113 protein-coding genes, 2 tRNA genes, 1 other RNA gene, 2 pseudogenes and 1 riboswitch (2 of these 119 only partly in view) are annotated in these 115343 nt (G+C 45.7%); of the genes and pseudogenes, 71 read left to right on the top strand and 47 right to left on the bottom strand.

Going from position 1 to position 115343, the window contains the following annotated elements; all coding sequences use genetic code 11:
* Together ICW03_RS07045 and ICW03_RS07040 are read left to right on the top strand one after the other, a co-directional pair.
* On the top strand, positions 1-736 hold the 3' portion of the coding sequence (locus tag ICW03_RS07045; RefSeq protein ID WP_215346831.1) for a tripartite tricarboxylate transporter substrate binding protein. Its footprint begins 248 nt before the window's first position; only the last 736 of its 984 coding nucleotides appear in the window; its start codon lies beyond the left edge, outside the window; its stop codon occupies positions 734-736.
* A gap of 40 nt (positions 737-776) precedes the next feature.
* Positions 777-2300: a malonyl-CoA synthase gene (locus ICW03_RS07040; RefSeq protein WP_215346829.1), complete on the top strand. Its 1524-nt coding sequence runs from the start codon at positions 777-779 to the stop codon at positions 2298-2300.
* On the opposite strand, the gene ICW03_RS07035 is transcribed toward ICW03_RS07040, so the two are convergent.
* From ICW03_RS07035 to ICW03_RS07015, 5 genes and pseudogenes are all read right to left on the bottom strand, one after another.
* A complete protein-coding gene (locus ICW03_RS07035) occupies positions 2301-3119 on the bottom strand; it encodes a sulfite exporter TauE/SafE family protein (RefSeq protein ID WP_215346827.1) in 819 nt (272 codons plus the stop codon). It abuts the gene before it with no gap.
* A non-coding RNA gene (gene ssrS / locus ICW03_RS07030) (6S RNA) lies at positions 3120-3338 on the bottom strand.
* A gap of 99 nt (positions 3339-3437) precedes the next feature.
* Positions 3438-3653, bottom strand: a pseudogene (locus ICW03_RS11680) (cell division protein ZapA); the annotation flags it as partial.
* The gene (locus ICW03_RS07020) at positions 3634-3921 is read right to left on the bottom strand and encodes a hypothetical protein (RefSeq protein WP_215346825.1); all 288 of its coding nucleotides are present in this window, start codon (positions 3919-3921) and stop codon (positions 3634-3636) included. The pseudogene ICW03_RS11680 and the gene ICW03_RS07020, both read right to left, overlap by 20 nt.
* 42 nt (positions 3922-3963) lie before the next feature.
* On the bottom strand, positions 3964-4653 hold the full coding sequence (locus ICW03_RS07015; protein ID WP_215346823.1) for a diphthine--ammonia ligase: 690 nt from the start codon (positions 4651-4653) through the stop codon (positions 3964-3966).
* Between the two features lie 85 nt (positions 4654-4738).
* Here ICW03_RS07015 and ICW03_RS07010 point away from each other — a divergent pair, with 85 nt between their 5' ends.
* From ICW03_RS07010 to ICW03_RS06970, 9 genes are all read left to right on the top strand, one after another.
* Positions 4739-5317, top strand: a complete 579-nt coding sequence (locus ICW03_RS07010; protein ID WP_215346821.1) for a hypothetical protein — start codon at positions 4739-4741, stop codon at positions 5315-5317.
* A 64-nt stretch (positions 5318-5381) separates the two neighbouring features.
* A riboswitch (cobalamin riboswitch) is annotated at positions 5382-5590 on the top strand.
* Between the two features lie 132 nt (positions 5591-5722).
* Positions 5723-7669 carry a TonB-dependent receptor domain-containing protein gene (locus ICW03_RS07005; protein WP_215346819.1) on the top strand — a complete coding sequence of 649 codons (1947 nt, stop codon included), beginning with the start codon at positions 5723-5725 and terminating at the stop codon, positions 7667-7669.
* 55 nt (positions 7670-7724) lie between these two features.
* A complete protein-coding gene (locus ICW03_RS07000; protein ID WP_215346817.1) occupies positions 7725-8552 on the top strand; it encodes a DUF5522 domain-containing protein in 828 nt (275 codons plus the stop codon).
* 157 nt (positions 8553-8709) lie between these two features.
* The gene (locus ICW03_RS06995) at positions 8710-9327 is read left to right on the top strand and encodes a Crp/Fnr family transcriptional regulator (protein WP_215346815.1); all 618 of its coding nucleotides are present in this window, start codon (positions 8710-8712) and stop codon (positions 9325-9327) included.
* 200 nt (positions 9328-9527) lie between these two features.
* The gene (gene oxc, locus ICW03_RS06990; protein ID WP_215346813.1) at positions 9528-11237 is read left to right on the top strand and encodes an oxalyl-CoA decarboxylase; all 1710 of its coding nucleotides are present in this window, start codon (positions 9528-9530) and stop codon (positions 11235-11237) included.
* A 49-nt stretch (positions 11238-11286) separates the two neighbouring features.
* Positions 11287-12537: a formyl-CoA transferase gene (gene frc, locus ICW03_RS06985; protein ID WP_215346811.1), complete on the top strand. Its 1251-nt coding sequence runs from the start codon at positions 11287-11289 to the stop codon at positions 12535-12537.
* Positions 12538-12628: 91 nt separating this feature from the next.
* Positions 12629-13051, top strand: coding sequence for a PAS domain S-box protein (locus tag ICW03_RS06980; protein WP_215346809.1), 423 nt, complete (start codon positions 12629-12631; stop codon positions 13049-13051).
* 146 nt (positions 13052-13197) lie between these two features.
* Positions 13198-14445 (top strand): formyl-CoA transferase, encoded by a 1248-nt coding sequence (frc, locus tag ICW03_RS06975; RefSeq protein WP_215346807.1) that lies wholly within the window; start codon positions 13198-13200, stop codon positions 14443-14445.
* 1 nt (position 14446) lies between these two features.
* Positions 14447-15379 carry a methionyl-tRNA formyltransferase gene (locus ICW03_RS06970; RefSeq protein WP_215346805.1) on the top strand — a complete coding sequence of 311 codons (933 nt, stop codon included), beginning with the start codon at positions 14447-14449 and terminating at the stop codon, positions 15377-15379.
* Between the two features lie 16 nt (positions 15380-15395).
* Here ICW03_RS06970 and panC read toward each other — a convergent pair whose 3' ends face one another.
* The 4 genes from panC to metG all read right to left on the bottom strand — a co-directional run bounded on the left by panC (position 15396) and on the right by metG (position 19061).
* Complete coding sequence (panC, locus tag ICW03_RS06965; protein WP_215346803.1) at positions 15396-16247, bottom strand: pantoate--beta-alanine ligase; 852 nt, start codon at positions 16245-16247, stop codon at positions 15396-15398.
* Positions 16244-17107: a ScpA family protein gene (locus tag ICW03_RS06960; protein ID WP_215346801.1), complete on the bottom strand. Its 864-nt coding sequence runs from the start codon at positions 17105-17107 to the stop codon at positions 16244-16246. The genes panC and ICW03_RS06960 overlap by 4 nt, the downstream gene beginning before the upstream one ends.
* Entirely contained in the window at positions 17100-17288 is a 189-nt protein-coding gene (locus ICW03_RS06955) for a DUF3460 family protein (protein WP_215346799.1), read from the bottom strand. The genes ICW03_RS06960 and ICW03_RS06955 overlap by 8 nt, the downstream gene beginning before the upstream one ends.
* Positions 17289-17390: 102 nt before the next feature.
* On the bottom strand, positions 17391-19061 hold the full coding sequence (metG, locus tag ICW03_RS06950) for a methionine--tRNA ligase (protein ID WP_215346797.1): 1671 nt from the start codon (positions 19059-19061) through the stop codon (positions 17391-17393).
* A gap of 160 nt (positions 19062-19221) precedes the next feature.
* Between metG and ICW03_RS06945 the strand changes: the two genes are divergently transcribed.
* Genes ICW03_RS06945 through ICW03_RS06930 form a run of 4 tightly spaced genes read left to right on the top strand, consistent with a single transcriptional unit; the run spans position 19222 to position 23865 of the window.
* Positions 19222-20064 carry a formate dehydrogenase accessory sulfurtransferase FdhD gene (locus ICW03_RS06945; protein ID WP_215346796.1) on the top strand — a complete coding sequence of 281 codons (843 nt, stop codon included), beginning with the start codon at positions 19222-19224 and terminating at the stop codon, positions 20062-20064.
* A 40-nt stretch (positions 20065-20104) separates the two neighbouring features.
* Entirely contained in the window at positions 20105-20671 is a 567-nt protein-coding gene (gene dcd / locus ICW03_RS06940; RefSeq protein ID WP_071464932.1) for a dCTP deaminase, read from the top strand.
* 12 nt (positions 20672-20683) lie between these two features.
* A complete protein-coding gene (locus ICW03_RS06935) occupies positions 20684-21601 on the top strand; it encodes an ion channel (RefSeq protein WP_215346794.1) in 918 nt (305 codons plus the stop codon).
* On the top strand, positions 21598-23865 hold the full coding sequence (locus ICW03_RS06930) for an arginine/lysine/ornithine decarboxylase (RefSeq protein WP_215346792.1): 2268 nt from the start codon (positions 21598-21600) through the stop codon (positions 23863-23865). Before ICW03_RS06935 ends, ICW03_RS06930 begins: the two co-directional genes overlap by 4 nt.
* 47 nt (positions 23866-23912) lie before the next feature.
* Here ICW03_RS06930 and ICW03_RS06925 read toward each other — a convergent pair whose 3' ends face one another.
* From ICW03_RS06925 to argH, 3 genes are read right to left on the bottom strand one after another with little or no spacing between them, the layout of a single operon-like run.
* On the bottom strand, positions 23913-25442 hold the full coding sequence (locus ICW03_RS06925; protein ID WP_215346790.1) for a TRAP transporter large permease subunit: 1530 nt from the start codon (positions 25440-25442) through the stop codon (positions 23913-23915).
* Complete coding sequence (locus ICW03_RS06920) at positions 25439-25990, bottom strand: TRAP transporter small permease subunit (RefSeq protein ID WP_215346788.1); 552 nt, start codon at positions 25988-25990, stop codon at positions 25439-25441. The genes ICW03_RS06925 and ICW03_RS06920 overlap by 4 nt, the downstream gene beginning before the upstream one ends.
* Before the next feature lie 5 nt (positions 25991-25995).
* Positions 25996-27414 carry an argininosuccinate lyase gene (gene argH, locus ICW03_RS06915; RefSeq protein WP_215346786.1) on the bottom strand — a complete coding sequence of 473 codons (1419 nt, stop codon included), beginning with the start codon at positions 27412-27414 and terminating at the stop codon, positions 25996-25998.
* A gap of 43 nt (positions 27415-27457) precedes the next feature.
* Between argH and hemC the strand changes: the two genes are divergently transcribed.
* Positions 27458-28423: a hydroxymethylbilane synthase gene (gene hemC, locus ICW03_RS06910; protein WP_215346784.1), complete on the top strand. Its 966-nt coding sequence runs from the start codon at positions 27458-27460 to the stop codon at positions 28421-28423.
* A gap of 14 nt (positions 28424-28437) precedes the next feature.
* Positions 28438-29262 (top strand): uroporphyrinogen-III synthase, encoded by an 825-nt coding sequence (locus ICW03_RS06905; RefSeq protein ID WP_215346782.1) that lies wholly within the window; start codon positions 28438-28440, stop codon positions 29260-29262.
* A 16-nt stretch (positions 29263-29278) separates the two neighbouring features.
* Here the strand turns inward: ICW03_RS06905 and ICW03_RS06900 are convergent, their stop codons facing one another.
* Positions 29279-29851: a chorismate lyase gene (locus ICW03_RS06900; RefSeq protein WP_215346780.1), complete on the bottom strand. Its 573-nt coding sequence runs from the start codon at positions 29849-29851 to the stop codon at positions 29279-29281.
* 2 nt (positions 29852-29853) lie between these two features.
* Positions 29854-31368 (bottom strand): DEAD/DEAH box helicase, encoded by a 1515-nt coding sequence (locus tag ICW03_RS06895; RefSeq protein WP_215346778.1) that lies wholly within the window; start codon positions 31366-31368, stop codon positions 29854-29856.
* A gap of 252 nt (positions 31369-31620) precedes the next feature.
* On the opposite strand from ICW03_RS06895, the gene leuE reads away from it, so the two are divergent.
* A complete protein-coding gene (gene leuE, locus ICW03_RS06890; protein WP_215346776.1) occupies positions 31621-32298 on the top strand; it encodes a leucine efflux protein LeuE in 678 nt (225 codons plus the stop codon).
* Positions 32299-32302: 4 nt separating this feature from the next.
* On the opposite strand, the gene ICW03_RS06885 is transcribed toward leuE, so the two are convergent.
* The gene (locus ICW03_RS06885; protein ID WP_215346774.1) at positions 32303-33700 is read right to left on the bottom strand and encodes a coniferyl aldehyde dehydrogenase; all 1398 of its coding nucleotides are present in this window, start codon (positions 33698-33700) and stop codon (positions 32303-32305) included.
* 49 nt (positions 33701-33749) lie between these two features.
* On the opposite strand from ICW03_RS06885, the gene msrA reads away from it, so the two are divergent.
* Complete coding sequence (gene msrA, locus ICW03_RS06880; protein ID WP_215346772.1) at positions 33750-34322, top strand: peptide-methionine (S)-S-oxide reductase MsrA; 573 nt, start codon at positions 33750-33752, stop codon at positions 34320-34322.
* A gap of 12 nt (positions 34323-34334) precedes the next feature.
* On the opposite strand, the gene pdxH is transcribed toward msrA, so the two are convergent.
* A complete protein-coding gene (gene pdxH, locus ICW03_RS06875; RefSeq protein WP_215346770.1) occupies positions 34335-34970 on the bottom strand; it encodes a pyridoxamine 5'-phosphate oxidase in 636 nt (211 codons plus the stop codon).
* Positions 34971-34992: 22 nt separating this feature from the next.
* Between pdxH and ICW03_RS06870 the strand changes: the two genes are divergently transcribed.
* The 6 genes from ICW03_RS06870 (at position 34993) to ICW03_RS06845 (ending at position 42887) form a co-directional block, all read left to right on the top strand.
* On the top strand, positions 34993-35742 hold the full coding sequence (locus ICW03_RS06870) for a ThiF family adenylyltransferase (RefSeq protein WP_215346768.1): 750 nt from the start codon (positions 34993-34995) through the stop codon (positions 35740-35742).
* Between the two features lie 244 nt (positions 35743-35986).
* On the top strand, positions 35987-37369 hold the full coding sequence (locus tag ICW03_RS06865; RefSeq protein ID WP_215346766.1) for an amino acid permease: 1383 nt from the start codon (positions 35987-35989) through the stop codon (positions 37367-37369).
* 12 nt (positions 37370-37381) lie between these two features.
* The gene (gene ald / locus ICW03_RS06860) at positions 37382-38500 is read left to right on the top strand and encodes an alanine dehydrogenase (protein ID WP_215346764.1); all 1119 of its coding nucleotides are present in this window, start codon (positions 37382-37384) and stop codon (positions 38498-38500) included.
* Between the two features lie 91 nt (positions 38501-38591).
* On the top strand, positions 38592-39167 hold the full coding sequence (locus ICW03_RS06855; RefSeq protein WP_215346762.1) for a TMEM165/GDT1 family protein: 576 nt from the start codon (positions 38592-38594) through the stop codon (positions 39165-39167).
* A 44-nt stretch (positions 39168-39211) separates the two neighbouring features.
* Positions 39212-41821 carry an aminopeptidase N gene (gene pepN / locus ICW03_RS06850; protein ID WP_215346760.1) on the top strand — a complete coding sequence of 870 codons (2610 nt, stop codon included), beginning with the start codon at positions 39212-39214 and terminating at the stop codon, positions 41819-41821.
* Between the two features lie 67 nt (positions 41822-41888).
* Positions 41889-42887: a class 1 fructose-bisphosphatase gene (locus ICW03_RS06845; RefSeq protein ID WP_216861041.1), complete on the top strand. Its 999-nt coding sequence runs from the start codon at positions 41889-41891 to the stop codon at positions 42885-42887.
* 90 nt (positions 42888-42977) lie between these two features.
* Here ICW03_RS06845 and cphA (ICW03_RS06840) read toward each other — a convergent pair whose 3' ends face one another.
* Positions 42978-45548 (bottom strand): cyanophycin synthetase, encoded by a 2571-nt coding sequence (gene cphA, locus ICW03_RS06840; RefSeq protein WP_215346758.1) that lies wholly within the window; start codon positions 45546-45548, stop codon positions 42978-42980.
* A 6-nt stretch (positions 45549-45554) separates the two neighbouring features.
* Positions 45555-47741, bottom strand: a pseudogene (cphA, locus tag ICW03_RS06835) (cyanophycin synthetase); the annotation flags it as partial.
* A 13-nt stretch (positions 47742-47754) separates the two neighbouring features.
* Here cphA (ICW03_RS06835) and ICW03_RS06830 point away from each other — a divergent pair.
* From ICW03_RS06830 to ICW03_RS06780, 11 genes are all read left to right on the top strand, one after another.
* Positions 47755-47940 (top strand): hypothetical protein, encoded by a 186-nt coding sequence (locus ICW03_RS06830; protein WP_215346755.1) that lies wholly within the window; start codon positions 47755-47757, stop codon positions 47938-47940.
* A 5-nt stretch (positions 47941-47945) separates the two neighbouring features.
* A complete protein-coding gene (locus ICW03_RS06825) occupies positions 47946-50291 on the top strand; it encodes an ABC transporter ATP-binding protein (RefSeq protein WP_215346753.1) in 2346 nt (781 codons plus the stop codon).
* Positions 50288-50767: a DUF1854 domain-containing protein gene (locus ICW03_RS06820; protein ID WP_215346751.1), complete on the top strand. Its 480-nt coding sequence runs from the start codon at positions 50288-50290 to the stop codon at positions 50765-50767. The genes ICW03_RS06825 and ICW03_RS06820 overlap by 4 nt, the downstream gene beginning before the upstream one ends.
* A gap of 305 nt (positions 50768-51072) precedes the next feature.
* The gene (locus tag ICW03_RS06815; protein WP_215350240.1) at positions 51073-52071 is read left to right on the top strand and encodes a tripartite tricarboxylate transporter substrate binding protein; all 999 of its coding nucleotides are present in this window, start codon (positions 51073-51075) and stop codon (positions 52069-52071) included.
* A gap of 84 nt (positions 52072-52155) precedes the next feature.
* Positions 52156-52683, top strand: coding sequence for a tripartite tricarboxylate transporter TctB family protein (locus tag ICW03_RS06810; RefSeq protein ID WP_215346749.1), 528 nt, complete (start codon positions 52156-52158; stop codon positions 52681-52683).
* Between the two features lie 41 nt (positions 52684-52724).
* Entirely contained in the window at positions 52725-54224 is a 1500-nt protein-coding gene (locus tag ICW03_RS06805; RefSeq protein WP_215346747.1) for a tripartite tricarboxylate transporter permease, read from the top strand.
* A gap of 103 nt (positions 54225-54327) precedes the next feature.
* Positions 54328-54699 (top strand): DUF2946 domain-containing protein, encoded by a 372-nt coding sequence (locus tag ICW03_RS06800; RefSeq protein ID WP_215346745.1) that lies wholly within the window; start codon positions 54328-54330, stop codon positions 54697-54699.
* A gap of 80 nt (positions 54700-54779) precedes the next feature.
* Complete coding sequence (locus tag ICW03_RS06795; protein WP_215346743.1) at positions 54780-56969, top strand: TonB-dependent receptor; 2190 nt, start codon at positions 54780-54782, stop codon at positions 56967-56969.
* 26 nt (positions 56970-56995) lie between these two features.
* Complete coding sequence (locus ICW03_RS06790) at positions 56996-58231, top strand: sialidase family protein (protein WP_215346741.1); 1236 nt, start codon at positions 56996-56998, stop codon at positions 58229-58231.
* Positions 58228-58710: a TlpA disulfide reductase family protein gene (locus ICW03_RS06785; RefSeq protein WP_215346739.1), complete on the top strand. Its 483-nt coding sequence runs from the start codon at positions 58228-58230 to the stop codon at positions 58708-58710. The genes ICW03_RS06790 and ICW03_RS06785 overlap by 4 nt, the downstream gene beginning before the upstream one ends.
* Positions 58711-58759: 49 nt before the next feature.
* The gene (locus ICW03_RS06780) at positions 58760-59254 is read left to right on the top strand and encodes a copper chaperone PCu(A)C (RefSeq protein ID WP_215346737.1); all 495 of its coding nucleotides are present in this window, start codon (positions 58760-58762) and stop codon (positions 59252-59254) included.
* 86 nt (positions 59255-59340) lie between these two features.
* Here ICW03_RS06780 and ilvD read toward each other — a convergent pair whose 3' ends face one another.
* Entirely contained in the window at positions 59341-61032 is a 1692-nt protein-coding gene (ilvD, locus tag ICW03_RS06775; protein ID WP_215346735.1) for a dihydroxy-acid dehydratase, read from the bottom strand.
* Between the two features lie 229 nt (positions 61033-61261).
* Between ilvD and ICW03_RS06770 the strand changes: the two genes are divergently transcribed.
* Both ICW03_RS06770 and ICW03_RS06765 read left to right on the top strand, forming a co-directional pair.
* Positions 61262-61891, top strand: coding sequence for a response regulator transcription factor (locus ICW03_RS06770; protein ID WP_215346733.1), 630 nt, complete (start codon positions 61262-61264; stop codon positions 61889-61891).
* A 78-nt stretch (positions 61892-61969) separates the two neighbouring features.
* Positions 61970-62932, top strand: a complete 963-nt coding sequence (locus ICW03_RS06765; protein WP_215346731.1) for a helix-turn-helix domain-containing protein — start codon at positions 61970-61972, stop codon at positions 62930-62932.
* Positions 62933-62991: 59 nt separating this feature from the next.
* Here the strand turns inward: ICW03_RS06765 and glnK are convergent, their stop codons facing one another.
* The 3 genes from glnK to ppa all read right to left on the bottom strand — a co-directional run bounded on the left by glnK (position 62992) and on the right by ppa (position 65602).
* Positions 62992-63330: a P-II family nitrogen regulator gene (gene glnK, locus ICW03_RS06760; protein WP_068323619.1), complete on the bottom strand. Its 339-nt coding sequence runs from the start codon at positions 63328-63330 to the stop codon at positions 62992-62994.
* A gap of 71 nt (positions 63331-63401) precedes the next feature.
* Positions 63402-65021, bottom strand: a complete 1620-nt coding sequence (locus tag ICW03_RS06755) for an NAD+ synthase (protein WP_215346729.1) — start codon at positions 65019-65021, stop codon at positions 63402-63404.
* A gap of 44 nt (positions 65022-65065) precedes the next feature.
* Positions 65066-65602 (bottom strand): inorganic diphosphatase, encoded by a 537-nt coding sequence (gene ppa, locus ICW03_RS06750; protein WP_215346727.1) that lies wholly within the window; start codon positions 65600-65602, stop codon positions 65066-65068.
* Between the two features lie 183 nt (positions 65603-65785).
* On the opposite strand from ppa, the gene ICW03_RS06745 reads away from it, so the two are divergent.
* The 4 genes from ICW03_RS06745 (at position 65786) to ICW03_RS06730 (ending at position 68840) form a co-directional block, all read left to right on the top strand.
* Positions 65786-67846, top strand: coding sequence for a sodium-translocating pyrophosphatase (locus ICW03_RS06745; protein WP_215346725.1), 2061 nt, complete (start codon positions 65786-65788; stop codon positions 67844-67846).
* A 103-nt stretch (positions 67847-67949) separates the two neighbouring features.
* The gene (locus tag ICW03_RS06740) at positions 67950-68147 is read left to right on the top strand and encodes a hypothetical protein (protein ID WP_215346723.1); all 198 of its coding nucleotides are present in this window, start codon (positions 67950-67952) and stop codon (positions 68145-68147) included.
* Between the two features lie 61 nt (positions 68148-68208).
* A complete protein-coding gene (gene vapB / locus ICW03_RS06735) occupies positions 68209-68442 on the top strand; it encodes a type II toxin-antitoxin system VapB family antitoxin (protein WP_215346721.1) in 234 nt (77 codons plus the stop codon).
* Complete coding sequence (locus ICW03_RS06730; protein WP_215346719.1) at positions 68442-68840, top strand: type II toxin-antitoxin system VapC family toxin; 399 nt, start codon at positions 68442-68444, stop codon at positions 68838-68840. The genes vapB and ICW03_RS06730 overlap by 1 nt, the downstream gene beginning before the upstream one ends.
* Positions 68841-68928: 88 nt before the next feature.
* Here the strand turns inward: ICW03_RS06730 and trxB are convergent, their stop codons facing one another.
* The gene (trxB, locus tag ICW03_RS06725; RefSeq protein WP_068323588.1) at positions 68929-69885 is read right to left on the bottom strand and encodes a thioredoxin-disulfide reductase; all 957 of its coding nucleotides are present in this window, start codon (positions 69883-69885) and stop codon (positions 68929-68931) included.
* Positions 69886-69924: 39 nt separating this feature from the next.
* Between trxB and ICW03_RS06720 the strand changes: the two genes are divergently transcribed.
* From ICW03_RS06720 to ICW03_RS06700, 5 genes are all read left to right on the top strand, one after another.
* Positions 69925-72237 carry a DNA translocase FtsK gene (locus tag ICW03_RS06720; RefSeq protein WP_215346717.1) on the top strand — a complete coding sequence of 771 codons (2313 nt, stop codon included), beginning with the start codon at positions 69925-69927 and terminating at the stop codon, positions 72235-72237.
* A gap of 6 nt (positions 72238-72243) precedes the next feature.
* The gene (locus ICW03_RS06715; RefSeq protein WP_215346715.1) at positions 72244-72927 is read left to right on the top strand and encodes an outer membrane lipoprotein carrier protein LolA; all 684 of its coding nucleotides are present in this window, start codon (positions 72244-72246) and stop codon (positions 72925-72927) included.
* 53 nt (positions 72928-72980) lie between these two features.
* The gene (gene serS / locus ICW03_RS06710; RefSeq protein WP_215346713.1) at positions 72981-74291 is read left to right on the top strand and encodes a serine--tRNA ligase; all 1311 of its coding nucleotides are present in this window, start codon (positions 72981-72983) and stop codon (positions 74289-74291) included.
* Between the two features lie 11 nt (positions 74292-74302).
* Positions 74303-74710, top strand: coding sequence for a hypothetical protein (locus ICW03_RS06705; protein ID WP_215346712.1), 408 nt, complete (start codon positions 74303-74305; stop codon positions 74708-74710).
* Between the two features lie 51 nt (positions 74711-74761).
* Positions 74762-74851: transfer RNA gene (locus tag ICW03_RS06700), tRNA-Ser, on the top strand.
* A 64-nt stretch (positions 74852-74915) separates the two neighbouring features.
* On the opposite strand, the gene ICW03_RS06695 is transcribed toward ICW03_RS06700, so the two are convergent.
* Positions 74916-75182, bottom strand: a complete 267-nt coding sequence (locus ICW03_RS06695) for a hypothetical protein (protein WP_215346710.1) — start codon at positions 75180-75182, stop codon at positions 74916-74918.
* Between the two features lie 487 nt (positions 75183-75669).
* Here ICW03_RS06695 and ICW03_RS06690 point away from each other — a divergent pair.
* Positions 75670-75746 (top strand) — tRNA-Ile (locus ICW03_RS06690).
* Positions 75747-75861: 115 nt separating this feature from the next.
* Here the strand turns inward: ICW03_RS06690 and ICW03_RS06685 are convergent.
* The 4 genes from ICW03_RS06685 to garD are packed head-to-tail and all read right to left on the bottom strand — an operon-like array spanning position 75862 to position 81078.
* Positions 75862-76578 (bottom strand): ribonuclease activity regulator RraA, encoded by a 717-nt coding sequence (locus ICW03_RS06685; protein WP_371819862.1) that lies wholly within the window; start codon positions 76576-76578, stop codon positions 75862-75864.
* A gap of 27 nt (positions 76579-76605) precedes the next feature.
* Positions 76606-78342 carry an L-arabinonate dehydratase gene (gene araD / locus ICW03_RS06680; RefSeq protein WP_215346709.1) on the bottom strand — a complete coding sequence of 579 codons (1737 nt, stop codon included), beginning with the start codon at positions 78340-78342 and terminating at the stop codon, positions 76606-76608.
* 36 nt (positions 78343-78378) lie between these two features.
* A complete protein-coding gene (locus tag ICW03_RS06675; protein ID WP_215346707.1) occupies positions 78379-79509 on the bottom strand; it encodes a mandelate racemase/muconate lactonizing enzyme family protein in 1131 nt (376 codons plus the stop codon).
* An 18-nt stretch (positions 79510-79527) separates the two neighbouring features.
* Complete coding sequence (garD, locus tag ICW03_RS06670; RefSeq protein ID WP_215346705.1) at positions 79528-81078, bottom strand: galactarate dehydratase; 1551 nt, start codon at positions 81076-81078, stop codon at positions 79528-79530.
* Positions 81079-81169: 91 nt separating this feature from the next.
* Between garD and ICW03_RS06665 the strand changes: the two genes are divergently transcribed.
* The 8 genes from ICW03_RS06665 to ICW03_RS06630 all read left to right on the top strand — a co-directional run bounded on the left by ICW03_RS06665 (position 81170) and on the right by ICW03_RS06630 (position 90152).
* Complete coding sequence (locus ICW03_RS06665) at positions 81170-82198, top strand: LacI family DNA-binding transcriptional regulator (RefSeq protein WP_215346703.1); 1029 nt, start codon at positions 81170-81172, stop codon at positions 82196-82198.
* A 116-nt stretch (positions 82199-82314) separates the two neighbouring features.
* The gene (gene kdgD, locus ICW03_RS06660) at positions 82315-83226 is read left to right on the top strand and encodes a 5-dehydro-4-deoxyglucarate dehydratase (protein WP_215346701.1); all 912 of its coding nucleotides are present in this window, start codon (positions 82315-82317) and stop codon (positions 83224-83226) included.
* A gap of 16 nt (positions 83227-83242) precedes the next feature.
* Positions 83243-84208: a tripartite tricarboxylate transporter substrate binding protein gene (locus ICW03_RS06655; protein ID WP_215346700.1), complete on the top strand. Its 966-nt coding sequence runs from the start codon at positions 83243-83245 to the stop codon at positions 84206-84208.
* Positions 84209-84226: 18 nt separating this feature from the next.
* Positions 84227-85561 carry a glucarate dehydratase gene (gene gudD, locus ICW03_RS06650; protein ID WP_215346698.1) on the top strand — a complete coding sequence of 445 codons (1335 nt, stop codon included), beginning with the start codon at positions 84227-84229 and terminating at the stop codon, positions 85559-85561.
* Between the two features lie 30 nt (positions 85562-85591).
* The gene (locus tag ICW03_RS06645; RefSeq protein WP_215346696.1) at positions 85592-87160 is read left to right on the top strand and encodes an aldehyde dehydrogenase (NADP(+)); all 1569 of its coding nucleotides are present in this window, start codon (positions 85592-85594) and stop codon (positions 87158-87160) included.
* 12 nt (positions 87161-87172) lie between these two features.
* Positions 87173-88159, top strand: coding sequence for a tripartite tricarboxylate transporter substrate binding protein (locus tag ICW03_RS06640; RefSeq protein ID WP_215346694.1), 987 nt, complete (start codon positions 87173-87175; stop codon positions 88157-88159).
* 35 nt (positions 88160-88194) lie between these two features.
* A complete protein-coding gene (locus ICW03_RS06635) occupies positions 88195-89178 on the top strand; it encodes a tripartite tricarboxylate transporter substrate binding protein (protein WP_215346692.1) in 984 nt (327 codons plus the stop codon).
* A gap of 17 nt (positions 89179-89195) precedes the next feature.
* Positions 89196-90152 (top strand): 2-hydroxyacid dehydrogenase, encoded by a 957-nt coding sequence (locus ICW03_RS06630; RefSeq protein WP_215346691.1) that lies wholly within the window; start codon positions 89196-89198, stop codon positions 90150-90152.
* Positions 90153-91139: 987 nt separating this feature from the next.
* Here ICW03_RS06630 and ICW03_RS06625 read toward each other — a convergent pair.
* The 6 genes from ICW03_RS06625 to ICW03_RS06600 all read right to left on the bottom strand — a co-directional run bounded on the left by ICW03_RS06625 (position 91140) and on the right by ICW03_RS06600 (position 96028).
* The gene (locus ICW03_RS06625; protein WP_215346690.1) at positions 91140-91640 is read right to left on the bottom strand and encodes a hypothetical protein; all 501 of its coding nucleotides are present in this window, start codon (positions 91638-91640) and stop codon (positions 91140-91142) included.
* On the bottom strand, positions 91637-92338 hold the full coding sequence (locus tag ICW03_RS06620) for a hypothetical protein (RefSeq protein WP_215346689.1): 702 nt from the start codon (positions 92336-92338) through the stop codon (positions 91637-91639). Before ICW03_RS06620 ends, ICW03_RS06625 begins: the two co-directional genes overlap by 4 nt.
* A 23-nt stretch (positions 92339-92361) precedes the next feature.
* Positions 92362-93762 carry a ParB N-terminal domain-containing protein gene (locus ICW03_RS06615; protein WP_215346688.1) on the bottom strand — a complete coding sequence of 467 codons (1401 nt, stop codon included), beginning with the start codon at positions 93760-93762 and terminating at the stop codon, positions 92362-92364.
* A complete protein-coding gene (locus ICW03_RS06610; RefSeq protein WP_215346687.1) occupies positions 93759-94007 on the bottom strand; it encodes an AlpA family transcriptional regulator in 249 nt (82 codons plus the stop codon). The genes ICW03_RS06615 and ICW03_RS06610 overlap by 4 nt, the downstream gene beginning before the upstream one ends.
* A 40-nt stretch (positions 94008-94047) precedes the next feature.
* On the bottom strand, positions 94048-94722 hold the full coding sequence (locus ICW03_RS06605) for a hypothetical protein (RefSeq protein ID WP_215346686.1): 675 nt from the start codon (positions 94720-94722) through the stop codon (positions 94048-94050).
* A gap of 88 nt (positions 94723-94810) precedes the next feature.
* A complete protein-coding gene (locus tag ICW03_RS06600) occupies positions 94811-96028 on the bottom strand; it encodes an integrase arm-type DNA-binding domain-containing protein (protein ID WP_215346685.1) in 1218 nt (405 codons plus the stop codon).
* 168 nt (positions 96029-96196) lie between these two features.
* Between ICW03_RS06600 and ICW03_RS06595 the strand changes: the two genes are divergently transcribed.
* The 8 genes from ICW03_RS06595 (at position 96197) to phoR (ending at position 103001) form a co-directional block, all read left to right on the top strand.
* On the top strand, positions 96197-96367 hold the full coding sequence (locus ICW03_RS06595) for a hypothetical protein (RefSeq protein WP_215346684.1): 171 nt from the start codon (positions 96197-96199) through the stop codon (positions 96365-96367).
* 16 nt (positions 96368-96383) lie between these two features.
* The gene (pstS, locus tag ICW03_RS06590) at positions 96384-97406 is read left to right on the top strand and encodes a phosphate ABC transporter substrate-binding protein PstS (RefSeq protein ID WP_215346683.1); all 1023 of its coding nucleotides are present in this window, start codon (positions 96384-96386) and stop codon (positions 97404-97406) included.
* Between the two features lie 87 nt (positions 97407-97493).
* Positions 97494-98483, top strand: a complete 990-nt coding sequence (pstC, locus tag ICW03_RS06585) for a phosphate ABC transporter permease subunit PstC (RefSeq protein WP_215346682.1) — start codon at positions 97494-97496, stop codon at positions 98481-98483.
* Positions 98480-99346: a phosphate ABC transporter permease PstA gene (gene pstA / locus ICW03_RS06580; protein ID WP_215346681.1), complete on the top strand. Its 867-nt coding sequence runs from the start codon at positions 98480-98482 to the stop codon at positions 99344-99346. The genes pstC and pstA overlap by 4 nt, the downstream gene beginning before the upstream one ends.
* A complete protein-coding gene (gene pstB / locus ICW03_RS06575) occupies positions 99343-100191 on the top strand; it encodes a phosphate ABC transporter ATP-binding protein PstB (RefSeq protein WP_251374369.1) in 849 nt (282 codons plus the stop codon). Before pstA ends, pstB begins: the two co-directional genes overlap by 4 nt.
* Positions 100192-100203: 12 nt before the next feature.
* Positions 100204-100911: a phosphate signaling complex protein PhoU gene (phoU, locus tag ICW03_RS06570; protein WP_215346680.1), complete on the top strand. Its 708-nt coding sequence runs from the start codon at positions 100204-100206 to the stop codon at positions 100909-100911.
* A 15-nt stretch (positions 100912-100926) separates the two neighbouring features.
* Entirely contained in the window at positions 100927-101640 is a 714-nt protein-coding gene (phoB, locus tag ICW03_RS06565; RefSeq protein WP_215346679.1) for a phosphate regulon transcriptional regulator PhoB, read from the top strand.
* A 62-nt stretch (positions 101641-101702) separates the two neighbouring features.
* The gene (gene phoR / locus ICW03_RS06560; RefSeq protein ID WP_215346678.1) at positions 101703-103001 is read left to right on the top strand and encodes a phosphate regulon sensor histidine kinase PhoR; all 1299 of its coding nucleotides are present in this window, start codon (positions 101703-101705) and stop codon (positions 102999-103001) included.
* Between the two features lie 3 nt (positions 103002-103004).
* Here the strand turns inward: phoR and ICW03_RS06555 are convergent, their stop codons facing one another.
* Positions 103005-103205: a hypothetical protein gene (locus ICW03_RS06555; RefSeq protein WP_215346677.1), complete on the bottom strand. Its 201-nt coding sequence runs from the start codon at positions 103203-103205 to the stop codon at positions 103005-103007.
* A 144-nt stretch (positions 103206-103349) separates the two neighbouring features.
* On the opposite strand from ICW03_RS06555, the gene ICW03_RS11675 reads away from it, so the two are divergent.
* The gene (locus tag ICW03_RS11675; RefSeq protein WP_371819861.1) at positions 103350-103559 is read left to right on the top strand and encodes a GDCCVxC domain-containing (seleno)protein; all 210 of its coding nucleotides are present in this window, start codon (positions 103350-103352) and stop codon (positions 103557-103559) included.
* 110 nt (positions 103560-103669) lie between these two features.
* Complete coding sequence (gene ppx / locus ICW03_RS06550; RefSeq protein WP_215346676.1) at positions 103670-105232, top strand: exopolyphosphatase; 1563 nt, start codon at positions 103670-103672, stop codon at positions 105230-105232.
* Between the two features lie 68 nt (positions 105233-105300).
* Here ppx and ICW03_RS06545 read toward each other — a convergent pair whose 3' ends face one another.
* Genes ICW03_RS06545 through ICW03_RS06530 form a run of 4 tightly spaced genes read right to left on the bottom strand, consistent with a single transcriptional unit; the run spans position 105301 to position 108516 of the window.
* Positions 105301-106224, bottom strand: coding sequence for a GNAT family N-acetyltransferase (locus ICW03_RS06545; protein ID WP_371819860.1), 924 nt, complete (start codon positions 106222-106224; stop codon positions 105301-105303).
* Between the two features lie 40 nt (positions 106225-106264).
* Positions 106265-106669 (bottom strand): diacylglycerol kinase, encoded by a 405-nt coding sequence (locus tag ICW03_RS06540; RefSeq protein ID WP_215346675.1) that lies wholly within the window; start codon positions 106667-106669, stop codon positions 106265-106267.
* 12 nt (positions 106670-106681) lie between these two features.
* Positions 106682-107710, bottom strand: coding sequence for a glycosyltransferase family 1 protein (locus ICW03_RS06535; protein ID WP_215346674.1), 1029 nt, complete (start codon positions 107708-107710; stop codon positions 106682-106684).
* Positions 107707-108516 (bottom strand): UDP-2,3-diacylglucosamine diphosphatase, encoded by an 810-nt coding sequence (locus tag ICW03_RS06530; RefSeq protein ID WP_371819859.1) that lies wholly within the window; start codon positions 108514-108516, stop codon positions 107707-107709. The genes ICW03_RS06535 and ICW03_RS06530 overlap by 4 nt, the downstream gene beginning before the upstream one ends.
* A gap of 104 nt (positions 108517-108620) precedes the next feature.
* On the opposite strand from ICW03_RS06530, the gene ICW03_RS06525 reads away from it, so the two are divergent.
* Positions 108621-109409: a 1-acyl-sn-glycerol-3-phosphate acyltransferase gene (locus ICW03_RS06525; protein ID WP_215346673.1), complete on the top strand. Its 789-nt coding sequence runs from the start codon at positions 108621-108623 to the stop codon at positions 109407-109409.
* 51 nt (positions 109410-109460) lie between these two features.
* Positions 109461-110366 carry a polyphosphate kinase 2 gene (gene ppk2 / locus ICW03_RS06520; RefSeq protein WP_215346672.1) on the top strand — a complete coding sequence of 302 codons (906 nt, stop codon included), beginning with the start codon at positions 109461-109463 and terminating at the stop codon, positions 110364-110366.
* Positions 110367-110371: 5 nt separating this feature from the next.
* Here ppk2 (ICW03_RS06520) and ppk2 (ICW03_RS06515) read toward each other — a convergent pair whose 3' ends face one another.
* Together ppk2 (ICW03_RS06515) and ICW03_RS06510 are read right to left on the bottom strand one after the other, a co-directional pair.
* Positions 110372-111145: a polyphosphate kinase 2 gene (gene ppk2 / locus ICW03_RS06515; RefSeq protein WP_215346671.1), complete on the bottom strand. Its 774-nt coding sequence runs from the start codon at positions 111143-111145 to the stop codon at positions 110372-110374.
* Positions 111145-111423, bottom strand: coding sequence for a serine/threonine protein kinase (locus ICW03_RS06510; protein WP_215346670.1), 279 nt, complete (start codon positions 111421-111423; stop codon positions 111145-111147). The genes ppk2 (ICW03_RS06515) and ICW03_RS06510 overlap by 1 nt, the downstream gene beginning before the upstream one ends.
* A gap of 157 nt (positions 111424-111580) precedes the next feature.
* Between ICW03_RS06510 and ICW03_RS06505 the strand changes: the two genes are divergently transcribed.
* The gene (locus tag ICW03_RS06505) at positions 111581-111838 is read left to right on the top strand and encodes a hypothetical protein (protein ID WP_215346669.1); all 258 of its coding nucleotides are present in this window, start codon (positions 111581-111583) and stop codon (positions 111836-111838) included.
* A 36-nt stretch (positions 111839-111874) separates the two neighbouring features.
* Here the strand turns inward: ICW03_RS06505 and ICW03_RS06500 are convergent, their stop codons facing one another.
* Entirely contained in the window at positions 111875-112753 is an 879-nt protein-coding gene (locus ICW03_RS06500) for a hypothetical protein (RefSeq protein ID WP_215346668.1), read from the bottom strand.
* Positions 112754-112971: 218 nt separating this feature from the next.
* On the opposite strand from ICW03_RS06500, the gene ICW03_RS06495 reads away from it, so the two are divergent.
* On the top strand, positions 112972-113187 hold the full coding sequence (locus ICW03_RS06495; protein WP_215346667.1) for a YdcH family protein: 216 nt from the start codon (positions 112972-112974) through the stop codon (positions 113185-113187).
* 36 nt (positions 113188-113223) lie between these two features.
* Here ICW03_RS06495 and ICW03_RS06490 read toward each other — a convergent pair whose 3' ends face one another.
* The 5 genes from ICW03_RS06490 to ICW03_RS06470 all read right to left on the bottom strand — a co-directional run bounded on the left by ICW03_RS06490 (position 113224) and on the right by ICW03_RS06470 (position 114980).
* On the bottom strand, positions 113224-113568 hold the full coding sequence (locus ICW03_RS06490; protein WP_215346666.1) for a zinc ribbon domain-containing protein YjdM: 345 nt from the start codon (positions 113566-113568) through the stop codon (positions 113224-113226).
* Between the two features lie 203 nt (positions 113569-113771).
* Positions 113772-114122, bottom strand: coding sequence for a phage holin family protein (locus tag ICW03_RS06485; protein ID WP_215346665.1), 351 nt, complete (start codon positions 114120-114122; stop codon positions 113772-113774).
* 46 nt (positions 114123-114168) lie between these two features.
* Positions 114169-114546, bottom strand: coding sequence for a helix-turn-helix transcriptional regulator (locus ICW03_RS06480; protein ID WP_215346664.1), 378 nt, complete (start codon positions 114544-114546; stop codon positions 114169-114171).
* Positions 114546-114743, bottom strand: a complete 198-nt coding sequence (locus ICW03_RS06475; protein ID WP_215346663.1) for a SlyX family protein — start codon at positions 114741-114743, stop codon at positions 114546-114548. Before ICW03_RS06475 ends, ICW03_RS06480 begins: the two co-directional genes overlap by 1 nt.
* Positions 114744-114758: 15 nt before the next feature.
* The gene (locus tag ICW03_RS06470) at positions 114759-114980 is read right to left on the bottom strand and encodes a hypothetical protein (protein WP_068323477.1); all 222 of its coding nucleotides are present in this window, start codon (positions 114978-114980) and stop codon (positions 114759-114761) included.
* Between the two features lie 33 nt (positions 114981-115013).
* Between ICW03_RS06470 and ICW03_RS06465 the strand changes: the two genes are divergently transcribed.
* Positions 115014-115343, top strand: partial view of an LLM class flavin-dependent oxidoreductase gene (locus ICW03_RS06465; RefSeq protein ID WP_215346662.1) — the start only. Its footprint extends 669 nt past the window's final position; 330 of the gene's 999 nt are visible here — the first part of the coding sequence; the start codon lies at positions 115014-115016; its stop codon lies beyond the right edge, outside the window.

The raw sequence follows: 115343 nt of genomic DNA, 5'->3' as shown, positions 1-115343 counted from the left end.
CGCTAAGGCTGCACCAGATGGTTATAGCTTCTTTGTGGGCGCAGCACATCACGCAATTGCTCCGGCCATGTATCCAAACTTAGATTACGACATTGAGAAAAGTTTTATTCCGGTTGCAATGATTGCTAACCCTCCTCAGGTTATCGTAGTCAATCCAAAGAATGTGCAAGTTAAAGACCTTAAAGAATTTATTGCACTCCTGAAGAAAAACCCAGGTAAGTTCAATTATGCTAGTGCTGGAAACGGCTCTTCACACCATTTGGCTGGTGAGCAGTTCAAGATGTTGACGAAGACTTTTATTACTCATATTCCGTATCGCGGTGCTGGTCCAGCAATGCAGGATCTGATTGCAGGTCAAGTAGATATTGAGTTTGATGGCTTAGGTTCTTCAGCGGCACAAATTAAAAATGGCTCAATTGTGGCTTTAGCGGTTGCCTCCCAAAAGCGTGCACCTGGGTTCCCGAACGTACCAACCGCTGCAGAGGCGGGTTTAGTGGGGTATGAGGTTTCTACTTGGTATGGATTGTTTGCGCCTAAAGGTACGCCACAGCCTATCGTTGACAAGATGATTGCTGAGGTACAAAAAGCCATCAATACTCCTGAGCTAAAAACAATTTGGACAAACAATGGCTCTGATACTCCAAATCTTTCCGGTGATGCGTTTGGAAAGTTTGTCAGTGCTGATATCAAGCGCTGGGCTGCAGTTGCTAAAGCTTCTGGCGCGAAGTTAGATTAAGAATTTTTATTAAATATAGCCATTGGGGTTTGAGGTTCAAATGAATTTATATTCACTATTGGAAAAAGGTTTTCCAAAAGATAAAAAAGCATGCGCTCTCGAGACGCATGATGGTTTGTATTACTCCTGGGGTGACCTAGAGTCTGCAACGGCAAAGCTGGCAAATTTACTTGCTAGCTTGAAATTGCCAAAAGGATCTAGGGTTGCAGTCCAGGTTGAAAAGTCACCTGAAGCTCTGTTTTTATACCTAGCTACGATTCGTGCGGGTTATGTGTACTTGCCCCTCAATACGGCTTATCAGTCTGCTGAAATTCAATACTTTCTGGAGAACGCTGAGCCAGCGGTAGTGGTTTGCAGCAGCAAGAACCTATCTTGGGTATCCAAGGTTGCAGCTAAAGCTGGTACTAAGCATGTCTTTACCTTGGATGAAAACCGCACTGGTACTTTGTTAGAGCGTGCTGCTGGTTTGAGCGATAAATTCAAAACTGTACCGGCTAAAGACGATGACCTTGCAGCTATTTTGTATACCTCCGGAACTACTGGTCGCAGTAAGGGCGCAATGCTCACGCATAAGAACTTGGGCAGCAATGCTCAAGTATTGCAAAAGTTCTGGGGCTGGAAAAAGGGTGATGTCTTATTGCATGCTTTGCCAATCTTCCATGTGCACGGCTTGTTTGTTGCTGCCCATGGTGCATTGATTAATGGCAGTAAGATGATTTGGTTGCCACGTTTGGATACCGCGCAACTCATTAAGCATATGCCACAGTCGACAGTGATGATGGGTGTGCCGACATTCTATGTGCGCTTATTAGCTGATAAGGGATTCACTAAAAAAGTTACTCGCAATATGCGCTTATTCATTTCTGGATCAGCACCTTTGCTTACAGAAACCTTTAATACCTTTAAGGATGTTATTGGACAGCCAATCCTCGAGCGTTATGGCATGAGTGAGACGGTGATGTTAGTTTCTAACCCTTACAAAGGTAGGCGAGTAGGTGGATCCGTTGGATTGCCATTGCCTGGAGTGAAGGTACGCGTTGTCAATGAAGATAACAAACCTTGCAAGGTTGATGAAATCGGTGGCATTCAGGTTAAAGGTCCAAACATATTCAAAGGCTACTGGCGTATGCCTGAGAAGACGGCTGAAGAATTTACCAAAGATGGTTGGTTCAAGACGGGCGACGTTGGTCGCTGGGGCGGTGATGCTAATGGCGGTAAAGCTCCGAAGGAGTACTTGTGCATCGTTGGCCGTAGCAAGGATTTAATTATTTCTGGTGGTTATAACGTCTATCCAAAAGAAATTGAAAGTTTTATCGATGACATGCCTGGTGTTGACGAGAGTGCTGTGATTGGTATTCCGCATCCAGATTTTGGTGAAGCAGTGATGGCGGTTGTTGTGCCTAAGGCCGGGGCTAATTTAAATTCTGATGCGATGATCGCTACATTGAAGACGCAAATTGCGAACTTTAAGATTCCAAAGCGTGTAGAGATTGTTTCTGACTTGCCGCGTAATGCTATGGGTAAAGTGCAAAAGAATATTTTGCGCCAACAATATACGGCTTAGTTAAAAGCCAAATGCTTTGCGGCTTTCATTAAACATGAAGGCCGCAAGCATTAACAGCATTACCCCAAAAATACGTTTTAGTTGCGCGACATCGAGTTTGCGCGCCATCTTGGCACCGAGTGGCGCAGTAAAAATACTCACCACTGCGATGCAAACTACCGCAGGTAAATATACAAACCCTAAAGAGCCTGTCGGCAGGTTGGGATGCCCCCAACTGCCATACATATAGCCGACTGTAGCGGCTGCTGCGATTGGGAATCCCAACCCTGAAGAACTGGCCATGGCCACATGAGGCTTTACATTGCACCAGAGCATAAATGGTACGGTGATGAAGGCGCCCCCAGCACCCACCAAGCTAGCGAGGGCTCCAGCAAAAGAGCCAAACCCAAAGAGGCCTAGTGGGCCCGGTAAGTCTCGGCCTGGCTTAGGCTTTTTATTAAGTAACATCTGAATCGATGTGTAGACAATAAAGATGGCGAAGAAGAGCGATAGCCAAGAAGTATTTAAGGCTTCAAAAATTTCACTGCCACCGATTAAGCTGCCGATCACTAGACCAGGACTTAATGAGGCAACCAACTTCCAATCAATGGAGCCATGTTTGTGATGCGCCCAAATTGCGGAGGTGGTGGTGAACAGGATGGTGGCCATACCAGTCGCAATCGCCATGTGCACAATGACTTCTTGACTAAAGCCTTGATGGTTAAAAGCTAAGATCATGAATGGCACAAGAATCATGCCACCACCAATGCCTAGTAGACCTGCTAAAAATCCGGAGATGCTGCCACACAGCATCAACATGGCGATATCACTCAGTAACATGAATTCCCCGCCTTAGCCGCTAGGCCGTCATCCTGAACCCTAAGGTTCAAGGTGGAACGGCTACTCTGTTTCGGGTGCATTAAGAGGTTCAGGGAGTAACCAAGTCTAAGTTGGCACTGTGAACTTTCGAAACGCTCACGCCCACAAGGTAAAGATCGTTCCGGATGCTTGCGCATCGGTTCAAGGAGCTATTGGCCTTGGCGAACCAGGCAGGGAAAGGGTTTGCATCAAAGCATCTACTTGATCCTCAAGGGCGCGAATTTCACTTTGCAGACGAGAGACTTCATCGGAGCTCACGTTGGAGGGACTGCTTTGTTGCGTTTGATTTTTTTGTAATGTAATGAGATCGCCGGCAATTTTAAGTGCCGCCATCATGCTAGCGCGTTCAATACTGCGGTTGCCACCACTGATGGCAAGTTGAATTTGTTCGTCGACCAAGACGCATGCTGCTCGCAATAGAGGTTCATGCTCAGCGCTAGTTGCTAAGGTGATTTTTTGGCCGGCAAGACTTACTTCAATGCGTTGTTGGCTCATTATCATCCTCTGGATTGTTTGGTGTAGTAACTTCGCCAAGTAGATTGAGTTGGCGACCATCACCCTGATCGGGTAGGCGACTCAAAATACGTTGAACGCGTTTTTGGGCATCATTGATTTTGCCCTCAAGCTGAACTTTGTTTAGGTTTAGTTTTTGCACTGCTTCAGAAATTACTTGAATCTTTTCAGCGACTCGATTGATGGATGCGCATAGCGCATCCATATTTGGGGCCGGTTCTTCGGCGGAAAGAGGTATGTACTCATTCATACTGGCATTGTAGCCTCAGGAAATTGGTTTGTGCATTTGCTTTTATGGGGCTCGGGAAGCGGGCACCCCAAGTAGATCAAAGTAATAGGTTTTCTCCCCGTACTCTTTTGGGGAGGCGTAAGTTTTCTTGCCCAGGCTCTCCCACTTGACTGGGTGCCGAAAATTTGGGCCATCGAATACAAACGTGTGAAATTCACCGTTCTCGCCACAAGCATCAACATTGGGAGGAAGTCGGTTAATGAACTCCTGATTGAATTCCACCCCGACAAAAGAGTCATCCAAAGAGCTGCCATCCACGCACACGACCCATGCCTTGAATCCTGCGCGCAGAAATTCGTGCACCATTGCTAGTCGATCTTCATTCCAGAGTGGCAGCACAGCTGTAAGGCTGGCTTTCATGCAAACGAATTCTTCCCACTCTCGATGGGCTATCAGATCAATATCACCAAATATTGCCTCTCTAATGCCTAGAGCATGTAATTGCTTTAGCTGATTAATAAAATGCTTTTCGTACTCCTGCCAGCTTGCCGAGATAAAAGTATTGCGCATACCAAGGGACTCGCCTTGAGCGCATATCAAATCTTTTGTAACGCCGTGGGAGCGGGTTTTCATTCCAGACTCATCGAGGGCGGTGAGTAGATGGGTGATATTGGCGCCTGCCTTCTGAGCGCGCCATAAGGCTAGGCAGGAGTCTTTGCCGCCACTCCAGGAGGCCATCGACTGAGTCAACATGGATTAGCTACCTTTATAAAATAACCATTTAGTGCGCCATGATTTGGGGATAAAATTACAGAAACCCAATTTCTGGAGAGTATTCATGACGAGTTTATCTAAAAGACAGAATGTCTTTTTTATTTTTGCGCTGTCGGCAATGATGTGGCTTACAAGAGGTCACCATTTGGCATCCCTCGCTCATCTTCCAGATGCATCATGGGCTATTTTCTTTGTTGTAGGTTTTTATTTTTCAAGCTTTGCTGTCATTGCATTGTTTTTGGCTCAGGCATTTTTGATTGATTATTTAGTTCTCACGCAGTTGGGTATCGGTCAATCCTGCTTCACTATTGCTTACTCCTTCCTGTTGCCTGCTTATCTTTCTCTGTGGTTCGCCGGTAAGTGGCTCTCTAAGCGTTACGCATTAAATCTGACCAGCTTTAAGAACTTTATTTTTGCTGCAGTTGCAGGAGTTATTGTTTGCGAGTTTATCTCGAGTGGAAGTTATTACTTAATCAACGTTCCAGGAGCTGCCTCTATTGGTGAATTTATGAGCAGGCAAGCCCTTTACCTCCCACATGCGTTGCTCAATACAATGGGCTATCTCATCTTGGCATTAGTAGCACATTTAGTAATTACTGCTGTGGCGCATAAGGCAACGCCTCCAAGCAAGATTAAGTTCTGATTTGAGATGATGGCGGCAGTCTACATTCTCCATCCCAAATATCAAAGCACAATTGGTGCTCCCGTATAATATTTCTGTTGATGGTGCTCTAGCGTCGATTTGATGCCGGAGTTAAACGGGAAGCACTACCCAAACGTGCGCTGTCCCCGCAACGGTAAGAGAACGCCTTTTATAGGCAAAGAGTTTGAATAAGCCACTGTGTTTTGATTGCATGGGAAGGCCAAGCTCCTAAATTCTCCAGCCCGGATACCGGCCTCAACAGGTGGAATTTGCAACGTGGGTCTTTGCTTGCCGATGATGATTCGCTGAGATGCGAAGCCATATCTTGCGGACGCATTTTGCTATTTCCAAAGATTCTAGCCAACAGGGAATTTGGCTGGGGAATCCGCATGAATGGTATACAAAATGAAACATAATTTTCTTCAAAAAGCAGCAGCGCATTGTCGTAATAATGGGTTGCCAACTTTCCTGGTAATTTCCTTAGCATTTGGTTTAAATCAGCCGAGCGCTTTTGCTCAAGGCTCTTCTTCAGTATCTGTTGCTACCATTAACAATCAACTTGACCCGGTGATTGTGACCGCGACAAGAACTCCTACACGCGCAAATGATGTTCTGGCGGATTATGTCTATATCGGACCAGAGGAAATTGCTGATGCTGGTCAATCGAGCATTACAGAATTATTACAACGCCAAAGAGGCGTGGAAGTTTCGAATAATGGTGGTGGTGTGCAGAGCGTATTCTTGCGCGGCGCAAACTCTGCTCAAACTTTGGTTTTAATAGACGGGGTAAGAACCACATCAGCTTTAAATGGCGGTGCTTCATGGGCTGCTATTCCCGTTCCCTTGATTGATCACATTGAGATTATTTTTGGGCCGCAAAGTAGCTTGTATGGCTCCGATGCAATCGGTGGTGTGATTAATATTTTTACCAAAAAGGGTGTTGGGCCGACCAAGGTTACTGCATCTACTGGGTATGGCACTTATGGCACCAGCGTTTCGCAGGCCAGCTTGTTTGGTTCAACTGAGGGCGATAAAAGCATTAGTTACTCTGTTAGTGCAACAGCTGAGAACTCTGCAGGATTTAATACGATCGCATCCAACAGTCCTTACAAAAACAGTTACAACACCACCAATAATGTCGGGTACACCAAAACAGGCGGTGCCGCACAAGTAAGTCAGGAGTGGGCAAAGGGCCAGTCTGTTGGTGCGCAGGTATACGCAAGTAGAAACAATAACCAATATCCTGTTTATGGACCGGGGAAGGTGCTCGGCAATCAAATTAATGAAGTCAGCACTTTAGCGTTGTATTCCAAAAATCAAATTACGGACATTTGGAACAGCAATTTTCAAGTTGCTCAATCATATGACTCCGGTCAGGCAATTTACCCAAGCCAAACACCTGCCTCATGGTATCCAGCAGGCAATCCGCTTTCTAATACCAAGCAAAATATCTACACTTGGCAAAACGACATCAACGTAGGGTCTGATTTATTGCAATTGTTAGGGGAGCGTAGAACGGTGTCGATGTACGCAACTGGTGTCAATACCCTCAATCTTAGTCAAGATACCAATTCGGTTGCAGCGGCATACCAATTGAAGCGAGGATCAAATTTGGCAAACTTTAGTTTGCGTAATGACAATATCACTGGGTATGGTTCGCAAAACACTGGCGGAGCATCTTATGGATACTTCTTCACTAAAGAGTTGCGCGTAAATGCAAACTACGGCACTGGATTTAAAGCGCCATCTTTCTATGATTTGTACTATCCGAACTATGGGGTAGCAACGATTAAGCCAGAAAAAAGTCAAAATACGGAGGCTGGTATTCATTATGAAACACTCCCTTACGATATTCATTTTGTGGTCTATAACAACACCATCACAAACTTGATTCAATACACAACCCTTGGCTGCCCAGTGGGATTCTCAATGGGTTGTGCAAGTAATGTAGCATCCGCCAAAATCTCAGGTGCATCGCTTGGTGGCGTTGGTCGACTAGGGGATTTCACTTTGAAAGGATCTTTTGATCAACAAAATCCAGTGGATCAATCGACCGGCTATGTGCTTGCCAAAAGGGCTAAGCAATTCGGTAACGTTAGTGTTGAATACAAAAAGAATGCTGTAGCTGTAGGTGCCGAAGGAACATTCCAGGCGCAACGATATGACTATGGCAATACTGGTTCTATGAATGGTTATGGCATTGCTAATTTATACGGCAGTTATGAGTTTGAGAAAGACTGGAGTCTATTTGCACGCTGGAACAATGTGTTTAATAAAAACTACCAGCTCAGTTATGGCTACGTCACTCCTGGATCCAATGTATTTGTTGGCATTCGATACGCGATGAAATAAAACGCTATGAATAATTTGCCACCCTTGGGTGGCTTTTATTTGTGGAAAACTATTTATGCCAAATTTAGAGAGCTTACATAGTAGGGCTTGCGCAGAAGGTCGAGATACCTATGTTGATCCCATTTCTGGATATCAAGTATTGACCAGTAATGCATTATTAAAGCAGGGAAGATGTTGCGGTAATTCATGCAGACACTGTCCATATGGGCGATTTAATGTACTCGGTGTTGATAGCCCAGAATCACCGATGGCAAACCCTGTCCTAATTAACTGGGCTCCAAAGCAGGGTGGTTTAAACATTCTTTTTTGGTCAGGCGGCAAGGACAGCTTTTTAACTTTGATGCATTTGTTGGACGAGGGCAAGAATGTAATCTTGCTCACTAGTTTTGGCGCGCATACTAATCGAGTTTCTATACAAGATATTCACATTAAGGATATTGCCAAACAGGCGGAGTTCTTTAAGGTGCCTCTCTGCCTAGTACCGTTGTATCCAAATACCGATTATCAAGAGTCTATCGAGGCTGCTTTGAGTATGATGCGTACGCAAGCGGAATTACCAATTGAACGCTTGGTTTTTGGAGACTTACATCTGCAGGATATACGTCAGTGGCGCGTCAACGCTTGGCAGGGTTACGAAATTTATACGCCTCTGTTTAATGTCCCCTATGACGAACTTTTGCAAAAGCTTTGGAATTACCAAGAGAGCCTAAGTCTTGCGATTACCCTCTCCACTGAGGTGCAGTTGGGCAATGGCGATCACTCCATGCTTCCAATAGGCACGCCTTATGATTCGAAACTGGTATCTCAATTGCAATCTGCTGGCTTGGATGGGATGTTGGAAAACGGTGAGGGGCATACCTTAGTCCTCCCAAGGGCTTCCTGAGGTTGGTATGAGATTGTTCTTAATTGCTGCGTTGCAATAAATTTGAGCGAATTCAAGAGCATGCCTCATTGCTGTGAATGCTATGGGCATTCCAGGGTAAATAGACCTCTTTAGGAGGTAAAAAAGCCTACAATATAGGGTCTAGGAGCAAGCATTAATGACCGCATTAGATAAGCATCCCGAAAAGAACCTGATTCGCCTGCAGTTGAGCCAAAACTCGGTCCTAAAAAGCTTGGATCCGGCTGCAATGGCCGATTTAGAGCGCCACTTAGAGATCTCCGACCTCAAAAAGTCTGAAATATTGCTTCATCAAGGTGACCACCAGATGGAGCAGTACTTTGTTTTGGATGGCATTCTGAAGCGGATTGTTTCTAGTGCGGATGCAAAAGAGATGATTCTGCGTTTTGCCATCGAAAAAGATATTGAGACTAGCTATGCTGCATGGCGCCTGAAGACGGCTGCCCCCTACAGCATTGCCTCTGTGACCAAGGCCCGCGTGGCTCGGATGCCTCTGAAGAAGTGGGCGGAGTTCCTGGATCAGCACAAGATCCTTAAAGAGAGTTTTGAGTTTGAAGTCATGCGCCTGATGAGTGAAATCATGGCCCACACGATTACTTTGCACATGCTCGATGCCCCGGGCAGGGTGGAGCGTTTCTTGCGTAAATACGAGGATTTATTTGAGCTCCTCCCCAAGAAGGAGCTGGCGGCCTACCTCAATCTCTCTCCAGAGACCTTGAGCCGCCTTAAAACAAAGCATAAAGAGCTTTTTGTATAGCTAGCCACCCCCGTAATTACAGGATTTAGAGGGAAATTGACCGAAGTCAATGATGAACCCCCTCCCCAAGCCTAATATTCATTTCAGCCTAAGCGGGGTCAAAAATCCCGCAGTGCGATTAATAACTAAATTGGAGACATTAGCGAAAGCTAGATTGCGTTTGCTCTTTGCGGGTGATTTGCGATTCTTAAAAAATTTCTATGACAACAGATAATCAAAACACACAGTTAACGGATGGCTTCCATCTCGTCATTGATGCCTTAAAGGCAAACGACCTTGATACGATTTTCGGTCTGGTTGGTATTCCAATTACCGACTTATGTCGTTTGGCGCAGGCTGAAGGTTTGCGTTTTATCGGCTTCCGTCACGAACAGCATGCTGGTAATGCTGCAGCGATTGCTGGTTACATGACACAAAAGCCAGGCATTTGTATGACTGTTTCTGCTCCTGGTTTCTTGAATGGTTTGACAGCTCTCGCTAATGCAACTGTGAACTGCTTTCCAATGATTTTGATCTCTGGTTCTAGCGAGCGTGAAATTGTTGACTTGCAACAAGGTGACTACGAAGAGATGGATCAGCTCAACGCGGCTAAGCCATATTGCAAAGCAGCTTATCGTATTAATCACATTGAAGATATCGGCATCGGTTTTGCACGTGCAATTCGCGCTGCAGTTTCTGGTCGTCCAGGCGGCGTGTACCTAGATTTGCCAGCTCAATTGCTTGCACAAACTATGCCTGTTGAAGAAGCCAAGAAATCGATCTTCAAAGTAATCGATCCAGTTCCACGTCAAATTCCGGCAGCTGATGCAGTTGCTCGTGCGTTAGATGTGTTGAAGGGCGCCAAGCGTCCATTGATTCTCTTGGGCAAAGGCGCTGCTTATGCTCAAGCGGATAAAGAAATTCGTGATTTGGTTGAGAAATCAGGTATCCCATACCTACCAATGTCTATGGCTAAAGGTTTGTTGCCAGACAATCACCCACAATCTGCTTCTGCAGCGCGCTCATTTGTATTGGCTGAGGCTGATGCAGTGTTGTTAGTTGGCGCTCGTTTGAACTGGTTGTTGGCACACGGCAAGGGTAAGACTTGGGGCAAAGAGCCTAAGAAATTTATCCAAATCGATATTCAGGCAAACGAAGTTGATAGCAACGTACAAATTGCTGCTCCATTGATTGGTGATATTGGTTCATGTGTAGGTGAGCTATTGAAAGGTATTTCCGCTGTTCCGAAGCCAAGCGCTGAGTGGATTGCAGCAATCAATGAGAAAAAAGATAAGAACATGGCGAAGATGGCTGAAACATTAGCCAAAGAAGCTAACCCAATGAACTTCCATGGCGCATTGCGTGTGATTCGTGATGTGATCAAGAAGAACCCAGACGTGAACTTGGTAAACGAAGGCGCAAACACACTCGACTATTGCCGTGCAATCGTTGATATGTATAAGCCACGCAAGCGCTTTGACTCTGGTACATGGGGCATTATGGGTATTGGTATGGGTTACTCCATTGGTGCCGCTGTTATTAGCGGTCTGCCAACAGTTGCAGTTGAGGGTGATAGCGCATTTGGTTTTAGTGGTATGGAATTGGAAACGGTTTGCCGCTACAACTTACCAATCACGACTGTTGTGTTTAACAACAATGGTGTATACCGCGGTACTGATGTGAACCCAACAGGTGGTGCTGATGTTGCGCCGACTGTGTTCGTTAAAGATGCGCGTTACGACAAGATGATTGAAGCCTTTGGTGGTGTTGGTTACTACGTAACTACTCCAGCAGAATTAGAAGCAGCGTTAACAGAAGCGATTGCTGCCGGTAAACCAGCCCTCATCAATGCTGTTATTGATGAAACTGCAGGTACTGAGAGTGGACGTTTAACGAACTTAAACCCATCCACAGCAGCTGCTAAGAAGTAAACCAAGATAAATTTAGAAGCAAACAAGAAAGACTTAAGGAGAAACAAACATGACTAAACCATTAGACGGTATTCGCATTATTGACTTCACACACGTACAAGCAGGTCCTGCATGTACTCAGTTGTTGGCTTGGTATGGCGCTGACGTTATTAAAGTAGAGCGCCCAGGTGCTGGCGACGTTACACGTAGCCAATTGCGTGACATCCCAGGTGCTGACGCGTTGTACTTCACTATGCTGAACGGTAACAAGCGTTCTTTGACTTTGGATACTAAGACTCAAGAAGGAAAAGAAGTTTTAGAGAAGATGATCAAAACTTCTGACGTAATGGTTGAGAACTTTGGTCCAGGCGCATTGGATCGCATGGGATTCTCTTGGAAGCGTATTCAAGAATTGAACCCAAAAATGATCATGGCTTCTGTAAAAGGCTTTAGCGATGGTCACTCATACGAAGACTTAAAGGTATATGAGAACGTTGCTCAGTGTGCTGGTGGTGCTGCTTCCACAACTGGTTTCTGGGATGGTCCCCCTACAGTTTCTGCTGCTGCTTTGGGCGACTCAAACACTGGTATGCACTTGGCAATCGGTATTTTGACAGCGTTGATGCAACGTGAGAAAACTGGCCGCGGTCAAAAAGTATCTTGCTCAATGCAAGACGCTGTGTTGAACTTGTGCCGCGTGAAGTTGCGCGATCAACAACGTTTGGACAAAGTTGGTTACTTGGAAGAGTATCCACAGTATCCGCACGGTACATTCTCTGACGTAGTTCCACGTGGCGGTAACGCTGGTGGTGGCGGTCAGCCAGGTTGGGTGTTGAAGTGTAAGGGTTGGGAAACAGATCCAAACGCATACATCTACTTCACTATTCAAGGTCACGCTTGGGAGCCAATTACTAAGGCTTTGGGCAAACCAGAGTGGGCAACTGATCCAGCGTACATGACTGCTGAGGCTCGTCAAGACAAGATTTTTGACATCTTCGCAACCATCGAAGATTGGCTCAAAGACAAGACTAAGTATGAGGCTGTAGACATCCTCCGCAAGTTCGATATTCCATGTGCTCCAGTTCTCTCAATGAAAGAATTGGCTGCATCACCAGACTTGCGTAAGAGCGGTTCTATCGTTGAAGTTGACCACAAAGTACGTGGTAAATATTTGACAATCGGTAGCCCAATCAAGTTCTCTGATTTGGAAATCGAAGTGAAGCCATCTCCAGTATTGGGTGAGCACACTGATGAAGTGTTGGCTGACCTAGGCTATGGCAAAGATGAAATTGCTAAGTTGCACGCAGCAAAAGCGGTTTAATAAAAAATAGGAATCTGCTTAACGGCAGTTTCTTGTAGTTATCTTTAGGGCGCTCCTTGTGGGCGCCTTTTTTATTCTATAGACTGGTCTTATGAAGACAAGTATTGATTTACACCAATTAGTGGAGTGCGTAGGTGATGCCATCATCGTGGCTGATGCCCATGAAAAGATCGTGCTTTGGAATCCTGCTGCCACTCGTATCTTTGGATATTCGGAGCAAGAGGCTCTCGGCCATACGCTTGACCTCATTGTTCCTGAACGTCAACGTCAAAAACATAATGAGGGTTACAACCACTCCATGGAGACGGGAACAACGCGTTATGGAGCGTCACTATTGAAGGTTCCTGCTAAGCACAAAGATGGGGGCACCATATCAATTGCCTTTACTGTGGGAATGCTTTTTGATGCCTCTGGCAAGGCTAATGGGGTGGTTGCCATCATTCGGGACGAAACAGCCCGCTTTGCAGAAGAGCGAGCCATGAAAAAGCGCCTTTTGGATCTTGAAAATCCCTAGGCTTCACCACATATAGTCGTATAGCGACGCCTATAAAGGCTTAGATGGTCACTGTGCCCAAATATTGGGCACACCTCAATTTTTCCTATTTCCCGCTGGTAAAATTGCCTTAATTCAAAATTTTCATTCTTATTAGGACTTAAACCATGGCAAAAGCACTAGAAGGGGTCAAAATCCTCGACTTTACGCACGTTCAATCAGGCCCAACCTGTACTCAGTTACTGGCTTGGTTTGGTGCGGACGTAATCAAAGTGGAAAAATCCGGCGAAGGTGATGCAACACGCGGTCAGTTGCGTGATATCCCTGATGCCGACAGTTTGTATTTCACGATGTTGAACCATAACAAGCGTTCTATTACCGTGAATACCAAAACCCAAAAGGGTAAAGAAATTCTTGAGCGCCTCATTAAAGAGTGTGACGTTTTAGTGGAGAACTTTGCTCCAGGCGCACTTGATCGCATGGGCTTTTCTTGGGAACGCATTCAAGAGCTCAACCCGATGATGATCATGGCCTCTGTAAAAGGTTTTGGTCCTGGCCCATACGAAGACTGCAAGGTGTACGAGAACGTAGCGCAATGCGCGGGTGGGTCTGCATCAACTACTGGTTTTGATGATGGCCCTCCAATGGTGACTGGTGCACAAATCGGTGACAGTGGTACTGGCTTACATTTGGCATTAGGTATTGTGACTGCGCTTTATCAACGTACTCACTCCGGTCGTGGTCAGAAAGTGTTGGCAGCAATGCAGGACGCTGTATTGAACTTGTGTCGTGTGAAGTTGCGCGATCAACAACGTTTAGAGCGTGTTGGCTTGATGCAAGAGTACCCGCAGTTCCCAAATGGTGAGTTTGGCGACTCCGTGCCCCGCGCCGGCAATGCCTCTGGCGGTGGCCAGCCTGGCTGGATTGTTAAGTGTAAAGGCTGGGAAACCGATCCTAATGCCTATATGTATGTGATTGTTCAGGCTCCAGTTTGGGAGGCGATTTGCAAAGTAATCGGTCGTGAAGATTGGATTACCGATGTACGTTTTGCATCACCAATGGCGCGCTTGCCACACCTCATGGAAATTTTCGGCGAGATTGAAAAGTGGACCATGACCATGACGAAGTTTGAGGTGATGGATGTACTGAATCAATATGACATTCCATGCGGCCCAATTTTGTCCATGAAAGAAATCGCCGAAGAACCTGCATTGCGTGCCACTGGCACCGTGGTTGAAGTGGATCACCCAATTCGTGGCAAGTACCTCACTGTTGGTAATCCAATCAAGATGTCTGATAGCCCAACAGAGGTGACACGTTCTCCATTGCTTGGTGAACACACTGATGAGATTCTTCATGAGTTAGGTTACACCACTGACGATTTGATTTCTCTCCGTCACGACAAGGTGATCTAAGATGCGGGTTGCTTTGATTGGAAGTGCGGATTTTGGTAAAGCGGCTTTAGATGCTTTTTTAGATCGCGGTGACGAAATCGTTGCCGTTTTCTGTCCACCAGACAATCCAAAATCAAGCAAACCGGAAGTCTTAAAAGAGGCTGCGCTAGCAAGGGGTCTAACCCCCTTGCAGTTCCCATCACTGAAGGGTCCAGAGGCTGCTCAAGCCATGATTGATAGCAATGCCGATATCTGTGTAATGGCTTATGTCATTCAGTTTGTGCCGCAAGAGCTATGCAAGATCCCTAAGCACGGCACCATTCAATATCACCCATCTTTACTGCCAAAGTATCGCGGCCCAAGCGCTATTAACTGGGCAATCGCATTGGGGGAGGAAAAAACGGGTTTAACGATTTTCCGTCCATCCGATGGCCTCGATGAAGGCGAAGTGATTTTGCAAAATGAAGTCGCTATTGGTCCTAACGATACTTTAGGAAAAATCTACTTTGATCATCTTTTCCCGATCGGCGTTAAAGCATTGCTCGAAGCTGCTGACTTAGTAGCGGCAGGAAAGCATCAAGAAATCGTTCAAGATGAATCACAAGCTAACTATGAAGGTTGGTTTGATGCGAACGCTGCGCAGATTCATTGGGCTACACACATCAGTCAAACTTATAACCTCATTCGCGCTTGCAATCCTGCGCCTGGTGCATGGACGAAGTTTGGTGAGCAAAAGGTTCAGATCTACGATTGCCACAAGCACGTAGCTGCAACATTTGGTGCCGTCAAAGGCAAGCCTGGAGAAGTAACTCAGATCACGCTAGATTCCTTCTTCATTACCTGCCACGGCGGACAGATTGAAGTCCTGAAGGCTAAAGGCGCCGCAGGAAAAGTCACTGGTGCTGAGTTAGCTAAAGAGTTAAATCTACAAGTAGGGCAGTTCTTCGCCCTGTAACAAGTACGCCTAGAGACTAAATCTCTAGGTTATCAATCAGGCGAGTCTTGCCAAGCTTGGCCGCTGTCAGAATAACGAGCGGCTCACCAGCCTGCAATTGCTCATTAGAAGCAGGGGCTAAATCACTTTGCTGACGAATAGCGATGTAATCTGGTTGCCAACCACGTTTTGCTAAAGATGCAACAGCCGCCTTCTCAATTTCAGAAATTGATTGGCTGTTGAGATCCTTCAACTGCAGAACACGTTCACGAACTTCTTTCAACGCCTTTTGCAATTCAGGTGCTTCGGCTCGCTCCTCAACAGAAAGGTAGCCATTACGGGAAGAGAGGGCGAGACCATCTTCTGCACGAATAGTTTCGCCAGGAATAATGTCAACCGGCAAAGCAAACTGCTTAGCCATCTGACGAATAATCATCAACTGTTGGTAATCTTTTTTACCAAACACGGCAACCTTGGGCTGAACGCAAGAGAATAGCTTCAATACGACTGTACAAACCCCTTTAAAGAAGCCTGGGCGGAACTCACCCTCAAGGATGTCGCCTAATTGCTGTGGCGGATCAACTCGGTACTCTTGTGGTTGTGGATAAAGATCTCGCTCAGTAGGCGCAAATAAGATATATACACCTTCTTTTTCTAGCTTATCGATATCGGCTTGCATGGTGCGCGGGTAGCTATCAAAATCTTCATTAGGGCCAAATTGCAAACGGTTCACAAAGATGCTGGCGACTACAGGATCCCCATGCTGTCTCGCTAAGCGCATTAGAGAGAGGTGACCCTCATGGAGGTTGCCCATGGTTGGTACAAATGAAGCGCGGTTTTGGCCGCGCAGGTGATCACGCAATTCCTGAATGTCGCTAATGATTTTCATGCAACAGGGGTATAGGCAAGACGCACATAAATTGGCGCATATGGCTCAGCTTGAGTGATTTCAACCAAAGCTTCACGTGAGAGCTCAAGCATTGCGATGAAGTTCACGATCACCACCGGAATGCCTTTGCCTGACTTAATTGCGTCTTCAAATAGCTCGCCGAACTCTACAAATTTAGTGCCTTGTAAGCGGCGCAAGATGCGTGTCATGAAATCGCGTACTGACAATTCTTCACGGGTAATGGTGTGATGCTGCGTGAGCTTGGCGCGGTGTAAAACATCACGCCAAGCTGCTTGTAAGTCTTCTACATTGACATCGGGCCATGCAATTGCAATAGTGGTGTCGACATAGCCATGAGCTACTTGGAAGTCGCGACCTTGTTGTGGAATCTGATCAAGCTCTTGTGCTGCAAGTTTCATGCGCTCGTACTCGAGCAGGCGGCGAACCAACTCTGCACGTGGATCTTCCACTTCCTCTTCGCTGTCTGCTTTCTTCATTGGCAGTAGCATGCGAGATTTAATTTCAATCAACATAGCGGCCATGAGTAAATACTCAGCAGCTAGCTCAAGATTGTGATGGCGAATTTGATCGATATAGCTCAGATACTGTTGAGTAACCTGCGCCATTGGAATATCCAGAACGTTGAAGTTCTGTTTGCGAATCAGATACAGCAATAAATCTAGTGGACCTTCAAATGCCTCTAGAAAAACTTCTAGTGCATCAGGTGGAATATAGAGATCAGTGGGAAGCTTAAAAAGCGGTTCGCCATACAGTTTGGCGAACGCTTCCGACATGCCATCTGTAACTGATGGAGTGCTATCTAGTAAATCGGATATTGGCTGAGTACTGGGCTCAGTCATTCGAATAAACGTAAGCGCGTTGCTTGAGTTTTGCAGCTTTGGCGCGACGCTGATCTTCAACACTCAATGGCTCTTTGTCCCATAGGAGGGCGCGACCAGCTTGCTGTTCAGCCTCGAGGTTTGGATGCTCGGTCTTGAGTTCATTTAAGAACTGGGTGAATTCAGATTGATATCGTGCCATGACATTTCCTAAAATACTCAATAAATTCAATAACTTATGAAATTAATACAAAAGTTATCTAGGGACTACAACCACCATTATAGGTGTTTTTTTAGGGGCTTTTTATAAGTTTGCCGCCAGCAAAGCCTCAATTTGAGGGGCTTCAACTCGGGTCATTAGGTGCTTGTATGCCTTGATGGGGTTCTTGCTGGAAAGGGGGGTGTTAATGTCCGCCCAGGAGAGGGGTGGCAAAGAGAGAAATTCCTCAACTCCAGCAGCAACTTGGGGAATGACCGGCTTGAGATACAGGCTGAGCATTCGGAATGCTTCCAAGGTAATGCTGCAAACGCGCTGCAAATCTGCTTCACGTACTGGATCTTTAGCAATTTCCCATGGCTTGTTCTCATCGACAAAGCCATTTACCTTGTCCGCAAGCTCCATTACGGTGCGTAGTGCTTTCGCATATTCACGGCCCTCATAGAGGTCGGCAATTTTTTCGCTTGATGACGCAATTTCTTTTAGTAGTGGATTGTTCATTGCTTCATCAGAAACAATCCCGCCAAAACGCTTCACCAAGAAGCCAGCACTGCGACTTGCAATGTTGATGTACTTGCCCAATAAGTCGCTGTTAACCCGTGCAACAAAATCTTGAAGATTTAAATCTAAATCTTCCATGCTGTCATTCAGCTTAGTTGCGAAGTAATAACGGAACCATTCAGGATTAAAGCCGCACTCAATCACACTGTTTGCAGAGATCAGTGTGCCGCGTGACTTGCTCATCTTCTCACCATCAACTGTTAAGAAGCCATGCGCAAATACATTGGTTGGTGTACGGTAACCAGCAAATTGCAAAGTAGCAGGCCAAAACAACGTGTGGAAGTACAGAATATCTTTACCGATAAAATGGTATTGCTCAGTTGTTGTGTCTGGCTTAACCCATTCATCAAAATTCATGCCTTTAGTCTGGCAATAATTGAGGAAGCTAGCATAGTAGCCAATAGGTGCATCTAGCCAAACGTAGAAATACTTACCAGGCGCATCTGGGATCTCAAACCCGAAATACGGGGCGTCGCGGGAGATATCCCAGTCACCCAGCTTGCTCTCTCCGGGCTGCCCTACCCATTCTTTCATCTTGTTGCGAGCCTCTGGCTGCAGAGGTGTTTTTACTTGAGTCCAGTCGCGCAAGAACTCTTCACAACGCGGATCGGATAACTTAAAGAAATAGTGATCGGAAATCTTTTTAATCGGTGTTGCACCACTAACAACTGAGAACGGATTCTTAAGGTCGGTAGGTGAGTATGTTGCACCACACTTCTCGCAGTTATCGCCATATTGATCTTTGGCGCCACATTTCGGGCATTCACCTTTGATGAAGCGATCGGGCAGAAACATTTCCTTGACGGGATCGTAAGCTTGCTCAATAGCTCGCTTCTCAATTAACCCTGCATCACGCAGCTTTATGTAAATGCTCTGCGCGAGTTTTTCATTCTCCGGGCTATCGGTGGTGTAGTAGTTATCAAACGAAATGAGGAAGTTGTCAAAGTCACGCTTATGCTCTTTCCAAACATTTGCGATCAATTCTTTTGGTGTAAGACCTTCTTTTTCAGCGCGCAACATGATGGGGGTGCCGTGGGTGTCGTCAGCGCCAACGTAATGAACTTCATGACCACGCATTCTTTGAAAGCGTACCCAAATATCGGTTTGTACATACTCCACCAGATGGCCAATATGGATCTGACCATTGGCATACGGTAGGGCGGAGGTAACAAGAAGGCGGCGTTGGGAACTGCTCATGTAATGCGTACTTAAATAAGAAGGTTAAAGAGTTAAATGGTGTGCAGCACTCAATTATGCTGGCTTATGCAGTGATTTTAGTCTGCGGTTAAAGTAAAGCACCGTGAAGCTTCATAAACCCCGATAAACTTCAGCTCAGCCCGACCTTAGAGAGTATTTTATGGCAGCAAAACCAACCATTCAGATGTCCCATGCCTCCGTGCCCGTAGTGCACGAGGTTGAGGTTATGGATGAAATGGGGCGCCTTAAAAAGACCCATATTCCTGGTGAGCGTCCTTTAACCATCTACCTGGATAAGCGTGAGGTTGTAACGCTTATGACCTTAGGAAGCGCTCCGGAAGCCTTGGTCTTGGGTTATTTGCGCAATCAGCGGCTTGTGGAGTCTCCAGACGATATCGAGAGTATTCAGGTTGACTGGGAGACAGATTCTGCTGCCGTTAAAACCCGCCGGAGTACGGTGGATATTGACGCCCTGACGAGCAAGCGGGTTGTGACAACGGGTTGTGGGCAGGGCACCATGTTTGGTGGCTTGATCGAGGAGATGGATGAGATTCAACTTCCTGAAGGTCCGACATTGTCCCAAGAGGCAATAGTTGCTCTAATTGACTCCATCCGGATCCATGACACGATTTACAAGAAATCTGGCTCGGTCCATGCCTGCGCCGTTTTTGAGAGAGATGACAATGAGGGCGTACGTCTTCTGCATTTCATTGAGGATGTTGGCCGTCATAACGCGGTTGACTCAATTTCTGGCTTGATGTGGTTGGCCAATAAGCCTGGCAGAGACCTCATTTTCTTTACAACGGGGCGCCTGACCTCGGAGATGGTCATCAAGGGTGCCCAGATGGGTATTCCCTTCCTGTTGACTCGCTCGGGTGTCACCTTGATGGGGCTAGAGCTGGCTCGCAAAACCAATCTCACCATCCTGTCCCGCTGCTCTGGTAAACACTTTGAGATCTATAACGCGCCGGAGAGGGTCGTTTTTAGCCAAAAACCCCAATAAATTCATGGGCAGGTAAGGGCGAAGGTTTTACAATTCGCCCATGACTATTAAATCTGACCACTGGATCCGCCGCATGGGCGAGCAAGGCATGATCAGCCCATTTGAACCTGGGCAAGTTCGCCAAGACGCCGCCGGTAACAAAATCGTGAGTTATGGCACTTCAAGCTATGGCTATGACATTCGTTGCGCAGACGAATTCAAAATCTTTACTAACATCAATAGCACCATTGTTGATCCGAAGAATTTCGATGAGCAATCCTTCGTTGATTTCAAGGGTGATGTATGCATCATTCCACCGAATTCATTTGCACTAGCAAGAACGGTTGAGTACTTCAAGATTCCACGTAGCGTATTAACCGTGTGCGTTGGTAAGAGTACATATGCACGTTGCGGCATTATTGTGAACGTGACTCCATTCGAGCCAGAGTGGGAAGGTTATGTCACTTTAGAGTTTTCGAATACTACGCCATTGCCCGCCAAGATTTATGCTGGCGAAGGTTGTGCACAAGTACTCTTCTTTGAGAGTGATGAAGTGTGTGGCACTTCTTATAAAGATCGCGGTGGTAAGTATCAAGGTCAGCGGGGCGTTACCCTGCCTAAGACCTAAGCCATTACGGCAGTGCGTAAATTATTTCCGTTTAATCGCCGTCCTGCGCGAATTAACTTAGATGAATATCGCGCAACACTATCGCGCACTGAAGTTGCGCGTCCAGAAAATAATTTTTATCACTGGCTGTTAGGTACCACCTGGAGCAGCTTCATGCTGCTGGTTGTCTTTGTTTATCTCGGGGCCAATCTCTTATTTGCATTTGCCTATTTAGCTTGCGGTGATGGCGCTATTACCAATGCCAAGCCAGGATCATTGTTGGATACATTTTTCTTTAGCGTGCAAACTATGGCAACAATTGGCTACGGTCGCATGACGCCTATAGGTAGCTGGCCAAATGCAATTGTGACTTTTGAAGCCTTTTTTGGAATTGTGTATTCCGCATTAACCACTGGTTTGGCTTTTGCGCGATTCACTAGACCTACTGCTGGTGTGCGCTTTTCTAAGGTGGCGGTTGTTGGAAGTCATGATGGCATACAGACTTTTAAGTTTCGCGTAGCGAATGATCGCAGTTCGCACATTGTTGAAGCGCAACTGCGACTTTGGTTAATTGCCGAAAGCATGACTGCTGAAGGGGAGCGTTATCGTCGTTCAGTCGAATTGCAGTTACATCGTTCTGAGAGCCCAGTATTCTCATTAACCTGGACTGCAATGCATAGTATTGACGAGACAAGCGCCTTAAAGGATTACTTGGGTAAAGCGGCAATTGAGCGTCAATGGCATTTACTGATTACCTTTACGGGTTATCACGAGAGCTTAGCTAACCAGGTCTATGCTCGCCATGTTTACTTGCCTAAAGATGTGCAGCAAAATGCGACTTTCATCGATATAGTGACAGCATTACCAGACGGCGATCGAGTAATTGATCTAACCAATTTTGATAAGTGGGTTCCGAATACATCGGACAAGTTAGTAGGGGAGTATTTATGAAATTTCGTTTCCCAATCATCATCATTGATGAGGACTTCCGCTCCGAAAATATTTCGGGCTCGGGAATTCGTGACCTAGCCGAGGCGATAGAGAATGAGGGTATGGAGGTTATTGGCTTAACTAGCTATGGCGACCTTACTTCTTTTGCTCAGCAGGCCTCTCGTGCATCTACCTTCATTGTTTCGATCGATGATGAAGAGTTTGATTCCGATTCTGAAGACCATGATCTTCCTGCTTTAAATAACCTACGTGCTTTTATTACTGAAGTTCGTAAACGCAATGAAGATATTCCAATCTTCTTGTATGGCGAGACTCGCACTTCACGTCATATGCCTAATGACATCTTGCGTGAGTTGCATGGCTTCATTCATATGAATGAAGATACGCCCGAGTTTGTTGCGCGCCACATTATTCGTGAAGCAAAAGTGTATTTAGATTCTCTGGCGCCACCATTTTTCCGTGCTCTCACTAATTACGCCTCTGAGGGTTCTTACTCTTGGCATTGCCCAGGCCACTCTGGCGGCGTTGCTTTCTTAAAGAGCCCAGTAGGCCGTATGTTCCACCAGTTCTTTGGTGAGAACATGCTCCGTGCTGACGTTTGTAATGCTGTTGAAGAGCTTGGTCAACTCCTTGATCATACTGGCCCAGTGTTGCAGAGCGAGCGCAATGCCGCCCGCATCTTTAATGCCGATCATTTGTTTTTTGTCACTAACGGAACCTCTACTTCAAATAAGATTGTTTGGCACTCCACCGTTGCTCCTGGCGACGTAGTCTTGGTTGACCGAAATTGCCATAAGTCTGTGATTCATTCCATCACTATGATGGGCGCAATCCCTATCTTCTTAATGCCCACCCGTAATCACTTAGGCATCATTGGTCCGATCCCGAAAGAAGAATTTGAGTGGAAAAACATCAAGAAGAAAATTGATGCCAATCCATTCATTAAGGATAAGAATGTTGTGCCTCGCGTCATGACACTGACTCAAAGCACTTATGACGGCATCGTATACAACGTTGAGATGATTAAAGAGATGCTGGATGGCAAAGTAGATTCCTTGCATTTTGACGAAGCTTGGTTACCACACGCTGCGTTCCATCCTTTCTATAAGGATATGCATGCAATAGGTTCAGATCGTAAGCGCACTAAGAAGAGTTTGATGTTTGCCACCCAGTCAACCCATAAGTTGTTGGCTGGCTTATCCCAAGCATCTCAAGTGTTGGTGCAGGACGCGGAAGATACAAAGTTGGATCGTGACTGTTTCAATGAAGCTTATTTGATGCATACATCAACCAGCCCTCAGTACGCCATTATTGCTTCATGCGACGTCTCTGCAGCCATGATGGAGTCTCCTGGTGGCGCAACGTTGGTAGAGGAATCTATTGCTGAAGCAATGGACTTCCGTCGCGCTATGCGTGAAGTGGATGATAAGTTTGGGGCTGACTGGTGGTTTAAGGTCTGGGGCCCAGATCACTTGGCCGAAGAGGGTATTGGTGAGCGTTCTGACTGGGTATTAGAACCATCCGCTGCTTGGCATGACTTTGGTAAGTTGGCCAAAGACTTCAATATGCTCGACCCAATCAAAGCTACCGTTGTTACGCCTGGCCTAGATATTGAAGGTAATTTTGGTTCGATGGGCATTCCGGCCAGCATCGTTACCAAGTACCTTGCTGAGCACGGAGTTATTGTGGAGAAGTGCGGTTTGTACTCATTCTTCATTATGTTCACAATCGGCATTACCAAGGGTCGCTGGAATACTCTCGTAACCGAGTTGCAGCAGTTCAAAGACCATTTTGATAAAAATGCGCCTTTGTGGAAAGTGTTGCCAGAGTTCGTAGCCAAACACCCACGCTATGAGCGCGTAGGCTTAAAAGATATTTGCCAGCAAATCCATGAGTTCTATAAGAGCCGTGATGTAGCACGTATGACAACAGAGATGTATACCTCAGACATGGTTCCTGCAATGATGCCTTCAGAGGCATGGGCAAAGATGGCGCACAAGCAAGTCGATCGCGTGCCGCTTGACCAACTTGAAGGTCGCGTAACGGCAATGTTGGTAACGCCATATCCTCCAGGTATTCCATTGCTTATCCCAGGCGAGCGCTTCAATAAGCGCATCGTTGACTATCTTTACTTTGCTAGAGACTTCAACGAGCAGTTCCCTGGATTTGAAACGGACATTCATGGACTGGTTAAAACCAGCGTTGATGGAAAAAGCGAGTACTACGTGGATTGCGTTAGACAAGAGCGCGACATTACTCTTTAATCTAGGCCATATCTCGTAATTTGATGCCCCGCAAATGCGGGGCATTTTTATTTAACTGGCTTGTCCAGTTGAAAAGTTACCGGAGCATCTTCATCCGCTTTAGGGGCTGGAGTATCGGGTTTGTTTTCTTCGCTCGTGAAGTTGAAGTCCTGGCTCTCTATGACTGCAGCAGGCTTGTCTAAGAAAGTTGTCACTAGGGCCGGGAAAGCGATTACTACTGCCACCATAACAAGTTGTAAGCCGACCCAGGGTAGCGCACCCCAGTAAATGTCACTGCTCTTCACTTCTTTGGGAGCTACACCCCTGAGATAGAACAGGGCAAAGCCAAATGGGGGATGCATAAAGGAGGTTTGCATATTGACGCAAAGCATGACCCCAAACCAAACCAGCGCAGCACTAGCAGCCGCTTGTGGATTGCCATTCATTGACGCTAACAGTACGGGTGCCAATAGTTTGACGGCCACTGGTGCCAACATCGGCACAACGATGAATGCGATTTCAAAAAAATCTAAGAAGAAAGCTAAGAAGAAAACAAATAAATTCACTACGACTAGAAAGCCAACCCAGCCGCCGGGTAAATTGGAGAAAAGCTCTTCAACCCAAAAGCCGCCATCCACTCCTTGGAATACGACCGAGAAGCAAGTCGACCCAATCAAAATAAAGACCACCATGGCAGTGATGCGCATCGTATTTTGATAGGCCTCCTGAACCAATCCTTTTAAATTGGGGATACTTGCTCTACGAAGCCATGCCAATAGCAACGCACCCATTGCGCCCATCGCTCCAGATTCTGTAGGTGTTGCAATGCCGGTCATGATGGTCCCTAGCACCAGGAAAATCAGAACGGCTGATGGGATGATTCCCATGAGACATTTTTTCCAAAGTGCCCAGCCCTTCAGTGTGATATCGCCCTCAGGAACGGGCGGTAGATAGTCGGGGCGTATACGGCTTAAGAAGAAAGTGTAGAGCGCAAAGAGGGCGATTTGAAGAAGTGAGGGACCCCACGCACCTAAATACATACTGCCCACATCAGCGCTGCCACTTTGGGTTTTCAATTGATCGGCAAGAACTATGAGAACCAGGGATGGGGGTACCAGTTGCGTAATGGTTCCAGAAGCTGCTAAAACGCCTGTAGCGTAGCGCATGTTGTAGCCGTAACGCATCATCACTGGTAACGAGATCATAGCCATGGCGATCACCTGAGCCGCTACAGTGCCGGTGATTGCACCCAAAATAAATCCGACGATGATGACGGAGTAACCCAGGCCTCCACGCACACGCCCAAAAAGCTGCCCCATCGAATCCAGCATTTCTTCCGCAAGACCGCAGCGCTCCAGAATGGCGCCCATGAAGGTAAAGAAGGGGATGGCAAGCAATAGATCGTTGGCGAGCACGCTGCCAAAGATGCGCTGTGGAATGGCTTGTAAAAACGCTATTCCAAAGAAACCTTCATTGATTGCAATCAGGGAGAAGAATAATCCTGCCGCCATCAATGAGAAGGCAACCGGGAAGCCGATCAGCATAAAGACGATCAGTCCACCAAACATTAAGGGCGGCATCCACTCCAATGGAATCATTGCATCGGCTTTTCGTAACGAAGATCTTCGGCGGGTAAGGTGATTTCACCTTTGAGTGCGCCGTAACGCTTAATGATTTCGGATAAGCCTTGTAGGCTCAGCATGAAAAATCCAAATGGGACTACAAACTTAATGGGGTAGCGCGCTAATCCGCCAGAGTTCAGTGAATGCTCCATAACTAACCAGGATGGATAAAAAAGAGTGGTCCATGAGAGCCAAGTGAATAAGATGCAGGCTGGCATCAAAAAGAAAATTAAGCCAAAAAGATCGACCCATAAACGGCCGCGATTAGATAGCTGGGAATAAATTAAATCGACCCGGACATGTTCATTACGTCTCAGTGTGTAGGAGGCGCCCAGCATGACTGCGGCAGCAAAGAGGTACCACTGCAGCTCTAGTGGCCAGTTATTGCTGATATCCAATCCGTAGCGAAGAAGCGCATTGGCTGCAGACACTACGCAAGACAGCAGAATCATGATGCTGGCTGCCTTACCCAGAAGCTGGTTTACGCGATCAATGCCCGCAGAGAGTTTGGACCAAAACCCCATGCAGTTTAGAGGTCTGCACGACCCCGTTTGATTGCTGCAAGAACTTGAGCAGGGGCGGTACCGCCCGCATGTTGACGAGATTGAACTGAGCCATCCACTGTGAGTAATGCAAAAACATCATCGCTGATTAGCTCTGGACGATTATCAAGGCCGCAAGCAAAGCGCAGCTCTGAGAGGCTGAGGTCAGTCAGCATACAGTTTCTGCCAACACAAGCTTTAACCGCATGCGCTACTGCTTCATGCGCGTCACGGAAGGCTAAGCCTTTTTTAACCAAGTAGTCGGCTAAGTCGGTTGCTGTTGCAAAACCTTCTTCTGCCGCCTTCTTCATCACTTCAGCTTTAACTTCGATGTGCGGCACCATGTCAGCAAAAATACGCAAGGTATCTTGCACGGTATCAACAGCGTCAAATAAAGGCTCTTTATCTTCTTGATTGTCTTTGTTGTATGCGAGCGGTTGACCTTTCATTAAGGTCAGCAAAGAAATCAAATCACCATAAACACGACCAGTCTTGCCGCGAGCTAATTCAGGGACGTCAGGGTTTTTCTTCTGCGGCATGATCGAGCTACCAGTACAAAAGCGGTCTGGTAGGTCAATAAAGCCAAAGCGTGGGCTCAACCAAAGAATGAGCTCTTCAGAAAGGCGTGATACGTGCATCATCAAGATAGATGCAAAGGCGCAGAACTCAATCGCAAAGTCGCGATCAGATACTGCGTCCAAGGAGTTGTTGCAGATACCATCAAACCCAAGCGCCTTGGCTACTTGCTCGCGATCGATTGGGTAAGTAGTTCCTGCTAATGCAGCGGCACCTAAAGGTAAGCGATTCAAGCGCGCACGCAAATCCGCTAAGCGGCTTGCATCACGACTAAACATTTCATAGTAGGCCATCAAGTGGTGACCAAATGTAATTGGCTGCGCTACTTGTAAATGGGTGTGACCAGGCATGATGGTGGATGCATGCTTCTCAGCCAAATTTAACAATGCCACACGTAAAGATTTGAGAGTCACAGCAATATCATCGATGCTGCCACGCAACCAAAGGCGTAAATCAGTTGCCACTTGGTCATTGCGTGAACGACCGGTATGAAGACGCTTGCCCGCATCGCCAACCAAAGCAGTAAGGCGCGCTTCAATATTGAGATGAACATCTTCAAGAGCGAGTTGCCAATTAAATTGACCGGACTCGATCTCACTTTTAATTTGTGCCATTCCCTTTTGGATGTCAGCCAAATCTTGGGCGCTAATGATTTTTTGGGTAGCTAGCATCTCGGCATGAGCCAAAGATCCAGCAATATCGACCATTGCAAAGCGTTGATCAAAGCCGATAGAGGCTGTATAACGCTGTACTAGTTCGTCAACGGGTTCGGCAAAACGGGCCGACCAAGCTTGGGCTTTATTGTCTAAGGAATTATTTGATGAGCTCATAAACACAGTATATTGGTGTAGGTCTTTGATTATTTTAAATGTTATGTCCCAAACCCTGAATTCCACCCCCTCGGTAGCCCCAAAGCGCCTTGTAATCGCCTCCCGTGAAAGTCGCCTAGCCATGTGGCAGGCTGAGCACGTCCGAGATTGCCTTAAAACGCTCTATCCCGACTGCGATGTCCAAATTCTGGGGATGACTACCCGCGGTGACCAGATTTTGGATAAAACCCTCTCTAAAGTGGGTGGTAAGGGCCTTTTTGTAAAAGAGCTAGAAACCGCCTTGGAGGATGGTCGTGCAGATTTAGCAGTGCACTCCTTAAAGGATGTACCAATGGTGATGCCGGAGGGGTTTGATCTTTCCTGCGTGATGGCAAGAGAAGATGCAAGAGATGCTTTTGTTTCTAATGATTACGCTAGCTTGGAAGATCTCCCTGCTGGAGCAATTGTTGGTACATCTAGTTTGCGACGCGAATCTGTTTTGCGCGCCAAGTTTCCTCGCCTCGAGATTCAACCCTTACGCGGAAATTTAGATACCCGCATGGGTAAATTGGATAAGGGCGAGTACCAAGCCATTATTTTGGCCGCTGCTGGTTTAAAACGTTTAGGTTTGGAGTCACGCATCCGTGCATTCTTGCCATATGATCCTTATACGCCTGCTGCAGGTCAGGGCGCTTTGGGTATCGAAACTTTAAGTAAGCATCCGAACATCAAGCAATGGCTTACGCCATTAAATGATTTGCCAACTTTGTTCGCTGTTTCTGCCGAGCGCATGGTGTCCCGTCAGTTGGGCGGCTCATGTGAGGTGCCACTAGCTGCGCACGCTGTCTGGGATCAAAATCAAATGCAAATTCGCTCGTTTGTCGCAAGCACCGATGGCAAAGCTATTTGTCTTGCTAACGGTAGTGCGCAAGTGAAATCAGTTGAGGATGCAGAAGCCCTAGGCCTTGCAGTTGCAAAAGATCTGCTGTCACAGGGTGCGGCAGATTTAATCCCAAAGATTTCCAAATAAACGCATTAGTAGCGATGAGTACTAAAACAATCATCGTCACCAGACCTAGCGGCCAGGCGCGTCAGCTGATTGATGTCCTCACTCGTGCAATCGAAGCGAGTGGAGTGGGTAAACGTAGCCTGCCAGAGATACTGTCGCTACCTTTGCTAACAATTGTTCCAAAGTCTGATGAACATTTGGTGGATCATATTGCTACAGCATTAAGTAATGCCGATCTAGCTATCTTTGTGAGTCCTAATGCCATTGAAAGTGTGATGCGTTTATTGGAGCGAGACTGGCAAGACTTTTCCAAAAAGATTATTCCGATTGGTGTGATGGGTGGCAGCAGCAATCTGGCTTTAAAAAACCATGGCATTGGTTTAGAAGAAAATCCAACACCTATCATCATCCCTGGAAATAATGAAAACTGGGACTCGGAGGGTCTGTGGCAGGAGCTTGGATCTCTGCAATGGGATTGGCAAAATAAGAAAGTAGTGATCTTTAAGGGTGAGGGCGGTCGTGATTGGCTGGCTGACACGCTAACGAGAGCTGGCGCTACGGTTGAGACAATCTCTACATACAGACGTGTGCCTTTAGATTTGGATAACCCTGCTTGGCATCTTGTGCGTGAAATGGATTTAAGTAAATCTCTTTGGCTGCTCACTTCTTCTGAGGCGGTGCGTTATCTGGGTGAGGTCATGAAAGATCAATTTACCCAAAACCTCAATGCTGCTAGCGCGCTGTGCCCACATCACAATATTGCTGATGCGGCTGAGCTAATTGGGTTTGGTGAAGTCTTTACCAGCGAGCCTGGTGATGAAGCTTTGATTAAATCTACTTTAGCTTGGTTAACAATATAAAAGCAAAAGCGAAGAACTAAAACTTCACAGCATTCAATAAAGCGGGTAAGAAAATTTCATTTACCAAAATAGGGTGACCCTTTAATCTATAGAGGGTGCGTCGTGCCCATAGAGGTGAACGCAAACCAGGAAAATGTTTGAAAGACTTTTTCCACAATTCACTGCTTTTATCTAAACGAGCAATATCCCGTGGAGGCTTTGCTTTTGAGTGCTTCCGGGTTTTGGCGAATAACACCGCCCCCAGAGGCTTTGTGCCCAGGCGTAGAACGGCATGATTGCTGCCGCTTGAGCTCAGCGTTGGAATAACGCTATGCGCCATTACCAGGGGAACTCCATTAGAGCAAAGCAGTACTTCGCGTACCCTGCAGCGTCTGAGCTTGAAATGAAAATAGCGACTTTCGTCGCTATTGAGTGATTGAGGGCAGTCACGCAAAACCTGAATTTCCAGTTTTTGCCCAATTGCTTTCTCAATTTTTTGGGTGAGAGACCCAGTATCGCTTAGCCATGGTTGCCACTCGCGTGGCGCCCGATGGATTTCACCGGAACCGACTCGATTCCATGCAGAACGGAGACGATTACGGCGAATCATTTTTAGCTACCGCTAAAGTTGCGACGTTGACCGCCAGCCTTTGGCTTCGCAAAACGCGGACCACCTGCTGGACGTGAGTCAGCAGAACGCGCAGGACGTGAGTCAGCAGAACGCGCAGGACGTGAGTCAGCAGAGCGGGCTGGACGTGAATCGCCTGAACCACCACCACCAAAGCGAGACTCTGAACGAGCGCCTGAGCCATAACGACCACCACCACCAGAGCGATTGCCACCAAAGCCACCGCCAGAACGACCACCACCGCCAGAACGACCGCCACCAGGACGACCGCCGCCACCACCAAAGCTTGGCTTGGCTTGTGGCTCAAGACCAGCGATGACTGAAGCAACGATATCTTGCTGTGTAAAGCGTTCGATATTGCGGATCTTGGCGCGATCACGATGTTCAACCAAAGTGATAGCAACACCATTACGACCTGCACGACCAGTACGACCGATGCGATGCGTATAGTCTTCTGGTTTCATTGGCAAGCCAAAGTTAATCACGTGACTAATGCGTGGTACATCAATACCGCGAGCCGCTACGTCAGTCGCAACCAAAATCTTGGTGTGACCTTTACGTAAGGACTCAAGGCGACGCATACGCACAGCTTGAGGCATTGCACCATGAAGGGCAGTAGCTTCGTAGCCATTAGCGCGCAAGGTGTCAGCAATTTTTTCGCTTTCAACTTGAGTGCTTGCAAACACAACCGCTTGATCCAAATCGGCATCAGCCAAAATGTGCTCAAGCAACTTATGCTTGTGAGACATGCTGTCAGCCCAATGCAACTTCTGTTCAATGTTGGCGTGCTTTTCACCTGCGTGAGCGAGTTCAATACGCTTGGCATCTGTGGTCAACTCGTTTGCTAAAGACATAATCTTCGGCGCAAAAGTTGCAGAGAACATCAAAGTTTGGTTACGGCCTGCGCAACGCTTATCAATAGCCTCGAGATCATCGGCAAATCCCATGTCGAGCATGCGATCGGCTTCGTCGATAACGAGTTGTTTTACGTCGTCTAAGCGAATTGCCTTGCTGTCGCACAAGTCGAGCAAACGACCTGGTGTTGCAACAACTAACAATGCACCTTTTAACGCCTGGATTTGCTTGCCGTAAGGCATGCCACCCATAACAGTTGCAATACGGATACCTTTCATGCCACGAACTAAGTTCACCGCATCGGCGGCAACCTGTTGAGCTAATTCACGAGTAGGGCAGAGCACTAACACTTTAGGTTGTGCGCGACCTGGTACAGGTGAGTTGTTCGGGTTGTCTTCGATGAGTTGATTAATCAAAGGCAGTAAAAAGGCTGCGGTTTTACCGCTACCGGTTTGGCTGCTGACCAATAAGTCACCACCAGCTAAGGCTGCAGGAATAACCTGAGCTTGCACGGAAGTGGCTTGGGTATAACCCAGTTCAGCAACGTTTTTAAGGAGTGATGCCGCTAGGGCGAAATTCTGGAATTCATTTCCAGCGCTCTTTGAGTCATGTGACTCGTGTTTAGTTTCTTTAGAAAAAGTCATGCTATTACACATCCCCTTTAAGGGATGTCTCCGTATGTTGCACCCATATTTTTTTACAGGGTGCGATGGTCAAAGGCATCGACCATCAGACAAGCGGCAGCGCGTTTTTGTAACTTCGGTGTTTATGACTTCTAAACGGTACGCTGAAATAGAGCTGGGGGGCGATGAATCAAATTGCTTAAAAAAGCCTCTTATTATGACAGTTTGATGGTTCGATTACAAGGGTTTTCCCGAATTAATTATCATATCGAGATGGAATGGCTCTCATATAGTCTCTTGTCGCCTAGTAATGCTGGAATCATTGATTTCTCAAGTTATTTGCTAGGGACGCTATTCATTATTTTGCTGCCTGGCCCAAATTCACTTTATGTCTTAACGATATCCATTCAAAAGGGTTGGCGTTCTGGTGCTTGGGGTGCAATCGGCATCTTCATTGGCGATTCAATCTTGATGATGGCCGTTGTCTTGGGTGCCGCATCTATTCTGATTTCTTCGCCTTTTATTTTTAGTCTTGTACGTACATTAGGGGCTGTGTACTTAGCCTGGATGGGTTACGGTCTGTTACGAAGCGGTCAGCAGCGTTGGTCAAGGGGACCAGAGGCAAAGACCCATGAGTTTCAAGTGCGCCTGATGCAATTGCATCCACTGTTTTCTGCATTGACGCTATCGTTAACCAATCCTAAAGCAATCTTTTTCTTTATTGCTTTCTTTGCGCAATTTATTCGACCAGAATTTGTACGCCCATTGCATACGTTCTTTTATCTTGCGATTGTTCTGCAGATAATGAGTATGGCTTACTTAGCGTGTCTCATCGTTGTGGGTCAAACCTCTGTAAGGTTCTTTCATGCGCGCCCCCGTTTTGCCACGGCGCTCTGGATGTTGGCGGGAACTTTATTTATTGGGTTTGCAATCAGGTTGCTGTTGGCCTGAAGTATTACTTCAAATAGCGCAATAACCGCTCGGTCATTTTTCCATAGGGAGGGCGCGCTGTCTTTGTTCCTTTGAAGAAATTCAAGCCAAAGAAACCGCGCACTTCAAGAATCGACTTTTGGTGGCTAAAGGTATCAAAGCCTGCTTTGCCGTGATAGCTACCCATACCGCTAGCACCAACACCACCAAAAGGGAGATCTTCAATGGTGATGTGCAGTAGTGTGTCATTGACGGTAACGCCGCCAGAGCGAGTCTCACTCAAAACCCGCTTCATATTCTTTTTGTCTTTACCAAACCAATACAAAGCAAGGGGATTTGGCTTGTTATTTACATAAGCAATTGCTGCAGAGGTATCAGCAACAGTCACGATTGGCAGAATAGGCCCAAAGATTTCTTCATGAAGCACTCGTGCCTCAGGCGGAACATTGGTCAATACGATGGGATCAAACGGCCTTGCTCCGGCACCTGGATTATTAAGAAGGGGAATTGCTTTGGCTCCACGATCTAGCGCATCACTCACTAAGTGTTGCCAGTACTCCAGTTGTCTTTCATCAATCGGGCCGGTTAATTCTTCAGGATTGCTAAATTGAGTTTGTGCTGCAGCTTGTAACTCTTGAATAAATGCCTCTTGAAGACTTGCTTCAATCAAAACATAGTCCGGCGCAATGCAGGTTTGTCCGCCATTCAGCAACTTGCCATAGGTGATCGAGGCAGCCGCATCTTTGAGTTTGGCACTTTTATCAATAATGACGGGAGTCGTACCGCCTAGCTCCAGTGTGACCGGCGTGAGGTTCTCGGCCGCAGCGCGCATCACCTTTTTACCGATTGTGCCGGAGCCAGTAAAGAAGAGATGATCAAAAGGTAACGCCGCAAATTGCTCGGCTACATCGGGACCGCCAGTAGTGACGCAAAATTCTGACGGGTGGAAATATTCTTGAATTAAGCTCGCAATAAATCCGGAGGTGCGTGAGCTACGTTCGGATGGTTTTAGCCAAATACGATTACCAGCAGCAAAGGCAGCGATCGCCGGAATGAGGGCTAATTGAACGGGATAATTCCAAGGACTCAGAATGCCAACTACGCCGAGCGACTGACTTTCAATGTAGGCATGTGAGGCTCCCATGTGAAAAGGAACCTCTCTTTGCTCCGGTTTCATCCATTCTTTAAGGTGCTTGCGAGTGTATTTGCATGCCTGATAAATCATCTGGCATTCAGCAAGTCTTGTCTCTACTGAGTGGCGCACTCCAAAGTCTGCCTCGAGAGCTTTGCAAATTTTCTCTTCATTGGCCTCAATCATTTTTTTAATGCGAGCAATGCGATCTAACCTGACTTCAATCGTAGGGTTTGGTTCAGCAGCAAAGGCTGCCTTAATTTCGTCGAGCTGGATAGTGAAGCGATTCATAGGGGATTATTAGTTGGCAGACATTGAAATAAGGCATTAGGATAAAGCCATGGAAATAAATATCAATAAAAACGAACCTCTTTTAGAGCGTGCAACCCTCGGTGGGGGCTGTTTTTGGTGTCTTGAGGCGGTTTATCAGCAAATTACCGGGGTGAAATCCGTAGTTTCTGGTTACGCCGGTGGCGCAAGGCCTAATCCGACTTATGAGGCTGTCTGCACTGGCGTATCTGGCCACGCAGAGATTGTCGATATTTTGTTTGACCCACAAGTGGTTTCATTTCGGGATTTGCTGGAAATCTTTTTTGTGATTCATGATCCAACCACTTTGAACTATCAAGGCAATGATCACGGAACGCAATATCGCTCTGTCATTTTTACGCATAGTGATGAGCAAACCAAGATTGCTCACGAAGTAGTGGGGGAGCTGGAGGACTCAAAAATTTACTCCAATCCCGTAGTAACGCAGATTGAAGCTGCTCCAACTATTTATCCGGCAGAAGACTATCACCAGAATTATTTTCAGCAGCACCCCAATCAAGGGTATTGCATGGCGGTGGTTGCGCCCAAGCTGGCTAAATTTAGAGCGAAATTTAAATCGCTTATTGCGCCCCAGTATTCCTAAATCTATAAAAGCTTAAGGCGCCAAGCGGTTCACGTGCCACTGGTTTCCTTCTAGCTTGTAGTGCATGCGGTCATGCAGTCTCGAAGGGCGACCCTGCCAGAATTCAATTTCGGCAGGGCGTAGTCGATAGCCACCCCAATGCTCTGGGCGAGGGGGCTTGTCGCCAAATTCTGCTTTGAAGCGTTTTTCCGCCTCTTCTAAAAACTCTCGGTTGGGGATGGCAGCGCTCTGAGGCGATGCCCAGGCACCAATTCTGGAGGCCGGTGGGCGAGAGTGAAAGTACTCATCGCTCTCAGTAGCGCTTACTTTCTCAACAATGCCCTGAATGCGGACTTGGCGCTCTAGTTCGTGCCAATGAAAGAGAAGGGCTGCCTGAGGACGTATGGCTAAATCACGGCCTTTTTGGCTTTCGTAGTTGGTAAAAAAGGTAAAGCCGTTTTGGTCGGCACCTTTTAGTAAGACAATACGGGCTGATGGATTTCCTGCTTGATCTGCTGTTGCCAGGGTCATCGAGTTGGGTTCCGGGCATTCCGCCTTCATAGCTTGTTCAAACCAGAGCTGAAAAAGCTGCAGTGGGTCCTGGGGAACCTCAGTCTCTGATAGCTGGCCAAAGGTATAGTTTTTGCGGAGTTGAGCAATGGAGTCCATTTATTCAGTATAAAGAGAAGCTATGGCAGAAGACAAGATAGAAGACAGCTTAGAGAATCGCCGTTTTGGTGGAGTTTCCCGACTCTATGGACCAGAGCTACGCGAGCGCTTTTTGCATGCAACTGTAGTAGTGGCAGGTCTAGGAGGAGTTGGCTCTTGGGCTGCCGAGGCTTTGGCGCGCACTGGCATTGGACATTTAGTCTTAATTGATTTTGATCATATTGCCGAGAGCAATACAAACCGACAATTGCATGCTTTGGAAGGGCAGTACGGCAAAGCAAAGGTTGAGGCGATGACTCAACGTATTGTGCAAATTAATCCAGAAATCAAACTCACCTCTTGTGATGAATTTTTAGAGCCTGAAAATCTAGACCGACTTATTCCAGAAAATGCATTGGTATTAGATGCTACTGATTCAGTACAAACCAAAATTGCCTTATCTGTTTGGGCTGTTAAAAATCAGCGTGCTTTAGTAATGTGTGGAGCGGCTGGTGGAAAATCTGACCCTACATCTGTGCGTTGTGAAGATCTTTCACGTACCGAACAAGACGCTTTGTTAGCTAAGGTGCGCCAAGGGCTAAGACAAGATCATGGCTTCTCTAGAAATCTTAAGAAAAAGATTGGCATTCGCGCTATTTATTCTCATGAGCCTCGCGCTGGTGCTTCTAGTGGAGGCTTGGCATGCTCGGGCTACGGTTCTACAGTGATGGTAACTGCCGCTTGCGGCTTAGCAGCTGCTGCAGAAATACTCAATCTCATTGCTGCCCAGTAGATTTTTATAAGGAGTGCCTTAAATCTTTAAGGGGATTCCCTGTAGGAATTTACTGATTCTTTTGCAGTCAAAAATAATTTATTGCAAACGCCGCATTGATTTCAAAGACATTTTTATTTAAGTCTATTCAGATTTATTCAATTCGTCACTTTAGTAATTTTCCCCCTCTAGTGCTCATCATCAGTCCTCCCTAGACTTTGCTCCGTTGGTAAGTCGCCAACGACAAATCGAAAGGAGGTCTCTCTTGCAGACTGAACACACTGGCTTAAAGCGCCATCTCAAAGTACGTCATATTCGTTTGATGGCCTTAGGCTCAACGATTGGCGTGGGCTTGTTTCTTGGATCGGCTAGCGCTATACAAATTGCTGGCCCATCTATTCTTTTGGGCTATCTGCTTGCAGGTCTAGTTGCCTTCATTGTTTTGCGTACGCTAGGTGAAATGGCTGTTCATGAGCCGGTAGCGGGATCTTTTGCGGCATATGCCAATACCTATGTAGGCCCACTAGCCGGCTATATGGTGGGCTGGGGCTATTGGTCTTATTGGATTGTGGTCGGTATTGCAGAAGTCACAGCCGTAGGTATTTATATGGGAATATGGTTTCCGGAGACGCCACAGTGGGTCTGGGCCCTTTCTTCCATTGTGATGATGGGCTTAATCAATCTCATTGCTGTAAAGGTATTTGGTGAATTTGAGTTTTGGTTTGCGCTGATCAAGGTGGTGGCGATTGTCGCCATGATTGCACTTGGGGGTGCGGTCATATTATTTGGCTTTACGAATGATTGGCAACCCATCGGCTTAAGTAATCTATGGCAACACGGTGGTTTCTTTCCAAATGGCATTAGTGGAATGCTGCTGTCACTGCAAATGGTTTTGTTTGCTTATGTTGGTATCGAGATGATTGGCTTATCTGCAGGCGAAGCTGAGAATCCACAAAAAACCATTCCGATGGCTATTGATTCTCTGGCATGGCGCATTCTGATTTTTTACATGGGTGCAATTCTTGTGATTTTGGCAATCTTCCCTTGGAATCAAGTGGGTCAGCAGGGTAGTCCATTTGTAGTGATGTTTGAAAGATTGGGCTTACGTGAGGCTGCAGGATTAATTAACTTTGTTGTCATTACTGCTGCACTTTCGTCTTGTAATGCGGGCATCTTTAGTGGCGGACGTTTGTTGTATTCACTATCGTCTAATGGTTACGCTCCCAAGTCATTTTCAAAACTTTCAAAGTATGGTGTTCCGCATCGTGCTGTGATGTCTACAGTCGGAGTCTGCATGACAGGCGTAGTACTGAATTATTTCGTGCCTGATAAAGCTTTTCAATACATGATGGCGGCAGTCACCTTCATTGGTTTGATGGTCTGGATTGCTATTCTCATTACGCAGCTTAAATTCCGTCACTCTCTATCTCAATCTCAAGTAGCTCAATTAGCTTATCGCGCTCCTTGGTGGCCGTATTCCTCGTGGTTCGCTTTGGCATTCATTGCTTTAGTTGTGGTGTTGATGGGCTTTCACGAGGATGCATGGATCGCCTTAATAGTAGGGCCGTGCTTATTGGGCGTGTATCTCGTGATGTTTTATGTCGTGGGCTTGCATCGCAAAACTACAATTCAGCGTCAATTTAAATAATAGGAGATAGCAATGATTATTGGTGTACCTCAAGAGGTAAAAAATAATGAGTTTCGGGTGGGTTTAACGCCTGGTAATGTCAGCGGACTTTGCAAGCAAGGACACTCCGTCTTGATCCAACGAGGTTCTGGGGCACAAATTGGCTTGAGCGATGAAGCATATCGACTGGCTGGCGCTAGCTTAATTAATAGTGCAGCAGAGGTATTTCACAAAGCGGAGATGATTGTCAAAGTGAAAGAGCCTCAGGCACAGGAGTGCGCCATGTTGCGTGAGGATCAAATTTTATTCACATATTTACACTTAGCACCTGACCCCAAGCAAACAATAGCTTTGCTGCAATCTGGAGCTACCTGTATTGCATATGAAACTGTCACAGCTATGAATGGTGTCCTACCTTTGTTGGCGCCCATGAGTGAAGTGGCTGGACGGATGTCTATTCAGGCGGCTGCATCACATCTTGAGAAAACCAATGGTGGTCTGGGTGTTTTGATGGCTGGAGTGCCTGGCGTCTCTCCAGCAAAGATCGTGATTTTGGGTGGCGGCGTAGTTGGACGAAATGTTTTGCAAATGGCCGTGGGTATGGGCGCTGATGTGTGCATCTTCGATCGCGATATTGATCGCTTGCGTCAGATTGATATGTTCTATGGCAATCGAGTGAGAACTTTTTACTCTGATAGCTTGCTGATTGAGCAGGAGGTCTGTGAGGCTGATGTTGTCATTGGGGCAGTCTTACTTCCTGGCGCTGCAGCACCAAAGTTGGTAACGCATGACATGATCAAAAAGATGAAGCCAGGTTCAGTGGTGGTGGATGTGGCTATTGATCAAGGCGGTTGTTTTGAAACCTCTAAACCTACAACCCACGCAGATCCTACATTTGTAGTGGATGGTGTGCTTCATTACTGCGTAGCCAATATGCCGGGTGCGGTCGCCAGAACATCTACCTTTGCTTTAACAAATGCAACTTATCCCTTTGTGGAAGCTTTGGCTAATCGTGGGGTAATGAAGGCACTATCTATTGATCATCATTTGCGCAATGGTCTAAGTGTTCATAAAGGAATCTTAACTTCAGAACCTGTTGCGCAAGCTCAAGGGCTGGACTGCACATCATTTGAGGAGCTATTCGTGGCATAGCCGCTCTATAAGGCAAAACGGGTCCAGTGAACAGGGGATTTAAAATATCTCTCATACGCAGAACATTGCAAAACTGACTGGACCTACTTACATGGATTTTTCAGCATTAACCCTCTCTGCTGGGGTGGTTGCCTTAGCGGAGATGGGTGATAAAACCCAACTGCTTTCATTGATGCTTGCAGCTCGCTATCCAAGGCAAGCGATGGCAATTATTGCTGGTATTTTTATTGCTACGATCGCTAATCATGCATGTGCTGCCTTACTGGGTCATTGGTTGACGACTCTGGTGTCGCCCGATGTCATGCGCTGGATTTTAGGATTGAGCTTCTTAGGTATTGGTTTGTGGTTGTTGGTGCCAGATCATATTGACGACGCTGCTGGATCTAAGGTCGCTGATAAAGCCCTACAAGTATTTTTGCTAACGACCGGCCTGTTCTTTTTGGCTGAGATGGGTGATAAGACACAAATTGCTACTATTGCCCTGGGTGCTCGTTATGAGGATGTAGTCTCGGTAACGGTTGGCACCACATTGGGGATGATGCTGGCTAATGCTCCTGCGGTCTGGATTGGTCAGAAGTTCACCAAGCGGATGCCTATCAAGTGGGTGCATGCCATAGCAGCCATCACCTTTATTGCCATTGGCATTGCTACCTTGATCTGGGCTTGATATAGGCGGCAACCCGTCTGCCAGCCTAGACTTAAAATAGGCTCATGAAAACTGATCTCCCGCAGAGCTTTCGTCGGCTCGAATACCGTCCCCCCGTTTATACCTTCGATCAGGTCGAGCTTGATATTGCTCTAGACCCAGCCAGAACGATTGTTAAAAGTCGAATTGAAGTTCTGCCGGGCAAAAGCATTGAACCAGGGGCTCCCTTGGTATTGGTCGGACATGAGCTCGAGTTCGTCAGCTTACGGATTAATGGTGAAGCCCATCGCCATTTTGAATTAACCCCTGAAACACTCACGATTCATTCTTTGCCAAATGAAGGTAAAGATAAATTCATCGTTGAAATTATTTGTGTTTGTGTGCCAGAGAAAAACACAACCCTGATGGGTTTGTACGTTTCGAATGGCAACTTCTTTACCCAGTGTGAGGCAGAGGGTTTTAGAAAGATTACTTATTTCTTAGATCGTCCAGACGTCATGGCGCGATTCAAGGTAACGCTGCGCGCTCGTGAAGCAGAGTGCCCAGTCTTGTTATCTAACGGTAACTTAATTAATACAGAAAAACTTCCTAATGGTTGGCATAGTGCGACCTGGGAAGACCCATTTCCGAAGCCTTCGTACTTGTTTGCCTTGGTGGCAGGCAAGCTGGAGTGCATTGAAGAGACTATTACTACCAGTAGTGGTGCTAAGAAGCTCTTACAAATTTGGGTTGAGCCGCATGATCTGAAGAAAACGCGTCATGCCATGGACTCTTTGATTGCATCAATCCATTGGGATGAAAAACGCTTTGGCCTGGAGCTGGATTTAGAGCGTTTCATGATTGTGGCTGTTAGTGATTTCAATATGGGCGCGATGGAAAACAAGGGATTGAATATTTTCAATACCAAGTTTGTGCTTGCGCAACCAGAAACAGCGACTGATGCTGACTTTGCCAATATTGAAAGCGTTGTTGCGCATGAGTACTTTCATAACTGGACCGGCAATCGCGTCACCTGTCAGGATTGGTTCCAGTTATCGTTGAAAGAGGGTTTAACCGTTTTCAGAGACCAAGAGTTTTCTGCTGACCAAATGGGTAGTGAATCTGGCAGGGCAGTAAAGAGAATTGAAGACGTCCGCTTGTTGCGTCAGCTGCAGTTCCCAGAAGATGCGGGTCCGATGGCGCATCCAATTCGTCCTGATGAGTACCAAGAGATCAATAACTTCTATACCGTGACCGTGTATGAGAAGGGCTCTGAGGTAGTCCGGATGTACCAAACCCTGCTTGGAAGGGATGGTTTCCGTAAGGGCATGGATTTGTACTTCAAGCGCCATGATGGTCAGGCAGTGACCTGTGATGATTTCTTGATGGCGATGGCTGATGCCAATGGCAAAGACCTGACTCAGTTCAAGAATTGGTACAGCCAGGCAGGGACTCCACGAGTGAAGGTGCAAGAGCATTACGATGCCGCCAAAAAACAGTACCAACTCACGCTGACGCAAAGTTGCGCGCCTAGTCCCGGCCAGCCAGAGAAGAAGCCTTTTCATATTCCATTGAAGATGCGCTTAATTACCAAGGCGAACGATCAAACAGAACAATTGCTGGAGCTGACACAAGATAGTCAGACGTGGACCTTTGACAATATTGAAGAGCGTCCAGTGTTATCGATTAATCGCAATTTCTCGGCACCGATTAACTTAGATTTTGAGCAGTCTGAAGCAGATCTCTTGACGCAATTCTCCAGTGATGACGATGCATTCAATCGCTGGGAGGCTGGTCAAAAACTAGCAATGCAAATGATTCTGAATAATCGCTTGCCAGATGTCCAACTCATTGAGGCCTATCGCAATATTCTGCTTGACCCTAATTTGGATCCAGCCTTTAAAGATCTGGCCCTGACGCTACCTGCTGAGTCTTATTTGTATGAGCAATGTACGAGCGTGGATCCTCAGGAGATATTTACTGCACGCCGCGCCTTCCGCAGAGAAATTGCTAAGCGACTCCAGCTGGAGTGGGCTGCCTTGTATCAACAGATGCAAACACCTGGACCATTTAAGTCGGATGGAGTGGATTCTGGAAAGCGCGCACTTAAGAACTTGGCATTAAGCATGCTGCTTGAAGCGGCGCCTGCAGTGTGGGCACCAATGGCTGCCAATCAGTATCAAATTGCTGACAATATGACTGATCGTTACGCTGCTTTAGCTGCGTTGGTGGTGCATGGTGCAAAACCAGCCAAAGATTGTTTAATTGATTTCTACAACCGATTTGCCAATGACGCTTTAGTGATTGATAAGTGGTTTGGATTGCAATCAAGTCGCCCACCAGTTGATGGTCTCGACTCTACGCTGGAAGAGGTGAAGAAGCTGCGCGAACATCCTGCATTTAAGTTAAATAATCCCAACCGAGTACGCAGCGTCATTCATGCCTTCTGTGCAAATAACCCGGCAAGCTTTCACCAGGTGGATGGCAGTGGATATGAGTTCTGGGCCGATAGCGTCTTGGCGCTTGATCCCATCAATCCTCAGGTTGCCGCTCGTCTTGCTCGAGCCCTGGATCGCTGGCGCTTATTTGCACAACCCTATCAAGATCGCATGAAAGCGGCTCTGGAGCGCGTTTCAGCGTGCCAGACGCTCTCTCCAGATGTGAGAGAGGTGATAGGAAAGGCGCTAGGTAACTAGCCCCTCTAAATAACAAGGCAAAATAGAGCTCAATAACCCACTTTGGCAAAAAACTGGAGAAATACCTTTGTCCTCAAGTACCCATATTAATTTCAAGCAATATTTAACATCTGCAAAACCTGCGGGCGCGGCTATTCCTGCTGGATTGCAAGATTTGCTTACGGCGGTAGTCAATACCTGTTCAACACTGAGTCATGAGGTGGCTCAGGGCGCGTTGATTGGATTGCTCGGCTCAGCAGGCACCGGCAACGTTCAAGGTGAAGTTCAACAAAAGCTCGACATCATTGCAAACGATTTACTGATTGATGGTGTCAAGGGTTGCAAGTCTCTTGCTGGTTTGGCCTCCGAAGAGATGGAGTTACCAGTTCCTGTTCAAGGAACAGGAGATTACCTACTCTTGTTTGATCCGCTCGATGGCTCATCCAATATTGACGTGAACGTTTCTATTGGAACGATTTTTTCTGTCCTAAAGAAACAAGACCCTAACGCCCCTTTACAGACTTCTGATTTCTTATTGTCAGGTCGCCATCAAGTTGCTGCTGGTTATGTCGTTTACGGTCCTCAAACCACGATGGCATTGACCTTAGGCGACGGTGTAGTGATGTTTACTCTCAATAAAGTCACTGGCGAGTTTTTATTGATCAAGGATTCGGTAACCATTTCCCACTCAACTAAAGAGTTTGCAATCAACATGTCCAACATGCGTCACTGGGCTGACCCAGTACGCCGTTATGTTGAGGAGTGTCTTGCTGGTGTGAGCGGAGCGCGCGATAAGGATTTCAATATGCGTTGGATCGCCTCTATGGTGGCAGATGTACATCGCGTTCTCTCCCGTGGTGGGGTGTTTATGTACCCATGGGATCAGCGTGAGCCCCATAAGCCTGGTAAGTTACGCTTAATGTACGAAGCCAACCCCATGAGTTTCTTAGTGGAGCAGGCGGGCGGTGCATCTACCAATGGCACAGATCTCATTATGGATTTACAGCCAACTGATTTGCATGAGCGTGTTTCTGTGATGTTGGGTTCGAAAGAAGAGATCGATCGAATTCAGCACTACCATTCATAAGCAGATTGCTTCCCCCAAATAAAAAACCCAATCAGCTGATTGGGTTTTTTATTACCCTGAAGTAATTTCAGGGGGTCATCTATTTTGCCCTTAAGGTTTTACCTTTTCTTTGAGGTAGGCAAGTGATTCTTCCACTTGATCAATCAGGATGAGGCAGATATCGCCAGCAGATAGATCGTCTAGAGCGGTATCAATTGCTTTAAATTCACCATGAATCTCTTTAATTTGCTTTGCCTTGGTAGCCCCAACAAGACCTTCTTGAAGTAGTTTTAATACTTCACCATCTTCGCGTCCACGCTGGCAGGCATCTTGATAGAGGATGACGTTGTCAAAAGCATTGCCTAAGATGCGAGTGAGATCACGAATATCTTCGTCACGACGATCGCCCGCGCCACTGATGACTACATGGCTCTTGTTTGGCTTCATTGCTTCGATGGCGCTGGTTAAGGCGCGCATCGCATCTGGATTGTGACCATAGTCAGCAATGACTGTTGCGCCATTGTGCTGGAATTGATTGAAGCGACCCGGTACTGAACTTGCATTGCTTTCAAAGCTATGTAAGCCACGCGCAATCTTTTCTGCATCCAGACCTAAGGCCCATGCTGCGCCGATTGCGGCCATGGCATTTTCCACCTGGAATCCGAGTACGCCATTCTGAGTCAACGGAATTTCACTGACTGGGAAGCGGAACATGACGCGTGCACCTTTAGAGGCAACGATATAAGTGCCGTCAAAGTAAATAACTTTTTTGTTTTTGGCACGATGCGCTGCAATCACTGGATGGTGCTGGTTTTGGGCAAAGAAAATAACTCGACCAGAACATTTATCACCCATCTTCGCAACCATTGGGTCAGCCGCATTGAGAACTGCTGCTCCAGTAGGGGCAACGTTTTGCACAATCACGCGCTTAAGAATGGCTAAATCCTCAACACTGGTAATGTAGTTGAGGCCTAGGTGATCGCCTTCGCCAATATTGGTCACTACGGCCACTTCACAGCGATCGAAGCCTAGTCCCTCGCGGAGCATGCCGCCTCGAGCTGTCTCTAATACTGCTGCATCCACGTCAGGGTGCATTAATACATTGCGTGCGCTCTTCGGGCCGCTGCAATCGCCGGTATCAATTAGGCGATGGTTGATATAGACACCATCTGTGCCAGTCATGCCAACACGCAAACCGGTTTCATTTAATAGGTGAGAGATCAGGCGGACAGTAGTAGTTTTGCCATTGGTGCCGGTAACGGCTACGACAGGAATGCGTCCATCTTCGCCTGGAGGGAACATCATATTGACAATGTCTTCTCCAACAGGGCGACCTTTGCCATAAGAGGGTTTAAGGTGCATGCGTAAACCAGGCGCTGCATTCACTTCAACGATGCCGCCACCTTGTTGCTCAAGTGGCTTGTAGATGGATTCACAAAGGATATCTACGCCGGCAATATCGAGCCCAATCATTTGTGCAGCAGCTACAGCGCTTGCTGCAACATCGGGATGAACATCATCTGTTACATCAGTTGCGGTGCCACCGGTACTTAGGTTGGCATTGTTACGTAGAAGAACGCGTTCACCAGTTTTAGGAATATGTTGTGGAGTAAGGCCAGAACTTGCTAAATGTGCCAGCGCAATATCATCAAAACGAATTTTTGTTAGCGCTGTGGCATGACCATCGCCACGTAATGGATTTTTGTTTTCAATTTCAACTAATTGGGCAACGGTATGAGTCCCATCGCCAACCACCTGGGCAGGCTCACGCCGAGCAGCTGCAGAAAGTCGATTGCCTACAACTAGTAAGCGGTAGTCTGCGCCTGGCAGATAGCGCTCAACAATGGTTTCGCGACCAAAGGCTTGAGTCACAATAAACCCAGCGCGTACCTCTTCTTCTGTTTGAATGTTCGCAACAACTCCTTTGCCTTGATTTCCGTCTTTTGGCTTAAGCACAATAGGGCCGCCAATCTTTTGAGCGGCACGCCAAGCATCATCGGCAGTCGTAACTACTTCACCAATTGGAACGGAGACGCCAGCAGCAGCGAGTAAATTTTTAGTGAGCTCTTTATCTTGCGCAATCGCCTCTGCAATAGCGCTGGTGTCACTAGTTTCTGCAGCTTGAATACGTTTTTGTTTGCTACCCCAGCCAAATTGCACCATGCTACCTTCGGTCATGCGGCGATAGGGGATATTGCGTTGTACTGCTGCATCGACGATGGATCCAGTGCTAGGCCCTAGGCGGACATCTTCATATAGTGCTTCTAGTTCTGAGAGGGCCGCAGCCAGATCAAATGGCGCATCGTTCAGAGTCGCTTGAATTAATGCAAAGCCAAAGTCAAAAGCCATCCGACCAACCACTTCTTCGGTGTATTCAACAACGACTTGATAGACGCCGGTATCCACAGTCTGAACGGTGCGACTAAAGGTTACTGGGCAACCAGCTTGTGCTTGGAGGCCTAAGGCTGCATGTTCTAAAGCGTGTGCAAGTGAAAGCACTTCGTTGTAGCCGCCGCGACGCATGCTGCCAAGTTGTGGAAAGCGCTCACGAATCTTGATTTCAAATTGGGGAATAGAGTCGATTGAGCGCTCTGATTCATTACAAGAAACAATGGCTTCTAAGGCGGTATGACGGCTCCATAAATTTGGGCCGCGCAACATGCGAATACGGGTAATTTCCAATTAAGCCCCTGTAACAGTAGTGGCGTCAGGCACAAAAGTTTCTGCGCCCGCTTCGATAACATTAAACGGAATCTCTAAGGCCCAGGCTGCAGCAATCGCGGCGCCTAAATTCATAGTTTTCCAAGGAGTAGAGCTATTAGCTTCTGAGTGACGCGGCACTGGAATGGATTTCTGATCCAGCTTGCTAGATTTCAGGGTAATTTGTTGTTTACCAATCGTCACTGCACGACCACCATTCAGTAGGTGAGCCTTGATGATTTCGGATTCGGGATTCTCGCTAAAGAAGATCACTTCGCCATCACACAGCTCGGCCATTTGTACACACATCGCATCATCTGCGTTCAGAACAGCTACGCCTGTTGGTAGCACAACATCTACTTGTGTGCGAACAATGCTAAAGACTTGATCTTCATCGTAGATAGCGTATTGCGGGAAGTTGGCTTTGGGGTCGACATTCAGTACTACGCCAACCTGGCAGCGATCGTAGGCCAAGCCTTCAATCAACATTGATAAATGATTGTTCTCAATGACTACTGCTTCTACTGCGCGATTGAGGAGTGTGCGACGGGCATTCTCCCAATTCGACGCATTGGAATTAGGGATGGCGCGACTGCCAAAGAACAAGCCCTTGCTGCAAGACATGCCAACGTAGACGTTGGTTAGGCGCAAGAAGTGCGCAATCATTTCGGCAACAGGAGTTTTGCCACGTTCACCACAAATACCAACCACAGGGATGCGGAAGTCTGCTCCTGGGGGGAAGAGGTGATTGGCAATCTCTTTACCAACAGGCTGTGGTTTGCCGCTAGCGGGCTTTAAATGCATCAATAAACCAGGACCGGCATTGACTTCAACAATGGCGGCATTTTGGTCTGCCAATGGCTTACTAATATCTTGCGCGACTAAATCTACGCCGGCAATTTCTAGACCAACAACACGAGCAGCTAACGCTACTTGGCTAGCAACATCTGGGTGAATCAAATCAGTGACATCAAATGCAACGTTACCATTACTTTGAATTAATACTTTCTGATCAATAGCAGGAATGCTATCGTCAGTTAATTGTTGGCGTGCTAGTTCAAGCTCTACTGCAGAGTCAATGCGAACGGGATTAAGAGGGTGCTCCTCAGCAGTGCCGCGACGTGGATCAGAGTTAATCTGAATTTGAATGAGTTCATGAACGGTATGTTTACCATCACCAGTAACCCAAACAGTTTCACCCTTTGCAGCAGCGACAACTTTATTGCCAACAACGAGCAAGCGATGTTCATCGCCAACAATATGACGTTCAACTAACACTTCGCTACCTTCATCAATTGCCACTGCGTAAGCAGCTTCAATTTCTTGTTGGGTATAAAGATTAATAAAGACACCACGACCATGATTACCATCGATGGGTTTGACTACTACTGGCAAGCCGATGTCTTGCGCTGCTTCCCATGCATCATCAGGGCTGGTTACAGTTCTACCTTCTGGTGTTGGTACGCCTGCGCTACGCAGCAAGCTCTTGGTTAAATCTTTGTCACGAGAAATCGTTTCTGCAATGGCACTTGTTTGATCAGTCTCAGCAGTCCAGATACGACGTTGTTTAGCACCGTAGCCCAGTTGCACCAAGTTACCCTCTGATAAACGAATCGAAGGAATGCCGCGTTCTTCTGCAGCGTTAACAATGCAAGCAGTACTGGGGCCCAGTAAAAGGTCGTCGCCAAGGCCTCGTAAATTCTCGATGATGGTTTGTACTAGAGCTACGCAATCGCTGTTGTCTTGTGCCAAAGCCAAGTAAAGATCGCGCGCATATTTGAGGGCGGTTAATGTAACCTCTTCATTGATGGCGCTAACCATCACTTTATAAACGCCACGACGATCGCCGTCGCGTGCTTTGCCAAATCCACCCGGGATGCCGGCTAAATTTTGTAGCTCAAGCGTCAGGTGCTCCATGATGTGAGCAGGCCAAGTGCCTTCTTCAACACGCTTTAAGAACCCGCCGGTTTCGCCATAACTACAACGATGTTCAACCAAGCTTGGCATTGCTTTAACAAGGCGATCGTAAAAGCCGGGAATGAGGTTAGAGGGGTAGTCCTCTAAGTCTCCAATATCGACCCAAACCTCTATAACGGGATGGTAGGTCCACATATTGGGGCCACGGAGATGCTTAACGCTCAGAATCTCGATGGATTTATCTAGTAGTTGGGGCATATGCTGTGTTGCGATGGCCGTTGCCAAGGTTTTGGCGTTGACGCGTCAGACAGTCTCTCTGTTTCTAGTAGTTATTGAAAAACTCACAAAAGTAGCAAAAATACATAAAAAAGCCTATGTAGACAATTTAACGGCTTTTGCCCCCCTAAAGTTGACAGGAGCAATAAATCTAAATAATTCAGCTCCACTATACTTTTAAGGTCAATGAAGCCACAAATCTTACCTTTTGCCCCCGTGCTGCCAAGCTCTTGGGAGGCTGTTTTAGCGAACCAAAACACCCCAGTAAAGAGTCCTGATGCCCTGCTGGCTTGGGTTGAGTTCGATCTGGATGCGGATTTGCGCTTTGAAAAAAGCCTGCTTTTGCTCAGTGAAGAGGGTCTATTTTGGACAGATGGCAAGGTATTTGAATCTTGGCAATTGGGTCAAGGCGCCCACTTAGTCCATGGTGATCATGCAGGAGTGGGGCACCTAAGGCTAGAAACAGACGATAAGTTACTCAAGTCTTGGAATTTCACCTTAGCTGTAAATCCACAAGTACTTCGATTGCAATCGAGCTTTAAGCAGCTTAATCGTGGCGAAGAGATTAGTAGTGGCGAGGTTAGCGAGTACGACAAGCAGGTATGTCCAGCATGCTTGAACCCTAAGCCGGCGAACTCGGAGAGTTGCCCAACTTGCGATCCTGAAGATGACGCTCCACCATCAACCTGGACATTATTTAAGCTCTGGCGTTTTGCCCGTCCATACAAAAAACAATTGCTGCTCGGTTTTGTATTGACTCTGTTATCCACCGGAGCAACATTAATTCCGCCTTATCTCACAATGCCCTTAATGGATCACGTGTTGATCCCATATGAGAAGGGCAACCCAATCGATTTCCATTTGGCCAGCATGTATCTCTTGGCTTTGTTTGGTGCTGCGATCGTTGCATGGGGCTTGGGTTGGTGGAAAACGTATTTACTTGCTTTGGTGAGTGAGCGTATTGGCGCCGACTTACGAAATACCACCTTTGAGCATTTGCTCAAACTCTCATTGGAATATTTTGGCGGCAAACGTACAGGCGACTTGATTGCACGTATCGGCGCAGAGACTGATCGCATCTGCGTTTTCTTGTCTTTGTACGCACTAGATTTTGCGACCGATGTGCTGATGATCACTATGACAGCCGCGATCTTGGTATCCATCGATCCTTTACTGGCATTGGTTACTTTGGCGCCATTACCATTCATCATTTGGATGATTCACGTAGTGCGTGATCGTCTTCGTTTTGGATTTGAAAAGATTGATCGTATTTGGTCTGAAGTAACCAACATCCTCGCTGACACCATCCCAGGTATTCGTGTTGTGAAAGCATTTGCACAAGAAGATCGTGAGCTCAAACGCTTTGTAGATTCCAATAAACATAACTTGCAAATCAATGATCGTGTGAATCGTGTTTGGGGATTATTCTCGCCTACAGTGACATTGCTGACAGAGACTGGTTTGCTAGTCGTGTGGGGTTTTGGTATTTGGCAAGTGGCACATCAAAAGGTCACTGTCGGTGTCTTGATTGCTTTCTTGGCATATATCGGACGTTTTTATATTCGTCTCGATTCGATGAGTCGTATTGTTTCGCATACCCAAAAAGCAGCTGCGGGCGCTAAGCGTATTTTTGACATTCTCGATCACGTCTCCAGCGTTCCAGAGCCTATCAACCCAGCCCCTCTAGGTGAGGTCAAAGGCCGCATCTCGATGCGTGGCGTAGGTTTCCGCTACGGCAATCGCGCTGTCACCAAAGGTATTGATTTGGACATTGCTCCCGGTGAAATGATTGGCTTGGTAGGGCATAGCGGCTCAGGGAAAAGCACCTTAGTGAACTTGATTTGCCGCTTCTATGACGTAAGTTCTGGCTCTGTTTCATTAGATGGGCGTGATATTCGCAGCATCGCCATTTCTGACTATCGCAAACGCATTGGCTTGGTATTGCAAGAACCGTTTTTATTCTTTGGTACGATTGCCGAGAATATTGCTTACGGCAAGCCTGATGCGACTCGTGAAGAAATTATTGAAGCAGCACGTGCAGCGCATGCCCATGAATTTATTCTGCGCCTGCCCTTAGGTTATGACTCTCTGGTTGGTGAGCGTGGTCAGTCTTTATCGGGTGGCGAACGTCAGCGCATCTCTATCGCACGTGCACTGCTAATTAATCCAAGCATTTTGATTTTGGATGAGGCAACATCATCTGTAGACACGACAACTGAAAAAGAAATTCAGCGCGCCTTGGATAACCTAGTTAAGGGCCGCACTACGATTGCGATTGCACACCGCCTTTCCACTCTGAGAAAAGCAGATCGCTTAGTCGTCTTGGATAAAGGCGAGATTGTTGAAATTGGCTCTCACGAGCAATTAATGGAAGCTCAGGGTGCTTATTACACCTTGTACCAGGCGCAGTTACGCCATGCAGCAGAGTTGGTTGAGGGCGGCGCTATTGGTGAGAGCTTGGAAGACGAGCAGGCAGAGCAGCAAGAAGAAAAGCTAGAAGAAGTTGCTAAGAAAATTGGGGGTGGGGTATGACGAAAATCAATCAATCCACTCATCAACTCGAACGTGATGCGCTAGGCCGTCTAGTCTTTATTGATAAGAAGGGCGAGCGTCATATTGGCGTGCATCCTGTCAGAGCCTTTCCGATTACTGCGCCTGGCGCAGGTATTGGCATCATGAATCAATCCGGTAAAGAGCTTTGCTGGTTTCCAAACATGGCTGCGATTTCTGAGGCTGAGCTTGGATTGATTGAAGAAGAGTTGGCTGAACGTGAGTTCATGCCGGCCATTGAAAAAATTACCAAAGTCTCAACCTTTGCAACACCAAGTATTTGGGATATCGAAACTGATCGTGGACCAACACGTATACGCCTTAAAGGCGAAGAAGATATTCGTAGGATTGCTGGTAATACCTTGCTGATTGCCGACTCGAATGGTTTGCAGTTTTTGATTAAAGACTCCACGCAACTGGATAAAGTCAGCAAGAAGCTTCTCGATCGCTTCCGTTAAGCAGCGGTATTCTGCGGTCATGTTAAGGGAAAACCCTTAACAATAATTTGCATTAAAGACCTTTTAAAAATGTGCATTTTTCGTGCATTAAATGCAGTTTTTTATCTCTGATGTAAGTACACTATCTACGGTCTTTGGCTTGAGTTATCAGGGTTTCTACTAGATTTCAGAAGCCCGTGTGAATCGATTGCGAAATTATTGATGGTAGTCAAGTTTTACTGGCACATCTTGTTTAAAAATCACTCACACAACAAATAAGCCAAATTAAATTGGTTAACCATTTTTTGGAGACATATCTTATGAAGATGAAATTTAAAGGTGCATTGATTTCTACAGCATTAGCCCTTGGTGTTGCTGGCGTATCACCTGCATTTGCAGCGTGGGAACCAAATAAACCCGTTGAGTTCATCATCCCGGCTGGTCCTGGCGGCGGTGCTGACCAAATGGCTCGTATGATTCAGGGCATTATCACTAAAAACAATTTGATGAAGCAGGCTGTTATTCCTGTGAATAAGGGTGCAGGTGCTGGCGCAGAAGGTTTCTTGGCAATGAAAGAAGCCAAAGGCGATCCAAATAAAATCATCATCACGCTTTCAAACTTATTCACCACTCCATTAGCAACTGGCGTGCCATTTAACTGGCAAGACATTACTCCAGTAGCGATGTTGGCGCTTGACCAATTCGTTTTGTGGGACAACGCTGACAAGCCGTATAAAACTGCTAAGGAATATATCGACGCAGCTAAAGCAGCTGGTCCAGGTAAATTCAAAATGGGTGGTACTGGATCCAAGCAAGAAGATCAGATCATCACAGTTGCCTTGGAGAAGGCTACAGGCGCGAAATTCACCTACATCCCATTTAAAGGGGGAGGCGATGTGGCTGTGCAACTCGTTGGTAATCACATTGATTCATCAGTAAACAATCCTATTGAGGCAGTAGCTCAGTGGCGTGCTAATAAGTTGCGTGCATTGTGCGTATTTGATGACACACGTATGCCATACAAAGAGAAGGTTACTGATACTCAGTCATGGTATGACGTACCAACTTGTAAAGAAGTTGGTGTTCCAACAGACTATGTCATGTTGCGCGGCATCTTCATGGCTCCTGGTGTAAGTCAAGAGCAGGTTGATTTCTACATCGACCTATTCAAGAAGGTTCGTGCTACACCAGAGTGGAAAAAATTTATGGCTGATGGCGCATTCAATCAAACATTCATGACTGGTAAAGAATTTAGAAACTGGCTTACATTGAATGAGGCTTTACACAAGCAATTGATGTCTGAAGCTGGATTCTTGGCTAAGTAATTTTGTGAAAGCAAAATAGGATCTCCAATTGGGGGTCCTATTTTTTAAGTAAGTGCGTTAATCAACTTTATTAAAAATATAAAAATGTCAGAACATACAAATAATTCAAATCAAGAATCAGCAATCAGCGTTAGAGCGATGGATATCATCACTTCGCTCGTATTTTTGGCGATTGGCCTGACAGTGATGGTGGGTAGCTTGAAGTTAGGCGCTAGCTGGGGTGCTGACGGCCCTGAGGCAGGATATTTCCCTTTCTACATTAGCTTGATTATTCTGCTTTCAAGCACAGTCACTCTTTACCAAGCAGCGATCGTTAATAAGAAAAAGAAAACAGAGTCATTTGTCGATAGCGAGCCATTAAAGCAAGTTATGGCCGTGCTTCTGCCAGCGACTGTGTTTGTATTGGGCGTGCAACTGATTGGTATTTATGTTTCTGCTGCTCTCTACATCGCAATCTTTATGGTGTGGCTGGGCAAGTACCCAATTTGGAAGGCTGTTGCTGTGTCTGTTGGTGTGAGCGCTGCCCTCTACCTAATGTTTGAGTACTGGTTCCAAGTTCCATTGCCACACGGCGCCTGGTTTAACCCGCTCGAATTCTTGGGTGTGCAATAAAAAAGAATAACTATTAAAAAAGATTAAATAAGGAGTTCAAGTTGGAAGAAATTAGCGCTCTATTCAACGGCTTTGCCGTTGCAATGACACCCTTTAACTTGCTGTTAATGTTGGTTGGTGTAACACTTGGTGTGATCATCGGCGTGTTGCCAGGTTTAGGTGGTGCAAACGGTATTGCGATTCTGTTGCCGTTGACATTCACAATGCCACCAACTTCCGCGATCATCATGCTCTCCTGTATTTACTGGGGTGCGTTGTTCGGCGGAGCGATCACATCGGTCCTGTTTAATATTCCCGGCGAGCCATGGTCTGTTGCGACAACCTTTGACGGTTATCCAATGGCCCGTAATGGTAAAGCTGGCGAAGCATTGACTGCAGCCTTCACATCTTCTTTCGTAGGCGCTTTCTTTGCGATCGTGATGATTACCTTCTTGGCACCATTGGTTGCAAAGTTCGCACTCCAATTCGGTCCGCCAGAATTCTTCTCGGTCTACCTGCTTACCTTCTGTAGTTTTGTGGGTATGAATAAGGGTTCGCCATTTAAGACCATTTCTGCAATGATGTTGGGCTTTGCTTTGGCTACTGTTGGTATGGATACCGTTACTGGCCAATTGCGCTTGACATTCGGTAATCCAGAATTGATGCGTGGCTTTGACTTCTTGATCGCAGTGATCGGTTTGTTCGGTATCGGTGAGATTCTCTTGTCAATGGAAGAAGGCTTGGCATTCCAAGGTGCAGCAGCGAAGATTCGCGGCAAAGTGGTTTGGGAAACCTGGAAGCAATTGCCTAAATACTGGGCTACTTCATTACGCAGCTGCTTAATTGGTTGCTGGATGGGTATTACTCCAGGCGGTGCAACACCTGCTTCTTTCATGGCTTACGGCGTTGCTAAGCGTGTATCCAAAGAAGGTGATAAGTTTGGTACCGGCAAGATGGAAGGTATTGTTGCTCCAGAAACTGCAGCTCACGCTGCTGGTACTGCAGCACTCCTCCCAATGTTGTCTCTCGGTATTCCAGGTTCACCTACAGCAGCGGTATTGCTCGGTGGCTTGTTGATCTGGGGTTTACAACCTGGTCCTTTGCTTTTCGTAGAGAAGCCAGACTTTGTTTGGGGCTTGATCGCTAGTATGTACTTGGGTAACTTGGCCGGCTTGTTTGTTGTATTAACTTGCGTGCCACTGTTTGCTTCCATCTTGAGAATTCCGTTCTCAATCATTGCACCAGTCATTATTGTGATTTGTGCGGTTGGTGCATACACCGTTCATAACGCTATGTTTGACGTTTGGTTGATGATGGGCTTCGGTGTTCTTGGTTATGTTTTCAAGAAACTCGACTACCCAATGGCCCCAATGGTCTTGGCCTTGGTATTGGGTGACCGTGCAGAAGATTCATTCCGTCAATCCATGTTGTTCTCACAGGGTAGCTTAGATATTTTCTTCTCTAACCCATTGGTAGGCGGCATTACATCTTTGGCTTTATTGCTCCTCTTCTGGCCATTGATTGGCAAGTTTGTAGGCAAGAAAAAGTCTGCAGCAGCATAAGTAACTCGCTAGAAATAGCGATTTCACAGGAAAAAGGGGCGTCAGCCCCTTTTTTCATACAAGAAATAAAAGAAATAAAAAATTCCGATAAAATTCTCCCATCATGAATCTCCATAAAAACCGCCTCATTCACTGGATTGCCGCATTTGCAATCGCAATGAGCGCGCTTGCGCCTGCTGTTTCTCAAGCGGTTTCGCTTTCCAAGCATGGCCAAGGTTTTGCAATGGAGATTTGTTCGGTGGATGGTAACAAGATGCAGATTCAAGTGCAGGGTGATGAGCAAGAGGTAGCAGAGCAAGCTCAACCATGTCCTTATTGCGTAGCTCAAAATAGCATCACACCAGCCTTTAATACCAATCTCACATTCCAAGCGCCACAAACTTTAGCTTTGCTGCCAGCGCTTTTCTATCAATCACCCAAACCACTCGCAGTTTGGGTAACACCCCCCTCAGCAGCTCCACCAGTAAACGCCTAATTAAATTTAGGGCATAGCCTAGCTATGTAGTTGGCAACGATTTCATCAATACGTTGCCGTGTTATCAAGTGGAGTAGTAAATGTTATTTCAGCAAAAGAAAATCAGTGCATGCGTAGGCATGTTATTTGGTTCAGTACTTATTAATGCGCAAGCGCAAATTGCGCCACCGCCAGACTACGACCAGAAGTTAAAGAGCGTGACCGTAACAGCCACCCGCTCAGGCACCCCATTGGATGAGATCCCCTTAAACACCACGATCCTTACCAAAGAGGCGCTGGAGATATCGCCGGATCAGACAATTGATCAAGTCTTAAAGAATGTACCTGGCGTCATTTTGAATGACACACCTTACTATCAAAAGGATCCCACCGGTCAAAGTATTAACGTGCGTGGTCTTGGAAACGCGCGAACACTGGTTCTGATCGATGGGTTGCCTGCTAATGATGCTTTCTATGGCACAGTCCAATGGAATTTGGTGCCTATGTCAGCCATTGACTCTGTTGAGTTTATTCGTGGTGGCGTTTCTAGCTTGTGGGGTAACTACGGCATGGGTGGCGTCATTAACATTAAGACTAAAACACCTGTTAATAGTCAACAAGATGCGTCTGCAAGTATCGGCTCTTTTGGAACCTATAACGTAGCCGCATCTAAAGATATCATCGCGTCAGAATCCTTGCAATTAAGATTTTCTGCGGACTATTTCAATACCAATGGATATCAAAATATTTCCACACTAGCCCCTGCATCTTCTAGCAGCATTAAAAATGGCCAAGGTGATGGTAGTTCCCACAATTCTAACTTTCGTCTGCAGGGATACTTTAAGGCTACTCAAGATACCAATGGTTTCTTTCGCGTGGGTTATCACACTATGTCCGATTTATCCTCGGGGTATAACTTCGCTACAAACATCATGCAAGAGACGGATGTTGCCGCGGGATCTACGACAAAGTTGGCAGACAAGGCTAAGGTTGATGTCAATTTCTTTTACGAGAATACGAACTTTAATAAGCAAAATGGCTCAACCACGACCACGAGATCAAATAATATTGCAGCTAATACACCCTACATTAATGCTAACTACAAAGACCCCTACAACACTGTAGGTGCATCAGCTCAATTCACTCAAGATTTAACCGGAGCGATAGATCAATATTTGGTTGGCGTGGATGCTAGAAATATTGCAGGGTCTAATTTGACCAATAACCTAAACAATAATGGCACTGTTGCAGCAGTCAACTACGGGCAAGGCCAGCAAACATTTTTAGGTCTATTGGGTCAACTAAAGTCTAAGGCTCAAATGATGCCTCTTGAAACCACCCTAGCAGTTCGTGTTGACCAATGGAGTAGTCAAACGCCTACTAGTTATAACGCTGGTGCAAATGGCATGAATCCTGCATATCAAAGTATCCCCAATCAAAGCAAAACTCAGCTCAGTCCAACCTTAGGCTTTTTATACAATCTGTCAAATAATTGGGATTTAAGAACGGCAGCCTATCAGGCTTTTCACGCGCCTGGTTTAAATAACACTTTGCGTTCCTATGGATCCTCAAGTGGCTATAGTTTTGCTAACCCTAATTTGACGCCTGAAACCATGACTGGTTATGAAGTTGGAACAGACTACCGCTGGAAGGGCGGCTTTGCGCAATTAACAGCATTTAATAACTATATTCAGAATGCAGTTGCAACCTACAGCCTTTCAAGCCAAAGCTCAAGCGACGTAGCCTTAGCTAGAAGTCTTTGTGGCGCCACAGGGAACCCCTTGGCTGGAACTGGAAATGTAGGTATTTGTAATTCAAAAAATATCAGTTACTACACCAATAATCAAAACCTTCTAAGTCAAGGTATCGAGTTCCAGTTCCATCACGACATTAACTCTAAATGGGCTACTGATGCGAACTATGCATTTACTAGTACCCAGCTAACCATGAGTGCTACAAGTGACCCAACGGGTAAACAAGTAGGCGGTGTTCCGCAAAATATATTGGGTGGAGGAATTACTTACTATCCAGTGCCTAATGCGAGCTTGACTGCCAATGTGCGTTATGTCGGTAGCTCTTGGCTTAATACTTCCAATACTTTGCCGGTGGCTTCTTATGCTGTGGTTGGGTTACGTGCAAACTATGAGGCTTCCAAAAACACGACGATTTATGCATCTGCAATCAATTTGTTTAATCGTCAATACAACACGTTTGGAACCGGTGGCAGCAATACTAGTTACACATTAGGCTCGCCTCAGGTTATCACTGTGGGTGCTCGTGTAGTATTTTGATGGTGAATCTTATTAATCGTCACCTCATGAAATGCTTTACCGCCAGATGGATTCTTGCGGTGGCCCTTGGATTTGGTTCGATTGAAGTGGTATTTTCTCAGGCGAACCACTCATCGCCCATGGGTGGTTCGTCCATAAAACCTGCAGTATGTAGTGGGTCTGGTTTGGAGTGCGCAAATGCTGCAACGCCATTCTTCAGCCAGGATGGAAAGTTACTCTTGGCATGGACTGCTAATGGGGTGGTTTCTGTGGCCCAATCAATGGACTTGGGGAAAACCTTTTTGCCTGCAGTCAAAATTGCTGATCATGGTAAATCGCTTGATACTGGTAGTGATGCAAGACCACAAATTGTTTCCGAAAAAAATGGTAATGTATTTCTAGCCTATAGCTTCTTTAAAGACTCCAACTGGAATGCGCAAATTAATACTGCTCGGTCTGAGGATGGGGGTAATACTTTTACCGCGCCAGCCTCACTGGTAAATGATGGCTCGAGTCAGCGCTTCCCATCGGTTCTGATAAAGCCAGATGGCAATATCTTTATCTCATGGATTGATAAACGTTTAGTTGCAGCAGCAAAGCAGGGCGGCGAAAAGCGCTTGGGCGGTTCCATTGCCTATTCAACTTCTCGAGATGGCGGCAAGACATTTCAGGCGGAGTATTTTGCTAATGAGAGTAGTTGTGAGTGCTGTCGTATTGGCGCAGCACTAGATCCACAAGACCAGCCAGTTATTATCTACCGAGCTATCTTTCCTGGCGGTATACGAGACCAGGCTTCTCAAGTGATCTCCAGTAAGGGTGCTGAGTCCGTTCGTAAAGTCGCTGTCGATGATTGGAAAACCGATGCATGCCCACATCACGGTCCATCTATTGCTATTTCTGGTACCGGAAAATTCCATGTTGCTTGGTATACGCAGGGTAGTAAGCGTTCTGGCGTGTTCTATGCGAACTCTAGCAATCAGGGGTTGACTTACTCAAGACCAAGTAGGGTAGGCGCAGAAGGGGCTAACGTTGCAAGACCCTATCTTTATTCCTCAGGTCAGAAAGTATGGCTGGCATGGAAAGAATTTGATGGCAAGAAGTCTTCGGTCTTTCTGAAAGAGTCTATAGATGATGGTGGCAACTGGAGTTCACCTAAAATATTGGCAAGTACCGTTGGGTACAGCGATCATCCCCTGTTATTAGATAGAGGGAACGAAGTATTTTTATCTTGGTTAACGCGTGACGATGGCTATCAATTAATGAATATTGGACAAAAGCAATGAAGCGGTTTTGGTCAGCAATCTTCTTTACCTTATTTCTTTCTGTCGTTGGTCTGGCGCAGGCAGATACAGCTACTTTGAAGCCCTATCAAGCAGGAGATTGGAAGTCTATAACTAAAGCAAGCAATGGCGCGCCACTGGCAGTGCATTTTTGGGGTGTTACCTGCCCAGCGTGCGTCAAAGAGATGCCGCAGTGGGGTCAATTTCTTAAAAAAAATCCAAATGCAAAAGTGGTCTTTATTCAGGTTGATGATGTTTCTCAAGATGCAATTAAAAAAATGCTGACTAAGGCGGGTTTGGATAAGGCAAATAATTATTATGTTGCCACTCCATTTGATGAGCGCTTACGTTATGAGATTGACCCGCAGTGGCATGGAGAAACCCCTACAACGATCATGATTGATAAGGTCGGCAAAGCTACTCGGAAAACTGGCGGGGTAGATTTTCAGAAGTTGCAAAGCTTCATGGGCAGCAAGTCATAGTCAACGCGCATGCCAACCCCATATAAATACTAACTAGGAGAATACAGAAATGAAATCAACTCTATCGAAAGCGTTATTTATTGTTACTGGCGTAGCAATGGCTGGCGCAGTCTTAGCACAAGGCGTCTCTAAAACGGTGACAACGAATGCGATCAAAATTGAGGGTGCTTATACCCGTGCAACCGTTCCTGGGCAACAAGTAGCTGGCGGCTTTATGAAAATTGAGAACAAGGGCTCTGCCGATCAATTGGTATCTGCTAGCTCACCAGTTGCTGGTGAAGTGCAATTGCACGAAATGGCAATGGATGGCAATGTTATGAAAATGCGTCAGGTAAAAGATATCGCTGTCCCTGCTGGTGGCGCCGTAGAATTGAAACCAGGCGGTTTACATCTCATGTTCATGAATATTAAGGCGCCATTGGCTGCTGGTGAAACTGTTCCAGTCAAACTCAAATTTGCTAAAGCAGGCGAAGTAGAGGTAAAGATGCCTGTAAATGCGATGGGTAACCCAGGTGCAGGTCATGGCGGAGCGATGAAGCACTAAGATTTGGATACAGACTCAGCGGTAATGCTGATGTAATAAAAAAGCCCCTAGATTTACTTAGGGGCTTTTTTAATAATCAAAATTAATTAAATATCTAAATCTCGATCAGTTACCGCACCTTTGCTAGCGCTACTTGCAAGACTTGCATATTTAGCTAACAAGCCGCGGGTATAGCGAGGCTTTGGTTGAACCCAAGCTGCACGACGCTTAGCGATCTCTGCCTCATCCACGTTGAGTTGAATGAGTAGCTTGTGCGCATCGATCGTGACTGAGTCGCCTTCATTGATGAGGGCGATTGTGCCGCCGACATAAGCTTCTGGGGCTACGTGACCAACTACCATGCCCCATGTGCCACCAGAGAAGCGACCATCGGTAATGAGGCCTACAGACTCGCCTAAACCTTGGCCAACGAGGGCGGAGGTAGGGGCGAGCATCTCGCGCATACCAGGACCGCCTTTAGGACCTTCATAACGAATCACAACGATGTCACCATCTCTGATCTTTTGCGCCATGATGGCTGCCATAGCGTCATCTTCAGAATCAAATACGCGTGCAGGGCCAGTGATGGAAGGGTTCTTGAGGCCGGTAATCTTGGCAACACAGCCCTCAGGAGAGATGTTGCCTTTGAGGATAGCCAAGTGACCTTGCTTGTACAAAGGATTGTCTAGAGTGCGAATTACTTTCTGATCGGCGCGTGGCACTGATGGCACATCTTTTAAAACTTCAGCAATTGTTTTGCCAGTAATCGTCATGCAATCACCGTGAAGCAATCCACCATCGAGCAAAATCTTCATCACTTGCGGAATGCCACCAGCTTGATGTAAATCAGTTGCTAAGTAAGTGCCTGATGGCTTCATATCAACGATCACAGGAACACGCTTGCGAATACGCTCGAAGTCATCAATAGTCCAATCAATTTCAGCTGCGCTAGTAATGGCCAAGAAATGCAATACAGCATTCGTAGAGCCACCAACTGCCATGATCACGCTCACGGCGTTCTCAATAGATTTTTTGGTGATGATGTCGCGTGGGCGCAGGTTGTTTTTAACGGCTTCAACTAAGACGCGTGCTGATTCAGCTGCGCTGGCAACCTTCTCGGCATCAACGTTGGCCATCGTAGAAGAGTAGGGCAAGCTCATACCCAAGGCCTCAAATGAAGAGCTCATGGTGTTGGCTGTATACATACCGCCACAAGAGCCGCTACCTGGACAAGCGTGTTGTTCAACGCCTTTTAAATCTTCTTCACTCAACCGACCAGAAGTAAATTCACCAACCGCTTCAAATGCGGAAACAATATTGAGCTCTTTGCCTTTGTAATGGCCTGGTTTAATCGTTCCGCCATATACATAAATACCAGGAACGTTCGTGCGGGCTAAAGCCATCATGCCGCCTGGCATATTTTTATCGCAGCCACCAATGACGACTACGCCATCTTGCCAAAGCCCATTGACACAAACTTCAATACTATCGGCAATGACTTCGCGTGAGACGAGAGAATATTTCATGCCCTCGGTACCCATGCCGATACCATCAGAAACTGTCGGGGTGCCAAATACTTGTGCTTTTGCTCCTGCTACTTCGAGAGCTTCAACAGCAGCGTCAGCTAATTTTTGTAAACCACTATTACAAGGGGTGATAGTGGAGTGACCATTCGCAACGCCTACCATTGGCTTTACGAAATCCTTTTCTTCGTAACCCATTGCGTAATACATCGAACGATTAGGTGCGCGAGCGACCCCTTCGGTGACCATGCGCGAGCGTTCATTTAGGCGTTTCATGCTTATTACTCCAGAAAAGGTTTTTGTCGAAAGGCTCTATTGTGCCGTGAGATGGAATCAAAGGTTCCCTAGATTGTGGGAATAGACTCAATAGAAATAAATGCTGCACTGCAACACAAAAATGCCAATGAAATCATTGATTTAGGTCTAAATATTAGCTAGATAGCTAATAGCTTCTTGGTATCCACTGAAGTACATTAGCTCATCTATATTTTTTCCTTTGAATTCAATGACTAAAGTCGGCCATATCTACCTAATTGATGACGATGAATCCATGCGCATTTCTCTCTCAAGAATGCTGCGGGAACTCGGTTATTTGGTTGAAGACTATGCGTCTGCAACCCTGTTCTTGGAGAAGTCTGTTCCGGTATCACCGGCGGTCATTCTGCTAGATATGCAAATGCCAGATATGACAGGCTTAGATTTGCAGGAGAGGCTTCTCAAGTTCGGTCGCAAGACCCCCATCATCTTTGTTAGCGGTCAAAGCCACCCCCATCAGATTGTTCAAGGGCTGAAGAAGGGTGCAGTAGATTTCTTATTCAAGCCTTTCAACCTAGAAGAGCTATTAAAAGCGGTAGCAGATGCAATTGACTTTGATAGTCACCAGCTCAAGCGCATTTCATTGGATGTTGAGGCAAAGAAGGATTACGAAAGCCTAACCCCAAGGGAGCGCGAAGTCTGTGGATGGCTCGTTAAAGGCCTTTTAAACAAGGATATTGCGGTAAAGCTAGGAACAACCGATGCCACAATTAAGGTTCACAAGGCTAGGGTGATGGACAAAATGCATGCGGATTCAGTTCAGGTTTTGGTGAAGAAGTATCTTGAGTCCAACCTTGAGAATCACCCTTTAAATAATTAGCTTTGTGGCTAATTACCCTTACACCATTTTGGCATTACTATCAATCTTGTTACTTCCACATGAGATGGTCGCTGAGCAGTGAATAAATCTGACAAACTTCCGGAGATTCGTAAAGAAGCATTTACTAAGGCTAGAGAAAGCCTTGGTTTAAGCACAAAAGAATTATCTGGAATGGCTTGTCTATCTGCTCGCCAAATTGAGCAGATTGAGAATGGAGAGAGCAGCAGTTTCTATGGCGCTCAAGTTAAATTCATGGCGGCAAAAAAAGTGGCAGGTCTATTGAAGATCACTCCAGAAGAGGCATTTGATTTTTCTGGTATGACGCAACCTGTAAAAGCAGTTGAAGTGGAAGAAAAATTGCGTGAGGAGGCAGTAGCTTCTGTAGTAGATAGAAAAGCAAGGCCTGGAAAAGCCAAGCAAATAACAGAAGAAAAAACAGAAGAAAAAACAGAAGACAAAGAAGCTACACCAGTAGCTTCGGTTGATCCTAAGAGGAAAAAAATAATTCTTCTCTTGGTAATTGCGGCGACAGTGATTTTTTCTGTGGTGAACTTACGTCCTTTATTTTTCCCTGAGCCGGTTAAAGAAGAGTTAGTCATTATTCAAGAGGTTGCGCCAGAGGCCCCGCCGGCAAATACGCCCGCTGAGCCTTCACCAGCTCCACAAGCTGCTGTTGCTGCGGTTGCGGCTACATCGACGGATTGTCCAACTGCTGATTCTTCGGCTCTCAATTACAGGCCAGATGCACCTAAAAAAGCGGGCGACATGGTGTATTTGCAATCTAAAACTGCACAAACTGTTTGCGTAGTGGATGCTACCGGTAAAACTCAAAACAAATTGCTTGAGCCTGGCGTTGGAGCGAGTGTGTACGGTAAGCCGCCGTTCAAGGTATTAACTGGTGGATTAAATCAGATAGATTTGTATTACCAAGGCGCAAAGGTGCGCACTGGTAATACGAACAGCAAGACCATTACTTTGGAGCCAGCTGAAATTGTTCAGTCTGTAGCTCCAGCCATCGCTACAGACTCACAATTGCGTTAATTCAAACAAAAACAGCGGCCAATTAAGCCGCTGGTTTGGGTAATGCATTTAATTGATCGTTAAACTGCTGCGTTATCGGTTTCACCGGTACGAATACGAATCACTTGTTCAACTGCAGTAACGAAAATCTTTCCGTCACCAATCTTGCCAGTACGTGCCGCTTTAGTAATAGCCTCGATAGCAGCCTCGACTCGGTCATCAGCAACTACAGCCTCTACTTTTACTTTAGGCAAAAAGTCGACTACATACTCAGCGCCACGGTAGAGTTCAGTATGACCTTTTTGACGGCCAAAACCTTTTACTTCAGTCACTGTCAGGCCTGTAACGCCTACTTCAGCCAAGGATTCACGTACTTCGTCGAGCTTGAACGGCTTAATGATGGATGTAATTAATTTCATTTATTCCCCCTAATGCAGTAATCATACCTAGAACTTGAATAGCTTGCCAAAAATGGCTATTTTCAGGCTGTCTAGGCTCTAAATTGTGAAGTGATTGGGTAGCGCCAATCCCGCCCAAAAGCACGGGTCGTCACGCGAACCCCCGGGGGTGCCTGACGACGCTTGTATTCATTTAGCTTGATAAGGCGGGTAACCTTTTCGACACTCTCTGCATCAAAGCCTGCGGCAATAATTTGGGCGATGGATTGGTTTTGTTCCATGTAGCGCTCAACGATTCCATCCAATACTTCATAAGAAGGCAAGCTATCCTGATCTTTTTGGTCAGGGCGTAATTCCGCTGAAGGGGCGCGAGTCAATATACGCTCTGGAATGATGGGCTTAATGCTGTTGCGATAGGCGCATAAGCGATACACCAAAGTCTTGGCTATATCTTTAATGACTGCAAAGCCGCCAGCCATATCTCCGTAAAGGGTGCAGTAGCCAACTGCCATTTCACTTTTGTTACCAGTAGTTAAAACGAGTCGACCAGTTTTATTCGAGAGAGCCATGAGTAGTGTGCCGCGCACACGTGCCTGAATGTTCTCTTCAGTAGCGTCAACATTTAAACCTTTAAATTGTTCGGCTAGAGAAGTCTCTAAAGCATCAACCGGCCCGCTGATTGGAATCTCATCGTATTGCACCCCTAGGTTCTGCGCCATCTCACGCGCATCGATCCAAGAGATGTCTGCTGTATAGCGTGAAGCCATCATGACTGTTCGCACCTTATCAGCACCTAGGGCGTCTACGGCAATTGCCAGTACCAAAGCAGAATCTACGCCGCCAGATAGGCCAATAATCACGCCAGGAAAGCGATTTTTGGTGACATAGTCACGTACGCCCAAGACCAGAGCTTGATAGGCTTGTGCCTCAACAGACTGGGGTGGGGTAATCAAACCCTTTTCCAGCTCGCCGGATGAGGAGGCCGCAACAACACCTAAACCAGTTTCAAACTGAGGCATTGCCATTACAACTTCGCCTTTGCTATTTAAAGCAAATGAGCCGCCATCAAAAACCAATTCATCTTGTCCGCCAACGGCATTGACATAGACCAGTGGCATTTTGGTTTGGGCAATATGTCCACGCAATACATCAATGCGTAGCGCTTCTTTTTTCAAATGGTACGGCGATGCGTTTGGCACAAGCAGTACTTGTGCGCCAGCGGCATGCGCTTGTTTAGCAGGGCCAGCATGCCAGGCATCCTCACACAGAATCAATCCGTAATGAATGCCATCGCATTCAAATACACAGGTCTGATTGCCGGGGACAAAATAGCGCACTTCGTCGAATACTTCATGGTTAGGTAATTCTTGTTTCGCATAGCCTGCAATGACTTTGCCGTCTTGTAAAACGGATGCATAGTTTTGCAAACCTGCAGATGTCTTTTTGGGGTGACCAACGATAACGGTCAAACCAGAATACTGGGTCAACTCTTTCATCAAGAGTTCAAGCTGCTCTTGCGCCGCTTCAATAAAAGCAGGGCGGAGTAGTAGGTCTTCCGGGGGGTAGCCGGTGAGCGAGAGTTCGGGGGTTACTACGAGTTTGGCGCCTTGAGAATAGGCGTCTAGGGCGGCCTTGTGAATCAGTTGCGCGTTGCCAGCCAAATCACCCAGTAATGGGTTGATCTGGGCTAAAGCAATTTTCTGTGCACTCACTCCGATTCACAAAGCCTTTGCTGATAATGAATTCAATAAATTGATTAAGCGTGCTCTTTGTTGTAGCGCTCGATACCTTCAAGAATTTCTTTATGAGCTTCAGCAACACCACCCCAACCTTTAACTTTTACCCACTTACCTTTTTCGAGATCTTTGTAGTGCTCAAAGAAGTGTTGAATTTGATTCAAGCGCAATGGATTCATATCTTCTGGTTTTTGCCAGTGGGTATAGATGGGCAAAATTTTGTCTTCAGGAACTGCTAATAATTTAGCGTCTTGACCGCCTTCATCTTCCATTTCTAATACGCCAATAGCGCGGCAAGAAACAACCACACCAGGAATTAGTGGGAAAGGAGTAATTACGAGAACATCAACAGGGTCGCCATCACCAGCGATCGTTTTATTGATGTAGCCATAGTTACATGGATAGTGCATTGCAGTACCCATAAAACGGTCAACGAAAATTGCGCCAGACTCTTTATCCACTTCATACTTGACTGGATCAGCGTTCATTGGGATTTCAATAATGACGTTGAAGCTTTCAGGGATCTTTTTACCTGGCTTAACTTTGTCGAGACTCATAAATACTCCGAATAGTGATTAGTAAATACCCTGATCCTATCAAGGGGGTGCAGGGGTGATTCTGTTACATACTGGTAAAGCTTAAAGACCATAGTTTAAAGCTTTCGGGAACCGGGTCTATCTAAGTGCAGGGTATGCAAAACAATAAAGATTAACAAATGATTAACTTTAGGGAGTTCAAGCATGAGTAATGTCACTTTAGGCTTGTATTTTGCCTTGGCGTGCGGTGTCCTAGCCGTGATTTACGGTTTTGTGATGCGCGGCTGGATCTTGAAGCAAAGTACGGGTAATGCCAAGATGCAAGAGATTGCTGAGGCAATTCAGCAGGGTGCGGCGGCTTATTTGTCGCGCCAATATAAAACGATCGCTATTGTTGGAGTGGTTTTAACCATCCTCATGGCACTCTTCCTCGATTTTGCGACTGCCATCGGCTTTGTTATTGGCGCCGTTCTCTCTGGCGCCTGTGGCTTCATTGGCATGAATGTTTCGGTTCGTGCAAACGTTCGTACAGCAGAAGCGGCCACCAAGGGGATGAACGAAGCCCTGAATGTGGCCTTCAAAGGTGGCGCAATTACCGGCATGCTAGTGGTGGGCCTCGGACTCTTGGGTGTTGGTTTGTTCTTCATGTTCCTTGTGTCGATTGGCGCAGGACAAGACCTCTCTTCTGTATTGCACCCGCTGATTGGTTTGGCATTTGGATCTTCACTGATTTCGATCTTCGCCCGTTTGGGCGGCGGCATCTTCACTAAAGGCGCTGACGTTGGTGCTGACTTGGTCGGTAAAGTCGAAGCGGGTATTCCGGAAGATGATCCACGCAATCCTGCAGTGATTGCAGACAACGTTGGCGATAATGTGGGTGACTGCGCTGGTATGGCGGCAGACTTATTTGAAACGTATGCAGTGACTTTGATTGCAACCATGGTATTGGGTTCACTCATGGTTACCGGTGCGCCAGTAGCTGCAATTATTTATCCGTTAGTACTCGGTGGTGTTTCAATCATCGCCTCCATCATTGGCTGCTCATTTGTAAAAGCAACTCCTGGCATGAGAAACGTTATGCCTGCTTTATATAAAGGCTTGGTCATTGCTGGTGGTTTATCACTGATTGCTTTCTACTTTGTAACTAATTTCATCATGCCGGACGATGCTTTGGGTATTGCAGGCAGTCAATGGCGCTTGTTTGGTTCAACTCTAGTGGGCTTGTTGCTAACAGCTGGATTGGTATGGGTTACTGAGTACTACACCGGTACCCAGTTCAAGCCAGTGCAACATATTGCTGAAGCATCTACTAAAGGCCATGGTACGAACATCATCGCTGGTTTGGGTATATCGATGAAGTCGACTGCTTATCCAGTGCTGTTTGTATGTGCAGCAATTTTTGCGGCGTATTGGTTGGCTGGTTTGTATGGCATTGCGATTGCAGCAACTGCCATGTTATCGATGGCTGGCATTGTGGTTGCGCTTGATGCCTATGGCCCAATTACGGATAACGCTGGTGGTATTGCAGAGATGGCAGGTTTGCCACAATCTGTGCGCGACATTACTGATCCATTAGACGCGGTTGGCAACACCACTAAAGCAGTGACCAAAGGTTATGCGATTGGTTCAGCAGGTTTGGCATCACTCGTACTCTTTGCTGACTACACCCATGCCTTAGAGGGCATTGGTCAGCAAGTATCTTTTGACTTGTCTAACCACATGGTGATCATTGGCCTCTTTATTGGCGGCATGATTCCTTACTTGTTCGGTGCGATGGCAATGGAAGCAGTTGGTCGTTGCGCTGGTGCTGTGGTGGAGGAAGTGCGTCGACAGTTCCGCGATATCCCTGGAATCATGGAAGGCACTGCTAAGCCTGAGTACGGCAAGGCAGTAGACATGCTCACTTCAGCTGCCATTAAAGAAATGATCATTCCTTCGCTCTTGCCAGTGGTTGCGCCAATCGTTGTAGGTCTCTTGTTAGGGCCTGCTGCATTAGGTGGCTTACTCATGGGCACAATCGTGACCGGCTTGTTTGTGGCGATCTCGATGTGTACCGGTGGTGGTGCTTGGGACAATGCGAAGAAATATATCGAAGAAGGTAACTTTGGTGGCAAAGGTTCTGAAGCCCATAAAGCTGCAGTAACTGGTGATACCGTAGGTGACCCTTACAAAGATACTGCGGGTCCTGCTGTTAATCCGCTGATTAAGATCATCAACATCGTGGCATTGCTCATCGTGCCATTGTTGCCCGTGATTTCACGTTAAGCAATAAAACCGCAACATACAAAAACGCCTAGCATTGCTAGGCGTTTTTTATTGGTATCGCCATTTTGATATTGCGGTCATTGGTTTAATTATTATTTAACGCATGCAAAAAATTAAATTAATTAAAGTATGCGTAGATGCTTCAAATCCCAAAACCTTTCCAAAGGGTTTTGTTGATATTGAGGCATTAAATCTTGTTACAGAGATGCAAATCTTGGTGCATGAAGGGGAAGATGATCTGGAGTGGGAAATGTTAAATAGAAGTTCTCCTAAGCCCCGTATAGACAAGGCTTCCTCTTAAAGGGGTTGAAATTAGGCTAAGTGCGATATACAATTGCTATATACATATGGAGGGTCAAATTTTGGTTATTTCAACAGTGTTTACCAACAACCGTACTCAGGCGGTGAGATTGCCTGCAGAAATGCGATTGCCAGAAAATGTGCGCAAGGTTAACGTACGCTCAAAAGGTCGTGAGCGCATCATTGCACCTATAGAAAATATGTGGGACAACTTCTTCTTGGGTGAAGCAGGTGTAAGTGAAGACTTCATGAACGAAAGAGGCTCTCAGGAGCAAAGCGATAGAGAGTCTCTCTAATGCTTAAGTACCTATTGGACACAAATATTGTTATTTATGTCATAAAGCAAAAACCACTAGAGGCGCTTAAAGTATTCAACAAAAATGCTAATCGTATGGCTATATCAGCAATTACATTGGCAGAGCTAATTTATGGCGCCGAAAAAAGTGCAAACGTAGAAAAAAATCTCAATGTTATTGAAGACTTCATTAGCCACTTAGAGGTTTTGCCCTATGACATTGCTGCAACTCAACATTATGGGCAAATTAAAGCTTTTCTAGAGCGTGCGGGTCAGCCCATTGGAGTAAATGATATTCATATTGCAGCTCACGCCAGAAGTCACGGCTTAACTCTGGTTACCAATAATATGTCTGAGTTTAAGAGGGTTCCAAACCTTGCTCTTGAAAACTGGGTTTAAGCATCGTCCCTAAAACAAAAACGCCTAGCAATGCTAGGCGTTTTTTTTATTACTGAATTACTTGGTGACAAAGGAACAACTTGGATTTTTATTCCAATGTTTCTAAGTAACGCTGCGCATCTAATGCGGCCATACAGCCTGTGCCAGCGCTGGTAATTGCTTGACGGTAGATGTGGTCTTGTACGTCGCCAGCTGCAAACACACCAGGGATATTGGTAGCGGTGGCATTGCCTTCAAGCCCTGAGTGGGTCTTAAGGTAACCGTTGTTCATATCGAGCTGACCAACAAAGAGTTCAGTGTTTGGCTTGTGGCCAATGGCAATAAAGGCACCAGTTACGGCGATGTCTTCAGTGCTGCCATCTTGTTTCTTGATGCGCACACCAGTAACACCTTTTTCATCGCCAAGCACTTCATCAAGAGTAGCATTCAATTTCAATTCCACTTTACCTTCAGCCACTTTCGCCATCAAGCGATCGTTCAAGATTGGCTCAGCGCGGAATTTATCGCGACGATGAATCACGGTAACTTTTTTAGCAATGCCGGTGAGGTAAAGAGCCTCTTCAACAGCAGTGTTACCACCACCCACTACGCAAACATCTTGATTGCGGTAGAAGAAACCATCACAAGTTGCACAACCAGATACTCCGCGACCCATGAATGCTTCTTCACTTGGTAAGCCGATGTATTGAGCGGAAGCACCGGTACAAATAATTAAGGCATCACAGGTATAAGTTCCAGAATCGCCAACCAAGCGAATAGGTTTCTCTTTTAGGGCTGCTGTATGGATGTGATCAAAAATGATTTCAGTATTGAAGCGTTCAGCATGCTTCAAAAAGCGATCCATGAGCTCAGGGCCTTGAACGCCATCGGCATCCGCGGGCCAGTTTTCAACGTCGGTTGTGGTCATTAATTGACCGCCTTGAGCCAGCCCAGTAATGAGGGTGGGGTTCAAATTGGCTCGGGCAGCATAGACAGCAGCTGTGTAGCCAGCAGGGCCTGATCCGAGGATGAGAACTTTGGAGTGTTTTGGGGTATTTGTAGTCATATTCAAATTATAGATTTGCTTGATTACAATCGGTAGAACATGGCAAGAACCACATATCCGAAGTCCAAGGCTCCATTGAGCCCCGAGCCCCCAGAGAACGTCGGGCAGGGCAGGATGCCCCGCCTCTTATTAGAGGCCCGCTGGTTCATCTCCCTAGGCCTTTGCCTGGGCTTATTTGCCATTTTGCTGACCTACTCCAAGGCTGATCCAGCCTGGTCCCACGCCAGTTTTGAGACCCCAAAGAACCTCGGCGGCCGTTTTGGGGCCTATTTAGCCGATTTAATGCTGTATGTCTTTGGTATTTCTGCCTTTTGGTGGGTAGCCTTGTTTGGGCGCCGCGTCCTCGATGGCTGGCGCGAGCTTTGGAGTATTCCTTTGCCGCCGGATCCAGAGGCTAAGCCGGACTCCTTATTAATGCGCTGGTTAGGCTTTGGTCTGACTTTAGCCTGCAGCATGGGTCTTGAGTCTATTCGGATGCATTCGCTGTCCTGGGAGCTTCCTAGACCGCCTGGTGGCATTTTGGGCGAGCTGATTGGCGACCCATTGCAAATGTCCCTCGGTTTTACTGGTGCCACCCTGGTTTTGCTATTTGGCTTGTGTGCTGGCCTATCTCTTTTTCTACATTTCTCTTGGTTGGATATCGCTGAAAAAGTAGGACGTTTCTTAGAGGTGTCTTTCCACCGCATTCGCGAACGTCGCGATAGTGAAGAAGATCGCAAGTTAGGTGAAGCTGCTGCAGAAGAGCGCGAAGAGTTTGTAGAAGAATTCCGTGGTCGTGTTGAAGTTGCTGCGCCAGTGCAAATAGTGCGTGCACCTGTTGAGATTCCAAAGAGCGCTCGAGTAGAGCGTGAGAAACAACAACCTCTGTTTGTGGATATTCCAGATTCTGAGTTGCCACCACTCGCATTGCTTGATCCAGTGCCCGAAGCAAAAGAAACCATCTCTGCTGAGGTATTGGAATTTACTTCTCGTTTGATCGAGCGAAAGTTAGCAGAATTTAATGTGCAGGTAACCGTCATCGCTGCGTACCCAGGTCCAGTGGTGACGCGCTACGAGATTGATCCAGCAGTTGGTGTGAAGGGTAGTCAGATTGTCAACCTCTCACGTGACTTAGCGCGCTCATTAGGCGTAGTCAGTATGCGTGTAGTAGAAACGATTCCTGGTAAGACCTGTATGGCCCTAGAGTTACCAAATCCAACACGTCAATCTGTCTACTTGTCAGAGATTCTTACTTCACAGGTTTATAACGACAACCACTCATTGCTGACTCTGGCTTTAGGTAAAGATATTTCTGGCAGCCCAATGGTGGCTGACTTGGCGAAGATGCCTCACTGCTTGGTAGCGGGTACTACTGGTGCTGGTAAGTCGGTTGGTATCAACGCCATGATCTTGTCATTGCTCTTTAAGGCTAAGCCTGATGAAGTGCGTTTGATCATGATCGATCCGAAGATGCTAGAAATGGCAATCTACGACAAGATCCCGCATTTGTTATGCCCAGTAGTAACAGACATGAAGCAGGCTTATAACGCGCTCAATTGGGCTGTGAATGAGATGGAGCGCCGCTACAAACTGATGAGTAAGTTTGGAGTACGTAACTTAGCTGGCTTTAATAAAAAGATTTTAGAAGCAGAAGAAAAGGGTGAGAAGCTCACTAATCCATTTAGCTTGACACCAGATGATCCAGAGCCAATCTACAAGGCACCAGTAATCGTCATCGTGATCGATGAGTTGGCTGACTTGATGATGGTTTCAGGTAAGAAGATTGAAGAACTGATTGCACGTATTGCTCAAAAGGCACGTGCTGCTGGTATCCATTTGGTTTTGGCAACACAACGTCCGAGTGTGGACGTGATTACTGGTTTGATTAAAGCCAACGTACCAACCCGTATCTCATTTCAGGTGAGCTCGAAGATCGACAGTCGTACGATTCTGGATCAACAGGGCGCGGAAGCGTTGCTTGGTATGGGTGACATGCTTTACATGGCCCCAGGTACCGGCTTACCAGTGCGCGTACACGGCGCCTTTGTATCCGATGATGAAGTGCATCGCGTAGTTGAGTGGCTCAAAGAGAAGGGTGAAGCCAACTACATTGATGGTGTTCTCGAAGGTGCCGATGAATCCAATGTGGATGCATTGACTGGTGAGAGCGGTGGCGAAGCCGATCCACTCTATGACCAAGCTGTTGCTATCGTCTTAGAGAACAAACGCCCATCTATTTCTTTAGTGCAGCGTCATCTGCGCATTGGTTACAACCGTGCCGCACGTCTCCTTGAGGATATGGAAAAAGCAGGCCTCGTATCCAAAATGGGTAATGGTGGCAATCGCGAGATTTTGCATCGCCCTTCAGAGTAAGAATCCATGTCAAGATTTCTAATTTCAGCAATTCTTGCGATTGCAAGCATTCTGTTTGCAGGTGCAGCGCTCTCACAATCCGAGGGTGGCGCTGAGCAATTACGTCAATTTGTGCGTAACTCTAAAACCGCTGAAGGTGATTTTGTGCAACAGCAGTTACGTGCACTTAAGGCCAACGAGCCGCAAGATAAGGGATTGAAAGTTCTGCGTCAAACGCAAGGACATTTTGTATTTCAGCGCCCAGGCCGTTTTATTTGGGATACACAGAAACCATATGAGCAAAAATTGATTGCGGATGGCAAGCAATTAATCTTGTGGGATAAAGATTTGAATCAGGCAACCTTTCGTCCAGCAGGGCAGGCTTTAGCATCTACGCCAGCAGCCATTCTGTTTGGCGAAACTTCACTAGACCAGCACTTTGATCTAGTAGAGGGCGAAGAGCGTTTGGGAATGAAATGGGTTTCACTGACCCCTAAAAAAGATCCGAATGCGAAGAGCAAAAATGATCTGCCTTATACAAAGATCTCCATAGGTATGGCTAACGGCTTACCCAAAGCCCTTGAATTAACTGATGGGCTAGGCAGCGTGGTTCTAGTTACCCTGGATAAGATCCAGCTCAATGTCAATTTGCCTGCTAATCGCTTTACCTTTACTCCGCCTGCAGGGGCAGAAGTCTTGCGCTTAAACTAGAGCCACAATATTCACTAAGCACTAAAACAGAACAAACCAAACCAGAGCAACATATGATTGATCCGCAATTACTCCGTAAAGATATCGCCGCAGTTGCTGCACGTTTAGCTACTCGCAAATTCCAATTGGATGTTGAGAAATTCAACGCCCTGGAATCGGAGCGTAAATCGTTGCAAACCCGTACTGAAGAATTGCAAGCTAAACGCAATCAATTGTCTAAGGCAATTGGTATGAAAAAAGGTAAGGGTGAGGATGCTTCTGCTGAGATGGCTGAAGTAGCGCAAGTAAACACCGATATGGAATCTGGTTCTGCCCGCTTAGCAGTGCTTCAGGCAGAAATTTCTGATTTCTTAATGGGCATTCCGAATCTCCCAGACGAGTCTGTTCCAGCTGGTAAAGACGAAACTGAAAACAAAGAAGTAAAGCGTTGGGGTGAGCAGCCCATTTTTGATTTTGAAATTAAAGATCACGTAGATCTTGGTGGCCCATTAGGTCTAGACTTTGAAGTGGCAGCCAAGATTAGTGGTTCACGCTTTGTAGTACTCAAAGGACCAATCGCCAGATTGCACCGTGCCTTAGCGCAGTTCATGATCGATACCCATGCCACAAAGCATGAGTATCAAGAAGTCTACGCACCCTATATGGTGAACGCTGCATCTATGCGCGGCACAGGTCAGTTGCCGAAGTTTGAAGAAGATTTATTCAAGGTCCCGCGTCAAATGGGTGGTGAAGATGAGGGCGGCGAAGCAAAAACAGAAAACTTCTACTTAATACCAACAGCAGAAGTGCCTGTTACCAATTTAGTTCGCGATGAAATCGTGAACGCCGATAACTTACCAATGAAGTTTGTAGCTCACACACCATGCTTCCGCTCAGAAGCAGGTAGCTATGGCCGTGATGTGCGCGGCATGATTCGTCAGCATCAGTTTGACAAAGTAGAGTTGGTGCAGATCACCAAACCAGAAGATTCTATGCAAGCTTTGGAAGATCTCACAGGTCATGCAGAAAGAATCTTAGAGCTTCTAGAGCTGCCTTATAGAAAAGTACTGCTCTGCACGGGCGATATGGGCTTTGGTAGTACCAAGACTTATGATTTAGAGGTTTGGGTGCCATCACAAAATGCGTATAGAGAAATTAGTTCATGCTCCAGCATGGGTGACTTCCAAGCGCGCCGCATGCAAGCTAGATTTAAATCCGGCCAAGGCAAGCCAGAATTAGTACACACCTTAAATGGCTCAGGCTTAGCAGTGGGTAGAGCATTGGTAGCCTTGCTAGAGAACAAGCAGCAAGTAGACGGTAGCATTGCGATTCCGAAAGCGCTGCAGCCTTACTTGGGCGGCTTGGAAGTACTCAAGCCAATTTAAAGTTAGAGCAAATGAATAAGCTCTCATTATTTTTAACTCTCATCTGTGCGGCATTGATTTCTCCAGTTGTTTTGGCGACTGAGAAAACCTATCGGTGCGAGGTTTTGAGTGATGCCTACATCAAAAGCAATGGAGAGTTGGATATCGTTAAAGATAGCCCCAGAGTTGGCCAAGAATTTGCAGTGGTCAAGAAAACCGGGGAAGTAGTTGGCGATGTGATGGATTCTTTAGGAAAACCAAAAGTCATCGCATCTGGAAGCAACGGCAATGCTTACAAAGTTATTTGGACGCAAAAGTCTGCAGGTAAGAATGGCGCCTTTGTGGACTATCTCAGTATCGAAGGATTTGCAAAAGACGGTAAGAAGCCTTTTGGATTCTTCTCTGGTGCACTCCTTATGACAGGCGTTTGCGATCAATAGATCAAAAAGCAGTAGGCAGAATCATCGTTTAAGTTTTATCTTAGACACACCGGAGAGGTGGCAGAGTGGTCGAATGTACCTGACTCGAAATCAGGCGTAGGGTCAAACCTACCGAGGGTTCGAATCCCTCCCTCTCCGCCAGATTGTCAATAGATAAAAGGCTTTACCAGTCTAATTATCTTTTTCCCCACAGTTTTCCCCACAATCATTCTTCAAACCTCTCTCTACTATGTAGTTGATCCGTTAGTGTATCTTTTGGTGGTGGACATACCGCTCTACTATGGCGCTCTTCGTCAACGGCAGTAGCCTCAAAGTCTTTGGCAAGCTGCAATACCAGTTCCTTAGCTACAGCTAGCTTTGATGCTGGAATGACTATGCCGTTCTTTATAAGGCGTTCTAACTGGAATTCTTTAAAGGTCTGGGTTTTCACCTTCCCAGCGTACTCTGCATTACCTAAACCTTTTTTGCTCATGCAGCTAATGTAACAAAGTAGGGGGTGGGTATTAAGAAAGTGAGTTTTGATCAACCCACCGTACCACCACCAACCCTTTTACGGCTTGGTTCAATATAGATCTATGCATAGTATTTTGCTCAAGGGGTGGGGCCTTCTTATGTTTCCGATCTTCATTACTTGCGCTGCATACAAACACCCCCCGTCATCTTTCTACACAAAAACAGGGCAATGGGCACATATATTTTTTTAAAGCCTTCTTCCGGACGGCGGATTTAATTAAGAGCTAAGAGTTCGGTTGGTTAGGCCAGAGGACTCATAAGAAAGAAGCCCAAGAGGTCTTGTAACAAAGACCTCAATGATTTCAAGAGGTTAGTGGTGAATTAGGAGGTATAAATTCACCGCACACCGCTTACACACCGGGGCATTTTTCATGGTGTGTAGTAAATGCAGTTTTAGTGTGGTTTTGAAGTGGTTAAGAAGTACAAAACAGCATGTAAAGATTAACGGGCCCATAGCTCAGTTGGTTAGAGCAGAGGACTCATAATCCTTTGGTCCCAGGTTCAAGTCCTGGTGGGCCCACCAGAAATGAAAATACCAACCTTCGGGTTGGTATTTTTTTGAGCGTCACTTAAAGTAACGCTTACGAATAGAACCGCCCTGTAATCGTGCTACTTGAAATTCTTTCAATAGAAGGTTTTCAACGTTTGTTGTTTTCACGCCAGCTCTTAAAGGCGGCTACATTAGCTTCATCTGTGGGTGGATATAGGCCAATAATAGTTTGTCCTTCCATAACCTTTTCAGTTACGAAATCCTCAAATGCGGTCATTTCAAAGGCCTCATTGGCAATGTCATCAACAATATTTGCAGGAATGACAACGACACCTTCAGCATCGCCAACAATGATATCCCCGGGGTAGACAGGCGCTTCCCCGCAGCCTATCGGAACGTTGATATCGAGTGCGCAATGGACTGTTAGATTTGTTGGAGCGCTTGGTCTCTGATGATAGGCAGGAATTGCTAGCTGAGCTATTGCTGGAGAGTCGCGGAACCCACCATCAGTAACAATGCCAGCCACACCACGTTTCATTAATCGAGCCACCAAAATAGATCCTGCGGAAGCCGCTTTCGGGTTATTGCGACTATCAATTACCATTACAGCGCCTGGGGGACAATCTTCAACGGCGGCACGTTGCGGATGTTTGGGATTTTTAAATACCTCAATCGTATTGAGATCTTCGCGAGCAGGAATGTATCGTAGCGTAAATGCCTCGCCAACCATATTAGGGTGATTTGGATTTAAAGGATGCACATTTTGAATGAATTGATTGCGAAAGCCCTTCTTGAATAAGGCAGTGCAAATTGTTGCAGTGCTGACACTCATCAATTTATTTTTTGTAGTGGAGTTAATGGCCATGGCAATATTCTCTTGATTAAATATAAGTTAGTAAATGTCAGGCTCGGAGACTGGCTTTCCAAATGATGTTTCCAGAAAGTCAAAGTCGCAACCATCTTCTGCTTGTAGGATATGTCGGCTAAACATCCAGCCGTACCCCCGCTCATACTTTGGTTCTGGCGCTCTCCATGCTGCTTTGCGCATTGCAAACTCTTCGTCGCTAATATCTAGCTGAATTTTTCGGTTTGGCACATCCACAGTAATAAGATCACCTGTCTTTACAAATGCAAGTGGACCTCCAATATAGGACTCTGGGGATGCGTGTAATATGCATGCGCCATAACTTGTTCCACTCATGCGTGAGTCGGAGAGTCGCAACATGTCTCTTACGCCTTGCTTAACTAGCTTTGTTGGGATTGGGAGCATTCCCCATTCCGGCATTCCTGGGCCACCTTTTGGTCCAGCATTGCGTAGAACCATAATGTGGTTTTCAGTAACATCTAGATTTTCATCGTCTATGGCTGCTTTCATGTCTGAGTAACTATCAAAAACTAGGGCAGGGCCAGTGTGTTTCAAAAATTGAGGTGCGCATGCGCTTGGCTTTATGACTGCGCCACCTGGAGCAATATTTCCTCGCAGCACTGCAAGCGCTCCTTCCTTGTAGATGGGGTTCTCAAGGGATCGAATTACGTCCCTATTATGTGTTTGTACTCCTGAAATGTTTTCACCAACAGTTTTTCCGGTAACTGTTTTTGCATTTAGATGAAGATGAGGGGATATCTCTTTCATTAGCGCTGGCAGTCCGCCTGCATAATAAAAGTCTTCCATGAGGTACTTGTCACCACTTGGGCGAATATTGGCTATCACCGGTACTTTTCTGCTTGCTGAATCAAAGTCATCTAGGGATACTGTGCAGTCTTCACCTGCGCGTCTTGACATAGCCACTAGGTGAATAATGGCATTTGTACTACACCCCATTGCCATGGCAGTGTTGATGCCATTTAAAAAGCTTTCTTTTGATAGGATTTTTTTTGGCGTTAAATCATCCCACACCATCTTAATAATTCTACGGCCGCAGTTAGCTGCCATTCGGGGGTGATTTGCGTCAGACGCTGGAATGCTTGATGCGCCTGTAAGGGTAAGCCCAATTGATTCTGCAATGCCCATCATGGTGGCTGCGGTTCCCATAGTCATGCAAGTACCATGACTGCGTGCAATGCCACCTTCTACTTCGAGCCATTGGATATCGGTAATTTTTCCAGCACGTCGATCATCCCAGTATTTCCATGCATCTGCACCAGAGCCCAATTTTTGACCATTCCAGTTGCCGTTTAACATTGGCCCAGCGGGGAGATAAATCATTGGAACCCCAGCAGATAATGCGCCCATGATGAGTCCAGGGGTTGTTTTGTCGCAGCCACCCATTAATACAACGCCATCAATGGGATGGGATCTAATGAGCTCTTCAGTTTCCATGGCGAGCATATTTCGATAGAGCATTGTGGTTGGCCTAACAAATGCTTCTGCAAGAGATATTGCGGGGAGCTCAAGAGGAAATCCACCTTCTTGAAAAACGCCACGCTTTACATCTTCTACCCGCTGCTTAAAATGGGTGTGACAGGGGTTGATATCTGACCAAGTATTAATAATCCCAATTACTGGCTTGCCTTTCCAGTCTTCTGGGCCATAACCCATTTGCATAGCGCGTGAGCGATGTCCAAATGAGCGAAGATCATCTGGCGCAAACCATCTTGCGCTGCGTAAGGTTTCTTTGGTCTTAGACATATGAGTTTAATTTTCTCTGTTAATGTAATTTTCAGATTACATTGTGCCAATCTCTGCGCTCTCTCGTACCCATGAGCGAGCCTGTTCGCTGATGGATACTCCCAGGCCAAGTCTGGTTGGAACTAGCATGCGGCCATCTTTGATTTCAATGCGCTCATTAAACAATGGTTCGAGCCACTCAAAATGCTCAACCCAGGATTGTTTTGGGTATGCGGCGGCCAGATGAATATGTAGCTCCATAGCAAAGTGGGGTGCCAACATGAGTCCAGCGTGTTCAGCTAAACCTGCAATTTTGAGGAAGGGTGTAATGCCGCCAACTCTAGGGCCGTCTGGCATTAAGTAATCTGCTGCACGATGACGAATGAGGTCCCAATGCTCCCCGGCACTAGTTAACATCTCGCCGGTAGCAATAGGGGTATCGAATTGTGCTGCCAATGCTGCATGCCCCTCGTGGTCATAAGCATCTAATGGCTCTTCAATCCAAATCAGATTAAATTGTTCGAAGATGCGACACATACGTTGAGCAGTTGGACGATCCCATTGTTGGTTTGCATCAACCATGATTGGTGTGCCGTCACCTAAATGCTTTCGCACGGCGGTAACACGTTCAATATCCTTAGCATGATCTGGTTGGCCTACTTTTAATTTGATGCCACCAATCCCACGCTCAATGGATGCTTTTGCGTTAACTAGTAGTTGATCAATTGGCGTATGTAAAAAGCCGCCAGAGGTGTTATAGCAAGGCACTGAATCGTGATGCGAGCCCAATAGTTTGGCTAGGGACAATCCTGCACGTTTTGCTTTTAAATCCCAAAGCGCTACGTCAAAGGCGCCAATAGCTTGCGTGGACATTCCACTGCGGCCAACAGATGCACCTGCCCAACAAAGTTTGTCCCAAATCTTGGCAATATCACTTGGATCTTCGCCGATTAAAGTAGGGGCAATTTCTTTTGCGTGAGCATATTGTCCAGGGCCGCCGGCACGTTTAGAGTAACTAAATCCAACTCCTTCAAACCCATTCTCAGTCGTGATTTCTACAAAAAGAATCACGATTTCAGTCATGGGTTTTTGACGACCTGTTAATACCTTTGCATCACTAATAGGATTTGCTAAAGGTAGGTAGCAGGAGGAAACGCGAACGGATTTAATTTTGTCTTGAGTAGTCATTAAATTTCTCTATGTACATTAGGTAACTGGTGCCGGGTTGAAGAGCGCAATGGAGTTATGTAATTTCCATTGCTCTGCAAATGTTTTTTTGTGGCCGCTAGCGACTTCTAGCATCATGTGAAACATTTCCCAGCCAATATCTTCAATGCTAGCTGTGCCATCAGCAATCTTCCCTGCATTAATGTCCATAAGATCATTCCAGCGACGTGCTAGATCAGTCCTGGTGGCTACCTTGATTACGGGTACGGCAGCCAATCCATAAGGTGTGCCGCGTCCAGTGGTAAAGACATGAAGATTCATGCCGGCTGCTAGCTGCAGCGTTCCGCAAATGAAGTCACTTGCAGGGGTAGCTGCAAAAATCAATCCTTTTTGCTTGAGCTTATTGCCTGGGGCAAGAACGCCAGAGATAGGCGAGGTTCCTGATTTGATGATGGATCCCATCGCCTTTTCTACGATATTCGATAAACCACCTTTTTTATTACCTGGAGTTGTATTGGCGCTTCTATCTACGCTACCCCGTTTTAGATATGCGTCATACCAAGCCATTTCATCAATCATTGCTTGGGCAACCTCTGGTGTAGTTGCTCTAGAGGTGAGTTGATCTATGCCATCTCTGACTTCAGTTACTTCAGAGAACATCACGCTAGCACCGGCACGCACCAAAAGATCAGTACAAAAGCCTACTGCTGGATTGGCCGTTACGCCAGAGAAGGCATCACTGCCACCACATTGAACTCCAACGACGAGCTCGCTTGCAGGTACGGTTTCACGTTTGCGAGCATTCAGTTTTTCTAAATGGACTTTCGCAGAATCCATGATGGAGTCAATCATCGACATGAAGCCAACATGCTCATCGTCTTGCAGGCAAACCACATCAAGCGCTTCGTTACTGCCGCGCTGATCAGCAATAGGAATACTACCGGGAGGTAGAAGGCGATTGGGCTGGAGTTTTTCACAGCCCAAACTCACCACCATAACCTCGCCGCCGAAGTTGGGATTAAGGCTGATATTTCTTAATGTGCGAATGGGAATATCAGCCCCATCCGCATCAATAGCAACACCACAACCGTAAGTGTGTTCAATGCCGACTACATCATCCACATTAGGATACTTTGGGAGTAGTTCTGTTTTAATTCGCTGTACTGCGTAATCAACTACGCCTGAGACACATTGAACTGTAGTGGTGATTGCCAGAATGTTTCTAGTGCCAACTGAGCCATCTGCATTCCGATAGCCTTCAAAGGTATAACCTTCTAGTGGCACTTGAGGCGCAGGCTTAACGGTTGCGATAGGTAAGTTATCTAGTTCGCGCGCATCGGGCATTTTTAATAGCACCTCGCTAACCCAACTTCCAGCAGGGATAGCTTGAGCGGCATATCCAATCGGAATGCCGTAGCGAATAACAGGGACATCAATTGCTAAATCTACCAAAGCAACCTTGTGACCTTGGGGAACATGTTCTTTCAAGATAAGGCCGGATGACAAGGTGGTTCCTGCAGGCAAGCCACCGTCATTGGCAACAATTGCCACGTTATCGCGCTCATTCATGCTGATTGTCAGCGGTATCATCACTAGGTCCTAAGAAATTAGCGTCAAATGTAATTTTATGAGATTATGACAGAAATGATAGCGCTATCAAATTTGAGATGCAAGTACCTATATGAGTGATATTGAATCTAGTAGACGAAGTCGCCGCGGTAGCGGTGCAATTACGCTGCATGATGTGGCGCGTTTGGCAGGGGTTTCTCCAATCACTGCATCTAGAGCAATTAATAAGCCTGAGCAGGTTTCTCCTGAGTTGTTAAAAAAGGTGGAAGACGCTGTTGCACGTACTGGTTACGTACCTAATCGTATGGCAGGCGGCTTAGCCTCCTCTAGAAGTAAGCTTATTGCCGCAGTAGTTCCAAGTACGGTAATTTCGGTATTCAATGAAACAATTGAGGCCTTGAATAACACTTTGTTTGATGCGGGCTATCAATTAATGCTAGGTCAATCTGCATACTCTGCAGATCGCGAAGAGCTTCTATTGGATTCGGTTATTGGTCGACGTCCAGATGGCATATTTTTAACTGGTGTAATGCAGCCGGGTAAAGGGCGCACTCGCTTAATGGCGGCTGGAATACCGGTTGTAGAAACTTGGGATTTAACGCCCACTCCAATCGATATGCTAATCGGCTTCTCCCATGCAGATATTGGCTTAGCGGTCGCTAAGTACTTTATTGAAAAGGGTAGAAAGCAGTTGGCAGTCATTCGTGCAGGCGATGAACGAGCAGATCGTAGAACAGTTGCATTTATCGCGGCAGCACTAGAGGTAGGATTACCTAAGCCTTTTGTTGTTAACGTCGGCTCCGAGCGCTCAATTCGTAGTGGACGTCACGCCATGGCTGAGATATTAAGTAAGGCGCCTAAGTCAGACGCGGTATTTTGTAGTTCTGACTTATTGGCATTAGGCGCTCTGACAGAGGCTAGGGCGAAGAAAATTAGCGTGCCAAATCAAATCGCAGTGATGGGTTTTGGTGATGTTCCGTTTGTAGCGGATATGCTGCCAGCTTTATCAACCGTCCGAATTAACGGCGGAAAGATCGGTGAACTTGCAGCTCAATACCTGATGGATAGAGCTGAAGGTAAAACGATCGCAGAACCTATCGTTAATGTAGGCTTTTCCATCATCGAGCGAGATACCGCCTAGATTTAGGTATAAACCCTAGTATTAAAAGGTTTGACAAGAGTAAATGGTACCGCTAACATTCTACTTTATTTGGTAGCGCTACCATTTATCACAAAACTCTGAGTTAAGGAAGATTCATGAACCCCCAAGACCTAAAAACAATCGTTTCTGATGGCCTATTGTCATTCCCGGTAACGGATTTTGATCAACAAGGTAATTTCAATCCAAGGGGATATGCAGAACGTTTGGAATGGTTGGCGCCATACGGGGCCAGCGCATTATTTGCCGCAGGTGGAACTGGGGAGTTTTTCTCAATTGATGGGTATGAGTATCCAGAGATTATTAAAACTGCAGTGCAAACCTGTAAAGGTAAGGTGCCGATCATTGCGGGTGCCGGTGGCTCAACCCGCTTTGCAATTGAGTGCGCTCAAGAAGCGGAGCGTCAGGGTGCTCACGGAATTTTGTTGCTCCCACATTATTTGATGGAAGCAGGTCAGGAAGGTTTAATCGCTCACGTAGAGCAAGTCTGTAAGAGCGTGAAGTTTGGTGTGATTGTTTATAACCGTAATGTTACGAAGCTCACGCCAGAATCTTTGGCTATTCTTGCCGATCGCTGTCCAAATCTCATTGGCTTTAAAGATGGTGTGGGCAATATTGAAATCATGTCTTCTATTTACATGAAGATGGGTGATCGGTTTTCTTACCTGGGTGGCCTACCAACTGCAGAAGTTTACGCTGCAGCCTATAAGGCGCTTGGCACTCCTGTCTACTCATCCGCCGTCTTTAATTTCATTCCAAAAACAGCGATGGATTTTTACCATGCTGTGAAGTCTGATGATTTAAAAACACAACATCATTTATTACGTGAATTCTTTATGCCTTATCTAAAGATTCGTAATCGCGATCCTGGTTATGCTGTAAGCATCATTAAAGCAGGTGCAAAGATCGTTGGACATGATGCCGGTCCTGTGCGTGCGCCGTTAACAGATTTAAAGCCAGCAGAATATGAAGAGTTGGAAGCATTAATTAAAAAACTTGGTCCTCAATAATTAAAAGGAGATAAAAATGAAATTATCTAAATTATTTATTAGCTTGATGGGTGTTGCATTTTCTGCGACAGTATTAGCGCAGGCATTTCCAAATAAACCTGTGACAATTGTTGTGCCTTTCCCGCCTGGCGGTTCAACTGACCAAATGGCTCGTGCAATTGCACCAAAGCTTCAGAGTCAATGGGGTCAAGGTGTATTGGTAGATAACAAGGCAGGTGCTACTGGCACCATCGGAGCGACTTTTGTAAAGCGTGCCGCGCCAGATGGTTACACCTTATTTGTTACCTCTTTAGGGCCGTTAGTAATTGTCCCGTATTTGATTCCGAACCTGCAATATGACCCAGCCAAGGATTTTGATTTTCTAACAGTAGGACTTCAGTCGCCTAATGTCTTGGTTGTTCCAACGAATTCCCCGTATAAAACGGTTGGCGATCTCGTAGCTGCAATGAAGGCGAATCCCAACAAAATTACTTTTAGCTCTGCTGGAACAGGATCTTCAGATCATTTGACTGCAGAAATTTTATGGGATCAAACCAATACTGAAGGCGTTCATGTACCTTATAAAGGTGGTGCTCCAGCTATTACCGATTTGATTGGTGGAACAGTTGATGCTCAATTTGCAAATGTGAATGCAGTGATTCAATACATCAACGCGGGTAAGTTGCGCCCGCTAGCGATGACTGGCTCTAAGCGTTCACCAGTCATACCTAATACTCCAACTATGAAAGAAGCAGGCGTAAATGACATGGTAATTTACTCATGGCAAGCAGCCTTAGCTCCTAAGGGCCTACCAGCTGATGTGAAGGACAAGATTGCTAAAGGTATTGTGAGTGCATTGAATGATCCTCAGGTAAAAAAGGGGTTTATAGACATTGGCTTTGAAGTTGTGGCCAATACCCCCGAGCAATTTGCAAAGTTCCAGGCGGAAGAAGCTGTGCGCTGGAAAAAGCTCATTGAGTCACGAAAAATTACTGCTAACTAAATTGAGTATGAGTCTTTTATGAATACACCCTCTACCCCCATCATTACAAGCATGCAAGTGATCCCTGTTGCAGGGGAAGACAGTATGCTGATGAACTTGAGCGGGGCGCATGGTCCGTATTTCACTCGTAATATTGTGATTCTTCGCGACAACGCAGGTAACGTCGGTGTTGGCGAGGTTCCGGGCGGACAAAAAATTGAAGACACTTTAAATAGGTGTTCAGAAATTATTGTCGGCTCATCTATTGGGGCATACAAATCCTCTTTAAATGCAGTGAGGGAAAAGTTCGCTAATCTCGATACGGGGGGTCGCGGTTTACAGACATTTGATCTGCGCACCACGGTACATGTTGTTACGGCTCTAGAGGCTGCATTACTGGATTTGCTCGGCAAGCATTTAGGTGTTCCTGTTGCCGAGCTGTTGGGTGATGGCAAACAACGCGATTCTGTTGAGATGCTTGGATACTTGTTCTTTGTAGGGGATAAATCTAAAACAGATCTTGCCTATCGCTCTGAAAAAGACTCTGATGATGCTTGGTTTAGGGTACGCAACGAAGTTGCAATGACTCCTGAAGCAGTGGTTCGTCTGGCTGAAGCTTCTTATGAGAAGTATGGCTTTAGTGACTTCAAGCTCAAAGGCGGAGTGTTGTCTGGAGAAGCGGAAGTTGAGGCTGTGACTGCGCTTGCAAAAATATTCCCAGATGCGCGAGTAACTTTAGATCCTAATGGCGGCTGGTTGCTAAAAGATGCAATTCGTTTAATGCGTGATATGCACGGCATATTGGCTTATGCGGAAGACCCATGTGGTGCGGAGGGGGTATTTTCAGGGCGTGAAGTGATGGCGGAGTTCCGTCGTGCTACTGGATTACCAACGGCAACCAATATGGTTGCTACGGATTGGCGTGAAATGCGGCACTCTATTCAATTGCAATCTGTGGACATACCGTTAGCTGACCCTCATTTTTGGACAATGGCCGGTTCAGTGCGTGTAGCTCAAATGTGCCACGAGTGGGGCTTAACTTGGGGTTCACATTCTAATAATCATTTTGATATTTCATTGGCGATGTTTACTCATGTTGCTGCTGCAGCTCCCGGCAAGATTACGGCTATTGATACACATTGGATTTGGCAGGATGGTCAACGTTTAACTAAAGAGCCATTTCAAATCAAAGGTGGACATGTTCAGGTTCCTAAAAAACCAGGCCTTGGTGTGGAGTTAGATATGCAAGAGGTAGAAAAAGCCCATCGCCTTTATAAAGAAAAAGCATTAGGCGCTCGCGATGATGGTATTGCAATGCAGTTCTTGATTCCAAACTGGAAATTCAATAACAAAATGCCTTGTATGGTTCGATAAATATTATTAATACAAATAAGAAAGCGCTTTATGACTATCGCAGGAAACATGATTATTGGACAAGATTTAGTTAAAGGTTCAAAAAAGGCCATTTACGCTGTCAATCCTGCAACAGGTGAAAATCTTGAGCCTGCTTATTTAGGCGGAAGTGCTCAAGAAGTTGATCGTGCTTGCGCATTGGCCGAACAAGCATTTGATACGTACCGTGAGACTGATCTTGAAACGCGTGCCAAGTTCTTAGAGCAGATCGCTGCTAATTTAGCTGCTAATGGACCAGCTATTATTGAGCGTGCTGGCTTGGAGTCAGGCCTACCAAAGGCTCGCTTAGAGGGTGAGCTTGGTCGCACGATGAATCAACTTAAACTCTTTGCTGAAGAGGTAAGAGCAGGTCGCTGGTTAGGCGTCAAGATTGACACTGCAATGCCTAATCGTACTCCGCTACCACGTTCCGATATTCGTTTGCGTCATATTCCCTTGGGGCCAGTGGTTGTTTTTGGGGCAAGTAATTTTCCATTAGCTTTTTCAGTGGCAGGTGGCGATACCGCTTCTGCATTAGCTGCAGGCTGCCCAGTAGTCGTTAAAGGCCATTCCGCGCATCCTGGAACTTCAGAGTTAGTTGGCCAAGTAATACAAGCTGCGGTGAAGTCATGCGGTATGCCAGAAGGCACCTTCTCCTTATTATTTGGTTCAGGAGCTGACATTGGTTCTGCTTTAGTAGCCGATCCTCGTGTAAAAGCTGTTGGCTTCACAGGCTCACGTTCTGGCGGCGTAGCTTTAATGAAGATTGCGGCTGCTCGCTCTGAACCCATTCCAGTCTACGCTGAGATGAGCAGCATTAATCCAGTGTATCTACTCCCAGAGGCTCTCAAGAATCGTGCTGATGCCATTGCAACTGGATTTGTGAATTCAATGTTGATGGGGTCCGGTCAGTTTTGCACTAATCCTGGACTAATGATTGTTAAAGATGCCCCTGAATTAGATGCATTTATTAGTAAAGTCGCCGACCTTATTTCGGTTGCTCAACCGGGCACGATGCTAACACCAGGCATTCATCAAGCCTTTGAGTCAGGAGTGGGAAAGCTAAAAGACAATGGTAATGTGCAGTTACTTGCGCAAGCCCAAGAAGTTAGTGGCCCAAATCAATGTCGTGCGCGTTTGTTTGTAACGACTGCGCAAGCATTCCTAAATGATCATGCCTTACGTGATGAAGTATTTGGCTCAAACTCATTAGTCATTCGATGCAAAACGGAAGAAGATATTTTCGCTATTACTAACAGTCTGGAAGGTCAGCTTACTGCTACCGTATTAATGGACCCAAGTGATAACAAGGCTTTTATACAAAAGCTCATGAGCATCTTGGAGCGCAAAGTAGGGCGTATTCTATTTAATGGCTATCCAACAGGGGTTGAAGTTTGTCATGCCATGGTACATGGTGGACCATTCCCCGCAACATCGGATAGTAGAACAACCTCAGTGGGTACAGAGGCTATCTGGCGCTTCTTAAGGCCAGTTGCATATCAAGATATTCCTGAAGATTTATTACCCAGCGCTCTGAAGGATGATGGCTGGCAGGTTCCAAAATTCATTAATGGTAAATAAGAGGTAAATGAAATGTTCAATCAAGTGAAATGCCTCGTTGCACTCATTCTTTCTACGATGATTGGAATGTCTGCGTTTGCTCAAACTAATCCAGCAGCAAATTATCCTAATAAGCCTATCCGAATTATTGTGCCCTTTCCTGCTGGCGGAACATCCGATGTGTTGGCACGATTGCTTGGTCAGAAAATGGGTGAAGCCTGGGGTCAAACAGTCATCGTTGAAAATAAACCAGGTGCCAGTGGAAACTTGGGTGCCGATATAGTTGCTAAGGCAACTCCTGATGGCTATACCTTATTGCTCATGGATGTGGGCACACTGGCAATTAGTCAGTCTCTCTATCCAAATCTGACATTTAATGTCGATAAAGATTTTGCTCCCATAACAATGGTTGCATACTCTCCACATTTATTAGTGGCAAGCAATAAGATGCCATTTAACTCTGCTCCAGAGTTAATTTCCTATGCGAAAAAGAACCCAGGTAAGTTGAACTTTGCCTCTGCGGCGGGAAGCGGTAGTGCAAATCATTTGGCGGGCGTGGTATTTGCGAAGCAGGCAGGCATTGATTGGGCCTATATCCCCTATAAAGGCGGGGCACAAGCCATTACTGATTTGGGTGCAGGACAAGTCGACGTTACCTTTAACGGCATGACAGGCACTTATCCTCATGTAAAAAGTGGAACCATTAAGTTGCTAGCGGTTTCTAGTGCGAAGAGAAATTCAGTCATCCCAAATACCCCAACCGTTGCTGAGACGATTCCAGGATTTTTGACTGGCAGTTGGCAGGGCATCTTGGCGCCAGCGGGAACTCCCACACCTATTGTGAATAAACTCAATGCTGAAATATTAAGAGCAATGAAATTGCCTGAAGTGCGGGAAGCACTAAAGACAGCTGGTGCCGATCCATATCCAATGACTCCACAAGAATTTGACAAATGGCTAAATGCTGAAGTTTTGGCATGGGGCAAAGTAATTAAAGATAACAATATTAAGTTGGACTAAGTAAGCCTTATAGATTAATAAAGCAGGAGACAAGTATGTTTAAGATGATTGGCATCATTATTGCCTTGAGTGCAGCTGTTGTATGTTCAAGTGCATCAATGGCGCAGCCTAGTTCCGAGGTTTATCCCAATAGATCTGTAACGGTGGTAGTGCCATTTCCACCAGGCGGGGGTACTGATGCTGGTGCAAGGCTAATTGCCCAAAAGCTATCTACTAAATGGGGCCAATCCGTTATTGTTGAAAACAAGGCGGGCGCGTCTGGAATGTTGGGTTCTGAGTACGTCAGTAGAGCAAAGCCTGATGGCTATACGCTTTTAATTGGTAACGTAGGCACTTTATCTATCAATCCATCTTTATACAAAAAAATGCCTTATGACTCTGAAAAGGCATTTTCACCAATCAGTATGATTGCTGAACTTCCATATGTGCTGCTGGTAACCCCAGCTTTCCCAGCAACGAGTACAAAAGAACTAATCGCAATTGCAAAATCCAAGCCAGGGAAGGTGAGTTATGCCAGTTCTGGTAGTGGCGGCGGACCTCATATTGCTGCTGAGATGTTTGAAAGAGCCGCTGGAATTGAGTTACTTCATGTGCCGTACAAAGGTGGGGGCCCTGCAGCAGCCGATGTGATGGCTGGTCACGTAGATATGTATTTTGCAACTGTATTGGAGTCCATTGGATCAGTTAAGACTGGTAAATTACGCGGTCTAGCAGTGAGCTCATTAACAAAGTCACCAGCATTGCCAGAGTTGCCAACTATTGCAGAAGCAGCATTACCAGGATTTGATACAAGCTCATGGATTGGTATGGTTGCTCCAGCGGGAACACCAAACGCCATTGTTGATCAAATATCAAATGATATACGCGGTGTGCTCAATGATCCTGAGGTGAAGAAAACCCTCATTGGACAGGGTGCAACCCCGCTTGCTATGACACCATCAGTATTTAAAGCTCGTATTGAAAGCGATAGGCAGCGTTACGCTAAAGTGATTAAAGACGCTAATATTCAAATTGAGTGATAGATCCTCTATTCTATATGTCTAAATTAAATGTCATTCAAAACAGTTCTCTGCCTGCATGGTTGGAAGAGAATTTAGCCAAGCACTTTAATGTTTACCCCTTATGGAGTGACACTGCTCCAGATCAGTTCTTGGCTGAACACGGCGGTGAATATCAGGCCGTGGTTTCAAGGGCTGCCGTTGGCGTAAGTGAGCCCCTTATTAATAAACTCCCAAACTTAAAAGTGATTTCTAGTTTTGGGGTTGGGTATGACAAGGTAGCTGTTGAAGTCGCGAAAAGTAGAGGAATTCAGGTTGGGTACACACCTAATGTTCTCAATGATTGCGTGGCAGATACAGCATTTGGTTTGTTGATTGACGTTGCTAGACAGATGAGTGCCTCAGATCGATATGCTCGCGCAGGTAACTGGATAAGCAGTCCTTATCCAATGACTACAAAAGTTAGTGGTAAGAAATTGGGTATTCTGGGTATGGGTAGGATTGGCCAAGTAATTGCAAAAAGAGCTAGTGGATTTGATATGGAGATTCGCTATCACAATCGAAAAAATAATCCTGATCTGCCATTTCAATATGAATCGTCATTAATTGAGTTGGCAAAGTGGTGTGATTTCTTGGTTGTGGCTAGCGCTGGTGGTGTAGAAACCAATAATTTAGTCTCTGAAGAAGTCTTGAATGCTCTTGGACCTCAGGGTTATCTCATCAATATAGCTAGAGGGACCGTCGTGGATGAGCGGGCTCTTATACGAGCTTTAAAAGAGAAGAAAATTGCAGGTGCTGGCTTAGATGTTTATAAAGATGAACCAAATATTCCAGAAGAATTATTTAGTTTAGATAACACAGTCCTTTTGCCCCATGTCGCTAGTGCTACCAATGAAACCAGGCATGCAATGGCCGAATTGGTATATGAAAATCTTATAAATTATCTAGAAACTGGCAAGGTAAAGGTAGGGGTACCCGGCACAGTCAGGGAGTAGTGAAAGCTACACAAACCGGAATCCTTTGGTCCCAGGTTCAAGTCCTGGTGGGCCCACCATGAAACTACTAGGCTATCATCTGTTGATTTTATTATCCGCGACCATCTCTTGTGGGTTGTTGGTAGTCATTGTGTAGGTTATGTACTGCAAAGTCTGCTTTGGGTTGTTAGCAGCTTTTCTGATCTATGCTTCGTAGCTTTATTTTTCTGATAGGACTGTTTAAAATAAAGGTTGCAGCAACCTTCGGAAGCCAGCCATGAAAACATGCCCTACTAGAGAACAAATCCAAGAACGGATCAAAGCTCTACCAAGAAATCCCAACTATCTCACCAGAGAACAGATTAGACAGCGTATCCAAGAGCTGGCAATAACTAATCTACCCAAAAGACCTATAAATGCTGTGTGGAGCTAAGCTGCGGGGTAGAGATGCCCACTGTCAAAAGCACGGAATGCTCAACGGTAGATGTAGGCTACATGGTGGTCTGTCACCCAAAGGGGCAGAACACTGGAACCACAAGCATGGCTGGTGTACCAAAGAAAGCCGTCAGAGGTCTGTTGAAACGACCGCTAGGATCAGATTTCTGGAGATGGTAGCCATTGAGCTGGGGATGATTCAAAAGACGCGGTAATACGATGTTTGGCTATTTCTGGAGTTATTTTTGCAAAATATTTCGCTACCCTATGATTGCCTTGATATGCAGGGGTATAGCTATCAATTACATGTTCCTAACTTGTACCCATGTAGAAGTCTGGTGCGGAGTGATGCTCCGTCTATTTGATATTGCAATCAATAAGATAGGCGAACCCTAACTGTTTTCCCCACATGCATCCCCACAACTCACAACTTAATTAAATGGCGAGGAGGTACACCTTTCGAAAATGCCATTATTCCGAGGGTACAGGGGCGGTACAGGCCGTTTGTAGAAATTGAATAGCTGTTCTTAGCATAGTAATTTGGACGCTAGACGGCCCATTAAATGCATCTAGCTACCAATACTTAATTATTTCCCATTCATCTCGTTCAAGCTTCAAAACTGCGCGCCGCTTATCAATTGAGTCCTCCAGTAGCAATGGAATTTCATTGGGACGCTGATAACGCAACAGCGTGGGAAATGATTCTGCAACCGCCTTTTTGGTTGTCCAAGATAGTCCATCCTTGTTGATTTCATAACAACCTCGATAGATTTTGATAATTGTCGGCATCTTAGCGAGCGCTTCCAGTTCATCAGGTTCCATCATTAGATCCAACTCTTCCCTAGAGGCATTGCCAAGGATTTTGGATAGCTGGTCCTTATGCTCCCAGATATTGTCAGAACAGCACCAGTGTCTTCCTAAGGCTTTAAAGAAGCATTCCCGCTCTAGAAGAGGATAGGCGTCTAGTAATGTTCCCATTCGATTGTAGGAGTTGCAGTGACGGTCAATCTCCTTCAGTATGCGCAGAGAGTTAACTTGTTTTAATTGTTTTCGTACGCTGATTCTGGCGCTCATAACGAGATCCTAGTTATGGAGGAGTTATTAGAAAATTGATGCAATTCAAAGGTCTTAGTAAAGCTGACATTACTTGACATGTGATTACTGCTGAAGAACTCCTCTGTAACCACAATAGATGGCGTATCTAGATGGTCTCCGTTAGATGGTGTAGTGGAATGCTGATAGATGCCTCTAATTGCACCTGCTGGCGGAGCATCGCATATGTCCCTTGCTCCGGGAGAGGGTTCAATCATGTCTTTCTTTACACCCTTTGGCGGATTAAGAGTATTTTTTCTTAATGGCGCTACTGTTAGATATCCACTTCTGGCGCTCGGCCATCTTTCGGCCGCTCCGGCATCATATCCAGTAATTTTATCGAGGCTATGCCAAGTGATGGCATACCAGCTAGCTCTATTTGGCCGATGGCCTTTAACAGTCTCATAAATAAGCTTGGCATCGAGCAATTCTTTTTTTGCTCTACTAATAACATCGGAACTTGTCCAACCTCTCTTAGACAAATATTTCATAGTTGCCAAAAGGCGTCCATTATTATCTGATGCGTATTGCCTTGCAATATCAAGTAATAGTGACTTGGCGGCATATGATAGTTGCATAAATGCAGGGCTATCTATTACGCTAAATGGAAGCGCAATAAATCTTCCGCCATCCCTAGAGGAACCTTTTTTTGAGGCTCTTCTATGTTTATCGATCCCCATTTTGTTTTTCCTTAAAATTATTTTCAAACACGTTTGTCATCCCAGTCAAAATCACCAATTTGGGAAAAAATCACCTGACGATAAGCTTCAATTTTTACCGCTTCATCTTCCTCAAGCTCTTGTTGGGCGATAAATTCATCCATATCAAGGAATGAATAGATCGCTTCCCTCAGACTGCGCTTCATGAGTTCTACAGGTGCTGCGTCTAATTCAACGGCTTTAACCCCATACTTTGAAATGAACTTCCTATAATTTGGGCTTGAAGGTTTTGCATCCATATCGCTTGGTAGGGCATTATTCTTGACGTCTTCTGCCGTTAATGCAACCTTGACCGGATGAACATTTCTTAAGCCAAAATCATCCCTTAAGGATCTTGCAAAAGACTCAGCAATTTGCTCTCCATCGGGATCAAAATCTGTAAGCATCAAAAGAACCAACTTTGGCTTACCTGATTTAAGGAATCTTTGTACTAGATCAAATCGTGGAGATAGGGAGGCATATCCACGTGTAGTTGTAACTGGAATACAAAATTCTCTTGCAACGGATTCAATAATTGATCTGAGTGCATTTTTCTCTAAAATAATTTCAAAATGGTAGGGCTGACCCTGCATTAAGTCCCGGCTATATCCAGCGAGATAATTCTCAGTTTCTTGAAGAGCGAATTGCTCAAGGGTTTCAAATCCGCCTCCCAGTCTTATTGGGCGAGTTCCATCCTCAATTGCTTGTATTGGAATGTCACCATTTAGTCTTGCTCTAATCAATAAATTAGTTAAGGATTTATATGAGGATTTGTCATTGAGATACTTAGAATTAGGTTTTTTATCGTGTCTCAATGGAGGGTCGTTTAGTAGGAGGTAATGAATCCGCCTATCTGTTAATGGCCAGTACTCCTCATTTTCTTTAACAACCCTCATTACTGCACTAAGGAACAGAGTTGTTGTGATTCTCGCCCTTTTTTTAATGGTACCCAACGACACGTTTGATCGAATTCCATGACTAACACTAAGCAGATCTACTCTTCGCTTTAAAAGATTCGTATACGCAGAGCTTTTATCAAGCTCTAGCATCTTTTCTCTAACTTTTTCACCAGTAGATTTATCTCTTTGCTGGTTATAAAGCCTTAATAGTTTTAACCGCTCTGATTTAGCAAGTCCTTCAAAGGATTTGGATATAACTCTCACGGGAACCGTTTGGAGCTTAAGTCTTTTTGCCGAAGCTAAGCGCCTGTGACCACTCAGTAGGTAGAAATCATCTGTTAAGACCAATGGCTCCTGAATTCCAGACTCCTTGATTGAGTTACAAAGATCTTGATCATCATGATTAGCTATTGCAAAGGGATCGTAGAGATAGTTGTTCTCAACGGCAACCTTTATTTGGCTAATTGGAAAATGAGATAAGTCCCATTTTTTTTGGGCTGAGGTCATTTGCCGCCCCCCTGAGACTCAACCCATTTATTTATGCTTTCAAGTGTCCAAACTTTTATGGTTGGTGAGAGAGATATGGATTTTGGAAATCGAGAGGTCGCTTCCCAAAGGTTGATTGTGGATTTAGAGAGTGTGGTTAATTTGACAACATCATTAATCCGCAAGAGCTGATTTTCTGATTGATTTAATAGTTCTTTCATTTTCATCTTCATACATCCTTTCTTTAATTTGGAAGATGTATGCATGATGATTTATAGGTATTTATTTGTCCTTTTATAGGGGTACTTATTGCCCATTTTTTCTCTCTTGAATAAGATGCCGAATAGTTCCTTCTTTATATTGCCTCACCCAGTCACCATAGGTTCTTCTGGGAAGGCTGTATCCATTGATTTCCATGATTCTTTCAATTACCTTATGCCTGGGGAAGGTTGCCTGTCCGTTGAGCTTTTTATGTTCCTCTATAAGCTCAATACATAAGTTCTTTCGATCCCAGTCGGTAGGATTGTTTGGTGGTTTCTCGCCAGAGTTGAATGAATTGATGAGCAGTTTATATTGCCGTAGGAAATGAAGAACCCCATCAAAGGAGAAGCCGATGATGGTACCCGCTCTCCAAGGCACTTGATTAGAGGCTTTATATTTAAGGAAGCCTGCTTTTGCATCTTCCGAATCAATCCTCAATTTCTCAACCATCTCCTTCATTGAGGTATCAATTGATGGATTTTCCCAAGGGTAGTCATCAATAAAGTTGAGAAGAATCTCACAATATTCGCCAATCAAATTCCCCAGCTCTTGATCAATCCCGTACCTTAAATAATATTTATTGATTAAAAATAGAAAGCGATTGTAGTCATATTGAAGTTGTGGAAGATCGAAGTTCTTCAATATCACTTGCTTTGTTTTATGAATAATTTTGGGGGTAGGAATTTGCTCCTTACCTCCCATGCGAAATACGCTACCCATAAATTCTCCTGCATATTACCTGCAAAAAACACACCCAGAGAATGCAGGAATTCCTATTCGCCTCGTCAGGCTAGGGTGTTTTGATAGTTTAAGCTGCCTTACGCTCAGGTTCTAATTGAACTACATTGCCCCATAAACCTGTCAGGCAGTAGTCTTGCCAGTCTTTCATAAGCCGCTTACGATGCTCAAGGAGATCTCCACGTCTATAAGCAGCTTCAACCTGATTGGCTACAGCGTGTGCCAAAGCCTTTTCAGCAACCTCTGGGCTATGGGTTGTTTCTTCAGATACCCAGTCTCGAAAGCTTGATCTAAAGCCATGAATCGTAATTGAAGGTTTAATCTTTCTAGCCAACATTGCCATCGCCATATTAGAAAGTGGTTTGCAGTTTTTTGAAAACAGATATTTACTATCGGGGTCAAGGTACTTAGCCATAGCTAGTATTTCTAAGGAGCGTTTGCCAAGCGGGACTCTATGTTCTCGTTTAGCTTTCATTCTTTTGGCTGGAATAACCCAGAGGCCCTCGTTGGTTACTTCGCTTCTTAATCCGTTCAGAACTTCCCCGGATCTATTGGCATTCAGAATTAAGAACTCAAGTGCTAGAGCCGCTACACCATCTCTTTCATGTAGCGTGTCTATAAAACTGGGTATTTCTTTGTAAGGTAGGGCGGGGTGATGTTTTACTGGAGTGATTCTGGTTGGTTTTGGCAAAATGGTTTCAAGGTGTCCTCGCCACGCTGCAGGGTTAAATCCAGTTCGCAAATTCCGTGTGGTAGCCGATGCAAGAATCCATTCAATTCGTCCACGAAGACGAGCGGCAGTTTCAGTTTTGCTATACCAAATGGGGATGAGAATATCTAAAATGTCTTGGGTATCAATTTCATCAAGATGTTTTTTGCCAATTATTGGATTGGCATATTGCTCAATAGTGTTGAACCATTGGTCCACATGCTTTGGGTTTTGCCATTCGGCCTTTTTTGTTTCAATACATTGTTTTGCATAATCTCCAAACAACGGCCGATTAGAAGCTTTTTCGGCAATTTCGGCCCTCCAATAAGCCTTTGGCTTATTTCCATGCAGTAACTCATTTCGAGCGGTGACGGCTCTTTTACGAGCCTCTTTTAGGCTAATTAATGGATATGCCCCTAGGGAGAGATCGCATCGCTTTTTTCCAAAGAGGTATCTGAAAACCCAGTAACCACCTCCATTACTCTTTACGTTGAAATTAAGACCACTAGTTGCAGCATCTGTATAGCGACCAGCATGTTTTATGTTTTTAATGAATGCATCTGTCAAAACTGTTTTCATTTAAGCTCCTTTAAAGTTTAGTTTTCCCCACATTCACCACACAAAAGGTGTGATTAGCAGTGAAACCTATAAGTCTCTAAGGTAACTTTTTGCATTATTTGAGCATAGGCAAAAGGGTACTTATTGCCCATTTTTCTTCAACAATTCAAGGATATGCAGACTTAAGTAGTGCCTAGAACGCTCTATAACTATCGAGAAGTTACCAAGGCTCTACTAGACTCCCTCTCCGCCAAGACCTTAAATGGCTTTAAACCCCTAAAAACGGGGGTTTTAGGACTGTCATATAACCGTAATATTCCCATCGTATTGTTCTTATATCGCGCCGTTGCGCATATTTAATGTAAGGACTGACCAAATGAAATCTTTTCTAAAAAAAGCCCTCGTAATAGGTGCCATTTCACTTGCTCCAGCAGCATTTGCGGCGGATATCACCGGTGCCGGCGCTACTTTCCCATACCCAATTTACGCTAAATGGGCAGAGGCTTATAAAGCTAAAACTGGTTCGAATATGAATTACCAGTCCATTGGGTCTTCCGGCGGCATTAAACAGATCAAAGCCAAAACAGTGGATTTTGGCGCTACTGATAACCCAGTCAAATTTGATGACTTAGAAAAAGATGGTTTAGTTCAATTCCCGGCGATTATTGGTGGTGTAGTGCCAGTAATTAACGTAGAGGGTGTTAAGCCATATGAGTTGAAGTTATCCCCAGATACCTTATCCGATATTTTTCAGGGTGTTATTACAAACTGGAACGATAAGCGAATTGTGCTGAACAACCCTGGCATGAAGATGCCTGATTTGCCAATTACCGTTGTGCATCGTGCCGATGGTTCTGGAACTACAGCTATTTTTACAAACTACTTGGCTAAGGTTAGCCAAAACTGGAAAGATGCTGTTGGTGAGGGTGCCGCAGTTAAATGGCCTGCAGCCTCATCTGTTGGCGGTAAGGGCAATGAAGGTGTTGCTGCAAACGTATCGCGCGTTAAAGGTGCAATTGGTTACGTTGAATATGCATATGCCAAGAAAAATAAAATGACTAGCGTTTCTTTGAAGAATAAAGACGGTCAATTTGTTCAGCCTGACGACGTTACTTTTGCCGCAGCTGCTGCTGGTACAGACTGGTCTAAGATTCCTGGTATGGGCACATTTATAACTAATGCCCCTGGTGCTAAATCATGGCCTATCACTGGCGCATCTTTTATCTTGGTTTACAAGAATCCAGAAAATAAAGCAAATGCAGCTGAAGTATTAAAGTTCTTCGACTTTGCCTTCAAGGATGGCAAAAAAATGGCCGAAGAATTGGATTACGTGCCAATGCCTGATGTGACTACTGATTTCATCCGCAAGAATGTATTTACAAAGGTGGTAACCAAGTAAGATTCGATAGTTAGCGATCTTTAATCTACCTTAAAAAACAGCTCCGCCTTGGGTGGGGCTGTTTCAATATATGAATAAGCGTAACTTATGAAAGAAACTACTCAGTCCCCCTCAGCGCCGACGCCTCAAGCTCTTCGCATTGCTAAGGTGCAACGCGTTCAGGACTTTCTGTTTCATAGAATCACACAATTTTTTGCATTATCGGTTTTGATTGCACTAGTTGGAATCATGATTTCTCTAGTGATTAATGCATGGCCTGCTTTAAGCACATTTGGTCCAGGATTTTTCTTCACCCAAGAATGGGATATTGTGAATGGAGAGTTTGGCGGCCTTATTGCTATTTATGGAACCTTGGTAACTTCATTGATAGCGTTATTGATTGCTGTGCCTTTAAGTTTTGGTATTGCAGTATTTTTAACAGAGTTATGTCCAAGTGCATTGCGCAGACCTCTGGGTACAGCGGTAGAGTTGCTTGCAGCAGTTCCATCCATCATCTACGGGATGTTTGGACTCTTTATTTTTGCTCCATTATTTGCTGATTACATTCAACCCGCATTAGCTGGCACGCTTGGGAAGATACCGGGATTAGGCATTTTGTTCTCTGGCGCATTTAATGGCATCGGCATTTTATGTGCCGGCCTCATTTTGGCAATGATGATTCTCCCATTCATCGCTTCTGTGATGCGTGATGTGTTTGAGATTGTACCGCCGGTTTTAAAAGAATCTGCATATGGGATTGGCTGTACAACCTGGGAGGTTGTTAAGAATGTCGTTCTGCCATATACCAAGGCAGGGGTAATTGGCGGCGTAATGCTGGGTTTAGGTAGGGCGCTTGGTGAAACTATGGCAGTTACTTTTGTTATTGGTAATGCCCATCGCCTATCTCCATCCTTATTTGCTCCCGGTACTTCAATTGCATCAACACTTGCTAATGAGTTTGGAGAGGCTGAGATTGGTAACCACTTATCCTCATTATTTGCCTTGGGTCTAGCGCTTTTTATTATCACCTTTGTCGTGCTGGCGTGTGCAAAGTGGATGTTAAGTAATATGGAGAAGAAGCAGGGATTAAAGACATGAATAATATCTCCAACATTGATCAAGCTATTTTTGCAAGGCGTAAGCGAGCAAATAAGATTGGCTTAATGCTCTCCACTGGTGCTATGGCATTAGGGATGATTTTTTTGCTATGGATATTGAGCGTTTTAGTTTTTAAGGGCTTCTCTGCCCTTAACTTAAATTTATTTACGCAAAGCACGCCTGCCCCTGGTTCTGATGGCGGTGGTCTGGCAAATGCTATTGTGGGCAGCTTGATGTTGATTGGTTGCTGTACTCTCATAAGTACCCCAGTAGGTGTGTTAGCTGGTTTATATCTTTCAGAGTATGGGGATCGTAGCAAAGTAGCTGCAGTAACCCGTTTTGTCACTGACATTATGCTGTCTGCGCCATCTATTGTTATTGGTCTATTTGTGTATGCATTCGTAGTTGCTCAAGTTAGACACTTTTCTGGTTGGGCCGGCACGATTGCTTTAGCTTTAATTGCCATTCCTGTAGTAGTGAGAACTACAGAAAACATGCTGCGTTTGGTTCCGGGTAGCTTGCGCGAGGCGGCCTATGCGCTTGGCACGCCAAAATGGAAAGTTGCCTTCATGATCACCCTTCGCGCCGCTCAGAGCGGTGTGATGACCGGTATCTTGCTTGCTCTGGCTCGAATCAGCGGTGAGACTGCACCTTTACTCTTTACGGCTCTGAATAATCAATTCTTTTCGACGAACATGAATGCGCCAATGGCGAATTTACCGGTAGTGATTTTCCAGTTTGCCATGAGCCCTTACGACAACTGGGTTGAGCTTGCTTGGGGTGGCGCATTACTGATTACATTTGCAGTGCTTGGGTTAAATATCCTGGCTCGCGTGGTATTCCGAGACAAGGTACAGGGATGATGAGTAATATGAGAACAATGTTTGACTTAAATCAGGTTGATGGTCAAGGGGGTGTAGTGGATACAGTAAATCAAGAGCCGCAAAATGCGGCTATAAACGCTATTGAAGTGCGTAATCTGAATTTTTATTACGGCGCATTCCAGGGCCTAAAGAAGATCAATTTAGATATTGAACAGGGCAAGGTCACTGCATTTATCGGCCCATCAGGCTGCGGTAAATCGACGCTACTTAGAACCTTAAATCGTATGTATGATCTATATCCAGGGCAGCGTGCGGAGGGTGAGATTAACTTTTATGGTCAAAACATTCTTGAACCAGGCCAAGATTTGAACCTGCTTCGCTCAAGAATTGGTATGGTGTTTCAGAAACCAACACCGTTCCCAATGTCGATCTATGAAAATATCGCTTTCGGCGTACGTCTTTATGAAAAGCTCTCACGCTCTGAAATGGATGAGCGCGTAGAGTGGGCACTAAACAAGGCAGCTTTGTGGAACGAAGTGAAAGACAAATTAAATCAAAGCGGTTTATCCCTCTCAGGTGGTCAGCAGCAGCGTTTATGCATTGCTCGTGGCGTAGCGGTAAAGCCTTCAGTAATTTTGCTTGATGAACCTACATCTGCTTTGGATCCCATTTCAACCGGTAAGGTGGAAGAGTTGATTCATGAGCTTAAGAAGGATTACACCATCGCGATTGTGACCCACAATATGCAACAAGCAGCGCGCGTATCAGATTACACGGCCTATATGTATCTAGGTAGCTTGATCGAGTACGGCAAAACAGACGAAATATTTATTAAGCCTAAGCGTAAAGAAACAGAAGATTACATTACCGGCCGCTTTGGTTAATTGGAGACATAAATGCCAGATAAACACCTATCATCACAATTCGACGCAGATCTTAATTCGCTCTCAAGCCGCTTGCTTGAAATGGGCGGGTTAGTGGAGTCACAAATTGCCACAGCCATGCGCGCATTTACGCAAATGGATGCTGAAACCTGCAATGTTGTGATCGAAAATGAAAAGTTAGTTAATGATCTTGAGATCCAGATCGACTTAGCCTGTACAGAATTGATTGCACGTAGACAGCCTACAGCCCGTGATTTACGTCTCGTAATGGCGGTATCCAAAGCGATTACCAATTTAGAGCGTGCGGGTGATGAGGCTGAGCGCGTTGCTAAGCGTACTAAGCGTTTAATTGAGTCTGGCTTGCCACACAACATTAACGTTGCTGAGATTCGGCTGTCGGGTCAGATGGCTATCTCTTTATTGCGCCGTAGTCTTGATGCCTTTGCCCGTCTGGATACCATTGCGGCTGCTGAGGTGGTGCAAGAGGATCGCCAGATTGATGAGGAATTCAGGGGCTTTGTTCGTAAGCTCATTACTTATATGTCAGAAGATCCACATATGATTAGTATTGGTTTAGACATGCTGACCATTGCTAAAGCAATTGAGCGTATTGGCGACCATGCTAAAAATATTGCAGAGTTCGTCATCTACATTGCTAAGGGGTCTGATGTTCGTCATATTCCGCATGAAGATTTAGTTCGCGAAGCTAATAGACAATAATTAGGACCTCGAATAATGACTCACCGCATACTCATAGTTGAGGATGAGCCATCAATTGCAGAATTGATTGCGATTAATCTGTCACATGCTGGATATGAAGTAGAAAAAGCCATGCAAACAGAGCTGGCTCTGGCGATGATGAAGGATCAATTGCCTAGTCTGATTATTTTGGATTGGATGATGCCAGGAAAGTCAGGGGTGCAGTTTGCTAAAGAGCTCCGTGCCAATGAGCGCACTAAAGGCTTGCCTATTCTGATGCTCACCGCAAAAAGCGAGGAGTCTGATAAGGTTCTTGGGCTGGATTCTGGTGCAGATGATTATGTGACCAAGCCTTTTTCTCCTAAAGAGTTGGTGGCAAGGGTTAGGGCAATATTAAGAAGGCAGACTCCTATTGAGGATACGGGCCCGTTGACTGTTGGTCCGTTAAAGCTAGATCCAAGCTCTCACCGTGTATTGGCGGTCTGGCCAAATCAGGAACCTAAACCAATTGCTTTGGGTCCTACGGAGTTTCGATTGCTGCAATTTTTTATGGCCAACCCTGAGAGAGTTCACTCCCGTGGCAGTTTATTAGACAAGGTCTGGGGTAGTGAAGTCTATATTGAGGAAAGAACGGTTGACGTTCACATCAAACGTTTAAGGGCGGCTCTGGTGCCATTTGATTGCGACCGCTATGTAGAGACTGTCCGAGGTAGCGGCTACCGTATTACTAAGACCCCAACCGAAACTTAAGGCTTTTTAAGTATTTTTCTAGAATTTTCTAGGGGTCTTTAGAGATGCTCTAATATTGCAGCATGCTCTCCGTTTTAACCCGTTTCTTTGTCATCATTTGTGTCGCATTTATTGCGGCATTTATCGTACTGTCTTTCTGGGGCGCAGAGTGGGCTATTGCGGCTGGGGTTGCAGTACTTTCTATACCGCTTGTGTATGCGTACATCAATTTAGCGCGCCTGAGGAAATACATTCTTGCAGACTCTGTCGAGAACATGCCTTTGCCAAGTGGTTTTTGGGAAGAGGTATTTTTTAGACTTCAGCGACTCGTCAGAAATCTAAAGCAGCGTATACGCAGCATTGAGCAACAACACGACCATTTTATTGAGGCATTTCAAGCCTCACCTAATGGCATTGTCATGCTCGATGAGAACGATCAAATTGAATGGTGTAACAGCATCGCCGAAAGATTTTTTGGATTGATCTTTAAGCGTGATGTAATGCAGCGTGTAAATTTTCTAATTAGACGCCCTGAATTTATTCAGTATCTAAATAAGCGTAATTTTGAAGAGCCCCTATTGATGGAGCGCATGGGCCCAGACGGTAGCTTGAGCTTGATGCTGCAAGCTTTCCCATTTGGTCAAAAACGCCATCTTCTTTTAGTTCAGGACGTTACTGACTTGCAAAAAGCAGATGCCATGCGGCGTGATTTCGTGGCCAATGTTTCGCATGAAATGCGTACGCCAATCACCGTCTTAATGGGCTTCCTGGAAACAGTTCAGTCTTTGGAGCTTAAAAAGGATCAGCAGGACCAGTACCTAGACATGATGATGTCACAAGCCCAAAGAATGAAGAGCTTGGTTGAGGATCTATTGACCTTGGCCAATCTCGAGTCAAATGCATTGCCGGCTACAAATACTGTCGTGAAGGTTGAAACTTTGATGGCGCTCATTAAAAATGACGCTGAAGCACTCTCGCAAGGAAAGCATTCATTAAGTTTTGATGTGAACTCAACACAAAACTTATTGGGTGATGAAAGGGAGATCCTCTCCGCCTTTAGTAATTTGGTATCTAATGCAATTCGCTATACCCCTGATGTAGGCGCAATTTCGGTAGAGTGGAAAGTTAACGAACAAGGGCAGGGCGAATTCTCGGTAACAGATACTGGACCAGGAATTGCATCTGAGCATCTTTCAAGACTAACGGAGCGCTTCTATCGTGTTGACCGGAGTAGATCAAGAGATACTGGTGGAACTGGCCTGGGACTCGCTATTGTGAAGCACATTGCTAACCGGCATCAAGCTCAGCTGGTGATTGAAAGTACTCCAGGTAGGGGTAGTAAATTTATGCTTCGCTTCCCTAAAGAGCGAGTCACCGCTTAATTCTCACTCTTTCTTTTTCTTTTTCTTCTTTTTCGATTCCTTAGGTAACTTGTCAGCTTTGCCGTTGGCATAAAGGCACCAAACCTTAATCTCCTCCAGCAGCTCTACAAGATCTATGTGAGGAAGCCTTTTTAGGTCAGCCAATCCAATGCTGCCAGACTCTTGTAATTGCTTTACAGCATCTTCGTATTGATATTTACTCATGATGATTCAATCCAGGGATTAAGTTAGGCCCAATCCTAGCAAAGAAATATGACAGTCTGAATTCAATGATTTAATGAAGTTTTTTCTTGCCTATATTTGGGCGATTGACATATTCTTGTCACAATTCTGGCTCAGTATGGCATTGTGAATAAGACCACCCAATACCCGCAAGCTATTGTTACTTGCCCCCAATGTCAGAGCTCTGAGATCGTTAGCTCCGACGAAGGTTCTCAGCATTTTTATCGCTGCCGTTCTTGCAGTGCAATTTTGAAGCCGAAGTCTGGAGATTGTTGTATTTTGTGTAGCTTTGGTAATCGAGATTGCTTTAGCTCTGAGCAGAACTTGGCCGCCTAAAATTCCTTTGCTCCCCAGCCAGATAGGCTTGGTATTGATTTCATCAATATGTCATGGTTTGTACATAAAATAGACATAATTGATGCAGCATTCCATTTTTGGGGAACATTTTGGCCAGCAATCCCGTAGATCCTTTAGCAATATCCGCAGACCTCGTAGCTGCGGTTGACTTAGGCTCTAATAGTTTTCGAATGCTGGTAGCCCAAGTCGTCAAAACCCCTTCAGGAACACAGCTGCGTCCCATAGATACCTTGCGCGAGACAGTTCGTTTGGCTGCAGGACTAACGGAAAATAAATTACTTGGTAATGACGCCTATCAACGAGGCTTAATTGCTATTAGACGTTTTGGTGAACGTATTCGTGGATTTGATCCTGCCAATGTTCGCGCGGTTGCTACCAATACATTGCGTGTTGCTAAAAATGCCCAGCAGTTTGTTGAGGATGCGCAAGAGGCTTTAGGTTTTCCAATTGAAGTCATTGCTGGCGTAGAAGAGGCGCGTCTCATTTATATTGGGGCGGCGCATGAGGTGCAGGCTATTCAAGGTAATAGGCTTGTCATTGATATTGGTGGTGGGTCTACTGAATTCATTATTGGCAAAGGTTACGAGCCAAAGTTGATGGAAAGTCTTTATATAGGCTGCGTCTCACATAGTTTGCGTTTTTTCCCCAAAGGAAATATTGATGCTCACGCCTTTAAAGAGGCTGAGCTAGCTGCACGCCGTGAAATACAGGTAATCTCCGGAGCTTATTTAAAAAGTGGATGGAAACAAGTCATCGGTTCCTCTGGCACTGCTAGAGCTTTGGCTGAATTGATTGCTAGCAATAATTTCAATGGGCATAGCGATGGATTAACGATGGGTCGCGTCAATGGGGCAAGTGGTCTCATTACCCGTGAAGGCTTAAAGAACCTCAAAAAGCACCTGCTCAAGTACGAGCATGTTAATCAAGTTGAGTTGATTGGTCTCAAGGATGATAGAAGGGCCGTATGGCCTGGAGGCTTAGCAATTATGTTGGCTGCATTCGATGAATTGGGCATTGAAGAAATGGAAGTGACGGATGCTGCATTACGTAGCGGCGTTCTTTATGACTTACTTGGTCGATCTCAGCATCACGATATGCGCTATGTCACCGTAGAGCAATTCATGCAACGTTATGCCGTGGATCGTGAGCAGGCTGCTAGGGTAGGTAAATTGGCGGCAGATTTTTTACAGCAACTTCCTAAGCCTGAATCAGAGAGTAGAGCAGATAACGTCGCATTATTGCAGTGGGCTGCTAACCTTCATGAAATTGGTTTATCTATTTCCCATAATGGCTATCACAAGCATTCGGCTTATATTGCTGGTAATGCTGATATGCCGGGATTTTCCAAGAATGACCAGGCAAGACTTGCTGCTTTACTGATTGGCCATACCGGAAAACTTGGTAAGTTAGCCAATAACCACGGCTTTGAAGACTGGCGAATGCTCTTTTGTTTGAGGCTTGCTCAAGTTCTTTGTCGCGGTCGAAATGACACTAGCATTCCAAAGGTAAAGGTATCGGAACATGACGGTTCCTACCTAGTGAGTCTATCTAAAGAATGGTCTGCCGAACACCCTTTGACAGAATTTAGTCTTTTAAAAGAGGCTGCAGAGTGGGAAAGAGTTGGCCGCTCTTATCAAGTCAGCTTTAAGTAACTCAAGCTAAATATAAAAAGCCACCTCATTCTGAAATGGCTTTTTACTAAGAGGTTCATTCCTTAAAATTAGAGACCTAAGAAATGCTTTGCGTAACGCGGATTAATTTCTGATAGTCGCAGCATTGTTAATAGATCAGCAGTATTAAAGTCTGGATCCCAGGCTGGAGCGCTGCAAATTTTGGCCCCAAGCTTTAAATAGCCCTTAATCAATGGAGGAGGCTGAACATCCAAGCCACCATTAAGCTTATCTAAAGGCAAAGGTAAGCGTGGGAAGGCATGGAATTCAGTGGGCGCCATTTGATTGCTGTCAAGAGAGTTGAATAGGCTGGCTGCAAAGTGGCCTCCATCGGCCATGGGGATGCTGGCACAACCCAACATGATTTCGTAGCCATTCTTTTGCATGTACTGCGCCAGGCCGCTCCAAAGAGCCATGATCACTGCGCCTGAGCGATAGTCTTGATGAACGCAAGATCTGCCTAATTCAACTAATTTAGGGCGCAGATGGTCAAGGCGAGATAAGTCAAATTCAGAATCAGAGTAGAGGCGTCCAATTTCTTGGGCTTTATGTGGAGGTAGTACGCGGTAGGTGCCTACGACCTTTAAGCTGTCCTGATCACGAATTAATAGATGGTCGCAGTAGGCGTCGAATTCATCAATATCGAGACCATCTGCATTCATCGGCAGCTTTGCCCCCATCTCTTCGGCAAAAACTTTATATCGCAATCTCTGGGCTTCTTTAATTTCACTAGGGGTGTTTGCCCAAATGATCTGAAAAGCCGGTTTTTTGGGTTTATCAATTTGAGTAGCAGGAGTTGTCTCTGCTTCTCTAAGCTCAGCCCTCGTTTTAGTAACAAACTTTTTCCCAAAAAGCTTCTTGGCTAACTTTTTAGAGAGCTTTTGAAGGGTGCCTGTCTTTTTCTTCTTGAGCGCTTTAACTTTCTTTGGGGCAAAAATTTCAAATGAGCCGATTGGATTGGGGATATCAGACATCGTTGGCCTTAATAGTTGGATATTTGGGTGGATAGCTCATTTAGAGACTAAGAATCAAAGGGGCGCAGACTGCGACCCAAAGTAGGGTTGCCACAACAAGGGCAAGCATGACAGCGGCACTACCAAAATCTTTTGCGCGTTTGGAAAGATCGTGGTGCTCAAAAGAAATTCGATCTATCGCCGCCTCTACGCTGGAATTTAGTAGTTCAATGACGAGTACCATCACCATAGAAGAGACTAGCAGCGACTTTTCTAAAAGCGATATTGGTAATGCAAATGCAATGGGCGTTAGCAATACAAGCAGGGTAAGCTCTTGTCGAAAGGCGCTTTCTTCTCGAAAGGCGTATACCAATCCGCACCAAGAGTTCTTAGCTGCATGCCATGCTCTAGTAAGACCTCGGTTGCCCTTATGTGGGTTTTGATCAACGTGGTAAGGGAAGTTCACGAATAACTTTCTTTAAGCTAATGCAGTGACGTGAACTTCTGGCGTTGGCACAGGCTTCAGATGCTGTGCAAATTGCTCGGAAGCCGAACGCCATGAAAATTTCTCAGCATGGGCACGTGCTACCTCACGTGGAATCTTGAGTGCCTGCATGCAAGCTTCACGTAGATCTTCATCCATTGCCCCTGAGTTTGAATTTCCCAGAACATCAATAGGGCCCGTGACTGGATACGCTGCCACAGGCGTACCGCATGCCATTGCTTCCAATAAAACTAGACCAAACGTGTCGGTCTTGCTTGGAAATACAAATACATCTGCAGCTGCATACACTTTTGCTAGCTCATGTTGTTGTAATACACCCAGATAGTTCACTTCTGGATATTTTTCTTTTATTCCAGCCAAAGCCGGACCGTCTCCTACCACCCACTTTGAACCTGGCAAATCAATTTCTAAAAATGCATTGATATTTTTTTCAACAGCTACGCGCCCTACATATAAGAAGATAGGGTGAGCGGAATTAAGCGCCTTTGAATCTTGCATCTTAAAGATGTCGAGGTCTACACCCCTTGACCACAGGACCACATTCTTCAGGCCAAATTTTTCTAAATCGTCCTTAACCACAATGGTTGGCGCCATGACCGCCATTGATGGACCATGAAACCAGCGAATGAATGCATAGGTAATGCCCAATGGAATGCCGGTACGTGCCTTAACGTACTCAGGAAAACGGGTGTGATATGCAGTAGAAAATGGCAGGCGATTTTTTACTGCGTAAGCGCGAGCAGATAATCCTAAGGGACCTTCGGTGGCGACATGCATGGCATCAGGCGCAAACTCTTTAATTCGACGTGCCACCTCTTTGCCCGGAAAGAGAGATAAGGCGATATCAGGGTAGGTTGGGCATGGGATTGATTTAAAACCAGTTGGGGTGATCATCTCCACTTCATGACCCATGGCAATTAATTCTGCGCGGGTTTGTTTGAGAGTGCGAACAACACCGTTCACCTGTGGATCCCATGCATCTGTAATGATCATAATTTTCATAGCGCAGCCTCTTTAATAAGTGTTTGAACGGCAGGTTGAAGAGCAATTTGAGGGGCTTCAATTGGCTCACCTTTAATGTGTGTCCAATGAATAATTTTGAGTTCACCAGTGTGTGTTTCAACCAGGGCGGTGAGGCTTTCGACCCAATCACCATCGTTGCAATACAGCAAGCCATCGATTTCACGGATTTCTGCTTTGTGAATATGTCCGCAAACTACACCATCACAGCCTCTTAGGCGAGCTTCTCTGGCCATAATGTGCTCAAAATCTGCGATATAGCTGACTGCGTTTTTTACCTGGTGCTTGAGGTATTGAGACAGAGACCAATACTGCAAGCCCATCTTGGCGCGGAGCATGTTGAAGTAGCGGTTGACGTAAAGAATGAACGAATACATGGTGTCGCCAACATAGGCAAGCCACTTGGCGTATTGCATTACTCCATCAAATTGATCGCCATGAGTTACCCATAGCTTTCTACCATCGACCGTTGTGTGGATTACCTCTTCAACTACCTTGACATCGCCAAACGAAAGTCCAAAGAATTGTCTGGCGCTTTCATCATGATTGCCTGGAACGTAGATAACTTCACTTCCTTTGCGAGCCTTACGCAGGAGTTTTTGTACTACGTCATTGTGTGATTGAGGCCAGTAGAATGACTTCTTAAGTCTCCAGCCATCAATAATGTCTCCTACTAGATAGAATTTCTCGGCTTCATTGTGTTTTAAGAAATCTAGAAGGTAGTTTGCCTGACACCCTGATGTTCCCAGGTGTACATCTGAAATCCAGATAGCTTTGTAATGCATCATGAAACAGTATTAAGCCAATAGAGTATGAAAGCAGCATGACAGTTCTGAGGCAGTTTTGTGACGATGCAATTATTTTTGGAATTTGATTTATATTGCTAATCCATATGAGCAAGAAACATCTCTTAAATCAATCGCGAAATACATCAGTAGCTTGGTGTTGGATTCTGGTATCGGCTCACGTGATCGCTGGCTTGGCTACTTTATCTTTTCAGTTTCCTTTTGCAGATCAAAATAAGAAAAATCAACTGATTCAGGCTTGGTCAAATAGATTGCTAAGCATTTTTGGAATCGAATTAAGCTTAAAGAATCAAGCAATTCTTCCAAATACACCATTCCTACTTGCTTCCAACCATATTTCTTGGATGGATATTCATGCTATCAATGCCTTTAAACCCATCCGCTTTGTTGCAAAGTCGGATGTAGAGGGGTGGCCGATATTTGGCTGGATGGCAAAGCAATTGGGCACTGTGTTTATTAGGCGAGACAATGCTCGTCATGGGAAGAAGGTTGCGGAAGATGTAAGTAGGGTTCTTGCATCTCATTCTGTCTGCATTTTTCCTGAGGGTACCTCCACGCTAGGAGAGATCGTGCTGCCATTCAAGCCTAATTTATTTGAATCTGCAGTAATCGCTGGCGTGCCGGTCTATTCCTTAGCAATCTCCTATCGGTCGTCAGCTTCCGGCGAAAGAAGTGATGCGGCAGCCTTTGTTGGGGAGATGGGGCTGCTTGAATCCATGGCTAAGATATTGAATGATCGTCAGTTGATCGTCGAATTAACCTTTTTGCCTCCTTCTGGAGGGCATCCAGAAGCATCCAGAGATCGCAAGTGGCTAGCCTTGCATAGCCAGGAGGCTATTTCCAACTATTTAAACGGCCATCAGCCCTTGATGTAATAAAAGTGTCATCTTTCCTGGCTATAAAGGTATTCTAGGAGTGGAATGAAAATGACATCGAAGCATAAAGAGATGGCCGAGTGGTATCGACGTGCACAAGAGGAAATTCTTGATAGCATGGATGAAGAGCTTGAGATGGAGCTTGATGATGATCGTCTGTCTCCTGATGGCGATAGCAAATCGCAGATTCCACGCAACGTATACTTTCGCGAATTATTTAGACTTCAGGGCGAGCTAGTAAAGCTACAAGATTGGGTGGTGGCTAATAAGCTCAAGGTTGCAGTCCTATTTGAAGGTCGTGATTCAGCGGGTAAGGGTGGTGCTATTAAGCGTATTACCCAGCGCCTCAACCCCCGTGTTTGTAAGGTAGTCGCCTTACCAGCACCCAACGAACGCGAAAAGACGCAGTGGTACTTTCAAAGATATATTTCTCATTTGCCTGCTGGTGGTGAGATCGCTCTATTCGATCGAAGCTGGTACAACCGTGCTGGTGTAGAGAGGGTGATGGGGTTTTGTAATGATGAAGAATACGAAGAGTTCTTAAGAACAGTTCCTGATCTTGAGCGGATGATGATTAGCTCCGGGGTGATCCTAATTAAGTATTGGTTCTCAATCTCTGATGATGAGCAGTACAACCGCTTCATGATGCGCATTCACGATCCGCTCAAGCAGTGGAAATTAAGCCCAATGGATTTAGAGGCAAGAAGGCTTTGGGAGGCCTATACCAAGGCAAAAGAAACGATGCTAGAGCGTACGCATATTCCAGAGGCGCCGTGGTGGGTAGTTGCTGCCAATGATAAGAAAAAAGCTCGCCTCAACTGCATTACCCATTTACTCAGTCAAATCCCGTATCAGGAAATTGACCATCCTGTGATTACATTGCCTAAGCGAGTGCATAACCCAGACTATCTTCGCGGACCAGTGCCGCAGAAAATGTACGTACCTGAAGTCTTCTAAAGATTTTATTTCTCGAGTTTAAAAAGTTTGCCATCCCACTTAAAGGCAATATCCTTATCCGTCTTCAGTAGTGACTTATCTTTTCCTGGGTAGGGCACTCTAGAGAGTAAATCTCGAATTAAATTTAAGTGAGCTAGCTTCTTGTCGTTAGCCTTAACAATTGTCCAGGGCGCATCTTTAGGGCTGGTTCTTTGCAGCATTTCATTTCTACATTTACTGTAGGCATTCCAATTTTTCTGCGCTTGCTGGTCAATAGGGCTGATCTTCCACTGCTTTAGAGGATCATTTCCCCTATCTTTAAGACGCAAAGCCTGCTCTTTCTTGGAAATATCTAGATAGTATTTCAAGATAGCGATCCCTGAGCTTGCTAGGATGGATTCAAAGTCATTTACAGTTTCAATGAAATTAACGTATTGAGCTTTGGTGCAGAAATTCATGACGCGCTCAACGCCAGCTCGGTTGTACCAACTACGGTTAAATAGAACGAACTCACCTTGTTTTGGTAGTTGCGCCACATACCTCTGAAAGTACCACTCTGCAGATTCGCTATCCGATGGTTTGCCAAGCGCAACAATACGAGTTTCACGTGGGCTCAGATGTTCTGTGATGGCTTTAATAGTTCCATCTTTGCCTGCTGTATCTCGACCCTCTAATATGACTAGGATCTGATCACCATTTTTGATGAGACTGTTTTGCAACTTCACCAACTCAATTTGCAATTGGCGAAGTTCAGAGTCGTAACTAGAATCCTCCAGCTTTTCTTTGTTTTTGTGACCCATTAACTTGCTTCGCTATTGACCGCAGGCTTTTTAGCTGCAGCTCTTTTAGCCGGCACCTTTTTGGTAGGGGCCTTCTTTGTAGCAACCTTCTTCACTGGGGCCTTCTTTGCAGGCGCCTTTTTTGCTGCCGCTGATTTCTTGGCGGGAGTCTTCTTGTCGGCCACCTTTTTCTCCAACTTATCTAAAGCTTTTGCTAGCTTATCGATGAGCTTTTCTCTATCGGACTCTAATTTATCGAGCTTTTTCAATAGTTGCTTGACCAGTTTCTTTTGGCTCATGATTTTCCTTATTTTTATTTATGGACTATTAAGCCCATCCTACGTTTTAAATCTATCAATTTCAAGCGTATATGACACTTTTGTGACAGTTCCCTAATCTTTGCTTTAGCGTGCCCTAGAATAGGGTTACTTTTAAACCCCTTAGGCATTCTTTAAAATGAAACGTCATTACATAGTCGCTCTTCTTGGCCTCCTATTGGCAGCTTGTTCAACTCCTCAGAGTGAATTCGGGATCTATCAACAATCAGATGGAACAATTGGAGTGCATGCTCCCAAGACTGCTAAAGAGTCTGAGGTTCAGGAAGCCGCTCTTGCGGAGTGCAAAAAGCAGGGCAAAAGAACGGTGACGATTCTAGAAAGCAGAAAAACGGTCAATGACCGTTTTCCCATAACTTATATCTATCTTTGCAGATAGTGGCGGATAGTTAGTCCGCCATTAACAGTCGCTCAATTAGCTAAGAAGCCACTTCTTAATCGACTTATTCACACACATCGCATCTAAAGCAAGACCGAAGAACTCGGATCCGTTGGTAACCATGCTTTCAATAGCTTCCACTTTGCCAGACTTAATGCCGCGCAAATAGGTTGCTGCACGATAGCGCAAGAAATGCTCGGTTTCGCCTTCTTCGTTCTCAGTAGAGCAGAGCTCTAAGCTGCCATAGCGGGTTTCTGGGTTGATATTCAGAATAGCCAGACTTACAGCGCCGACCAATTTCTCAGGAACCGGAATAGGTACATAAGAGTAGAGGGAGATCATCATTTCTTCTTCATCTACTTCAATGATGTGATCGATATCCAATACATCTTTTTCAGTTAATTCAGTTTCGCCAGAGTCGCCACCGCCAAAAGTAGATTCAAACTGCAGCATCGCAGTATTGCTTCCTTTGGAGATCTCAATCATGTCAGGGTAGCCAAGCAAGCCTTTCCACCAATACATTAATGAGAAGGTACATGGTTTTACTTCAACCAAACCCTTTTTCGTAGACTTTGCAAAATACAGGCCGTAAAACTCATCATCTTGCTCTAGACCATATTGATCAACCTTAGGCGCTTTAGATGAAGCTTGTTTTACCGCTTTCTTGGCAACCTTTTTTGCTGCTGGCTTTTTGGCCGCAGGTTTCTTTGCCATTGTTTTCTTGACTGCTACTTTCTTAGTGGCAGGTTTCTTTGCGGCGACTTTCTTCGCCGCTGGTTTTTTCACTACCTTTTTCACTGTCTTTTTGGCTGCTACTTTTTTAGCGGCAACTTTCTTGACGGCTTTTTTTGCAGGGGCTTTTGATACCACCTTGGTAGCTACTTTCTTTTTTGCTGGAGACTTCTTTGTAGCCATGGTCTATTACCCTTCTTTTGGTAGTTATTGTGCTTAATGCACTATCTGATATTACTGCAATTTCTTTCAGGAATTTGCCTTTCCTATATGGGGTTTTTCCGGCAGATTACAAGAGGAGGGGGTAAAACAAAAAGATCGCTTTGGGCATTGTTCTTGGAATGCGAGATTGCTAAACTAATCTCAGGCAGTTTTCTATAACTTTTATCTCAAGAGGATCTATGTTTCCTGAATATCGTGAACTCATTACCAAGTTGAAAACGTCAGATCGTCACTTCCTGCATTTATTTGATAAGCATAATAATTTGGACCAGAAGATCCAAAGAATGGAGGCTCATGCAGAGCCAAGCACACCAGAGGAGATCGAGATTTTGAAGAAGGAAAAGCTTTTGCTAAAGGACCAGATTTACGCAGTCCTTAAAAAGGCGAGCACTTAAGTCAATTCAAAAGAAAAGTCTAGATTGAAACTTGATCTAGGCTTTCTTTAAGAAGCAGGCTTTGAGCAGCATGTTGCCTGCTTCTGTCTTGCAATCCACCTCGTGGTCACCAGAGACCAATCGAATGCCTTTGATTTTGGTGCCAACCTTGAGGGTTGTAGAAGAACCCTTAACCTTTAAATCTTTAATGAGGGTCACAGTATCACCATCAGTCAAAAGATTGCCATTGGCATCCTTGACGATCAAGCCTGCCTCAATTTCTTCCGCAGCTGCAGCTATAGGCCATTCATGACCGCACTGGGCGCAAACGTAATTCTCCCCATCAGGGTAGGTCATATCTTCCTGGCACGCAGGACACTTCGGTAAATTATCTGTGCTCATAGACGTATTTTAGTCTAGGGGTGATAGGCAACGGTTTATTGCTCGGTATCAATCTAGACTAATTTAGCCCTAAGAATCAGTCTCGCTGCCCAGAATGCTAAATCCTTGGTGACCAAGTCGTAGCCATGTAAAACGGCGCTGCATTCTTGGTCGGATATCTATTCAGTTAGCAAATAAGAGAAACAAAGCTCGGGAAATATTTCTTAGAAAACTAAGCCGCTAACAAAGAGGCTGAATAAAGAAATAAAGATGCTGGCAAAAAACGCAGTCCAGAAGCTGGAAATCGTAAAGCCGCTTACTACAGCAGAGACAAGCATCAACACTAGGGCATTAATCACGAGCAGGAAGAGGCCCATCGTGACTACGGTTAACGGAAGTGTGAAAAGAACTAATAGCGGCTTAACAATTGCGTTGGCAAAGCCCAGAAGCAGGGCAGCAATGATTAAAGAGCCACCATCTGCAAAGCGTAAGCCACTAAAAATGTAGCTAGCAACCCAAAGGGATAAAGAAGTTAAGCCCCATTGGACTAAAAATAGCGTTAAGTTACTCATCATTTCCCTTTTAAATTGAGCCTACCTTGGAATACATATTATCAGCATCTTAGGCTGCAACCTTGTGTTTTATAGGTTTAATCTGCTTAAAGTGAACTTGAATTTGAGAATTGGTCGCTTTTGCGAACTTGGCTAGGGTGCGCATAGATGGTAGGCTCGTGCCGCTTTCCAGTCTGGCAATTGCAGATTGAGAAGTTTCCATGAGAGCTGCCAATTCCTCCTGGGAAAGACCACTCTTCATCCTGGCTTCTATGATTTCTTTTGCGATCTCAAATTCAATTTGAGTTTCTTCAAATGCTTTTTTATACGCCGGTTCTTTTAGCCAGCGCTTATGTAGGGTTGATACCTTAGTCATAGTAATTTGGCGCTTTTCGCTCTCTGTGTTGCGGTAAGGATGGCTTGGTGTGGTATTTTTGTGGCTTTGCATTAATAGTGCGGAGGAATTTCATCCTTTAGGCTACCGCCACCACCACCGCTGCTAGCCTGCTCTTTGATGGCTTTGAGTTCGCGATACAGAAACTCAATTTGCTGCTGCTGTTTATAAACTGTCTCATTGAGTTTCTCTATGAGATCTTCGGTAAAGCTCAGTTTGATTTCGAGATTGGTGATTCGTTCTTCGGACATGTGTAAGTGACTTTCTTATTCGGAGATGAGTTCAAAGCGCCCATCTTCCATTTCTGTTTTAGGTCTAATCCAGAAATCATGGGATTGCATCGATTCATAAACATAGGCAGGCTCGAGAGTAGCTTCTACATTAGCAAGAAAGACAACTCTATAAAATCCACCGGTCTTAATATGCCGAAGTTTGCTGCCTGGTTTAAATAGGCCATCATCGGGGTCGGCCATTTTTGGTTTGCTCATGTCAATAATGCACTTTCTCGGTATGATCTAGCGATGGCAAATTCCATCCCATACTCCATTCTAGATATATCTCCGATTCCGCAGGGCTTTGCTGCTGCTGATGCGCTTCGAAACTCGCTGGATGTGGCGCAACATGCTGAAAACTGGGGCTATACCCGCTACTGGGTTGCCGAACATCACAACATGACCGGTAATGCGAGTTCAGCAACTGCGGTTCTGGTTGGCTATATCGCTGGTGGCACCAAACACATTCGTGTGGGCTCTGGAGGGGTGATGCTGCCTAATCATGCCCCACTAGTGATTGCTGAGCAATTTGGCACGCTAGAGTCTTTGTATCCAGGAAGGATTGAACTTGGCTTGGGC

Source organism: Polynucleobacter sp. MWH-Aus1W21 (assembly GCF_018687275.1).
Classification (GTDB): Bacteria; Pseudomonadota; Gammaproteobacteria; order Burkholderiales; family Burkholderiaceae; genus Polynucleobacter.
The sequence above is the reverse complement of the archived record's forward strand: the minus strand, read 5'-3'. Positions and strand labels throughout refer to the sequence as shown.

Excerpts from the sequence above, each read along its gene's own strand:
- ICW03_RS06545 (WP_371819860.1), bottom strand. The coding sequence starts at position 106,224 with ATGTCTGATATCCCCAATCCAATCGGCTCATTTGAAATTTTTGCCCCA.
- ICW03_RS06740 (WP_215346723.1), top strand. The coding sequence starts at position 67,950 with ATGCAAAAAATTAAATTAATTAAAGTATGCGTAGATGCTTCAAATCCC.
- ICW03_RS07000 (WP_215346817.1), top strand. The coding sequence starts at position 7,725 with ATGCCAAATTTAGAGAGCTTACATAGTAGGGCTTGCGCAGAAGGTCGA.
- ICW03_RS07040 (WP_215346829.1), top strand. The coding sequence starts at position 777 with ATGAATTTATATTCACTATTGGAAAAAGGTTTTCCAAAAGATAAAAAA.
- pstS (WP_215346683.1), top strand. The coding sequence starts at position 96,384 with ATGAAATCTTTTCTAAAAAAAGCCCTCGTAATAGGTGCCATTTCACTT.
- ICW03_RS06925 (WP_215346790.1), bottom strand. The coding sequence starts at position 25,442 with ATGATTCCATTGGAGTGGATGCCGCCCTTAATGTTTGGTGGACTGATC.
- ICW03_RS06500 (WP_215346668.1), bottom strand. The coding sequence starts at position 112,753 with ATGGCTACAAAGAAGTCTCCAGCAAAAAAGAAAGTAGCTACCAAGGTG.
- ppa (WP_215346727.1), bottom strand. The coding sequence starts at position 65,602 with ATGAGTCTCGACAAAGTTAAGCCAGGTAAAAAGATCCCTGAAAGCTTC.
- ICW03_RS06480 (WP_215346664.1), bottom strand. The coding sequence starts at position 114,546 with ATGCAAAGCCACAAAAATACCACACCAAGCCATCCTTACCGCAACACA.
- ICW03_RS06630 (WP_215346691.1), top strand. The coding sequence starts at position 89,196 with ATGTCTAAATTAAATGTCATTCAAAACAGTTCTCTGCCTGCATGGTTG.
- ICW03_RS06825 (WP_215346753.1), top strand. The coding sequence starts at position 47,946 with ATGAAGCCACAAATCTTACCTTTTGCCCCCGTGCTGCCAAGCTCTTGG.
- ICW03_RS06490 (WP_215346666.1), bottom strand. The coding sequence starts at position 113,568 with ATGAGCACAGATAATTTACCGAAGTGTCCTGCGTGCCAGGAAGATATG.
- hemC (WP_215346784.1), top strand. The coding sequence starts at position 27,458 with ATGTCCCAAACCCTGAATTCCACCCCCTCGGTAGCCCCAAAGCGCCTT.
- ICW03_RS06930 (WP_215346792.1), top strand. The coding sequence starts at position 21,598 with ATGAAATTTCGTTTCCCAATCATCATCATTGATGAGGACTTCCGCTCC.
- ICW03_RS06705 (WP_215346712.1), top strand. The coding sequence starts at position 74,303 with ATGAATAAGCTCTCATTATTTTTAACTCTCATCTGTGCGGCATTGATT.
- ICW03_RS06830 (WP_215346755.1), top strand. The coding sequence starts at position 47,755 with ATGGCCGTTGCCAAGGTTTTGGCGTTGACGCGTCAGACAGTCTCTCTG.
- ICW03_RS06675 (WP_215346707.1), bottom strand. The coding sequence starts at position 79,509 with ATGACTACTCAAGACAAAATTAAATCCGTTCGCGTTTCCTCCTGCTAC.
- ICW03_RS06905 (WP_215346782.1), top strand. The coding sequence starts at position 28,438 with ATGAGTACTAAAACAATCATCGTCACCAGACCTAGCGGCCAGGCGCGT.
- ICW03_RS06535 (WP_215346674.1), bottom strand. The coding sequence starts at position 107,710 with ATGAAAATTATGATCATTACAGATGCATGGGATCCACAGGTGAACGGT.
- araD (WP_215346709.1), bottom strand. The coding sequence starts at position 78,342 with ATGTCTAAGACCAAAGAAACCTTACGCAGCGCAAGATGGTTTGCGCCA.
- ICW03_RS06635 (WP_215346692.1), top strand. The coding sequence starts at position 88,195 with ATGTTTAAGATGATTGGCATCATTATTGCCTTGAGTGCAGCTGTTGTA.
- ICW03_RS06730 (WP_215346719.1), top strand. The coding sequence starts at position 68,442 with ATGCTTAAGTACCTATTGGACACAAATATTGTTATTTATGTCATAAAG.
- ICW03_RS06645 (WP_215346696.1), top strand. The coding sequence starts at position 85,592 with ATGACTATCGCAGGAAACATGATTATTGGACAAGATTTAGTTAAAGGT.
- ICW03_RS06795 (WP_215346743.1), top strand. The coding sequence starts at position 54,780 with ATGTTATTTCAGCAAAAGAAAATCAGTGCATGCGTAGGCATGTTATTT.
- ICW03_RS06980 (WP_215346809.1), top strand. The coding sequence starts at position 12,629 with ATGAAGACAAGTATTGATTTACACCAATTAGTGGAGTGCGTAGGTGAT.
- frc (WP_215346811.1), top strand. The coding sequence starts at position 11,287 with ATGACTAAACCATTAGACGGTATTCGCATTATTGACTTCACACACGTA.
- ICW03_RS06780 (WP_215346737.1), top strand. The coding sequence starts at position 58,760 with ATGAAATCAACTCTATCGAAAGCGTTATTTATTGTTACTGGCGTAGCA.
- pepN (WP_215346760.1), top strand. The coding sequence starts at position 39,212 with ATGAAAACTGATCTCCCGCAGAGCTTTCGTCGGCTCGAATACCGTCCC.
- phoR (WP_215346678.1), top strand. The coding sequence starts at position 101,703 with ATGCTCTCCGTTTTAACCCGTTTCTTTGTCATCATTTGTGTCGCATTT.
- ICW03_RS06655 (WP_215346700.1), top strand. The coding sequence starts at position 83,243 with ATGAAATTATCTAAATTATTTATTAGCTTGATGGGTGTTGCATTTTCT.
- ICW03_RS06800 (WP_215346745.1), top strand. The coding sequence starts at position 54,328 with ATGAATCTCCATAAAAACCGCCTCATTCACTGGATTGCCGCATTTGCA.
- ICW03_RS06495 (WP_215346667.1), top strand. The coding sequence starts at position 112,972 with ATGTTTCCTGAATATCGTGAACTCATTACCAAGTTGAAAACGTCAGAT.
- ICW03_RS06855 (WP_215346762.1), top strand. The coding sequence starts at position 38,592 with ATGGATTTTTCAGCATTAACCCTCTCTGCTGGGGTGGTTGCCTTAGCG.
- ICW03_RS06970 (WP_215346805.1), top strand. The coding sequence starts at position 14,447 with ATGCGGGTTGCTTTGATTGGAAGTGCGGATTTTGGTAAAGCGGCTTTA.
- ICW03_RS06870 (WP_215346768.1), top strand. The coding sequence starts at position 34,993 with ATGGCAGAAGACAAGATAGAAGACAGCTTAGAGAATCGCCGTTTTGGT.
- phoB (WP_215346679.1), top strand. The coding sequence starts at position 100,927 with ATGACTCACCGCATACTCATAGTTGAGGATGAGCCATCAATTGCAGAA.
- ICW03_RS06625 (WP_215346690.1), bottom strand. The coding sequence starts at position 91,640 with ATGAGCGCCAGAATCAGCGTACGAAAACAATTAAAACAAGTTAACTCT.
- ICW03_RS06610 (WP_215346687.1), bottom strand. The coding sequence starts at position 94,007 with ATGCATACATCTTCCAAATTAAAGAAAGGATGTATGAAGATGAAAATG.
- ICW03_RS06920 (WP_215346788.1), bottom strand. The coding sequence starts at position 25,990 with ATGGGGTTTTGGTCCAAACTCTCTGCGGGCATTGATCGCGTAAACCAG.
- ICW03_RS06895 (WP_215346778.1), bottom strand. The coding sequence starts at position 31,368 with ATGACTTTTTCTAAAGAAACTAAACACGAGTCACATGACTCAAAGAGC.
- pstB (WP_251374369.1), top strand. The coding sequence starts at position 99,343 with ATGATGAGTAATATGAGAACAATGTTTGACTTAAATCAGGTTGATGGT.
- ICW03_RS06685 (WP_371819862.1), bottom strand. The coding sequence starts at position 76,578 with ATGGCCATTAACTCCACTACAAAAAATAAATTGATGAGTGTCAGCACT.
- ICW03_RS07035 (WP_215346827.1), bottom strand. The coding sequence starts at position 3,119 with ATGTTACTGAGTGATATCGCCATGTTGATGCTGTGTGGCAGCATCTCC.
- dcd (WP_071464932.1), top strand. The coding sequence starts at position 20,105 with ATGACTATTAAATCTGACCACTGGATCCGCCGCATGGGCGAGCAAGGC.
- metG (WP_215346797.1), bottom strand. The coding sequence starts at position 19,061 with ATGAGCAGTTCCCAACGCCGCCTTCTTGTTACCTCCGCCCTACCGTAT.
- argH (WP_215346786.1), bottom strand. The coding sequence starts at position 27,414 with ATGAGCTCATCAAATAATTCCTTAGACAATAAAGCCCAAGCTTGGTCG.
- ICW03_RS06815 (WP_215350240.1), top strand. The coding sequence starts at position 51,073 with ATGAAATTTAAAGGTGCATTGATTTCTACAGCATTAGCCCTTGGTGTT.
- ICW03_RS06505 (WP_215346669.1), top strand. The coding sequence starts at position 111,581 with ATGAAACGTCATTACATAGTCGCTCTTCTTGGCCTCCTATTGGCAGCT.
- ppk2 (WP_215346672.1), top strand. The coding sequence starts at position 109,461 with ATGACATCGAAGCATAAAGAGATGGCCGAGTGGTATCGACGTGCACAA.
- pdxH (WP_215346770.1), bottom strand. The coding sequence starts at position 34,970 with ATGGACTCCATTGCTCAACTCCGCAAAAACTATACCTTTGGCCAGCTA.
- frc (WP_215346807.1), top strand. The coding sequence starts at position 13,198 with ATGGCAAAAGCACTAGAAGGGGTCAAAATCCTCGACTTTACGCACGTT.
- ICW03_RS06715 (WP_215346715.1), top strand. The coding sequence starts at position 72,244 with ATGTCAAGATTTCTAATTTCAGCAATTCTTGCGATTGCAAGCATTCTG.
- gudD (WP_215346698.1), top strand. The coding sequence starts at position 84,227 with ATGAATACACCCTCTACCCCCATCATTACAAGCATGCAAGTGATCCCT.
- garD (WP_215346705.1), bottom strand. The coding sequence starts at position 81,078 with ATGATACCGCTGACAATCAGCATGAATGAGCGCGATAACGTGGCAATT.
- ald (WP_215346764.1), top strand. The coding sequence starts at position 37,382 with ATGATTATTGGTGTACCTCAAGAGGTAAAAAATAATGAGTTTCGGGTG.
- ICW03_RS06695 (WP_215346710.1), bottom strand. The coding sequence starts at position 75,182 with ATGAGCAAAAAAGGTTTAGGTAATGCAGAGTACGCTGGGAAGGTGAAA.
- pstC (WP_215346682.1), top strand. The coding sequence starts at position 97,494 with ATGAAAGAAACTACTCAGTCCCCCTCAGCGCCGACGCCTCAAGCTCTT.
- ICW03_RS06885 (WP_215346774.1), bottom strand. The coding sequence starts at position 33,700 with ATGAATCGCTTCACTATCCAGCTCGACGAAATTAAGGCAGCCTTTGCT.
- ICW03_RS06665 (WP_215346703.1), top strand. The coding sequence starts at position 81,170 with ATGAGTGATATTGAATCTAGTAGACGAAGTCGCCGCGGTAGCGGTGCA.
- oxc (WP_215346813.1), top strand. The coding sequence starts at position 9,528 with ATGACAACAGATAATCAAAACACACAGTTAACGGATGGCTTCCATCTC.
- ICW03_RS06510 (WP_215346670.1), bottom strand. The coding sequence starts at position 111,423 with ATGAGCCAAAAGAAACTGGTCAAGCAACTATTGAAAAAGCTCGATAAA.
- ICW03_RS06640 (WP_215346694.1), top strand. The coding sequence starts at position 87,173 with ATGTTCAATCAAGTGAAATGCCTCGTTGCACTCATTCTTTCTACGATG.
- ICW03_RS07015 (WP_215346823.1), bottom strand. The coding sequence starts at position 4,653 with ATGTTGACTCAGTCGATGGCCTCCTGGAGTGGCGGCAAAGACTCCTGC.
- ICW03_RS07005 (WP_215346819.1), top strand. The coding sequence starts at position 5,723 with ATGAAACATAATTTTCTTCAAAAAGCAGCAGCGCATTGTCGTAATAAT.
- ICW03_RS06820 (WP_215346751.1), top strand. The coding sequence starts at position 50,288 with ATGACGAAAATCAATCAATCCACTCATCAACTCGAACGTGATGCGCTA.
- ICW03_RS06810 (WP_215346749.1), top strand. The coding sequence starts at position 52,156 with ATGTCAGAACATACAAATAATTCAAATCAAGAATCAGCAATCAGCGTT.
- kdgD (WP_215346701.1), top strand. The coding sequence starts at position 82,315 with ATGAACCCCCAAGACCTAAAAACAATCGTTTCTGATGGCCTATTGTCA.
- ICW03_RS06485 (WP_215346665.1), bottom strand. The coding sequence starts at position 114,122 with ATGATGAGTAACTTAACGCTATTTTTAGTCCAATGGGGCTTAACTTCT.
- panC (WP_215346803.1), bottom strand. The coding sequence starts at position 16,247 with ATGAAAATCATTAGCGACATTCAGGAATTGCGTGATCACCTGCGCGGC.
- ICW03_RS06615 (WP_215346688.1), bottom strand. The coding sequence starts at position 93,762 with ATGACCTCAGCCCAAAAAAAATGGGACTTATCTCATTTTCCAATTAGC.
- ICW03_RS06600 (WP_215346685.1), bottom strand. The coding sequence starts at position 96,028 with ATGAAAACAGTTTTGACAGATGCATTCATTAAAAACATAAAACATGCT.
- ilvD (WP_215346735.1), bottom strand. The coding sequence starts at position 61,032 with ATGAAACGCCTAAATGAACGCTCGCGCATGGTCACCGAAGGGGTCGCT.
- ICW03_RS06995 (WP_215346815.1), top strand. The coding sequence starts at position 8,710 with ATGACCGCATTAGATAAGCATCCCGAAAAGAACCTGATTCGCCTGCAG.
- leuE (WP_215346776.1), top strand. The coding sequence starts at position 31,621 with ATGGAATGGCTCTCATATAGTCTCTTGTCGCCTAGTAATGCTGGAATC.
- pstA (WP_215346681.1), top strand. The coding sequence starts at position 98,480 with ATGAATAATATCTCCAACATTGATCAAGCTATTTTTGCAAGGCGTAAG.
- ICW03_RS06720 (WP_215346717.1), top strand. The coding sequence starts at position 69,925 with ATGGCAAGAACCACATATCCGAAGTCCAAGGCTCCATTGAGCCCCGAG.
- ICW03_RS06960 (WP_215346801.1), bottom strand. The coding sequence starts at position 17,107 with ATGACTGAGCCCAGTACTCAGCCAATATCCGATTTACTAGATAGCACT.
- glnK (WP_068323619.1), bottom strand. The coding sequence starts at position 63,330 with ATGAAATTAATTACATCCATCATTAAGCCGTTCAAGCTCGACGAAGTA.
- msrA (WP_215346772.1), top strand. The coding sequence starts at position 33,750 with ATGGAAATAAATATCAATAAAAACGAACCTCTTTTAGAGCGTGCAACC.
- ICW03_RS06785 (WP_215346739.1), top strand. The coding sequence starts at position 58,228 with ATGAAGCGGTTTTGGTCAGCAATCTTCTTTACCTTATTTCTTTCTGTC.
- ppk2 (WP_215346671.1), bottom strand. The coding sequence starts at position 111,145 with ATGGGTCACAAAAACAAAGAAAAGCTGGAGGATTCTAGTTACGACTCT.
- ICW03_RS06525 (WP_215346673.1), top strand. The coding sequence starts at position 108,621 with ATGAGCAAGAAACATCTCTTAAATCAATCGCGAAATACATCAGTAGCT.
- ICW03_RS06530 (WP_371819859.1), bottom strand. The coding sequence starts at position 108,516 with ATGATGCATTACAAAGCTATCTGGATTTCAGATGTACACCTGGGAACA.
- ICW03_RS06790 (WP_215346741.1), top strand. The coding sequence starts at position 56,996 with ATGAAATGCTTTACCGCCAGATGGATTCTTGCGGTGGCCCTTGGATTT.
- ICW03_RS06470 (WP_068323477.1), bottom strand. The coding sequence starts at position 114,980 with ATGAGCAAACCAAAAATGGCCGACCCCGATGATGGCCTATTTAAACCA.
- ICW03_RS06900 (WP_215346780.1), bottom strand. The coding sequence starts at position 29,851 with ATGATTCGCCGTAATCGTCTCCGTTCTGCATGGAATCGAGTCGGTTCC.
- ICW03_RS06605 (WP_215346686.1), bottom strand. The coding sequence starts at position 94,722 with ATGGGTAGCGTATTTCGCATGGGAGGTAAGGAGCAAATTCCTACCCCC.
- phoU (WP_215346680.1), top strand. The coding sequence starts at position 100,204 with ATGCCAGATAAACACCTATCATCACAATTCGACGCAGATCTTAATTCG.
- trxB (WP_068323588.1), bottom strand. The coding sequence starts at position 69,885 with ATGACTACAAATACCCCAAAACACTCCAAAGTTCTCATCCTCGGATCA.
- serS (WP_215346713.1), top strand. The coding sequence starts at position 72,981 with ATGATTGATCCGCAATTACTCCGTAAAGATATCGCCGCAGTTGCTGCA.
- ICW03_RS06475 (WP_215346663.1), bottom strand. The coding sequence starts at position 114,743 with ATGTCCGAAGAACGAATCACCAATCTCGAAATCAAACTGAGCTTTACC.
- ICW03_RS06620 (WP_215346689.1), bottom strand. The coding sequence starts at position 92,338 with ATGGGGATCGATAAACATAGAAGAGCCTCAAAAAAAGGTTCCTCTAGG.
- ICW03_RS07020 (WP_215346825.1), bottom strand. The coding sequence starts at position 3,921 with ATGAATGAGTACATACCTCTTTCCGCCGAAGAACCGGCCCCAAATATG.
- ICW03_RS07010 (WP_215346821.1), top strand. The coding sequence starts at position 4,739 with ATGACGAGTTTATCTAAAAGACAGAATGTCTTTTTTATTTTTGCGCTG.
- ICW03_RS06745 (WP_215346725.1), top strand. The coding sequence starts at position 65,786 with ATGAGTAATGTCACTTTAGGCTTGTATTTTGCCTTGGCGTGCGGTGTC.
- ICW03_RS06955 (WP_215346799.1), bottom strand. The coding sequence starts at position 17,288 with ATGGCACGATATCAATCTGAATTCACCCAGTTCTTAAATGAACTCAAG.
- ICW03_RS06555 (WP_215346677.1), bottom strand. The coding sequence starts at position 103,205 with ATGAGTAAATATCAATACGAAGATGCTGTAAAGCAATTACAAGAGTCT.
- ICW03_RS06770 (WP_215346733.1), top strand. The coding sequence starts at position 61,262 with ATGACTAAAGTCGGCCATATCTACCTAATTGATGACGATGAATCCATG.
- ICW03_RS06945 (WP_215346796.1), top strand. The coding sequence starts at position 19,222 with ATGGCAGCAAAACCAACCATTCAGATGTCCCATGCCTCCGTGCCCGTA.